The sequence below is a fragment of the Microbacterium sp. NPDC056234 genome, from assembly GCF_042267585.1.
Classification (GTDB): domain Bacteria; phylum Actinomycetota; class Actinomycetes; order Actinomycetales; family Microbacteriaceae; genus Microbacterium.
This window is the reverse complement of the sequence record NZ_JBHJTE010000003.1, coordinates 224,847-339,652: the sequence shown is the minus strand read 5'-3', so window position 1 is coordinate 339,652 and position 114,806 is coordinate 224,847. Positions and strand designations below refer to the sequence as shown.

General features: G+C 66.7%; 104 protein-coding genes and 2 tRNA genes (2 of these 106 cut by a window edge). 59 read left to right on the top strand and 47 right to left on the bottom strand.

Annotated features, from left to right (window positions below; genetic code table 11):
• The 3 genes in view from ACFCYE_RS11035 to ACFCYE_RS11025 are tightly spaced (each overlapping or abutting the next) and all read left to right on the top strand, a layout consistent with a single transcriptional unit that may run on beyond the window.
• On the top strand, positions 1-904 hold the 3' portion of the coding sequence (locus ACFCYE_RS11035) for a carbohydrate ABC transporter permease (RefSeq protein ID WP_376178678.1). Its footprint begins 83 nt before the window's first position; 904 of the gene's 987 nt are visible here — the last part of the coding sequence; its start codon lies off the left edge, out of view; it ends in the stop codon at positions 902-904.
• A complete protein-coding gene (locus ACFCYE_RS11030; protein WP_376178676.1) occupies positions 901-1,821 on the top strand; it encodes a carbohydrate ABC transporter permease in 921 nt (306 codons plus the stop codon). Before ACFCYE_RS11035 ends, ACFCYE_RS11030 begins: the two co-directional genes overlap by 4 nt.
• A complete protein-coding gene (locus ACFCYE_RS11025; RefSeq protein WP_376178674.1) occupies positions 1,818-2,585 on the top strand; it encodes a sugar phosphate isomerase/epimerase family protein in 768 nt (255 codons plus the stop codon). Before ACFCYE_RS11030 ends, ACFCYE_RS11025 begins: the two co-directional genes overlap by 4 nt.
• Before the next feature lie 123 nt (positions 2,586-2,708).
• Here the strand turns inward: ACFCYE_RS11025 and ACFCYE_RS11020 are convergent, their stop codons facing one another.
• The 6 genes from ACFCYE_RS11020 to ACFCYE_RS10995 form a co-directional block, all read right to left on the bottom strand.
• A complete protein-coding gene (locus ACFCYE_RS11020; protein WP_376178673.1) occupies positions 2,709-4,154 on the bottom strand; it encodes an aldehyde dehydrogenase (NADP(+)) in 1,446 nt (481 codons plus the stop codon).
• A 1-nt stretch (position 4,155) separates the two neighbouring features.
• Positions 4,156-5,247, bottom strand: a complete 1,092-nt coding sequence (locus ACFCYE_RS11015; protein ID WP_376178672.1) for a mandelate racemase/muconate lactonizing enzyme family protein — start codon at positions 5,245-5,247, stop codon at positions 4,156-4,158.
• Positions 5,244-6,143 (bottom strand): 5-dehydro-4-deoxyglucarate dehydratase, encoded by a 900-nt coding sequence (locus ACFCYE_RS11010; protein ID WP_376178671.1) that lies wholly within the window; start codon positions 6,141-6,143, stop codon positions 5,244-5,246. Before ACFCYE_RS11010 ends, ACFCYE_RS11015 begins: the two co-directional genes overlap by 4 nt.
• Entirely contained in the window at positions 6,143-7,066 is a 924-nt protein-coding gene (locus ACFCYE_RS11005; protein ID WP_376178669.1) for an NAD-dependent epimerase/dehydratase family protein, read from the bottom strand. Before ACFCYE_RS11005 ends, ACFCYE_RS11010 begins: the two co-directional genes overlap by 1 nt.
• Positions 7,063-8,400, bottom strand: coding sequence for a Gfo/Idh/MocA family protein (locus ACFCYE_RS11000; protein WP_376178667.1), 1,338 nt, complete (start codon positions 8,398-8,400; stop codon positions 7,063-7,065). The genes ACFCYE_RS11005 and ACFCYE_RS11000 overlap by 4 nt, the downstream gene beginning before the upstream one ends.
• Positions 8,401-8,532: 132 nt before the next feature.
• A complete protein-coding gene (locus ACFCYE_RS10995; protein WP_376178665.1) occupies positions 8,533-9,534 on the bottom strand; it encodes a LacI family DNA-binding transcriptional regulator in 1,002 nt (333 codons plus the stop codon).
• Between the two features lie 105 nt (positions 9,535-9,639).
• Between ACFCYE_RS10995 and ACFCYE_RS10990 the strand changes: the two genes are divergently transcribed.
• Positions 9,640-10,680: a M24 family metallopeptidase gene (locus ACFCYE_RS10990; protein WP_376178664.1), complete on the top strand. Its 1,041-nt coding sequence runs from the start codon at positions 9,640-9,642 to the stop codon at positions 10,678-10,680.
• Between the two features lie 9 nt (positions 10,681-10,689).
• Here ACFCYE_RS10990 and ACFCYE_RS10985 read toward each other — a convergent pair whose 3' ends face one another.
• Together ACFCYE_RS10985 and ACFCYE_RS10980 are read right to left on the bottom strand one after the other, a co-directional pair.
• Entirely contained in the window at positions 10,690-12,591 is a 1,902-nt protein-coding gene (locus ACFCYE_RS10985; RefSeq protein ID WP_376178662.1) for a DUF6807 family protein, read from the bottom strand.
• Positions 12,588-13,913 carry a BNR-4 repeat-containing protein gene (locus ACFCYE_RS10980; RefSeq protein ID WP_376178660.1) on the bottom strand — a complete coding sequence of 442 codons (1,326 nt, stop codon included), beginning with the start codon at positions 13,911-13,913 and terminating at the stop codon, positions 12,588-12,590. Before ACFCYE_RS10980 ends, ACFCYE_RS10985 begins: the two co-directional genes overlap by 4 nt.
• A 158-nt stretch (positions 13,914-14,071) precedes the next feature.
• On the opposite strand from ACFCYE_RS10980, the gene ACFCYE_RS10975 reads away from it, so the two are divergent.
• The 4 genes from ACFCYE_RS10975 to ACFCYE_RS10960 all read left to right on the top strand — a co-directional run bounded on the left by ACFCYE_RS10975 (position 14,072) and on the right by ACFCYE_RS10960 (position 17,760).
• Positions 14,072-14,163, top strand: a tRNA-Ser gene (locus ACFCYE_RS10975).
• A gap of 177 nt (positions 14,164-14,340) precedes the next feature.
• On the top strand, positions 14,341-15,435 hold the full coding sequence (locus ACFCYE_RS10970; RefSeq protein ID WP_376178658.1) for an ABC-three component system protein: 1,095 nt from the start codon (positions 14,341-14,343) through the stop codon (positions 15,433-15,435).
• A complete protein-coding gene (locus ACFCYE_RS10965) occupies positions 15,432-15,908 on the top strand; it encodes an ABC-three component system middle component 2 (RefSeq protein WP_376178657.1) in 477 nt (158 codons plus the stop codon). The genes ACFCYE_RS10970 and ACFCYE_RS10965 overlap by 4 nt, the downstream gene beginning before the upstream one ends.
• Positions 15,901-17,760 carry a hypothetical protein gene (locus ACFCYE_RS10960; protein WP_376178655.1) on the top strand — a complete coding sequence of 620 codons (1,860 nt, stop codon included), beginning with the start codon at positions 15,901-15,903 and terminating at the stop codon, positions 17,758-17,760. Before ACFCYE_RS10965 ends, ACFCYE_RS10960 begins: the two co-directional genes overlap by 8 nt.
• 28 nt (positions 17,761-17,788) lie before the next feature.
• Here ACFCYE_RS10960 and ACFCYE_RS10955 read toward each other — a convergent pair whose 3' ends face one another.
• From ACFCYE_RS10955 to ACFCYE_RS10865, 19 genes are all read right to left on the bottom strand, one after another.
• Entirely contained in the window at positions 17,789-18,946 is a 1,158-nt protein-coding gene (locus ACFCYE_RS10955) for a tyrosine-type recombinase/integrase (protein ID WP_376178654.1), read from the bottom strand.
• The gene (locus ACFCYE_RS10950; RefSeq protein ID WP_376178653.1) at positions 18,943-19,143 is read right to left on the bottom strand and encodes a MerR family transcriptional regulator; all 201 of its coding nucleotides are present in this window, start codon (positions 19,141-19,143) and stop codon (positions 18,943-18,945) included. The genes ACFCYE_RS10955 and ACFCYE_RS10950 overlap by 4 nt, the downstream gene beginning before the upstream one ends.
• Positions 19,140-20,183, bottom strand: a complete 1,044-nt coding sequence (locus ACFCYE_RS10945) for a hypothetical protein (RefSeq protein WP_376178652.1) — start codon at positions 20,181-20,183, stop codon at positions 19,140-19,142. Before ACFCYE_RS10945 ends, ACFCYE_RS10950 begins: the two co-directional genes overlap by 4 nt.
• 11 nt (positions 20,184-20,194) lie before the next feature.
• A complete protein-coding gene (locus ACFCYE_RS10940) occupies positions 20,195-20,797 on the bottom strand; it encodes a hypothetical protein (protein WP_376178651.1) in 603 nt (200 codons plus the stop codon).
• A gap of 79 nt (positions 20,798-20,876) precedes the next feature.
• Positions 20,877-21,479, bottom strand: coding sequence for a single-stranded DNA-binding protein (locus ACFCYE_RS10935; RefSeq protein WP_376178649.1), 603 nt, complete (start codon positions 21,477-21,479; stop codon positions 20,877-20,879).
• An 81-nt stretch (positions 21,480-21,560) separates the two neighbouring features.
• On the bottom strand, positions 21,561-23,324 hold the full coding sequence (locus ACFCYE_RS10930) for a type IV secretory system conjugative DNA transfer family protein (protein ID WP_376178647.1): 1,764 nt from the start codon (positions 23,322-23,324) through the stop codon (positions 21,561-21,563).
• A complete protein-coding gene (locus tag ACFCYE_RS10925) occupies positions 23,321-23,782 on the bottom strand; it encodes a hypothetical protein (protein ID WP_376178646.1) in 462 nt (153 codons plus the stop codon). Before ACFCYE_RS10925 ends, ACFCYE_RS10930 begins: the two co-directional genes overlap by 4 nt.
• Before the next feature lie 138 nt (positions 23,783-23,920).
• On the bottom strand, positions 23,921-25,408 hold the full coding sequence (locus tag ACFCYE_RS10920) for an ATP-binding protein (protein ID WP_376178644.1): 1,488 nt from the start codon (positions 25,406-25,408) through the stop codon (positions 23,921-23,923).
• Between the two features lie 39 nt (positions 25,409-25,447).
• Positions 25,448-26,902 (bottom strand): SCO6880 family protein, encoded by a 1,455-nt coding sequence (locus ACFCYE_RS10915; RefSeq protein WP_376178642.1) that lies wholly within the window; start codon positions 26,900-26,902, stop codon positions 25,448-25,450.
• Positions 26,903-26,905: 3 nt separating this feature from the next.
• The gene (locus ACFCYE_RS10910; RefSeq protein ID WP_376178640.1) at positions 26,906-28,297 is read right to left on the bottom strand and encodes a conjugal transfer protein TrbL; all 1,392 of its coding nucleotides are present in this window, start codon (positions 28,295-28,297) and stop codon (positions 26,906-26,908) included.
• Between the two features lie 12 nt (positions 28,298-28,309).
• On the bottom strand, positions 28,310-28,630 hold the full coding sequence (locus ACFCYE_RS10905; RefSeq protein WP_376178639.1) for a DUF6112 family protein: 321 nt from the start codon (positions 28,628-28,630) through the stop codon (positions 28,310-28,312).
• Between the two features lie 162 nt (positions 28,631-28,792).
• A complete protein-coding gene (locus ACFCYE_RS10900) occupies positions 28,793-29,068 on the bottom strand; it encodes a DUF6112 family protein (RefSeq protein WP_376178637.1) in 276 nt (91 codons plus the stop codon).
• Positions 29,065-30,213, bottom strand: a complete 1,149-nt coding sequence (locus tag ACFCYE_RS10895; RefSeq protein WP_376178636.1) for a M23 family metallopeptidase — start codon at positions 30,211-30,213, stop codon at positions 29,065-29,067. Before ACFCYE_RS10895 ends, ACFCYE_RS10900 begins: the two co-directional genes overlap by 4 nt.
• Positions 30,210-30,857 carry a hypothetical protein gene (locus ACFCYE_RS10890; RefSeq protein WP_376178634.1) on the bottom strand — a complete coding sequence of 216 codons (648 nt, stop codon included), beginning with the start codon at positions 30,855-30,857 and terminating at the stop codon, positions 30,210-30,212. Before ACFCYE_RS10890 ends, ACFCYE_RS10895 begins: the two co-directional genes overlap by 4 nt.
• Positions 30,858-30,890: 33 nt before the next feature.
• Complete coding sequence (locus ACFCYE_RS10885) at positions 30,891-31,922, bottom strand: ParB/RepB/Spo0J family partition protein (RefSeq protein ID WP_376178632.1); 1,032 nt, start codon at positions 31,920-31,922, stop codon at positions 30,891-30,893.
• The gene (locus ACFCYE_RS10880; protein ID WP_376178631.1) at positions 31,919-32,737 is read right to left on the bottom strand and encodes a hypothetical protein; all 819 of its coding nucleotides are present in this window, start codon (positions 32,735-32,737) and stop codon (positions 31,919-31,921) included. The genes ACFCYE_RS10885 and ACFCYE_RS10880 overlap by 4 nt, the downstream gene beginning before the upstream one ends.
• A 58-nt stretch (positions 32,738-32,795) precedes the next feature.
• On the bottom strand, positions 32,796-33,215 hold the full coding sequence (locus ACFCYE_RS10875; protein WP_376178630.1) for a hypothetical protein: 420 nt from the start codon (positions 33,213-33,215) through the stop codon (positions 32,796-32,798).
• On the bottom strand, positions 33,212-33,961 hold the full coding sequence (locus ACFCYE_RS10870; protein WP_376178628.1) for a DUF2637 domain-containing protein: 750 nt from the start codon (positions 33,959-33,961) through the stop codon (positions 33,212-33,214). Before ACFCYE_RS10870 ends, ACFCYE_RS10875 begins: the two co-directional genes overlap by 4 nt.
• Positions 33,958-35,010 (bottom strand): serine/arginine repetitive matrix protein 2, encoded by a 1,053-nt coding sequence (locus tag ACFCYE_RS10865; protein ID WP_376178627.1) that lies wholly within the window; start codon positions 35,008-35,010, stop codon positions 33,958-33,960. Before ACFCYE_RS10865 ends, ACFCYE_RS10870 begins: the two co-directional genes overlap by 4 nt.
• Before the next feature lie 350 nt (positions 35,011-35,360).
• Between ACFCYE_RS10865 and ACFCYE_RS10860 the strand changes: the two genes are divergently transcribed.
• The 3 genes from ACFCYE_RS10860 to ACFCYE_RS10850 all read left to right on the top strand — a co-directional run bounded on the left by ACFCYE_RS10860 (position 35,361) and on the right by ACFCYE_RS10850 (position 38,620).
• Positions 35,361-35,618 (top strand): helix-turn-helix domain-containing protein, encoded by a 258-nt coding sequence (locus tag ACFCYE_RS10860; protein ID WP_376178626.1) that lies wholly within the window; start codon positions 35,361-35,363, stop codon positions 35,616-35,618.
• Between the two features lie 318 nt (positions 35,619-35,936).
• A complete protein-coding gene (locus ACFCYE_RS10855) occupies positions 35,937-37,520 on the top strand; it encodes a ParB/RepB/Spo0J family partition protein (RefSeq protein ID WP_376178624.1) in 1,584 nt (527 codons plus the stop codon).
• 68 nt (positions 37,521-37,588) lie between these two features.
• Positions 37,589-38,620 carry a DNA-processing protein DprA gene (locus ACFCYE_RS10850; RefSeq protein WP_376178622.1) on the top strand — a complete coding sequence of 344 codons (1,032 nt, stop codon included), beginning with the start codon at positions 37,589-37,591 and terminating at the stop codon, positions 38,618-38,620.
• 1,100 nt (positions 38,621-39,720) lie between these two features.
• Here the strand turns inward: ACFCYE_RS10850 and ACFCYE_RS10845 are convergent.
• Positions 39,721-40,392, bottom strand: coding sequence for a hypothetical protein (locus ACFCYE_RS10845; RefSeq protein WP_376178620.1), 672 nt, complete (start codon positions 40,390-40,392; stop codon positions 39,721-39,723).
• A gap of 318 nt (positions 40,393-40,710) precedes the next feature.
• Between ACFCYE_RS10845 and ACFCYE_RS10840 the strand changes: the two genes are divergently transcribed.
• From ACFCYE_RS10840 to ACFCYE_RS10810, 7 genes are all read left to right on the top strand, one after another.
• Positions 40,711-41,628, top strand: a complete 918-nt coding sequence (locus tag ACFCYE_RS10840) for a carbohydrate ABC transporter permease (RefSeq protein ID WP_376178618.1) — start codon at positions 40,711-40,713, stop codon at positions 41,626-41,628.
• On the top strand, positions 41,628-42,473 hold the full coding sequence (locus tag ACFCYE_RS10835; RefSeq protein WP_376178616.1) for a carbohydrate ABC transporter permease: 846 nt from the start codon (positions 41,628-41,630) through the stop codon (positions 42,471-42,473). Before ACFCYE_RS10840 ends, ACFCYE_RS10835 begins: the two co-directional genes overlap by 1 nt.
• A 51-nt stretch (positions 42,474-42,524) precedes the next feature.
• Entirely contained in the window at positions 42,525-43,760 is a 1,236-nt protein-coding gene (locus ACFCYE_RS10830) for an extracellular solute-binding protein (protein ID WP_376178614.1), read from the top strand.
• Between the two features lie 66 nt (positions 43,761-43,826).
• A complete protein-coding gene (locus ACFCYE_RS10825) occupies positions 43,827-46,241 on the top strand; it encodes a glycoside hydrolase N-terminal domain-containing protein (protein WP_376178613.1) in 2,415 nt (804 codons plus the stop codon).
• A 67-nt stretch (positions 46,242-46,308) separates the two neighbouring features.
• Entirely contained in the window at positions 46,309-47,028 is a 720-nt protein-coding gene (locus tag ACFCYE_RS10820) for a FadR/GntR family transcriptional regulator (RefSeq protein WP_376178611.1), read from the top strand.
• A 97-nt stretch (positions 47,029-47,125) separates the two neighbouring features.
• Entirely contained in the window at positions 47,126-48,265 is a 1,140-nt protein-coding gene (locus tag ACFCYE_RS10815; RefSeq protein ID WP_376178610.1) for a mandelate racemase/muconate lactonizing enzyme family protein, read from the top strand.
• A gap of 10 nt (positions 48,266-48,275) precedes the next feature.
• Positions 48,276-49,454 carry an enolase C-terminal domain-like protein gene (locus ACFCYE_RS10810; protein WP_376178608.1) on the top strand — a complete coding sequence of 393 codons (1,179 nt, stop codon included), beginning with the start codon at positions 48,276-48,278 and terminating at the stop codon, positions 49,452-49,454.
• A gap of 16 nt (positions 49,455-49,470) precedes the next feature.
• On the opposite strand, the gene ACFCYE_RS10805 is transcribed toward ACFCYE_RS10810, so the two are convergent.
• From ACFCYE_RS10805 to ACFCYE_RS10790, 4 genes are read right to left on the bottom strand one after another with little or no spacing between them, the layout of a single operon-like run.
• Entirely contained in the window at positions 49,471-50,430 is a 960-nt protein-coding gene (locus ACFCYE_RS10805) for a sugar kinase (RefSeq protein WP_376178607.1), read from the bottom strand.
• Positions 50,427-51,071: a bifunctional 4-hydroxy-2-oxoglutarate aldolase/2-dehydro-3-deoxy-phosphogluconate aldolase gene (gene eda, locus ACFCYE_RS10800; RefSeq protein WP_376178605.1), complete on the bottom strand. Its 645-nt coding sequence runs from the start codon at positions 51,069-51,071 to the stop codon at positions 50,427-50,429. Before eda ends, ACFCYE_RS10805 begins: the two co-directional genes overlap by 4 nt.
• Positions 51,056-51,826: an SDR family oxidoreductase gene (locus ACFCYE_RS10795; RefSeq protein WP_376178604.1), complete on the bottom strand. Its 771-nt coding sequence runs from the start codon at positions 51,824-51,826 to the stop codon at positions 51,056-51,058. Before ACFCYE_RS10795 ends, eda begins: the two co-directional genes overlap by 16 nt.
• Positions 51,823-52,845 (bottom strand): zinc-binding dehydrogenase, encoded by a 1,023-nt coding sequence (locus ACFCYE_RS10790; RefSeq protein WP_376178602.1) that lies wholly within the window; start codon positions 52,843-52,845, stop codon positions 51,823-51,825. Before ACFCYE_RS10790 ends, ACFCYE_RS10795 begins: the two co-directional genes overlap by 4 nt.
• Positions 52,846-52,993: 148 nt before the next feature.
• On the opposite strand from ACFCYE_RS10790, the gene ACFCYE_RS10785 reads away from it, so the two are divergent.
• Positions 52,994-53,950 carry an aldo/keto reductase gene (locus ACFCYE_RS10785; protein WP_376178997.1) on the top strand — a complete coding sequence of 319 codons (957 nt, stop codon included), beginning with the start codon at positions 52,994-52,996 and terminating at the stop codon, positions 53,948-53,950.
• A 27-nt stretch (positions 53,951-53,977) separates the two neighbouring features.
• The gene (locus tag ACFCYE_RS10780) at positions 53,978-54,841 is read left to right on the top strand and encodes an amidohydrolase family protein (RefSeq protein WP_376178601.1); all 864 of its coding nucleotides are present in this window, start codon (positions 53,978-53,980) and stop codon (positions 54,839-54,841) included.
• Here ACFCYE_RS10780 and ACFCYE_RS10775 read toward each other — a convergent pair whose 3' ends face one another.
• Positions 54,842-55,528: a ThuA domain-containing protein gene (locus ACFCYE_RS10775; protein WP_376178600.1), complete on the bottom strand. Its 687-nt coding sequence runs from the start codon at positions 55,526-55,528 to the stop codon at positions 54,842-54,844.
• A gap of 90 nt (positions 55,529-55,618) precedes the next feature.
• On the opposite strand from ACFCYE_RS10775, the gene ACFCYE_RS10770 reads away from it, so the two are divergent.
• The 7 genes from ACFCYE_RS10770 to ACFCYE_RS10740 all read left to right on the top strand — a co-directional run bounded on the left by ACFCYE_RS10770 (position 55,619) and on the right by ACFCYE_RS10740 (position 64,204).
• Positions 55,619-56,680, top strand: coding sequence for a LacI family DNA-binding transcriptional regulator (locus ACFCYE_RS10770; protein ID WP_376178599.1), 1,062 nt, complete (start codon positions 55,619-55,621; stop codon positions 56,678-56,680).
• Between the two features lie 165 nt (positions 56,681-56,845).
• On the top strand, positions 56,846-58,948 hold the full coding sequence (locus ACFCYE_RS10765) for an alpha-galactosidase (RefSeq protein ID WP_376178597.1): 2,103 nt from the start codon (positions 56,846-56,848) through the stop codon (positions 58,946-58,948).
• 24 nt (positions 58,949-58,972) lie between these two features.
• Positions 58,973-60,292, top strand: a complete 1,320-nt coding sequence (locus ACFCYE_RS10760) for an ABC transporter substrate-binding protein (protein WP_376178595.1) — start codon at positions 58,973-58,975, stop codon at positions 60,290-60,292.
• Positions 60,293-60,329: 37 nt separating this feature from the next.
• Positions 60,330-61,307, top strand: a complete 978-nt coding sequence (locus ACFCYE_RS10755; RefSeq protein WP_376178594.1) for a carbohydrate ABC transporter permease — start codon at positions 60,330-60,332, stop codon at positions 61,305-61,307.
• Positions 61,304-62,272: a carbohydrate ABC transporter permease gene (locus tag ACFCYE_RS10750; RefSeq protein WP_376178592.1), complete on the top strand. Its 969-nt coding sequence runs from the start codon at positions 61,304-61,306 to the stop codon at positions 62,270-62,272. The genes ACFCYE_RS10755 and ACFCYE_RS10750 overlap by 4 nt, the downstream gene beginning before the upstream one ends.
• A complete protein-coding gene (locus ACFCYE_RS10745; protein WP_376178591.1) occupies positions 62,272-63,207 on the top strand; it encodes a family 43 glycosylhydrolase in 936 nt (311 codons plus the stop codon). Before ACFCYE_RS10750 ends, ACFCYE_RS10745 begins: the two co-directional genes overlap by 1 nt.
• A gap of 1 nt (position 63,208) precedes the next feature.
• On the top strand, positions 63,209-64,204 hold the full coding sequence (locus tag ACFCYE_RS10740; protein WP_376178589.1) for a hydroxyacid dehydrogenase: 996 nt from the start codon (positions 63,209-63,211) through the stop codon (positions 64,202-64,204).
• Between the two features lie 10 nt (positions 64,205-64,214).
• Here the strand turns inward: ACFCYE_RS10740 and ACFCYE_RS10735 are convergent, their stop codons facing one another.
• Positions 64,215-65,777, bottom strand: a complete 1,563-nt coding sequence (locus ACFCYE_RS10735; protein ID WP_376178588.1) for a family 43 glycosylhydrolase — start codon at positions 65,775-65,777, stop codon at positions 64,215-64,217.
• A gap of 166 nt (positions 65,778-65,943) precedes the next feature.
• On the opposite strand from ACFCYE_RS10735, the gene ACFCYE_RS10730 reads away from it, so the two are divergent.
• The 6 genes from ACFCYE_RS10730 (at position 65,944) to ACFCYE_RS10705 (ending at position 78,396) form a co-directional block, all read left to right on the top strand.
• A complete protein-coding gene (locus ACFCYE_RS10730) occupies positions 65,944-70,515 on the top strand; it encodes a discoidin domain-containing protein (protein ID WP_376178586.1) in 4,572 nt (1,523 codons plus the stop codon).
• A 207-nt stretch (positions 70,516-70,722) separates the two neighbouring features.
• Positions 70,723-70,926: a hypothetical protein gene (locus ACFCYE_RS10725; RefSeq protein WP_376178585.1), complete on the top strand. Its 204-nt coding sequence runs from the start codon at positions 70,723-70,725 to the stop codon at positions 70,924-70,926.
• 56 nt (positions 70,927-70,982) lie between these two features.
• The gene (locus tag ACFCYE_RS10720; RefSeq protein WP_376178583.1) at positions 70,983-72,854 is read left to right on the top strand and encodes a glycoside hydrolase family 127 protein; all 1,872 of its coding nucleotides are present in this window, start codon (positions 70,983-70,985) and stop codon (positions 72,852-72,854) included.
• Between the two features lie 446 nt (positions 72,855-73,300).
• Positions 73,301-74,239 carry a helix-turn-helix domain-containing protein gene (locus tag ACFCYE_RS10715; protein WP_376178582.1) on the top strand — a complete coding sequence of 313 codons (939 nt, stop codon included), beginning with the start codon at positions 73,301-73,303 and terminating at the stop codon, positions 74,237-74,239.
• Between the two features lie 39 nt (positions 74,240-74,278).
• Positions 74,279-77,812, top strand: a complete 3,534-nt coding sequence (gene mobF / locus ACFCYE_RS10710) for a MobF family relaxase (RefSeq protein WP_376178580.1) — start codon at positions 74,279-74,281, stop codon at positions 77,810-77,812.
• Between the two features lie 188 nt (positions 77,813-78,000).
• Entirely contained in the window at positions 78,001-78,396 is a 396-nt protein-coding gene (locus ACFCYE_RS10705; protein WP_376178578.1) for a sulfate permease, read from the top strand.
• Between the two features lie 132 nt (positions 78,397-78,528).
• On the opposite strand, the gene ACFCYE_RS10700 is transcribed toward ACFCYE_RS10705, so the two are convergent.
• A complete protein-coding gene (locus tag ACFCYE_RS10700) occupies positions 78,529-79,089 on the bottom strand; it encodes an iron chaperone (protein WP_376178576.1) in 561 nt (186 codons plus the stop codon).
• Positions 79,090-79,113: 24 nt separating this feature from the next.
• On the opposite strand from ACFCYE_RS10700, the gene ACFCYE_RS10695 reads away from it, so the two are divergent.
• On the top strand, positions 79,114-79,719 hold the full coding sequence (locus ACFCYE_RS10695) for a TetR/AcrR family transcriptional regulator (protein ID WP_376178574.1): 606 nt from the start codon (positions 79,114-79,116) through the stop codon (positions 79,717-79,719).
• Entirely contained in the window at positions 79,716-80,303 is a 588-nt protein-coding gene (locus ACFCYE_RS10690; RefSeq protein ID WP_376178573.1) for a GNAT family N-acetyltransferase, read from the top strand. The genes ACFCYE_RS10695 and ACFCYE_RS10690 overlap by 4 nt, the downstream gene beginning before the upstream one ends.
• A 128-nt stretch (positions 80,304-80,431) precedes the next feature.
• Here the strand turns inward: ACFCYE_RS10690 and ACFCYE_RS10685 are convergent, their stop codons facing one another.
• Positions 80,432-80,644: a hypothetical protein gene (locus tag ACFCYE_RS10685; protein ID WP_376178571.1), complete on the bottom strand. Its 213-nt coding sequence runs from the start codon at positions 80,642-80,644 to the stop codon at positions 80,432-80,434.
• A gap of 7 nt (positions 80,645-80,651) precedes the next feature.
• Between ACFCYE_RS10685 and ACFCYE_RS10680 the strand changes: the two genes are divergently transcribed.
• Positions 80,652-80,801 (top strand): hypothetical protein, encoded by a 150-nt coding sequence (locus ACFCYE_RS10680; RefSeq protein WP_376178570.1) that lies wholly within the window; start codon positions 80,652-80,654, stop codon positions 80,799-80,801.
• Positions 80,802-80,903: 102 nt separating this feature from the next.
• Positions 80,904-81,341 (top strand): hypothetical protein, encoded by a 438-nt coding sequence (locus ACFCYE_RS10675; protein ID WP_376178569.1) that lies wholly within the window; start codon positions 80,904-80,906, stop codon positions 81,339-81,341.
• Between the two features lie 91 nt (positions 81,342-81,432).
• On the opposite strand, the gene ACFCYE_RS10670 is transcribed toward ACFCYE_RS10675, so the two are convergent.
• Complete coding sequence (locus ACFCYE_RS10670) at positions 81,433-83,217, bottom strand: ABC transporter ATP-binding protein (RefSeq protein WP_376178567.1); 1,785 nt, start codon at positions 83,215-83,217, stop codon at positions 81,433-81,435.
• Positions 83,218-83,323: 106 nt separating this feature from the next.
• Here ACFCYE_RS10670 and ACFCYE_RS10665 point away from each other — a divergent pair, with 106 nt between their 5' ends.
• Both ACFCYE_RS10665 and ACFCYE_RS10660 read left to right on the top strand, forming a co-directional pair.
• Positions 83,324-84,148: a sugar phosphate isomerase/epimerase family protein gene (locus ACFCYE_RS10665; protein ID WP_376178566.1), complete on the top strand. Its 825-nt coding sequence runs from the start codon at positions 83,324-83,326 to the stop codon at positions 84,146-84,148.
• The gene (locus ACFCYE_RS10660) at positions 84,145-85,269 is read left to right on the top strand and encodes a Gfo/Idh/MocA family protein (RefSeq protein ID WP_376178565.1); all 1,125 of its coding nucleotides are present in this window, start codon (positions 84,145-84,147) and stop codon (positions 85,267-85,269) included. Before ACFCYE_RS10665 ends, ACFCYE_RS10660 begins: the two co-directional genes overlap by 4 nt.
• Positions 85,270-85,372: 103 nt before the next feature.
• Here the strand turns inward: ACFCYE_RS10660 and ACFCYE_RS10655 are convergent, their stop codons facing one another.
• On the bottom strand, positions 85,373-85,984 hold the full coding sequence (locus tag ACFCYE_RS10655; RefSeq protein WP_376178563.1) for a TetR/AcrR family transcriptional regulator: 612 nt from the start codon (positions 85,982-85,984) through the stop codon (positions 85,373-85,375).
• Between the two features lie 115 nt (positions 85,985-86,099).
• Between ACFCYE_RS10655 and ACFCYE_RS10650 the strand changes: the two genes are divergently transcribed.
• Positions 86,100-87,209 (top strand): AI-2E family transporter, encoded by a 1,110-nt coding sequence (locus tag ACFCYE_RS10650; RefSeq protein ID WP_376178561.1) that lies wholly within the window; start codon positions 86,100-86,102, stop codon positions 87,207-87,209.
• A 6-nt stretch (positions 87,210-87,215) separates the two neighbouring features.
• On the opposite strand, the gene ACFCYE_RS10645 is transcribed toward ACFCYE_RS10650, so the two are convergent.
• The gene (locus ACFCYE_RS10645; protein WP_376178560.1) at positions 87,216-88,649 is read right to left on the bottom strand and encodes an MFS transporter; all 1,434 of its coding nucleotides are present in this window, start codon (positions 88,647-88,649) and stop codon (positions 87,216-87,218) included.
• 96 nt (positions 88,650-88,745) lie between these two features.
• Between ACFCYE_RS10645 and ACFCYE_RS10640 the strand changes: the two genes are divergently transcribed.
• The 4 genes from ACFCYE_RS10640 (at position 88,746) to ACFCYE_RS10625 (ending at position 90,846) form a co-directional block, all read left to right on the top strand.
• On the top strand, positions 88,746-89,408 hold the full coding sequence (locus ACFCYE_RS10640; RefSeq protein WP_376178559.1) for a TetR/AcrR family transcriptional regulator: 663 nt from the start codon (positions 88,746-88,748) through the stop codon (positions 89,406-89,408).
• Between the two features lie 53 nt (positions 89,409-89,461).
• Positions 89,462-89,986, top strand: coding sequence for a PadR family transcriptional regulator (locus ACFCYE_RS10635; RefSeq protein WP_376178558.1), 525 nt, complete (start codon positions 89,462-89,464; stop codon positions 89,984-89,986).
• Positions 89,986-90,327, top strand: a complete 342-nt coding sequence (locus ACFCYE_RS10630) for an alpha/beta fold hydrolase (RefSeq protein ID WP_376178557.1) — start codon at positions 89,986-89,988, stop codon at positions 90,325-90,327. The genes ACFCYE_RS10635 and ACFCYE_RS10630 overlap by 1 nt, the downstream gene beginning before the upstream one ends.
• A 75-nt stretch (positions 90,328-90,402) precedes the next feature.
• On the top strand, positions 90,403-90,846 hold the full coding sequence (locus ACFCYE_RS10625) for a DUF6325 family protein (RefSeq protein ID WP_376178556.1): 444 nt from the start codon (positions 90,403-90,405) through the stop codon (positions 90,844-90,846).
• Positions 90,847-90,850: 4 nt separating this feature from the next.
• Here the strand turns inward: ACFCYE_RS10625 and ACFCYE_RS10620 are convergent, their stop codons facing one another.
• The 6 genes from ACFCYE_RS10620 to ACFCYE_RS10595 all read right to left on the bottom strand — a co-directional run bounded on the left by ACFCYE_RS10620 (position 90,851) and on the right by ACFCYE_RS10595 (position 100,930).
• Complete coding sequence (locus ACFCYE_RS10620; protein ID WP_376178555.1) at positions 90,851-93,415, bottom strand: LuxR C-terminal-related transcriptional regulator; 2,565 nt, start codon at positions 93,413-93,415, stop codon at positions 90,851-90,853.
• A 12-nt stretch (positions 93,416-93,427) separates the two neighbouring features.
• Entirely contained in the window at positions 93,428-94,510 is a 1,083-nt protein-coding gene (locus ACFCYE_RS10615; protein WP_376178553.1) for an ATP-binding protein, read from the bottom strand.
• Positions 94,500-96,197 carry a SulP family inorganic anion transporter gene (locus tag ACFCYE_RS10610; protein ID WP_376178551.1) on the bottom strand — a complete coding sequence of 566 codons (1,698 nt, stop codon included), beginning with the start codon at positions 96,195-96,197 and terminating at the stop codon, positions 94,500-94,502. Before ACFCYE_RS10610 ends, ACFCYE_RS10615 begins: the two co-directional genes overlap by 11 nt.
• Before the next feature lie 10 nt (positions 96,198-96,207).
• Positions 96,208-97,530 (bottom strand): hypothetical protein, encoded by a 1,323-nt coding sequence (locus ACFCYE_RS10605; protein ID WP_376178550.1) that lies wholly within the window; start codon positions 97,528-97,530, stop codon positions 96,208-96,210.
• Between the two features lie 84 nt (positions 97,531-97,614).
• Positions 97,615-99,771: an RNA polymerase recycling motor ATPase HelR gene (gene helR / locus ACFCYE_RS10600; protein WP_376178548.1), complete on the bottom strand. Its 2,157-nt coding sequence runs from the start codon at positions 99,769-99,771 to the stop codon at positions 97,615-97,617.
• A gap of 121 nt (positions 99,772-99,892) precedes the next feature.
• On the bottom strand, positions 99,893-100,930 hold the full coding sequence (locus tag ACFCYE_RS10595) for a LacI family DNA-binding transcriptional regulator (protein ID WP_376178546.1): 1,038 nt from the start codon (positions 100,928-100,930) through the stop codon (positions 99,893-99,895).
• 422 nt (positions 100,931-101,352) lie between these two features.
• On the opposite strand from ACFCYE_RS10595, the gene ACFCYE_RS10590 reads away from it, so the two are divergent.
• The 5 genes from ACFCYE_RS10590 (at position 101,353) to sufU (ending at position 104,816) form a co-directional block, all read left to right on the top strand.
• Positions 101,353-101,694 (top strand): DUF6804 family protein, encoded by a 342-nt coding sequence (locus tag ACFCYE_RS10590; RefSeq protein WP_376178545.1) that lies wholly within the window; start codon positions 101,353-101,355, stop codon positions 101,692-101,694.
• Between the two features lie 44 nt (positions 101,695-101,738).
• Entirely contained in the window at positions 101,739-102,632 is an 894-nt protein-coding gene (locus tag ACFCYE_RS10585; RefSeq protein WP_376178543.1) for an AraC family transcriptional regulator, read from the top strand.
• Between the two features lie 101 nt (positions 102,633-102,733).
• Entirely contained in the window at positions 102,734-103,045 is a 312-nt protein-coding gene (locus ACFCYE_RS10580; protein WP_376178542.1) for a hypothetical protein, read from the top strand.
• 29 nt (positions 103,046-103,074) lie between these two features.
• Positions 103,075-104,373, top strand: coding sequence for a SufS family cysteine desulfurase (locus ACFCYE_RS10575; protein WP_376178541.1), 1,299 nt, complete (start codon positions 103,075-103,077; stop codon positions 104,371-104,373).
• On the top strand, positions 104,370-104,816 hold the full coding sequence (gene sufU, locus ACFCYE_RS10570) for a Fe-S cluster assembly sulfur transfer protein SufU (RefSeq protein WP_376178539.1): 447 nt from the start codon (positions 104,370-104,372) through the stop codon (positions 104,814-104,816). Before ACFCYE_RS10575 ends, sufU begins: the two co-directional genes overlap by 4 nt.
• 6 nt (positions 104,817-104,822) lie before the next feature.
• Here the strand turns inward: sufU and ACFCYE_RS10565 are convergent, their stop codons facing one another.
• The gene (locus tag ACFCYE_RS10565; RefSeq protein ID WP_376178538.1) at positions 104,823-106,439 is read right to left on the bottom strand and encodes an MFS transporter; all 1,617 of its coding nucleotides are present in this window, start codon (positions 106,437-106,439) and stop codon (positions 104,823-104,825) included.
• Positions 106,436-107,191 (bottom strand): ion channel, encoded by a 756-nt coding sequence (locus ACFCYE_RS10560; RefSeq protein WP_376178536.1) that lies wholly within the window; start codon positions 107,189-107,191, stop codon positions 106,436-106,438. Before ACFCYE_RS10560 ends, ACFCYE_RS10565 begins: the two co-directional genes overlap by 4 nt.
• A 191-nt stretch (positions 107,192-107,382) precedes the next feature.
• Between ACFCYE_RS10560 and ACFCYE_RS10555 the strand changes: the two genes are divergently transcribed.
• From ACFCYE_RS10555 to ACFCYE_RS10510, 10 genes are all read left to right on the top strand, one after another.
• A complete protein-coding gene (locus ACFCYE_RS10555; protein WP_376178534.1) occupies positions 107,383-108,252 on the top strand; it encodes a sulfurtransferase in 870 nt (289 codons plus the stop codon).
• 91 nt (positions 108,253-108,343) lie between these two features.
• Positions 108,344-109,003: a GntR family transcriptional regulator gene (locus tag ACFCYE_RS10550; RefSeq protein WP_376178533.1), complete on the top strand. Its 660-nt coding sequence runs from the start codon at positions 108,344-108,346 to the stop codon at positions 109,001-109,003.
• A 3-nt stretch (positions 109,004-109,006) separates the two neighbouring features.
• Positions 109,007-109,660 carry a hypothetical protein gene (locus ACFCYE_RS10545; protein ID WP_376178531.1) on the top strand — a complete coding sequence of 218 codons (654 nt, stop codon included), beginning with the start codon at positions 109,007-109,009 and terminating at the stop codon, positions 109,658-109,660.
• Between the two features lie 35 nt (positions 109,661-109,695).
• Complete coding sequence (locus ACFCYE_RS10540) at positions 109,696-110,259, top strand: asparagine synthase (protein WP_376178530.1); 564 nt, start codon at positions 109,696-109,698, stop codon at positions 110,257-110,259.
• Between the two features lie 75 nt (positions 110,260-110,334).
• Positions 110,335-110,407, top strand: a tRNA-Arg gene (locus ACFCYE_RS10535).
• Positions 110,408-110,503: 96 nt separating this feature from the next.
• A complete protein-coding gene (locus tag ACFCYE_RS10530; protein ID WP_376178528.1) occupies positions 110,504-111,979 on the top strand; it encodes an L-serine ammonia-lyase, iron-sulfur-dependent, subunit alpha in 1,476 nt (491 codons plus the stop codon).
• Positions 111,979-112,737: an AAA family ATPase gene (locus ACFCYE_RS10525; protein ID WP_376178526.1), complete on the top strand. Its 759-nt coding sequence runs from the start codon at positions 111,979-111,981 to the stop codon at positions 112,735-112,737. The genes ACFCYE_RS10530 and ACFCYE_RS10525 overlap by 1 nt, the downstream gene beginning before the upstream one ends.
• 27 nt (positions 112,738-112,764) lie before the next feature.
• Positions 112,765-113,361: a TetR family transcriptional regulator gene (locus ACFCYE_RS10520; protein ID WP_376178524.1), complete on the top strand. Its 597-nt coding sequence runs from the start codon at positions 112,765-112,767 to the stop codon at positions 113,359-113,361.
• A 43-nt stretch (positions 113,362-113,404) separates the two neighbouring features.
• A complete protein-coding gene (locus ACFCYE_RS10515; RefSeq protein ID WP_376178522.1) occupies positions 113,405-114,166 on the top strand; it encodes an ABC transporter ATP-binding protein in 762 nt (253 codons plus the stop codon).
• Positions 114,163-114,806, top strand: the 5' portion of a protein-coding gene (locus ACFCYE_RS10510; protein ID WP_376178520.1) for an ABC transporter permease. The gene runs 91 nt beyond the window's last position; 644 of the gene's 735 nt are visible here — the first part of the coding sequence; it begins with the start codon at positions 114,163-114,165; its stop codon lies beyond the right edge, outside the window. Before ACFCYE_RS10515 ends, ACFCYE_RS10510 begins: the two co-directional genes overlap by 4 nt.

The following is a 114,806-nucleotide window of genomic DNA, read 5'->3' as shown; positions in this document are numbered from 1 at the left end:
ACCGCACCTGCAACGGCACACGGGTTTCGCCTACGCGCTGATGGCACCGGCGCTCGTGATGTTCGCCCTCGTGTTCATCATCCCGATCTTCTACTCCGGATGGCTGAGCGTCCGCGGCCGCGGCGCGTCCAGCGGCGGAGCCTTCGGGCCCCGTGAAGAGACGTTCGTCGGGCTCGGCAACTATGTCTCGGTGCTCGAGGACCCCACGTTCTGGACGAGCCTCGCCCACCTCGGCATCTACGCCGCGATCATGGTGCCCCTGCTCATGGGAACCTCGATCCTGCTCGCGCTGCTGCTGGATCTGCCGCGGGCGCGCGCGAAGTCCTTCAGTCGCACCTCGATCTTCCTTCCGTACGGTGTTCCCAGCGTCATCGCCGCCCTGATGTGGGGATTCCTCTACGTCCCCGACATCAGCCCGGTGTACCAGTTCGCGAGCGCCATCGGCGTGGAGCTGCCGAACCTGCTCAGCGGCGACTGGATCTACGTCGGCATCGTCAATGTCGTGCTGTGGGGCGGGATCGGCTTCAACACCGTGATCATCTACACCGCGCTGCAGTCGCTCGACCGCTCGCAGATCGACGCCGCACGCATCGACGGCTGCGGCGAGGGGCGCATCGCCTGGTACATCAAGCTGCCCCACGTCGTGCCGGCCACCGTGGTCACCGGGCTGTTCTCGGTGATCGGGGCGCTGCAGATCTACAGCGAGCCAGCCATGCTCGCGACCCTCACGAACGCGATCGATTCGACGTTCTTCCCGCTCATGCGCGTGTACCGCGACGCGTTCGCGCACGACGACCTCAACTCCGCAGCCGCGGCATCCATCCTCCTGGCACTGGGGACGGTTCTTCTGTCTCTGCTGGTGCTGGGCGGGCGCCGCCTGGCCACACGGAAGGCCGACCGATGATGACTCTGCTCTCCACGCGCGAGAAACGCGCCTCGTCCGGCTCCCGTCCGCCGGCTCACGACCGCCCGGCCGGTTCGCGGCGACGCGGCGTGCCGATCGCGGCGATCCTGCCGACGACGGTGCTGATCGTGTCCGCGGTGTACTTCCTGCTGCCGGTCGTGTGGGTGTTCTTCTCGGCGACCAAGTCGTCGGCGGAACTGTTCACGACACCCGCGTTCAGCTTCGGAACGGCGCTGTGGGACAACCTCGTCGCCCTGTTCGCCTACGAGAACGGCGGCTTCGCGAAGTGGCTGGGCAACAGCTTCTTCTACAGCATCGTCGGCGCCCTCGCATCGACCCTGTTCTCGGCCGGTGCCGGTTACGCGCTCGCGATGTACGACTTCCGCGGCAAGCACGCGATCATGGTCGGGCTGCTCGGCGGCGTCCTGCTTCCGACGATCACCCTCGCGATCCCGCAGTACCTGCTGTTCGCGCAGATCGGCCTGGCCAACACCTACTGGTCGGTGCTGATCCCGACCATGATCACGCCCTTCGGCATCTACCTGGCCTACGTGTTCGCCAGGGCGTCCATGCCGGTCGAGCTTCTCGAAGCCGCGCGGGTCGATGGATCGAGCGAGTGGCGCACGTTCCGCTCGATCGGTCTGCCGATGCTCCTGCCAGGGCTCGTGACGATCTTCCTGCTGCAGTTCATCGGAGCGTGGAACAACTTCCTGCTGCCGTACATCATGCTCACGGATCCGGACCTGTTCCCGATCACGGTCTCGATGTACATGATGCTCAACCGCGGCGGCAGCGAGCCCATCCTCTACACTCTCGCGATCGCCGGTGCGGCGGTCGCGATCATCCCGGTCGTCGCGTTCGTGCTGGTCCTCCAGCGCTACTGGCGCCTCGACCTCGTCTCAGGGAGTCTCAAGTGACAACTGTCGGTCTGATCGGCCCGCGGGCCAACGGCCTCATCGCCCAGCGCCTCGGCGCGGACTACGTCGAGCCCACCATCGTCGGCAACGTCATCCTCTTCGCGGAGGACGCGACGCCGTCTCTGAACCCGGAGTTCGCGGGCGAGCGCTATCCCTCGTTCGCGATCCTGCTGCCCGGCGACGTCCGCGTCGCCGACCCGTCGTTCGACCTCGAGCGCGTGCGGTCGTACTTCACCACGCTGTTCCCGGTACTCGCGCAGGTCGCCGAGCCCGGTGCGAAGATCGTCTTCGGCTCGGGTGCGGCACGGCGGATCCCCGAGGGGGTCGACCGGTCCGCCGCCGAGGCGCGCTTCGCAGAATCGCTCGTGATCGCGCGGGATGCCGCGAACGAACACGATCTCCGGGTGATGCTGGAGCCGCTGCACAAGGGCGAGACCAACCTCATCCACACGCTCGGCGAAGCCGTGGAGTTCCTCGACGCTCACGGCGTCGATGGCGTTCAGATCGTCGCTGACCTCTTCCACATCGAGCAGGAAGGCGAGCCCCTCTCGACGGTCAGCGACCACATCGAGCGGATCGGACACGCGCACATCGCCGACGCCGGGCGCTTCTGGCTGGGGGCGGGGGATGGGCAGTGGCGCGAGTTCGTGGCGACGCTGCGGGACGCTGGGTTCGACGGGCCGGTGTCGTTGGAGTGCAACTGGGGCGACGAACTCGAGACCGAGATCGCCGCCTCGATCGCGGCGCTGCGCGCGCTGCCCTGACAGCTACCAGGTCCGCCGGATAGCGGCGGACGATCAGCGGACGCAGTGACGTTTCACGGACCGATCGGTTGAGATCATCCGTGAAACGTCACCGCCTCCGTGAAACGTCCATCCGGATCGGTGTCAGACGGGCAGCACCAGCTGTCCGTTGCGGCGGTGCGGGAGCGTCGCGAGCGACGCGTCGCGCAGCTCAGGAGGCAGCAGGAGCTCCGGGGCGTCCTGGAACACGACAGGACGCAGGAACCGCCGGATCGCCGTCGCCCCGACCGAGGTGTGCAGCGATGTCGTCGCCGGCCATGGACCGCCGTGCTGCTGCGACCACGTCACGGCGACCCCGGTCGGCCAACCCGCGAACAGCACGCGACCGGCTCGCTGCTGCAGCAGCTCGACCGTATGGGCCACGTCGTCCGCCGGCTCGGAGTGCAGCGTCGCCGTCAGGCTTCCCGGCACGACACGCAGCGCGGCGTGCAACTCGGCTTCGTCCGTATAGCGGACCAGGAGTGTGAGCGGCCCGAACACCTCCTCGAGCAGAGCCTCCGGGCGTGCGGCCACGGCTGCGGCATCCGTCGTCACGACGACCGGGCGCGCACCGTCCGGCGTCTCGGCGCCGTTCGCGATGAGCTCGGTCGACTCGTCCGCGAGCAGGGACTGGATGCCGTCGGGGAACGCGGCCGTGATGCGATCCGTGAGCAGTGGCCCTCCGGCGACCGAGCCGACCGCAGTGGCCACTGCGTCCTCGAATCCTGACCCGGCCGGGATGAACACGACGCCCGGCTTGGTGCAGAACTGGCCGACGCCGAGCGTGAACGAACCGACGAGCCCGGTGGCCAGCTCGGCGCCTCTGGCCTGGAGCGCCGCGGGCGTGATGACGACCGGGTTGACGCTGCCCAGCTCGCCGTAGAACGGGATGGGGTCGGGGCGCCCGGAAGCGAGGTCGAACAGCGCGCGTCCGCCGGACACAGACCCGGTGAAGCCGGCCGCCTGGACGACCGGGTGCTGAACCAGGGCATTGCCCGCCTCACGGCCCTCGATGAGTGCGAACGATCCCTCCGGTGCGCCTGCCGCGTCGAGCGCCGCGATGACCACCTCGGCCGTGCGACGCGACAGCTCCAGGTGCCCGGAGTGCGCCTTCACGATCACCGGGTTGCCGGCGGCCAGCGCCGACGCCGTGTCGCCGCCGGCGACCGAGAACGCGAAGGGGAAGTTGGATGCCGAGAACACCGCGACCGGTCCGACTCCGATCAGGTGGCGGCGCAGTTCCGGACGAGGCGGGGTGGCCGCGGCATCCGCATCGTCGACGATGATCTCGCGGAACGAGCCCTCTTCGACGACCGCGGCGAACAGGCGGAGCTGACCGGTCGTGCGACCGACCTCGCCCGTGAGTCTGGTCGCGCCGAGACGGGTCTCTCGGTCGGCGATCTCCACGAGCTCAGTGACGTTCTTGTCGAGCGCATCCGCGATGGCGCGCAGCCACGCGGCGCGCTCCGGCGCAGACGACGCCCGCCACACCGGCGCCGCCGTTGCCGCGTGCTGCGCGATCGTCTCGAGCTGTTCGGCGGTCGTGGTCATGTCAGGCCTTTCCGGTCAGTGCGGGGGAGAAGCGGATGCCGAGGCCGGCGTGCGGCGTCTCGGTGAGGTATCCGTCGGCGATGGCGACGGGTGAGAGGTCTGCGAGCGCACCGAGGGCGCCGAATCCGGCATCCTCGACGTCCTCGGCCCAAGGTTCCGCGATGTCGCCGGGGAGCGTCAGCGCCAGCTGGCCGGAGAGTTCGGGCAGCAGATGCGGGTGCAGCGCGGCGCCGTGCTCCGAGGCCAGCGCGGAGATCCGCAGGAACGGCGTGATGCCGCCGACCCTGACGATGTTCGGCTGCACGATCTGCGCGGCGCCCGCGCGGAGGAAGTCGCCGAAGCGGTACGCGGTGTGCAGGTTCTCGCCGACCGCGATCGGCACGTCGATGCGCCGGGCGAGCTCGGTGTGACCGGCGAGATCGTCCGCGCGCAGCGGCTCCTCGATCCACGCGATGTCGAACCGTGCGAGCGCCTCGACGGACGTCGTCGCGCGGTCCAGATCCCAACGCTGGTTGGCGTCGATCATGAGCGCGCGGTCAGGGCCGAGCAGGTCTCGGACGGCGCCGACGCGGTCGACATCCTCGGCGATATCCGGCTTGCCGACCTTGATCTTCACGGCGGTGAATCCGGCGTCGATCCAGCGCTGCACCTGGGCGAGCAGCTCGTCCTGCGTGTAGTGCAGGTTCACCCCCGAACCGTAGGCGCGCACCCGTTCGCGTCGTCGACCGATGAGGGACGACACCGGCAGGTCGCGAGCGCGGGCCGCGGCATCCCACAGCGCGAGATCGAGTCCGGCCATGGCGATCGTCGTGATGCCCCCGCCACCGGCCTCGTGCAGATGCTCCCAGAGGCCCTGCCACGTTTCGCCCGGTTCGGCGGAGCGTCCGATCGCGGTGGCCGAGATGTCGTCGGAGAGCAGCGCATTCACGGCGGCGGCGCCGATCTGCGGAGTCCACGAGAATCCCCAGCCCTCGACGCCGTCCGATCGGACCACGTGGGTCGCGACGATGCCGATCGACGTGACATCGGCCGCCCATGGCCGGCTCAGCGCGACGCGCTGAAGCCTCGTGTCGAACCGGGTGATCGTCGTCACAGCAGCGCGCGTCCCGCTTCGAGGATCTTCGCGAGCCTGGCCTCCTGCGCCGCCGTCGGGTCGACCAGCGGTGCGCGCACGGATCCGACGGGGAGTCCGCCCAGACGCAGGCCGGTCTTGATCAGGGAGACGCCGAATCCGGGGGTCTCGTCTCGGAGGTTCACGAGCGGGCGGTAGAAGCCGTCGAGGATCTGCAGGCGACGCGCTTCATCACCGGACACGTACGCGCGGTAGAACGCGTTCGCGACCTCGGGGATCATCGCGAAGGCGGCCGACGAGTACAGCGGCACGCCGATGCCGCGGTACGCGCCCTGCGTCAGCTCGGCGGTCAGCAGACCGTTGAAGAACGCGAAGTCCTCGCGGCCGGACTCCGCCACCGCGCGGACGACGAGCTGCGTGGTGCCGATGTCTCCGGTGCCGTCCTTGAAGCCGACGACCTTCTCGTTCGCGGCGAGGGTGCGCATCGTGTCGACCGAGTACTGCGCACTGCCGCGGTGATAGACGATGACGGGCAGATCGGATGCCGCGGCGATCGCCTCGACGTACGCGACGAGTCCGGCCTGGGTTCCTCCGACGAGGTACGGCGGCAGCACGAGCAGGCCGTCGGCTCCGGCATCCGCTGCGGCGCGGGCGACCTCGACGGCGTGACCGAGCGGGCCGCCGGCGCCGGCGATCACGGGGACGCGGCCTGCCACGGTCGCGACCGCGGTGCGGGTGACGGCTGCGGCCTCGCTTGCCGACAGCGCGTGGAACTCGCCCGTGCCGCAGGCGGGGAAGACGCCGCCGGCACCGGCGGTGACCCCGCGGTCGATGTGCCGGGCGAGCAGCTCGTGCTCGATCGTGCCGTCCGGAGCGAACGGCGTGACGGGGAAGAAGAGGATGCCGTCGAAGTTCATCAGAGACCTTTCGTGAGGAGAGCGTCCGCGCTTGCGAGTTCGGTGCGCCAGTCGTGCTGCGGGCGCCAGCCCAGGAGCCGTTCGGCTTTGGCGGTCGAGAACGCCGGCAGCGTTCCGGTCAGCGCGGCGGCTGCTCCGGCGGTTCCGGGGTGGAACTGCGGCAGCAGGTCGGCGAGCGGTTCTCGGGCGAGCGCGTCAGAGGCGCCGACGAAGAACACCTCGCCGTTGGGGATGCCGGTCATGCCGGCCAGCAGCGTGTCGGCGAAGCCGGCGACATCGCGAGCATCGACGTAGTTGAACAGCGCCGGTGCCGACAGTGCAGGATCGTCCAGCCGCTCGCGAACCGTGTGGCCCTGCTGCGTCGGCGCACCCGCCCACTCCTCGGGGGCGATCACGTAGCACGGGCGGAACGCGGCGAAGCGGGTGGCGTCTCCGGTCTGGCGCTGCAGCATCCCGAGGGTGTCCTCGATGAGCAGCTTCGACAGCGCGTAGGCGTTCCAGGGCTTGGTCGGGGTGTCCTCGTCGAGCGGCAGCAGGTCGGGGCTCCAGCCGGTCGGGCAGCCGTAGCCGAGGACGGTCGGGCTGGACGCCGCGACGATCTTCGGGATGCCGGCGCGCACGGCGCCGTGCAGCACCGAGATCGCGAGCCCCGCGTTGGTGCGCATGATCACGTCTTCCGGAGCGCTGAAGGGCACGGCGATCGCGGCGAGGTGGATCAGGGCGTCGGCGTTCGCCTCCGCGAGGACGGATGCCGCGGCGTCCGCGTCGGAGAGGTCGAGGGCGACCTGCGTGATGCCGTCCTGTTCCAACTCGGGTGCGGTGACCCGGTCGAGCGAGACGATCTCGTGGCCGAACCCGGCGAGACCGGTGACGAGGCTGCGACCGAGCCGGCCGGCTCCTCCGGTCACGACGATGCGGCTCACGCGCGCACCGCGCCTTCGAGCAGGCGGATGCCGAGGTCGGCGACCTGGACGGGGAGCCCGGTCTCGAGCGACCGGTTTCCGGCGATGCCGACCGCGATCGAGCGGATGCCGTCGCTCCAGTCCGCCGGACGCGCCAGAGGGTCATCGGCCGGGCCGACGAACACGTCGGACAGCAGCAGGGCGTCGCCGCCGCCGTGTCCGCCTTCGCCGCGGACGATCGGCACTTCGCGAGCGGCCTCCCAGTGCTTCTGCACGATCAGACGCTCGCCTTCGGGGCGCAGCGTGGGCGCGGCATCCGATCCGGACAGGCTCGGGTCGAGCACCGGGTGCAGTCCCTCCTCGGCGAGGACGGCTCCGCGTTCCACGACCTCGAGCTCGGCGCGCCCCAGCGTGCCGTTGACGGCGACGCGGTAGCCCTCCCAGGGGGAGTGCGCGTTGAGCGAGTACGACAGCGTCGCACCGGAGGCGTAGTCGACGACGAGGGCGAGGTTGTCCTCGATCGTGATGCCCTCGCTGAAGACGTCCAGGTCCCGCACGTACCCGTCGTGCTGCTCGGCCTCGAGGTAGAGGGCCTTCAGACGCGGGTCGTCGCGAAGATCGAGTTCGAACGCGTCCGCGCCGTCGTGGGTGCCGCGCGCAGGGCGGTGGGTGATGCCGCGGGCCGCCGCGTTCTCGGCACCGTAGAACCGCAGGCCGCCGGAGGCGTACACGCGCCGCGGCTCGGAGCGCAGCCACCAGTTCACCAGGTCGAAGTGGTGGCTGGACTTGTGCACGAGCAGCCCGCCCGAGTTCGCCTTCTGGCGGTGCCAGCGGCGGAAGTAGTCGGCGCCGTGCTTGGTGTCGAGCATCCAGGAGAAGTCGATGGAGGTGATCTCGCCGATCTCGCCGTCCTGCAGCAGCCGACGCAGCGCGGTGTTGCGCGGGGAGTATCGGTAGTTGAACGTCAGAACGACCTGGCGCCCCGTGCGTTCGACGGCCTCTTCGATGCGAGCGGCGCTCGGGGCGTCGATGGTCAGCGGCTTCTCGACCACGACGTCGGCCCCCGCCTCGAGCGAGCGGACGATGAGCTCGGCGTGCAGATCGTCGCGCGAGCAGATGATGACGCGATCGACGCGCTCCTCGCGGATGATCTGCTCGAGGGCATCCGGTCCTGCGGTGCGCGGGGCAGCGGAGCCGGCGGCCGTGATGCGGTCGACGTGGTACTGCGCTCGCGTCGGGTTGGGTTCGACGATCGCGACCAGTTCGGCGCGGTCGCCGTGCTCGCCGAGGATGGCATCGACGTACATCTGGGCGCGGTGGCCGGCTCCGGCGATGGCATAGCGCGTCATTGTCATCCACTCATCTCAGGACTCGTCAGGAAACGTTTTCTCGAGCGTACCACAGGCCCTTCTCGCGGGACGTGCGCTGCGCGGTGAGACGTGGTCGGCCTGGGCGAGTCTCGCCCCGCGGGCAAGTCTCGCAAGGGATCAGTCGGACGGCGCCGCGGTGGTGTCGCGGACTACGAGCTCGGGTATGACCGTCGTGACAGCGACCGGGGTGCCGTCCCCGAGCAGCTCGTGCATCGCCTGCCAGGCATGCGCGCCGAGTTCGGCCGCGGGAACGGATGCGGTGGTCAGCGGTGGTGTCGCATTCGCCGCGAACGGGATGTCGTCGAACCCCGCGATCGAGATGCGGCCGGGGACGTCGACGCCGCGAGTGCGGAGGGCGGACAGCAGCCCCATCGCGACGAGGTCGTTGAAGGCGAGGACACCTGTCGCGCCGGAGGAGAGGACCCGATCGGCCACGCCGACGCCGCTGTCGAAATCGACGCCGGTCGGGATCTCGTCGACGCGCAGGTCGGCGTTCTCGTCGATGGCCCTGGCGATGGCCTCCTGGCGGGCGCGGTGCGACGCGCTGCGCTGCGACCCGGCGAGATACGCGAGATGGTGATGGCCGAGTCCCGTGAGATGGTCGATGATCTCGCGCAGACCGGCTCCGTAGTCCGCCGCGACGACCGGGGTGTCCGCCTGCGGTGCGCGGTTGATGACGACCGCCGGAGAGAGGTCCGGGAGCATCGCCTGCAGCTCGTCCTCCGGCATTCGCGGAGCGCACAGGATGATGCCATCGGTGCGCAACCTGGTCGTCTTGGCGAGCGCCCGCTCGTTCTCGAGATTCTCGATCGAGTCGGCGATGAGCACGTGATACCCATCGGTCGAAGCGGCTCTGCTGAGGCCGCGCAGGATCGCCTGATACGTCGGGTTCGCGAGATCCGGCACGACGACCGCGACGGTCTGCGTGCGCCCGAGCACGAGGCTGCGCGCCAGGGGGTTGGCGGTGTAGCCGAGCTCGGCGGCGGCGGCCTTCACGCGTTCGACGAGGGCTGGATCGACGGTCGGGTTGTCGTTCATCGCCCGCGACACGGTCGACAGCGAGACGCCGGCGAGTTTGGCGACATCCGTGATTCGCGTTCGTGGTGTCGAACGGCTCATCGGCCAGCCCCTCTGTTCGCGTCGTTCACGCGGTGGCGCGAACCAGGCCATATTAGCCACTATCGTGTGAGAAAACGTTTCCGGACGAAGGGGAGGCCGATCGCGATGATGGGATCGACAGGTGACCGCGAGGTCAAGCAGGACCGGTTGGCGCGTCTGCGCGCCGCGGTCGGAGGTCCGCTGGTGCTGACCTCTCACGAGGCGGTCTCGTGGTACCTCGACGGAGTGCGGACGCACATCTCGCTGGCAGGGCCGCCGGTGGTCGCCGTCCGCGTCGAGGATGCCGGAGACACCCTTTTCGTCGCGGCCAACGAGGCCGATCGGCTGATCGCCGAGGAACTGCTCCCTGCCGACGCGGACCGTGTCGTGCGCGTGGACTGGCAGACGCCGCCGGCCGAGGCGGCGCTGGCCGCGGGCTCGGGCGTCCAGGAGCCCGCCGTCGCCGCCGAGCTGCGGGCGGCGCGCGCGTCGCTGCTGCCGGGGGAGCGCGACCGCTACCGGGCTCTCGGGCGCGACTGCGCCGAGGTGCTCACCGACGTCCTGTCCACGGTCGCGCCCGGGCACACGGAGCAGTCGGTCGCGGCATCCGTTGCGGCCGGACTCGTCGCCCGCGGTATCGATCCACTGGTGATCCTCGTTGCAGGAGCCTCGCGGCTGGCGTTCCGGCACCCGCTGCCGACGGCGGCCGCGTTGGGCGAGCGGGCCATGGTCGTCGCGTGCGGCCGCCGGCACGGCCTGATCGCCAACATCACCCGCTGGGTCGGTGCGGATGCCGCGGATGAGCGGATCCTCGCCGTCGAACGCGCCTTCCTCGATGCGTCGGTTCCCGGTCGTCCGCTCGACGAGGTGTTCGCCGAGGGGAGCGCCGCGTACGCCGCGAACGGGTTCGCCGTGGACGAGTGGCAGCGGCACCACCAGGGCGGTCCGACGGGTTACGCGGGGCGCGACCCGCGGGCGACCACCGCCACGACGGATGCGCTCGCCGAGTGGCAGGCGTTCGCGTGGAACCCGACGGCGCCGGGAGTCAAGGTCGAGGACACGCTGCTGCGCGCGCCGGAGGGCTGGGAGGTGCTCACGATCGACGAACGATGGCCGACGATCGCGTTCGAGGGTCTGGAGCGGCCGGTCGCGCTGTCGTACTCCTGACCGGCAGGGTCAGCCCAGAAGCGCGGTGACCTCGGCATCCGTCAGCCGGCCGTCGGCGACGACCCCGCGGAAGGACAGCGTGACGGACTCACCGGCATCCAGGACGATCGGCTCCTCCCACGCGAGCGCGGAGCCGAGACCGGGGTAATCGGTCACGCGCACGAACCATGGGCGCTGATCATCCGAGGCCAGGGCGACGGTCGCTTCGCCGTCGGGGAAGCGCGCGCTGAAGGCGATCCAGTCCGACACGCTGCCGTGTACGGCGTCTTCGCCGGCGGCATCCGCGGTGCGCACATCGACGTCGGATGCCGCGGGGAAGCGCCAGGCGAACCCGCCGTATCCGCCGCCGGCGCGGCCGTGCGATCCGGGGCTGCCCAGTTCGATCGGGCCGGACGCGGCTTCCAGAACGGTCGTGGTCTGGAACGTCCACGCACGCGCCTCGGCGGATGTCCGGAACCGCCACGTCGTCGTCTCGCGCAGCAGCGCGGCACCGTCGGGGGCGTGCCAGTCCGCCGTCGAGGTGAACCCCGACCTGGTGCGGTCGAACGACGTCGTCGCGATGCGGCCGTGGTCGTCCAGCCAGCGGTATCCGGACTCGCGCGTGTAGGTCGGTCCGCCCCAGAAGTTCACTCCGCCCGCGTGCTGGATCGCGACGGAGACGCCGAGGTGCCAGTCGTGGTCGTCGGGGTGCGCATCCGTCACGACGACGCCGCCCGGTGTGCGCACCGGATGCAGGAACGGGCGGGGCCCGGACGTCGGGGTGACGGCCGATCCGTCGTCGCGGACGGCGACGACCTGGTCGCCGAGGGCGATGTCCTCCGTGGCGCCGTCCGGAATCTCCGGCGCGAACGGGGCACGAACCTCACTGAAGAGGGCGCCGGCGCGGGCGGTGCGCTGCACCCACTCCGCGATGTCGTCGACGACGATCATCGTGTCGAGGGTCGTGGTCGCGGCATCCGGGATCTGCACCGGTGCCGTGGCCGTGCGGACGGCCTCGAGCACCTCCATATAGGCACCGGAGTCCACGAGTGCCGACAGCTGCGCGGCGCCATGGTCGAGGTGATCGAGGAACTGCTCGAACAACTCGATGCGTCCGGGACGGGACACTCGGCCGTCCGGGTAGGTGATGACGTCATCCGTATAGGAGAACAGGACGTCGGTGGATGCCGTGCGCACCTCGATGAGCGGCTGGTCCTGCGCGGCGCCGGCGAGAGTGAGGGCAGCCGAGACGACGCGGCCGTCGGCCAGCGTGATCCGGACGCTCGACGTGTCGTCGGCCTCGATGTCGTTCGCACGGTAGAGCTCGAGCTCGATGCGCGCGACGTCATCGCGCCGGCGTGCGCCGGCGATGTGCAGTGCCGTCGCGACAGCGTGCGAGAGCGCGTTGGTGAGGACGCCGTCGACCACGGGCTGCCCATCGAGGGTGCGCTTTCCCGCCCACGCCGAGCGATTCCAGTAAGCGAACTCGCGGCTCCAGCTCGCCCAGGTGGCGACAGAGGTTGCGCCTCCGAGCGCGGCGATCTCGGTGAGGGCGTGCGAGCCGAAGCTCTGGAACCCGACCTGGATGCTGAGGCCGGTGCGCTCCTGCAGGGCGAGCAGGTCGGCGAACTGCTCCATGGTCGCCACCGGCGGCTTCTCGAGGTAGACGTGGCTGCCGTGCTCGAGCGCCTGCGCCGCGAGACCGTGGTGCGTATTGGTCGGGGTGGCGACGATGACGATGTCCGGTCGGATGCCGGTGGCCAGCGCGGCACCCAGCGTCGGCCAGGACGGAACGTCCGATCCGTAGCCCTCCTCGGGGCCGCCCTTCGGGTCGGCGAGGCCGATGAGGTCGACGCGGTCGCCGAGGCGCTCGAGGTTGCGGAGATGGACGTGGCCGTAGCCGTGGGCTCCGACGAGGAAGACGGTGGTCATGCGATGTCCTTCGCGGTGTGTGCGCCGGCGGTGCGCGGCAGATCGAGCAGCACGATCTCACAACGGTAGTGCTGGGACGCGGTCATCTCGCCGCGGAACCACAGCAGAGCGACGCGACCCTGGTCGCCCGGGGCGACGATCGGGCGCAGGTTGTCGTGCGGGGAGTCCTCGGTGATCGGTGTCCAGGACCAGGTGATTCCGGCATCCGATGTCGTGCCGTGGAAGATCTCGTAGTGAGCCAGGCGATCGCGGGTGCGCGGGTCGACCGGCGTCGAAATGTAGACGGAGTCTATGTCGTAGGGGTCGATGGCCGCGAGGCCGGTGTAGTCCTGCTCGTGGGGGAGGAGGCCGCCGCCGGCTTCGGCGAGTTCGACGAGCTGCCAGGTGTCGGCCCCGGGCGAGAGGCGCGCGGCGTAGAAGCGGATGTCGCGGACGGGGTGGTTGCGGTCGGGATCGGCTTCGAGGTCGTCGTCGACGCGGGCGGTGAGGACCGCGGCGATCGTGCCGTCCGGCGCGCGGCGGATGTCGGTCGTCCAGGCGTGCATCCGGACGCCCTCCGGGCCCTCCGAGCGCGCCGCCAGGACTGTCGTGAGCTCGACCTGGGACGGGGCGTCGTCGCTCGGCGCCGGGTTCGCGATGACGTTGCCGGCGCTGTCGTGCAGTCCGCCGGACGCGAGGTACCCGTGGTAGATCGAATTGTCGTAGTCGCGCGGGTGGTGGTCGGTCGTGACGAAGTCGATGCGATCGCCGGTGGAGACGTAGCGCGTGTAGCCGTTGACGTAGCCGAGTTTGGGGCGGGTGAAGAGCTTGCCGGCGTAGGTCCAGGTGTCGCCCTCGTCGTCGGAGACCAGCGCGCACGGGTCGTCGTTGATGGCGCGCGCGAAGCAGTACAGGCGTCCGTCGAGTTCATGAAGGTTCGAGTACGTGACGCCGCTGCCGCCGGTGAGGTCGGTCCAGTCGAACGTCTGCTCGGGGCCCCAGCGCGTCGGGTCGTCCGGCTCGCTGACGCGCCAGCGGGTCAAATTGTCGGTCTTGTGCTTGGCGTAGACGGCGAGCCAGCGGCCGTCGCGCCGGCGCCAGAGCGCCGGCACGTCGTGGTCATCGGTCTCGAGCCGCTCGTGCAGGACGACGACCTGTGCGGTGCCGTTCTCGAGATCGGCGACGGTGACTTCGATGTTCCCGGCGCGGGCGTCACCGCCGGGGCCCTCGGGAGCGGGGACCGAGCCGACGACGAGCAGCCGGCGATCAGGGTCGATGAGGGCTCGTTCGTCTTGGAACCAGCACCAGGCTCCGTTGTCGTTGATGACGCGGGGTTCGGGCATGTCCTCTTCCGTTCCGATGATGTGGCGGCTGTGGCACGATCGTGGTGCATCCGAGCATAGCGGAAAGCGCTTACCCTGCGTCGGTGCGGTCGCGGTTCGTCGCAGGCGTCGGGAGCGGTTATGATGGCATGACGCGTTCTCGCCACGGCGGAACGCATGGAGACGTCGCATAGTCAGGCCTAGTGCACCACCCTGCTAAGGTGGAGTCCCCTCACGGGGACCGAGGGTTCAAATCCCTCCGTCTCCGCCAAAAATGGCTGATCAGAAGCCGATTTACCCCGGGCGGGATCGCATCACATCTTAGCTTCGCGAAGATATTTCTCTAGAAGTTGCCGTGAAGTTGCCGGGCTCGCAAGATTCGTGACGCCAGGTCGCCTTCGGGGCCTCCCACTCAGGGATTGCGACGGTTCTCCACTAGCTTGAGCACATGGAGAGTTTTGTGATCGATGCGCGCGACCTGGACGTCGCCGAGCCCTCCTCAGTTCTCACCGCCGCGCGTGCTGAGTACGGTCCTCGCTTGGCGCCACGCAAGATCATCCAGACTTACGATCCCGACGAGTGGGAGATATTCATCGAGGAGTGGGCAACTGGACTCGTGCCCACGTATGCCCGTGTGCAACGATTCGGTGGCTCTGGTGATCGTGGCGTCGATGTCGCTGGCTTCAAGACAGACCGTGGGTTCGAAGGCGACTGGGATTGCTTCCAGGGGAAGCACTACGACAAGAGTCTGACTCCATCGGTCGCATGGCCAGAGATGCTCAAGGTCTTCCTTCTTCCCATCCGGAACGGACTTTACCGCCTGCCGGAAAGGTACTGTTTCATCGCTCCCCGGGGGCTCGGTACCGCTCTGGCGCATCTTGTATCGACTCCGACGGAACTGCGGACGAAGTTCCTCGAGCAGGTTGAGTCCAGTGAGACCAAGCCGTTCAAGGAGTTGGATCAAGCTACCCGCGACGCTGTGCACGCGCTCGCGAGCGTCACCGATTTCTCAATGTTTGGGTCGATTGAGGTCTTGGCACTCCTCGACCAGCATGCTTTGACCCCCTACTCTGCGGCGCGATTCGGGGGCGGGTTGCCGAACCGGCCAGTAGCAGAGGATCCACCATCCCAAGTCCTCATAAACGAACAGGTCTACGTGCGCAAGCTCGTCGACGCCTATCAGGAGCGTTACTCCGTCGTCGACAGCATCCCGACTGCCCAGGCTCATGAAAAGGCAGGCGCGCACTTCAAGCGGCAGCGGGAGAGCTTCTTCCGTGCTGAAGCGCTCCGAAACTTTGCGCGAGACAGCGTCCCACTGAACACCTTCGAAGGACTTCAGAACGAACTGTATGACGCGGTCGTCGAGACCGCCGAGGCGGAGCACTCAGATGGGCTTGAGCGACTCCGCCACACACTGGAGCAGGCCGTCAACGCGCAACTCAGTGCGAATGCGCTGATTCAGGTCACCGAGCCTGCAGATCGTCGTGGCATCTGTCATCAACTTGCCAACGACGACAGATTGACTTGGGTGTCCGACCAATGACGCAACTGCTGAACAGCCCGCTCGAAATCGGCATCCGCATTGTTGCGCTGTTGACCGCCCTGTACCCGGCGCGGGCTGATCTCACCCGTATCGTCCTGCTCGACCATGCTGTGCTCCACAGCGGGGACTTCTCTGGTGTTCGGAGTCTGCACCCGGAGATCCCGGGCCGCGTTGGAGAACTTGGAGTGAAGCGTGAACTCGTCCATCAGGCGATCCTTCTCATGGGAGCGCGCGGGTTGATCATTCGCGACCTCGACATTTCAGGCATCTCCTATGGGGCGAGTGATGACGCACGCCCGTTCCTCGACGCCATCGACGCTCCGTATCTGTCCCGCTTACGTGAGCGGTGCAACTGGGCTGCCACCGAGTTCGGGCCGCTCGATGACGAGTCCATCCGCGCTCGACTCGATGTCGTCTTCGGGCGATGGGCTGAGGAGTTCGAGCATCTGAATGAGGACGAGCACCGTGGCTGACCGACTTCACCTCATACATCTCACCGTTGTCGGCCAGAACGTGGCGCCGGCCACGATCGAGTTCGGGGACCGTCTTACTGTTATCCATGGAGCATCCGACACTGGCAAGTCACATGTGTTTGCGCTCATCGGCTATGCGTTCGGACTAGCGCAGAGCATCGAGATGCCGGACGAGGGAAAGGGCTACCAGTACGTCCACCTCGGCCTGCGAACCGAGACATTGGGAACCATCACGCTTGTCCGTGATCTCACGGGCGGCACCATCGGCCTACTAGAAGGGGACGTCCGCTTCCTGACCACTGAGCCAGCACCCGAGTACCTGGCCCCGAAGCACGTCTCGAAAGACCCACGGAGCGCCTCGCGGTTCCTGCTCTCACTCACGGAGCTAGATGAGAAGCTCGTTCGCACGAGCCAGTACAACGAGACGCGCCCCCTCCAATGGCGGGACGTGTTTCGACTTGTGGCCGTCGACGAGGAGAGCATCCTCGCCAAACGCTCGCCGATCGAGTTCGGTCAGTTCAGCGACCGTCCCGTCGAAGCTGCGATCTTCCGCTTGTTCATTGAAGGCCACGACGACTCCGGACTGATCCCCATACCGAAAGCCGCGGAGCTCAAGAAGATCTCCACGAACAAGCTTGAGATTCTCGAGCAGGTCATCACCGAGCTCGAACAGGAACTTGCCGAATCTCCGCCCGTTGATCAGCTTCGCGACCAGCTGGCGCGACTCAATGCCTCGTTGCACGCAACAAGCAAGGCGATCAATGACATCAGCTCCAGACGCGACAGCCTCGTGCTACAACGCTCGACGAACACCGACACTCTCGCCAGTCTTCGCGAGCGCCTCGATGAACTCGGGAGTCTGGAGTCCCGATTCGGCCTTCTCCACGACCAGTACGAGTCTGACTTCGCTCGACTGGAGATGCTTGTGCAGGCCACCGATGTCCTAGCCGTGGACGATCAGGGTCGTTGTCCGTTTTGTGGAGCGGGTGCCGAGCATCAGCACTGGCCCGACCCGGTTGCGGACCTCGCTGAAGCAACAACGTTCGCGGCTGCCATTGATACCGAGCAATCCAAGATCCGCGTCTTGCGGGCGGACCTTGAGCAGACGATCTCCGGCATTCAGAGCGAGCGGCAGGAAATCCGTGGGAAGGCCCGCTCCCTCAACGACCAAAATGAGCAACTCACAACCGAGATTCGGCGGCTCGACACCGAAATCAGGAGCCCGGGCGACGATTTCACGCCGCTCTTAGAAACACGCTCGCGCGTAGAACGAGAGATCGAAGCGCACAACCGGCTGTTGAAGCTGCTTGCACTGCGCGCAACGACGGCACAGATAGAGAAGCCCAAGACATCCACTGATGTCCCGATCGTCTCAGGCGACCTGCATCAGTTCGACACGGTCGCCCAGGAGATCCTGCGGGAATGGCGATTCTCGCCTGACAGTGTCGTTCACTATTCCACCAGCGAGCGAGACCTGGTCGTCGACCAACGCGTCCGTCGAACGCGTGGCAAAGGCGTCCGCTCAATACTCCATGCGCTGTTCAACGTGGCGCTTGCGGACTACTGCATTCGGCGCGACTACCGGCATCCCGGTTTCGTCATCCTCGATTCGCCGGTCGTCACTTATCGGCAACCGGGAGATCCGGAGCTCGCAGGCGAGGACGAGACCATCGCTACCAACGTGGTCGACGCGTTCTACGCCCATCTCCAGAATCAGTTCCGGGGACAGGCGTTGATCCTTGAGAACAAGTCACCGGTTTCGCCGTTGCCTGATGGCAGCCGGGAGTACTTCTTCGGAGGCCCAGCAGCGAACGCTGCGCGCAGCGGCTTCTACCCACCGACTTCCGACTAATCGTGCTGAGGTTCCATGACGAGCACATTCAGAGCGTGATACCCTCTCGCCTCTGACCGTCCCTGGGATGGCTCCGCAGCTCTCTGTCTTGTGTAGTCGCCTTCATGCTGGCGGGATTCTGAGGATCGCGTTCAGACGCTGCCAACCGCTTCGCGAAGTCGCGTCGCTGACCTTCTCCGAGGACGTGGGCGTAGACCGTCAGTACCGTCCGTGGGTCGTCGCCGAGGTACTCGGCTACCTCGTGCACGGGCGTGCCCAAGCGCAGCCAGGTCGACGCGGCGAAGTGCCGAAGCGCGTGCCGGCGGAACCCGAGCGGGAACTTGCGGACGACACCGACGGACAGTTGCCCTCCAAGCTGATTGGTGAAGAGGTAGTCGTCCGGTGACTTCCCGGCGGCGTGCGCGTCGAAGATCTCGACCCCACGAGGCGACAGCGGGATCGATCGAGTCCCGCGCCACGACTTCGGGTCCTTCTCCTTGTAGCGATCCGAGTGTGAGCGCTCTATATCCAGCTGAGGCAGCCCGCTGTCGCTCAGCCAGCGGACCCGGATCGCGCGCGCCTCACCCCAACGCACCCCGGTGAGTGACATGAACTCGAAGACGTCCGCGACGTCCGAACGTCTTTCGCGAAGGCCGTGCAACGTGGACGAGACCTTCTCCGGAGTCGGGATCTCACTCAGACTGATCGAGCGCTGCTTGACAGTGCCGAGTTCTGGGATCTTTCGCATCCCCCGAACCGGGTGCGGTTGCTGCAGCAGCCCTTGCTGCTCGGCGTGCGTGAACAGCGCACTCAATGTCGTCTTCGCGCGAGCCACCGTCGAGGGCGCCTTGCCTCTGCGGAGCTCGGCGAGCAGGTGCTCCCGAAGGTCGTCAGGCTGGATCGAGGCGAGGGGCCGCACGAGGAGCGATTTGGGCAGCGCCGCAAGATTGTTGTTGTCGGTGTCCACCGTGTGCGGATTGCCGTTCCTGCGAGCCTCTTGGAACATCGTGACGAACTGCTCGAGCGTGAAGCTCGACTTCGGCGCGAGAGGGCGGCCTGTCTCGAACAGGTGCCTCTGTTCTCGCTCCCATCTCTCTGCATCGCTCTTGCGCCCGAACGTCTTGGAGCCGACGTGGACCTCGCCGACCTTCACGCGCGCAAGGTAGCGAGTCTTCCCGGCCTTCGTCTTGCGGGGCTCGACGCTCATTTCGCTATCCCGGCCAGCCGCTCAACATCGATGCGACGGTAGATGCGCTTGTGCTCGCTGACATGGATCGCCTCTATGGGGGCGCGTCCTTTCAGAGCGAGCGCTCGAAGCGTGGTGCGATGGATGCCCAGGAGCGCGGCGGTCTCCTCTTCGGAGAAGAAGAGGCGTGCGTCGTCGGGCTTCTCGTCTTCGCTCATAGTTGCCTCACGGGTGCCGTTGGCGTTTGTCTCGTGGAAGCCCTGAATCTCGGGGCCTGAAGTGGAACGCGCATGGTGTGAGGTCGTTGGCCGCGGATGCTGTCGATGTCCTCGTGCCACCCGTTGGATCCGGATGCCAGTGCGAGTGATGCGCGACGTCGTGCCTCACCGGTGAGATCGGGGTAGGGAGCTAGTCCTCTCATCTGTCGTGCGACGGAGTCCATGCGCACTTCCTCTTGCAGACGTCTTCCCGAGCTGGAGCGCAAGAACACGTCGACGCGACGCCTGGCGTCGTCGTTCTCCCGCACCGTTGCGGCGATGTCGGCGTGGATCTGCTCGTCGGTGCGTTCGGCCTTGATCCGGCTCACGCGGATCGCGGCGCCCTCCTTCTCGAGCCGGATGAGTTCTTGCTGAGTGCGGGGTCGGGAGAAGAACTCTTCGGCCGCGGCCTCGTTGCGGGCACGCTCGTTGGCGGTCGAGCGATGGTGCGGACGTGGGGGCAGGCCGAGCTCGCGGCGGCGCTTCTCCCGTTGCCGGTACTCGCGTTGCTCACGCCGGTGCTTCTCGCGCCCTTCCGGCGTCGAGCGGCGTTCGCGTTGGCGGGCGTTGAGGCGCTCGCGGTTGTCCGCGACGTACTTCCGCTGCTTCTCTCGCTGAGCCGGGTCGGTGCGGCGGGCGGCATTGCGGTCTCGCATCGCCACCAGGCGCTCGTCGTGATGGCGATAGTAGTAGTCCAGCTGGTGAGCGCGGACCTTGTCGCGGTTCTCCTCCGTCCAGCGCCGCTGCCGTTCGGCCACCCGTTCCGGGTTCGCCTTCCGCCAGGCGTCCACACGCTCACGGTTACGGGCCTGACGCTCTTCCTTGGCCTTGCGTCGAGCCTGGTAGCGCTTCGCCTCCTCACGTTTGCGCTGCAGCCACTTCTCCCGCAGCTCCGGATCCGCATCGCGCTTTCGCTTCGCGGTCTCGCGATACTGAGCGGCCTTCGCGCGATCTGTCTTCCTCGGGTCACGCTCAGAGCCATCTCGCGGCTTGTCGGTCATCGCGGTACCGCCTACTCCGCTGACGAATCGCGGTCATCGCCTCGGCCAGCGGTCTCCCCGCGGAGGGCGCGCAGCTCTTCGCGCAGTTGACGGCGTCGGGCGATGTCCTCGGTGACGAACCGGTAGAAGTCCTCTTCGCGGTCCGTGATAGGGGTGTCTGTCATGTCGTCGGTGGCTTCCTCGCCGGGCCAGGTGGTCTGCCGGGTCGGGCGGTCGCGATCCAGGCGCGTGCCGGAGATGGTGACCCATTCGCGGAGGCGCTCTCGTGCGAGGGCGAAGTCGGCGTGCCATCCCAGGGGAGCGGAGCCGTCCTGTTCGGCGTCGTACGCGCCGAGCCAGTGCAGGTGGAGGGCGGAGAGCTCCCAGACGAGTTCGCGGTGCCGGTGCCAGAGTGGTGGGATGATCGCTGCGGGCAGCCCGTAGGTCTTGCGCAGCCAGTGCACCCACTCGTTGAGGGTGAGCCATTCGTGTTCGGCGTCCGAGGGGCTGAGCAGGTCCCAGTTGATCGGGTGCGGTGGCGCGGGAAGCTCATCGGCGTCGTCGTCGTCGTTGAACGCGGGGTCGATGTCCTCGAGATCGGGTTCGTCGTGCTCGGGCGTGAGGTCGTCGCTCATCGTGTTCTCCAGACAAGGGGTCGGATAACCGGTGGCAGCGGGCGAAGAGGAGACGTGCGCCGCCACCGGCGGTCAGTGATCAGCGGGACAGCTCGGCGCTCGCGCCGGCCATCTCGGGTCGGCTGCTGACCCCGTTCGAGGGGATGTAGGCGAGTCGCCGCTCCGGGCCGGGGTCGACTTCCGGGGGTGCACTCTCGACCGCGCCGGCGGTCTGCGCCCGCTGCGGGGGCGCGTCGTCGAGCTCCGGACCGTCGATGGTGGCCTCGCTCTGATCCGCGGTCTGCGTCGGCCCGTCCTGTCCTGCTTCGGGGCTGTTGCGGTGCGGGGTCCGCTGGACGTTGTAGTGGGTGCGGGCCGTGTCGTGGCCGATCTTTTTGACGACGAACTCTTCGCCGGGCACCGTCTCACCGGCACGGTTCTCGTACTCGTACTCGTGCACGTATCCTTCGGCGACGAATCGGTCTCCGGGCTTGAACGCCTGGAAGGTGCGCTCGGCGGCCTTGCGGAACTGCACGATGTCGAAGTACTCGGGGTCGAGCCGCTTGAAGTCTCCGTCGTCGAGGCGCTCGAATCGGTCCTGCCCGACGCGGGCCGTGAGCTTCGCGTCGCCGCTTCGGGTGTGCTCGAGCTTGAGGTTGCCGACGATGAATCCGGAGATGGATTGCTGGGTCTTGATGGTCATGGTCTTCTCGCTTTCCCTGTGTCGCACTGCGAACGGGACGTCCGCTCGCATCACAGGCGCCGCTGCGGTGTCACCGGAGCGCTACTGGGCTGTGCGGATCGTCTCCTCCACCGCGGAGCGCTCGGCCTTCAGCGCGTCGGCTTCGGGACGTCGGGTCCAGGGGTGCAGGTCGGCGACGATGGGGCGCGCGGAGCGAAGCACGATCACGCCGGTGCCGAACGGCAACGCGCGCAACAGATCCGGCGGGAGGATCGGCACCCGCCGAATGGAACGCTGCAGGGAGTGCCCGCCGTACTGGTCGGCAGAGACGGAGTCGGTGTCCTCGTCGCGTTCGCCAAACAGGGCTGCGAGGTCCTGGAGGTCTTTCGCGTTGGAGCCGCCGCCCAGAATGATCTTCACGATCGAGGCGTCCCAGATCGCTTGCGCGGCCTGCTCGCCCCACTTATCGCGTGCCTGGGCGAGGGATTGCAGCACGGGCATCGTCGTGATGCCGGTGCCGCCGCCTTCGGCCATAAGCAAGGGAAGTGAGGGCAGGGGCGCGAGGTTGCCGATCTCATCGAGCGGCATGAGCATGGGCGGGTCCAGACGTGCGCCAGGGGAGCGGGCGGCGATGCGGCGTGCGACCTCGACGAGGTCCTCGATGAAGGCCGCCACGAGCGCCGCCGACGAGGAGGCGCCGGAGCCGGTGGCGAGGAGGTAGAGGCTGCCGTGGTCGGTGATGAAGCTCTCCGGGTCGAACGCTTCCCCGTCCGCGGGCGTGACGGCATCCATCACGCGCGGGTCGGCGAGGGATTGGAACGCGAGCCCGACGCCCTGCCAGATCGAATCCCTCGTGCGCGGATCGGCGGACACCATCGACTCCAGGGAGTCCGCCCAGCCCTCGGCCGCATCGGTGGATCCTTGCAGGATGCGGACGGCGTCGCCGGCCGCGGTCGGAGACAGCGCCCACTGGTAGAGGGCGCGCGCGTCGCGGCCGTCGATCGCCGCGGCGTGCAGCAGCGCCTGAATCGCGGCGCGCGTCTTGCCTTCCCAGAATCCGCCGGCCTCGACATCTCCGAACCCGGTGCTGGCGGCGAACCCGGCGGCGCGGATCATGGCCGTGAGAGGATCCTCGCACCCGCGCACGGGCGACCACCGCAGCCCGGCCGGTACGCCGGGGGCGAGGTGCTGCGGGTCAAACACGGCAACGCGGCCCTTGCGGGCGCGGGCCCGCATGGTGACGGTGAGGTTGTCCGGTCGGGTGGAGGTGGTGATGACCGCGCCCGGTGCGTCGAGGATGCTGTTGATCACCACATGCAGGCCCTTGCCGGATCGGGGCGGGCCGATCAGCAGCAGGGAGTCTTCCACGGTCGCCCACACCTCCCGTCCGCGAGCGCTTCCCAACAAGTAGCCGACCTCGTTCGGAGACGTGTTCCGCGACGTCAGGGACGGCCGCAGCGTCTCAGTCTTCTTCAGGAGCTGTCGCCGCGACGCGGCGTCGGATATCTCCGCACCGGTCGCAAGCCCTTGCACATGGCGCACGTTGGGTTGACGCTTCCGTCCGCGCAACCACACGAGCCCGGCGACGATCGGGAGAATGATGGCCAGCAGCAGCACGATGGTGATCGCCCAGTACACGAAGGAGTTCAGCGTCGGCACGCCGAGCGCGTTGCCGGGGTCGAGCGGGTTGGCGAGGATCCTGAGCCCGTCGGCGAGGCCGCCGTCGGGGAGGGGCAGTCCGGTCAGCCAGGCGGCGAGGGATCCGGAGACGCGCAAGACGGCGAGAAAGATGACGCTGCCAGCGAGTGCGGCGAGCCCGAGGTTGAGGAGCTGGTCGTTGACCGGCTTAGGCGATGTTCCCGTCATGACCGGAGGTGATCGTGGCTGATCGTGCCAGAGACGAACCCGAACAGCAGGACGCCGAGGTGTCCGTCGGGGAGGTCGCGGGTGTCCACGATCGTTCGGGCGATGCCGTCGTGCCCAGCCGAGCCAGCACGCGTGATGATCGCGATCCCTACGTCTTCGCCGGGTACGAACCCGGCGGCCTCGATGCGTCGCAGCAGCGGAGCGAGCTTCGTGCGGTCCGCAGATTCGTTGTCGTCGGTTGGCGGGGCGAAGACGCTGCGTCTGGTGCGGGGTGTGAGGATGTCCGCGAACCGGCGGCCGTCGGCCTCGGTGAGCTCGACGCGCACGGGGACGTCCTTCTCGGAGACGATCGTGCCCAGAACGCGGCCGAGAGAGTCGCGGTCGATGGGCCCGGCGACCCACACGTCGCCGTCGACGGTGACCTCGACCTGGTCGTCGCTGCGGACGGTGATCTGCACCAGCGGCAGGATCGGTGGGATAGTCGCATCTGTACCGGGGCCGTCGGGCCAGGTCGAGCGGTGTCGGATCGTTGGGGTCTTGGGGAGGTGCTGTCTGCGTCGTTTCACATCGCACAGGCGCCGTCCCGCCGCCTCCGTTCAGTGCTCCCGGGTGCTGCCGGGGGCGAGAAGGCGCGTGTCTGTCTGGAAGGCCTGGAGTTCATCGGGATGAAGTTGCCCCTGCACGAGGAAGGATCTTTCCTTGATGCGCCAGAGCCCTTGTCCGGTGCCCAGCCCGGGAATGAGCTTGCGTTCGGTCCCGGACAGCCCGAGCATCGCTCCGGTCCCGGTGATCTGGTCGCTCTCCTGCCGATAGATCACGCGGGTCTCCGCGTTGGCGAGCAAGGAAGACGCGAGCGCGCGCATGGCGGAGCCGGAGTCGCCGACTGTGTCCAGGTCGCTGAGCTTGTGGAAGATCAACATGTTCGCAATGCCCAACGCCCTGGCGAGCCGCCAGTGCGCGTCCATGCGGCGCAGCAGGCTTGGGTAGGACATCAGCCGCCACGCCTCGTCATAGATCACCCATCTCTGCCCGCCTGCCGGGTCCAACAGCGCGGATTCCATCCATGCGCTTGCGCAGGTCATCAGCACGGAGATGAGTGCGGAGTTCTCCGTCACCCGGGACAGGTCCAGCGACAGCATCGGCAGAGTCGGGTCGAACTCCACGGTGCTCGGACCGTCGAACACGCCCGCGAGATCACCGTGCACTAGGCGGCGGAGGGCATGCCCAGCAAGACGCCCGTCCTCGGCGAGCCGGGTGTCTGAACTCTGGTCCGGTTCCAGGATGCGGTCGACGACCTGCGGCAGGATCGGCACCGAGGTCGTCGCGACGACCGAGCGCAGGGCGATGTCGATCGCCGTGTGCTCGACCGGTGTGAGGGGCCTGTTTAGCATCGTCTCGGTGAGCGCGCCGATCAGGTCACGCCGCCGAGTGGTGACTTGTGCTCCCCATTCGGCATCGGACAGCGCGGACGGCCGGTAGCCGGCGTCGAGCGGGTTCAGGCGAGCAGCTAAACCATGGCCCAGCATGATGGCCTTCCCGCCAACCAGCTCGGCGACGGCCGAGTGCTCTCCTTTAGTGTCTCCCACGACGTACACCCGCCTGCCGAAGGGGATCGACCGCGTGTAGAGGGACTTCGCGAGCGATGATTTACCGGAGCCGACGATCCCGGCGATGACCATGTTCGGGGCGGAGATGATTCCGCGCGCGTACAGGTCCCAAGGGTCGAAGGTGAACGAACTACCCGAGTAGAGGTCGGTGCCGACGAACACGCCCCGTGGCCCGAGTCCCGCTTCAGAGAGGAAGGGATACGCGCCGCCCAGAGTCGCGGACGTGTCCTGGTGTTGGGGGATCCGCAGCCGTCGCGGCTGCCGCAACGCCGCAGGTCCCGGCTCGCCCGCTCGCGGAAGGTACAGGCGCGCGCGTTCCTCGGCCCGTTGCGCGTCACGGACCCGACGCTGTTCGTCTCGGCGGGCCGTGTCGGCCTGCTCGCGTAGGCGTCGTGCCGCGGCTTCGCGTTCATGTCGGGCGCGGCGGCTTTCGCCGGCCGGAGAGATCAGCGTGGAGGTGTGCAGTCGGTCGCGCATGGAGTCTCCTGACGTTCCCGTGGGTGCGAGTGCGGTCGTTCAGACGTGCCGGGCGAGAGGGAGCGCGGCGACGGCGAAGGCGCTGGCCTGCTGGGCGACGAGCCGGCGGGTCTCCAGGGAGGACTGGATCGCGGCCTGCTCGATCTGCGCAACGGCAGCTTCCAGCTCGTCGGGTGTGCGGGCGCTGACGGAGACGAGACCGGTGTAGCGGAGGATGCCGTGCCCGGCGACGAGGTCGGACTCCTGCTGCAGCACGTCCTGGAGCTCCGCGGAATGCGACGCGTCATCGATCTGCCCCATCCGTGCCCTCTGGGTGGCGTCGGAGAGGTGCTCGACTTTGCGTTTGCGGATGTCGCGTGTGGCGACGTCGGCGCGGATCGGTTCATACAGGATCGTGAACGATCGGCGCACACCGCCGGCGAGTAAGAGTGGAGCGAGGAACCCGGGGTAGGTCTGCGCGCGAGGCCATTCGGACACCCAGAGCACAGCGTGGTGGGCGGAATCGGTGCGCAGGGCATCCCACGTCTCTTCGACGGCGATGGGGCCGGCGGTGGCGAGGTCACGCCCGACGGTGCCGGAGCGCTCCAGCGCGGAGGAGACGGCCGGGTCATACGCGGTGCGGAGCATGATCGCGACCTCCCCGGCGTCGCACCATGCGGACGGGCGCAGGTCTGCCGCGCGCAGGGCTGCCGCGAGGGTCGCCATCTCCTGGCGGAGCACGGCCGCGCTGCCCGTCATGCCGCCGCCGGCGGTGCGGATCGTGCGGGATGCGCGGCGCAGGTCCAGCGACAGGGAGACGGTCGTGACGTGTCGTTCGCCGGAGGGGCCAGCGCGGCTGATCAGGTCCTGGTAGGTGCGGGCGACCCAGGAGCCGTCGTCGTGTCCGTGCTGCTGCCACCATTCCGTCAGTCCGCTGCCGGAGTCCGGGAGGGTCCGCTCGAGAACCTGGAGGCGGCTGACCCGCCCCGAGCGGCAGACGGTCGCGAGCACGCGCCCCCAGCCGGACACGCGCCGTTCCTGTTCGGCGGGGTCGAGGAGGATGAACGCCGGATGCTCGATCCGGCACACCACGGTGAGCGTGGCCTGATGTGGATCGTGGATCATCACCGCGCCTGTTTCCGGGTCGGTGTACTGCCTCAGGCCGGAGGCGTCGCCGGGCAGCGCGAGCGTCCCCGCAGGGCGCGGCCGGCCGATCCGCTTACGGAAGATCGTCTGGCCGGCCAGCTTCCGCCGCCACCAGCCCGCCACCAGCGGCGCCCACTCGATGACGGGGCGGCCGGCGACGCGCAACCAGGTGATGGCGATGCCGCCGGCCCAGAGCGGGGACGTCCACACCAGGGCATCCGCGCCGGCGACGTAGAGAGTGATCACGAACGTGACCACCGCCATGCCCGCCGAGGCTAGCTGCGCACCGGAGAGGGAGAGCAAGATACCGCGGCGGGAGAGCCTGCTGAACTTGACCGGGCGCAGTTCCACCGTGTTCGAGTCGGGCATGGTCTACTCCTTCCGTGCCGGCAGGGTCGAATCGGCCACACCCGCCTGGCCGGCCCCCGATGGTGCAGGTGCACCCGCCGGGGCGGGTGATTCCGAGGCCGCCGCTTGAGACGAGTCCGCGTGCTGATCGGCCTGGGCGCCGACGAATGCGCCCGCCTTCGGCCCGGCCGTCACCACCTCCTTCGCGACCTGCGCGCCGACGATGCCGGCAGCGGCGGGGCCTGCGGCGGCCGCTCCGCCTCCGGTCGCTGCAGCAGCGCTTCCGCCGCCCGCCGCGGCGCCGCTTCCGGCCCCAGCCGTCCCGGCTCCACCACCAGCCGCACCCGCCTCGGCTCCTGCGCTCGCTCCGCCGGACGACTCGCCGACGGTCGGCGACGCCGTGCCGTGTGGGGCATCGCCGGGCGGGGGAGCGCCTTTCCCGCCCTCGTCCAGGACTTTCGGGGTGGAGTCGCCGCTTTTGGGCCAGGACGGAACTGGGAGGGGGCGGTTGGTCGCCTGCTTGGCCTCCTGCTCCACGCTCATCGCCTGGTACATGTCGAAGCCGATGAAGCTGACCAGCTTGTAACACATGTACGGCGCGAATCCCGCGACCAGGAGCAGGACGATGCCGGAGACCGGGTCGGCGATCGCGGCGATGTCGAGGTCGATCGGAGCGGCGAGCTGCGCGGTGGCGACGAGGAAGATCACCACCACGACCAGCTTGGAGATGACCAGGGCGACGACGAACGCGATCCACTTGCTCGCCCACCCCTTCGTGTGCTCCCACACGGTGCCCGAGAGGGCGAGCGGGGCGAGCACGATCGCGGCGAGCAGCAGCGCCTTGCGGATGAGGAGGCTGAACCAGAGGATCGCCGCGGCGGCGATGCCGATGAACCCGAGGAAGATCATCAGGATCGCCGAGACCCCGGGAGCGGTCACGTTCAGCGGCGTCATCCCGATCGAGAGCAGGGCGAGCTTGTCCCCGAGGGTGGCCATCGTGTTCCCGGAGGCGTGGACGATCCCGATGGTCAGCTGGTCGGTGATCTCGAGTAACGTCCCCACGAGTCCGATGACGAGGAAGCTGCCAAGGATCGCCCGGCCCAGTCCGATCAGTCCGTGTTTGAGCGCGCCAGGATCTCGGCGGAGCACCCCGGTGGACAGCTGCAGGAAGAAGAAGATCAGCATCACGAAGATCCCGATGCCGAACAGGATGTTGTAGACACGGACGTACTCGGGCGTGGTGACGTCGACGAGGGTGGTCGAGTCGATCAGCATCCAGACGGTCTCGAACATCCACTGCGCTGTGTTCGCTGCGGCCTGACCCATCCAGTCGAAGGGCAGGGTCAGCGCGGTGGCGAGCGTGTCGGGGAGGGTCTCGCAGACGGTGGAGATGACCGGGATGTCGCAGAGGCTCATGCCGTGCTCCCGCTACACCGTCTGGCCGACGTTCCAGAAGAAGTTGATGAGCGCCACGGCCGCGCCGCACAGGATCGCCGCCCCGCAGGAGACCAGCACGCCGACTTTGCCCCGGCTGGCCAGGTGAGGGTTTGAGGAGTTCGCCCCGAATCCCCACACCACGGCCGCGATGATGAGCGCGAGCACCGAGAGGATGAGGCCGACGGTCATCACGGCGCCGACGATGGTGCGCAGCGCCGGGATGCCCGGCAGGCCCGTGTCGTTCGGCGGGATGTCGACCTCAGCGGGCGCGACGGCGGTTGCGAGGGTGACGGCGAAGTCGATGACGGACAAGGGAAGCCTCCTGAGACGTGTTCTGCATCCGCCGTCGTGCGGACGCAGAACCCAGGCGCCGTGCCCTCGTCACCCGCGGACCGCTGTTCGCTCAGACCGCGCGGCTCGTCCCATCGCCGTCGACCGGACGACCGGCCGATACGGCGCGGAACGCCGCGCGGGTCAGAGGGTTTCGCCGGTGGCGATGAGGAAGTTCGCCCACGCGATCCCTGCCCCGCAGACGGCGGCGGTGAGCGCGGCGACGAGCACCCCGGTCCGCGCGCGGGCAACGCCGTGGTAGCTGCCGGTTGCGGAGGAGATGCCCCAGGCGATCGCGCAGATCACGAGCATGAGCACGGCCAGGACGAGGACGATCGTCATCAGCGCTCCGACGATCTGGCCCAGTTCCGCAGATGAGGCGACAGCGTCGAAGTCCGGGCTCACGCCGCCGCGCTTCATGCCGCGCACCCGAGGTTCTCGATATCGTCCGTACCGATGGGCGCTGCGCCGTGATCGGCCAGCCAAGCGGCCGGGTCGACGGTGTCTTTGCCCCAGCCTCCGGGGCGGACCTCGAGGTGCAGGTGCGGGCCGGTTGATTTCCCGGTCGAGCCGATGTCTCCGATGTGCTGCCCGGCGGTGACACGCTGTCCTTCGCTGACCCGGATGCCGTCGTCGAGCAGGTGTGCGTAGGCGGTCGCGACCCGTGCGCCGTCGATCGTGTGCTCCAGGACTATCAGGTTGCCCCAGCCGCCGACGTACCCGGTGAGGACGACGACGCCGTCCGCGACCGCCAGCGCCGGCGTGCCGGCCCCGGCGGCGAAGTCGAGTCCTCCGTGGAACGCTCGCTCACCGGTGACGGGATCGGTGCGCCACCCGTAGGGCGATGCGAGCGTGTAGCTGCCGTCTGGGACAGGCACGACGATCCGCGTCGTCTCCGGCACTGCGCCGGTGTCTCCCGTGCCGGAGGATTGCGTGAGGGTGCGCAGGATCGCCTCGGCGACCGGCTGATAGTTCTGGTATCTGGTCGGGAATGCGGATACCTCCACGGCCTGGGCCACCTCGCCAGGGTCCATGTTCTGCCAGCCGGGAATGTCGAGCAGCCCGCGGGGGCTCGGGAAGTTCGGCCCGTCCGGTCCGCCGTAGAAGGCACGCGCCTGGTAACTCGCGTCCATCAACTCGGCAACGGTTCCCCACCCGGTGGAGGGGCGCATCTGGAAGAGTCCGAGGCTGTCGTGGTCGGCCCCGGTGCCGTCGTTGGGGAGCGTGAGCGACTCGGGGTGGGCGGCGTTGGCGAGCATTCGCAGTCGGGACTCCGTCAGCGCCGCCATCAGCGCGATCAGCGCGCCGTCGCGGCCGACGCCGTCGGTCTGTCCGGCGGTCGTGATGATCGTCGCGGCGCGGGTGAGCTGGGTGCGGTCGAGAGTGATCTCGTCGCCGTCCTTCGTCGTCGCCGTGAGCGAGTCCGGGATGACGGTCACGGTGAGTGAGCCCGCCACGCAGGAGCTCGCGACGGCGGGGTTCATCATCAGCCCCACGGCGAGCATTGCCGCGGCGGGGGAGGTGAGCAGGGCGAGGACGGCGAGGATCGCCAGGAGCCGCTTCATCGCAGCGGGTTTCCGAGCATCGACAGGCGCAGCAGCGCGCACGATTCTGTCGCCGGCGGGCAGGCGAGGAACATGGTGAACGCGACCGTGGTGGTCTTCGTGCTGTCCTGGCCGTGCCAGCTTCCCTCGCGGACGCGGGTGCCGTCCACGGTGATCGCCATCGTCCCCTCCGCGAGCTCGTTCGCGGGGTCTGCGACGATGTCGTCCCACTCGTCCGGGACGGTGAGCGTGTTGATGTCCAGCCCCTGTCGGGTCTCGTACTCCCGTAACTGCTGCCATTGCTCGTTCGTGGGCAGATACCCCTGCAGGTCGCTGTACAGCCCGTTGGTCTCGTATCCGGACGGGTCGGCGACGGCTAGGAGCTGATCGATGATCTCGTCCCGGCCGGTGCGGCTCATCGTGTCCCAGTCGAACAGCGTTGCCGCAACCGCGCGGGCGAACTCGCGTGCGCTGCCGGTCTCCGGGATCGGGGCCGTCGTGGCGCTCGGCGTCACGGTCGCCGGCGCGGGAGACGCGTTGGCGGTGATGAGTGTGGTCGTGTCTGGCGGGCCGACGACGAGTCCGTAGACGCCGACGCCGACGAGCAGGAGCAGGGCGGTTCCGGCGATGCCGAGAGCGATGAGGACGCGGCGGGAGAGCTTCATGCGTCCCAGGCGCCGCGCGCCCGCCACTCGCGCTCAGGCGCGGTGTGCGGTCGCCGCGGTATGGAAGGCGACGGACTGTGCGATCCAATCGTCGAACTGCTCCCATTGCGGTTCCGTCAGTGCCGACCCGATCTGGCCGGGGTCGTAGTGGATCCACCAGTAGTCGGTCTCGGAGATCGTCATCAGGAACGCCCGGACGCTGTACTGGCGCGGGTTCTCCGGCGCCTCACGGACGGCGGGAGTCTTCGGCTTCGGTCGTGCGGGACGCACGCGGGCGGCGCGGGCCTGCTGCATCGCCTTGCGAGCGGCAATCATCATCTCCTCGCTCGACTCCGCCTCCTCCAGGCGGCGCAGCATCCTCGCGGTGTGCTCTCGCAGCGTGACCGGCAGCTCGTCGTCGGCGAGGACCTCCTCGAGCGCCATCCCCGCCTCGGCGGTCTTCACGCGCGCGAACGGCGCCGCGACGGTGCGGCGGTCGTTCATGACCGCCAGTTGCTGCTGTGCCACGTCGCGAAGCCCGGCGGGAGTGGCCGGGTCGTGGGCGATGCGTTCGACTTCGAGGACGCGTTCCAGGGTGAGGTCCGAGCGCTTCCCGGTGACGGCGAGGGCCGCCTTCTTGCTCGCGTCCCCGACCGGGCTCCCAACCGTTGGGAGCCCGTAGCCCGCCGCCGCCTCGGCGCCAAACTGAGTGGCCTGCATGTTCCGTTCGGCTTCCTCGTGCAGCAGCGCCTTGAGCTCCCGGTAGATGTGCGCGGCCTCGGTTGGGGTGTAGGGCTTGCGGATCGTGTTCTCGTGCTGCTCGGCGAGCATCTGCTGCAGCGGGGTGGACAGGCCCGAGCGCACCCAGACCTTGATCGTCTTCATGCCCAGCCGCCGGTAGGCTTCGACGCGGCGGGCTCCGCAGATGAGCGTGCCGTCCGGGGTGATGGTCACTGGCTGCAGCAGTCCGAGCTCTCGGATCGACGTGCACAGCTCGTCCAGGTCGCCGAGGTCGCGTCGCAGCCTCGCCCCGATCTTGATCGTGTCCAGGGCGCGTTCCAGCTCGACCAGCCCGTCGCCGTTCATGGGGATCCGGGGACGCTGTGGAAGACGGTCACGACGAGGTCGTCGTCTTCGAGGAGCACGGCGATCACCTCGGCGGGGGTGGCGTCGCGTTCTAGTTCGAGCACGATGCGGGCGATCAGGCCGCGCCGCGTCGGTGCTCCCTGACTTCCGCGGGTTCCCACCAGCACGCGCACGAGCTGTCGCCAGGTTGCTGCGGGGATGTCCAACGCTACGGGCATCGTGTAGTCGCGCCGCAGGTATCGGTAGGCGCGGTCAGTGTCCATCGCGACCATCAGCCGGGTCATCACGTACTCGATCGCCGTGGTCGCTGTCTGCTCGTCCCAGCCCAGGCCCGTGAACAGGGCGACGGCGATCCGCTCGACGGTCGCCAGCAGCGGGGATTCCTCGTGCTCGTCGACGGTGTCCGTGGCGACGATGTCGTACAGGTACTCTTCGTGATCGCCCGCGCGGACGGGCCGTTCGAACCCGGTGACGTCCTCCTGCCGTGCCCGGTCCGGGTCGATGAGCAGCCGCTCGGCCTGGTTCTCGGCGATCACCGCCGAGCGCACGGCCGTCGTCACGACGGCCCAGGGTTCATCGGCCTCAAGGATGTAGTCCTTCCGCATCACCAGGAACGCCGCCGTCGCGCCTTCGGCGGGATCCCGCTGCCACTTCCGGCAGAGGCGTTCGTACCGGATCATGGTGTATTCCGCGAGTGCGCGCGCCTCGGGGTCGACGGCCCATGCATCCGGGGTGCCCGCGCGCAGGCGGTGAAGCAGGGCGCGGAGCCCTTCCCCGGTGGCGAACTTGGGTCGCGGTGTGGTGTTGCTGCGCATCTGCATCTCCTCTCTGCGTACAGGCGCCGACCCGCCGTCACCGGCGGGTAGTCCGTCCTCACATCGCCGGTGTCCGCCGGTCCACGCTCTCCCGCGCAGGCGTCGTGCGTCCGAAGGAGTGCCGTGTGGCGAGCTTGCGCGTCTCCTGGCCGAGAGCTTTCGTGCCGCGGTGTGCCTGAGTGCGGAGCATCGTGTGGAAGGCCATGTTCATCTCGACGCTCTTGCACACCGACGCCGTGGCCGCGAGCGTCGCCAGATCCGGGAATCGTTCCCACCGGATCTTCAGCGTCCGCTCTCCGCCCCGATGTTCAGCGCTTTTGGCGGCGGTGCCGTCGTCTTTCATTGAGGGGTCGCCGTGTTGTGCGAGTTCGCGCATCGCCGCCTCCGATCGTTCTCCCGTCGCCGCCGACGACGGGAGAACGTAAGGGCGGCGGAAGGCTGCGCCGCGCGGTGTGAGATGCCGTTCGTTCTCGTTCATTCCTCAGACTCCGTCCTGTTCTCGTTTCCAGTCGTCTCCTCCGAAGCGCCACTCGGTGCCCGAATGAGCCACCGGTCCACGGTCGAGCGGTGTACGCCGAGCTGCTCGGCGATCTCACGTGAGGATCTCCCTTGTCCGTGTTGTACGATCGCCTCCCCGGCCAGCCGTCTCGTGGTCTCGGTGTCGTGCCGTCGGCCGCGCGTCGGCGTCCCTGCCTTTTTGTTCATCGCGCGTCGCGGTTCGACGGTCGTCTTGGGCCGTGAGGGTGTCGGCGCGGGCGCCGTCACGACCGGCACTGCGATCGGTGCGGCTGGCTCGTGGCGGGAGTGTCGCCCGACGACGACGGTTAGGTGCGTGCCTGCCAGGAGCACGAGCGGCGGGACGGCGGCGATCGCCCCGGCCAGTGGGCGCGGCATCGCAGCGGGGGCCTGCATGATGGCGTGCACGATGTTCGCCACCACGGACACCGCGGCCGCCGCCGCGAGCAGACTCCATGGGTAGGCGACCGCGCGCCATCCGGCATCGTCCAGCGCGGCGACCGAGACGGTGCAGACGACGATCACGCCGTCGATGATCAGCGCCCACACCCACGCCTGGTCGGCGGCGATGCCCGCGAGCCGGGCGAGGTCGGTCAGGGCTGTGAAGGAGAGCCAGAACGCCCCGATTCCGATCATCGTCGTCCCGCCCAGCGCGACGGCCGCCGCCCACCATGCCGCAGGCCGACTCCGGGCCGGTGTCGCATTCACAGGCCCACCGCCTCGTCTGGTCCCCTTCGGCCCGCCGAGGCGGTTCGCCCGCTCCGTGCCCGGGCCGGTGGGGGTGTGTAGGCGAGCTTCCCGTCGTCGATGAGCGGTTCGGGCAGATGCTCGAGCAGGGAGAGGACGCTCTTCACGGTCTGGTCTCCGGTCGCGACCATCACCTCGGCCGGCGTGGTGTCGGGGACACTGCTGGCCCATCCGGCGACGTAGGGAATCGAGTAGTCGCCGGTGTCCATGCCGTACATCGCGCACAGCATGGTCGCGAAGGATTCCGCCTTGACCTCCTCGATGCCGTAATGCCCGGGCGTGCCCACTGCCTCCGGATCATGCAGGCGGACATGACCGGTCTCGTGCGCGAGGGTCTTCACGCGGGCGGCGTCGTCCATGTCCGCTCGCACTCGGACCGTGCGGGCGGTGAAGTTTGTGACGCCGTTCGCGCCACCGATCGCGGCGGCATCAGGCGCCTCGGTGAGCGTGTAGCCGGCACTGGCGACCTCAGCGGCGAGCCCGTCCCAGAGGCCCGCCGGGGCGCGCCCCGTGAGCAGGACTGGCCGGGGACGCTGCGGGATTTCTTTGCCGTCGGTTTGCGAGATGTCCCAGACCTTCACGGGTTTCACGTTGACGAGCTCGCGGCACACGACCTCGCCCGTTCGGGGCTTCTCCCAGTAGCCCAGCCGCCGCCAGACTCCGGAGGCCGGGTTGGTCGACGCGAAGCGTGCGAACACGGGCTTGCGGATCACGTACCCCGGCTGGGTCGGCCAGCGCCCGTTCGCCTTCCAGCTCGTGCGGCCGGCTACGAGGGTGGGCATCGGTTCGCGGACGCGGCCCTCCTGGAACGCCTCCTGGTGCTGAACGTAGATCGCGAGGGTGTTCAGGAACGAGTAGCTGCGGAAACGGGCGGCGAACCGCATCGCGTCCAGCCAGTCGTCGCCGGTGACCAACTGCTCCACGCGCTGGCACACGTTCGCCTCGAACTCCTCGAGCTTCTCCTTCCGGGCAGCCTGAACCTCGGCTGCCGTCCACCTCGTTCTCGCCATCTCGCACCCCTCACAGTCAGACCCGGCGTACAGGTCGTGCCTACGAGGTACCGGCATCGCAACTCCCCGCGCGCAGTCGTCCTCCGGTCGTGCGCATGCAGGGGATCACTGGCCTACCCGAATCGAGGAGGTGTTGTCGAGCGGACAACGCGAAAGGGCCCGGTGAGAGGCGTTTTGCGCCCGATGAGAGGCGGTCGCCTATTCGACGTCCGATCCGGAGTCGGCATCGTTGACGCGATGGGAAGACTCGACAGGCTAGGCGGAACCGATCAGGGCCAGCGAGGGCCACTCTACCCTATGACCGGATGTATAGGGTGGGGTTTATCGGGCCTTGTTCACACGATTGATGAGTGCCCTGGGACGAGACTCGTGCGAAGCAGTTCGGCGCCACGCTGCGCCGACTGCGCGAAGAGCGCGGGCTCTCCCAAGAGTCCCTCGCCTTCCGGGCTGGCGTGACGAAAAACCAGCTGCAGCTCATCGAGTATGGCAAGTCCTCCGGGCGCCGCGACGCCGAGGGGCCGTCGAACCCCCAGCTGTCGACCCTGATCGGCTTCGCCGACATCCTCGAGTTGAGCGTCTCAGACTTGCTCGCCGAAGCGGAGCTCTAGCTGCCGGTATCAGTCCGGACGCGACGGTCGACGTGGCCCACGCGGGCAGCCGCGTACATCCGGTCCGTGGCGTGAAGGAGGCAATCCCTGCGGGATTGCCTTTCGGCTGTGAAATTGTACGGGCGCATTCCTCCTCGTCAAGGCACGCGAAAACTCCTCGCCCGCGCTCCGCTTATTTCGGCCGAGAACTTTTCGCTCTGCGGCCTTGACGATTCCTCCTGCCCCCGTGGTTCGGCCAGTGCCGAAAGGCAATCGAGCGAGGGGTGTGGGGGCTTCCCGGCTTCTCCGCTCGGCTCACGAATCAGAGGAGCAGGAATCATGTCGGATACCATCACCCCCCAGCCCGAGGCCAGTGCCGCCGGGGTCAGGTTGCAGTTCGTGGACGCCCGCGAGGTCATGATCGACCAGAACGTGCGCACGAACACGAAGATCACCAAGCCGTTCGTGAACTCGATCAAGCGGCACGGCGTCATCGTCCCCGTCCTCGCCCACCCTGCGGAGGACGGGCGCGTGTACGTCGAGGACGGCCAGCGCCGCATCCTCGCCGCCATCGATGCCGAACGATACGAGGTTCCCGCCTTCGTCATCCCCGAAGGGGACACCGAGACGGCCCGCATCGTCCGCCAGCTCATCGCGAACGAGCACCGCGCCGAACTCGATGAAGTCGAGCGCGTCGCCGCGTGGAAGCAACTCGAACTGGACGGCATGAACGTCGTTGCCATCGCCCGCTCCGTGGGCGAGACCCCCAAGCGGGTCAAAGCAGGCATCGCCGTCGCGGACAACAAGACCGCCGCGAAAGAGGTCGCGAAGTACGAGGTCACCTTCGACCAGGCCCTCGCCATCGCGGAGTTCGAGGACGATCCCAAGGCCGCAGAACGGCTCCGCCAGACCGCGCGGAGCAACCCGGCCCAGTTCGAGCACACCGCCCAGCGGCTCCGCGACCAGCGCACCGACCGGCAGGTGGTCGAGGAACTGATCGCCACTTACACCGAGCGCGGCTACCAGCGCATCGACTGGCCCCGCTACGACGACAAGGACACCCTCCCCTTCTCGGCGCTCACCCATGCGGACGGCACCGACCTGGGCGTGGGGTACGTCGGCGGCAACGGCTACCGGTACGCCGTCCGCGACGCCTGGAATGGCTTCGAGGTCGGCCACTTCGTCACGGAATGGAAGAAGTCGGGACTCAAGAAGCGCAAGGCCAACGGTACGCCCAACCTGCCGTGGACGGACGAGCAGAAGGCTGAGCGCCGTACGCTCATCGCCAACAACAAGGCGTGGGAGTCTGCGGAGAAGGTACGCCGCGAATGGCTGGTCACGTTCCTGTCCCGCAAGCGCGCCCCGAAGGACGCCCTGACGTTCATCGCCGATGCCGTGATCGAGAACCGCGGCTCCCTCAGCGGGGCGCTGTCCGAACGGCACCGCTTCGCGGCCGAACTGCTCGGCCTGTCCAAGCCGGAGTGGGGCGAGCAGAACCCGCTGGCCGCGCACATCGCATCCCACCCCGCCCGCACCGCCACCGTTCTGCTGGCGGTCGCCATCGCCGCGTGCGAGGCCGCGACTAGCAAGCAGACCTGGCGCTACCCGACCGGGGATGCCGTGGCCTACTTCACCGCTCTCCGCGAGTGGGGCTACGCGCTCTCCGACGTGGAGAACATCGTCCTCGGAATCGCCCCGGACGCCGACGAACAGGCCGAGCCGACTCCGCAGGACGACGCTGCCGACGACGCGGAATCTGCCGGGGAAGGCGGCGAGGGCGCGCCCGAACCCGCCGAGCCGGAGGACGCCAACACCGACGCCGAGGATGCGGGCGGCACCGAGGACGAGGACGAGGACGACGCAGAGTCGGGAATCGAGGCCAGCGCGCCCGACGCCGAGGAGTGCGAAGTGACCGTCGCCTGACCGCCTCTCGTGCGGGGTCGGGGTGGGGAACCCGGCCCCGCACCCCTGTGCCGTGAAGGAGCCCTACCGTGAGCATCGACATGTCAGAACCACGAACCGCCCTCATCGCACTCGCGGCCGCGAGCCCTCCCGCCGACCGCATGACCCGACGTCTCGTCGACGAGCACGGCCCGGTCCGCACCCTGCAATTCGCTACCAGCCCGATCCCGCCGCGCGGCATCACCCCGCTCGGTTTCGCCACCTGGCGCAGGATGATCGCGCCCGCGCTAGATGAGACCATTACCGAAGCGATCCTCGCTGACAGCCACCGCCTGGGCCTGACCATCCTCACGCCCGACGACGACCACTGGCCCACCGGGATGCGTGACCTCCGCGACCACGCCCCCCTCCTGCTGTGGGCGAAAGGAGACACCAGCCTCCTGCCCCGGCCCGTAGCATCCCCCGTCACGATCACCGGCGCACGCGCCTCCAGCTCATACGGCGAGCACATGACCACCGAGATCGTGCACGACCTCGGCCGTGACGGCGTGCAGATCGTCTCCGGCGGCGCGTACGGCATCGACCACGCCGCCCACCAAGCCGCCCTCACTACGGGCGGCAAGACCATCGCTGTCATGTCCAGCGGACTGGACCGCCACTACCCAATCGGCAACGCAGACCTCATCGAGCGCGTCGCGGAATCCGGAGTCCTTCTCAGCGAAGCCGCGCCCGGCGTCGCTCCCACGAAGCATCGATTCGAGGAGCGAGGCCGCATCCTCGCTGCCCTTAGTGCGGCCACCGTCGTGGTCGAAGCCGGCGCCCGCAGCGGCACGCGCCTCGTCGCCGAAGAAGCACACGTGATCCGCCGCTCCGTAGGCGCAATCCCCGGCCCCATCACCAGCGCGACGAGCACCGGCTGCCACCTCCTCATCCAGGAAGGAATCGCAACCCTGGTCACAGGAGCCCACGACATCCGACGCCTGATCGATCCGACCACGTTCGACACGTTGACCCCCGAGCGTTCCACAGCAGCCGCCCGCCTCAGCGCCCTTCCCGGCATGGAACGGTTCGGCCTCGCCCCGGGACCGATCCACGACGAGACACCGCCACTACAGCGATAGTCCTCCGCGGGAGTCTGCCGAACCGCGGTCATCCCAGGACGAGCGGCGCACGAAAGCGTCCGGATCACGCCATGCCGCGAATACCTTAGCGACCCTCTCCAGGAGATCGGTATTCGATTCAAGCGGGATCGGCTCACCCGTCTCGCGATGGAGCGCCGTCGCCTGATAGAAGACCGCCGACGAACTGGCGACTGACCACTGCTCAATCCGGCCGATGCGCAGCGAACCGAGCCACACATCCCATCTCGGCACCACATTGCGCTCGCGACGCGACCGCGGCGGCAGCAACTCCAACCTGACCCCCGGCGGCAAAGCCGACGACAGGTCACTCGTAGACATACAGCACCTCGCACCGCGTCGAGCTCACGACCTCCACGTCGAAGACGTACACCCCGTCACCATCGGAGCGAGCAGTGAAACGCCATCCACACCACACACGAGGCGGATGCGTGACCAGGGGCGAGTACACGTCGCCCCGGATACCTAGCCGAGTCGGTCGATCCAGCACTCGCCAACGGCGATCTTCCCATCGAAGCTCGACCGGAACGCCGTTCTCAAGCTCCAGACTCGCCTCTTTGTGTTCGATCCGCCGCAACATAATTCCCTCCTCCATTCGAATCTATATTCGATAGTACGCCGAGGGGATATTGACCGCCACGTCGGCGTGATGTCGCGCAAATGTGGGCTGGTGCTTGGTGGCCGAGGGGGCGCGCTGCAGGGTAGGCCGTCGTGAGCGGGAGCCTGTGCGCCGATGCTCGCTCACGCTGGACAGGAGCCTATGGAGTCGTGCGCGGCGCATTCTCCGGCGCAATGCGCGATGCGCGTCCTGAGAATGCGCAGTTCCTGTCGCGCCGAACGGAGTCACGGCAACGAATACCTACTTGCGGCCGACTCCCGAGCAAGTCCAGCCGTCGACGATCCTGCAGTGCCGCTGGTCATCCAGGCGGCTCCTCCGTCTCTATGTCTCGTCCGCCTGAAGGCTTGCCTGACTGCCTCCGCGAACTCAAGAAGGCAGACTCCACCTCCATGCACGGAACTCGTCTCCACACCTCTTGCAGTTGAGGCGTAAAGGTCCCAACGGACGAACGCGATCGGGCCAGCTACTCGGTGTTCCAAGCGGTCGACATGATCGGCCAGGCTGCGTCTTTTTCGACTCCAACGTCCTGGAGCAGCTCGGTCGCCAGGGTGGCGATGAGTAGACAGACCATGTGGTGGCGGTCGAGATCACCGTGCTGTGATGGCGGCCGAGAGCAGCCGAGACGATCTGCTGGCTCCTCGGGTGCATATGCCACCGCGAGGTGCGCGGTGGCATGCGTGTACTGTGTCTCCTCGCGCCAGGCTGCATACAGGCCGATAGTGATCGGCGCCGCTTTTGCTGCGTCTGCGACCGCCTTGACCTGCTGGCGCAACCCCTTGTCGTCGATCGCCTCCACAAGAATGCGCTCCATCTCGCTCAGGTCTACATCATGGTCGTAGCCCATGTCCTTGAGCGTTTCATAGAACCCTGTGGTCAATCGCTTCTCGTTTGCGATCATCGTGTCCAGCGCCGCGGCGCGCTTCGATCTGTCGACGCTCCGTAACCAGAGCAGGCGGAACGCGATCTCGGTGAAGGCGCGACGGTTGGGGGCTATGGCATGCCGAAGTCCTTCGGCTGTGAGCTTCGCGATCACCCGGGACTGGTCGAATGCTGCCCGCATCCAACCCACGATGAACTGACTTTCGCGAGTGAGCGGAACGTCTGGGAGCTCAAGGTTGAGCATCCGCTCCGCCATCGTGATGATGCGTGTGGCGTGCTCCTGTTCGGGACCGAGACGTGCAGCGCGCCTTGCTGCCTTCGCCCGTCGTGCGCTCGCTGCATCAGGTTACCTACCAGCCTTTACGGTCGGTCGCAGCGCGTTGGGCATGGCGGTTATGCTCCGGCATGAATTCGCGACCGCGCGGGCAGAAGGGTGGTGCACGGACACAGATCGCAGGCGCTGCTACCGCACCCGGAGCGGCGAATGAGCTTGGCATCACTACCGCCAGGACGGCGCCCGCTTGACTTCCCAGTTGTGATATATATTATGAATCTGCACGCAAGGAGGCGAAGATTGAAGACGCAACGACGCGGCATCAGGCCGTGGCGAGAGTACCTGTCCATCGCTCCGTTCTTTGTTCTGTTCGCGGCGTTCTCGGTGATCCCACTGATATACGCCCTGTACCTGAGCACACAGCAGTGGGACGGGCTCGGAGCATCAGAGTTCGTGGGCCTCCTCCAGTGGCAGCGGCTCTTCGAACGAGGCGACTTTTTCTACGCTGCTGGTAATACAGCGCTCATCTTCTTGATGGGTCAAGTCCCCGCTGTTCTTGGCGCTCTCGTGGCGGCGGCGGTGCTCGCCCAGCCCAAGCTTCGCGGTCGAGGTTTCTATCAAGCCGCGTTCTTTCTTCCGCAGGTCACTTCGCTCGTCGTCGTCGCCGTCGTGTTCCAGGCGGTATTCAGCGGCAACTTCGGAATCGTTAACAGCGCACTGAAGAGCATCGGCCTTGAGCCGGTGATGTGGCTGACGGATGAGTGGGGTATCCGAATCGTTATCGCGCTCATGATCATCTGGCGCGGATTCGGCTACTTCCTCGTCATCTTCATGGCGGGTCTCGCTTCGATCGACTCCAGCTTGTACGAGGCGGCGAAGATCGACGGCGCAGGGGCTGTGCGCACATTCTGGTCGATCACGATCCCCATGTTGCGTCCGACGCTCGTTTTCGTCATCCTCACCGGAACTATTTCGGGTCTGCAGATCTTCACCGAGCCACAGGTGCTGTTCAACGGTCAAGGTGGTCCTCACAACGCCGGGATGACGATGATGCTCCTCCAATACCAGTACTTGGGCGGACCTGGGCTGACCGCGGCAACATCGCCGGTCCGAGTGGATCTCGGTTACGGCACCGTAATCGGCTGGGCCGTCTTCATCCTCTTGCTCGCGCTGGCAGCGATCAATTACCGAGTGCTGAGAAGGAACACGGAGGACTGATGAACCGACGACTTCCGGCAAAGGCCGTTCTGCCCCGCGCCGCCACACACCTCACGCTGGTGCTCGGCGTCCTGGTGTTCGCCTTCCCGTTCTACTGGCTCGTGGTCATGGCGACCAGTTCGACATCCGACATCTACACGTCGCCGCCTCGGCTCATACCAGGCGATCAGTTCTTCACGAACTTCCTGCAGGTGATCGAGGGAACGCAGTTCGGCACGGCGTTCATCAACTCGCTCTGGCTCACCGCGCTCACCACGGTTTTGCAACTGTTTCTCGCGGCGCTCGCCGGCTACGTCTTCGCAAAGCGCCAGTTCCCTGGGCGAGACAAGCTGTTCGCGCTGCTGTTGGTGACGCTCGTGCTTCCGACTGGGGTCTCCTTGATCCCGAGCTACCAGATCTACTCCACCCTCGGCTGGCTCAACACGTTCCTGCCACTGATCATCCCCAACGCAGTCACAGCATTCTGCGTGTTCTGGATGCGGCAGGCCGCCATCAATGCAGTACCGGACGAGGTCATCGATGCAGCTGCGCTGGATGGAGCCGGCTTCTTCCGGACCTTCTGGTCAGTTGTCCTGCCCACTCTTCGTCCCTCCCTAGTGGCGCTTGGCATCTTCCAGGCGATGTGGACCTGGAACGACTACCTCTGGCCGCTCCTCGTCCTCGGAACCCCCGAGACCTACACCCTCCCGATCGCCATCCAACAGTTGAAGGGAAACTACGGGCTGCTCGACTACTCGGTCGTCATGGCGGGGACCCTCGTCGCGACCATTCCGCTCATCATCCTCTTCCTCTTCCTCCGCCGCACGATCCTCGCGAACGTCAGCGGTGGCGCCGTGAAGGGCTAGGGGCATCGATCGTCGACACGGTGGTGTGTCGCGAACTGAAAGGAACACAGCATGAACAAGAAGCACTTGAGGCTTGCGGCGACAGTCGCCGCCATCGCGCTCGGCGCGTCCCTCGCTGGGTGTTCGTCCGGAGGGAGCAGTGAAGACTCGATCATCATTTGGTACCGTCCTGGATCTCTGCCCGACGCCTCGGTGGAAGGGGTCAAGGCGCAGTTCCCGGACGCTGACATCACGCTCATTCAGACGCCTGATGTCGATACGAAGCTGCAGGCGGCGCTGCGTTCGAACTCGGGCATCCCAGACATGGCCGTCGCCACTCTGCCGCTATACGCTTCCGTGTTCGACAAGTTCCTCGACGTCAACGAGTACGGCTTCGAGGACGTCGCCGATGAGTACGTCGAGTGGAAGGTCCAGGGGCAGCAGTCCGACGGCCGTCAGGTCGGTATCCCCATCGACATCGGTCCGAACGGGTTCGTCTATCGGGCGGACATTTTCGAGTCCCTCGGGCTGCCCAGCGAGCCGGACGATGTCACGGCGGCGCTCAGCACGTGGGAGGGCTACGAAGAGATCGCCAAAACCGTCCGTGAGGAGCAGGGAGGATACGTCTGCGATGTCGCGACATCCATCTATCTTCATTCGATGCTGAGCGAGGGTTACGCGCTGAGCACTGACGACGTCCAGAACCCGGAGCCCGATCTCGAGAACCCCATCAACCAGGAATCCTTCGAACGTGCCCTGACGATCGGGCAGGAAGATCTGTGCCTCGGCTTCGGTGCCTATACCCAGGAGTGGGCGGCAGCGGTCGCCCAGGATACGCTCGTCGGCTACATCGGGCCGGCCTACGTGAACGCGCAGCTCATCGCGGCGGGCGAGCCAAGTGCGGGCAACTGGCGTGTGGCCCAGGCGCCTGCCGGGTTCTCCTCAAACTTCGGATCCAATCTGTCCGTGTTCAAAGCGACGAAGAACCCCGAGTTGGCGACCGAGATTGCGATCTGGCTGACGAACGCTGAGAACCAGGCAGCCGGCTACGAGACGAACGGGCTGTTCCCTTCTACCATCGCCTCGTACTCGATGTCCGAGCTCACTCAGCCAGAGGACTTCTTCGGCGGCCAGGTCACCGCTGAAATCTTCGGGCAGATCGCGGAGCAGTCGCCGGTCGCACCCCGCAGCCCGTTGTCGGAGACGCAGTCGGCCGTGTTCCAGGAGGCGATCAACGACGCGATCCTGTCCGGCACGGATCCGACCGAAGCCTTCGAGGCCGCCCTCAAGGCTGCTCAGGATCTCTGATGCACGCCGGGCCGGAGTCGTGCGGTGCGGCTCCGGTCCGGACCACCTTCTTGCGAAAGTAGCTTCATGAACGACACGATGGTCGGCATTGACCCCCAACACGCATTTCGGTTCGCCGGGCCCGCTCCCCGATGGATCGACGGACTCCCGCTCGGCAACGGACGCATCGGGATGATGTGTATCGGCGACTCAGCGAGCGACCGATTCATCCTCAACCATGACACTGCGTGGTCGGGTAGTCCGGCGAGCGAATTCGCGCAGGGTCGAGTCTCTCGCGAGCAGGCAGCTGCGGCGATTGCCGATGCGCGGGGCGCCGTCGTCAGTGATCCAGTAGGCGCAGACGACGCTGTTCGCCGACTTCAGGAGCGCTACACCCAGTCCTTCATGCCTTTCGCCACTCTCACTATCGAGACGATTTCCCGCAGTGAATCACATCTGGCTACTCGCACGCTCGATCTTCGTACCGCGGAGCACACGCTCGTCGCGCAGATTGATGGTGGAGAGCTCCGACGTTCCGCGTTCGTCAGCCACCCCGACGAAGTTGCCGTCGTCGAGACCCGAACCAGTAGTCCGCAAAGCTTCCGGATCTCACTTGACTCCCGGATGCGGGTCGACTCGATTGACGTGGATGCGACCGGGATCCGCCTTGCGGTCACGATGCCAGTCGACTCCGTCCCGAAGCACGACCCCATCGATCCGCCGCAGCGTTGGGACGACTCCCCGGAGGCATCCGTAAGGGGAATCGTCGTGCTGGCCATCCGTCACGATGGGGTCGCGAGTGCGGATGCGGACTCATTGCTGGTCGTCGACGCGACCGAGCTCGACGTCATCCTTGGCGAGGGCACAACCTTCACAAGCATGGGATTGGAGCCGGACGCGCCGTTCGCGGAGGTCATCGCGACCACGGTCGCCACCGTCGCCACCGCCAAAGCGAAGGGCGTCGAACGATTGCGGGCGGATCACCGTATCGACCACGCAGGGCTCTACGAGCGCGCCACGATGAGCTTTACCCACGACGCCGAGCTCGCCGTAGGAGATACACAGCGGCGAGTCGAGGCAGCCTTCCGGGAAGGCGAGGGGGACGCGGTTCGTGCGGACCCAGCGCTTGCAGCTCTCCTCTGGCACTATGGCCGCTATCTCCTCATCGCATCTTCGCGACCGGGGACGCTTCCATCGAATCTGCAAGGTCTTTGGAGCGACGAGGCGCAACCGTGGTGGAGCAGCAACTTCACGACCAACATCAATGTCCAGATGAACTATTGGGGAGCCGAGGTCGCTGACCTCCCCGAACTCCATGAACCTCTTTTCGATCTCATCACCGCGCTCTCCATCAATGGAGCGGAAGTTGCGGAACGGCTGTACGGCGCGGGGGGATGGACGGCACATCACAACACAGATCCGTGGGCGTTCGCTTCTCCGGTCGGAATGGGAACGCACAGCCCGAAGTGGGCCTTCTGGCCGATGGCCGGACTGTGGCTCATTCGTCATCTGATGGAGCACGTCAGACACGGGGCTGGCGAGGAGGCTGCGCGGCGAGCCTGGCCACTCGTGCACGGCGCCGTGACGTTTGCGTTGGATTGGTCGGAGGAGATCGAGCCGGGTGAACATGGGACGATGCTGTCGACTTCCCCAGAGGTCAACTATGTCGTCAAGGGTGCTGATGGAGCCGAAGCAGCGGTCGCTCGCTCGGCCACGATGGACCTCGAGCTTCTGCTCGAGTCGCTGACAAGTCTCGTGGAACTCGCCGAGCAAACAGGCAACGAGGATGACCCTCTCGTCATCGAAGCGCTCCGTGTGCTGCCATTGATTCCGAAGCCCGGAGTCAGGGCAGACGGAGCGACCCTTGAGTGGCGCGACGGTATGGCAGAGCCGGATCCGTGGCAGCCGCACGTCTCCCTTCACTACGGCCTTTTCCCTGGCGCGCGGCGTCTGTCGGAGGAGGAGCTGGCCGCTGCCTCGCGATCTCTCGATCTTCGTGGCGGAGATGAATTCGCGGGCTGGCCGCTCGTCTGGCGAATTGCGCTAAGGGCGCGGCTCAAGGAAGCGGAGCGCGTACGTGCGCTTCTCGCGCGGGCCTTCCCCGACCCCGACCGGATGAATGAGCCGCAGGGCTTCTCGACGAGTCCGTTCAGTGCGTATCCCTGGTTCCAGATGGATGCGAGCCTCGGTTTCGTCGGCGCGTTCGCGGAAGCCCTCCTGCAGAGCCACAGCGATCGCATTGAACTGCTGCCGGCGCTTCCGAGCAGCCTCCCGGACGGAGAGGCAATTGGCCTCGTTGTCAGACCAGGGGTCAAGGTCGATCTCACATGGGTCGCGGGACGACTGGAGCGTGCCGTTCTCCAGACGCGGCACACCGATGCACACGACGTCCTCGTCGAGTACGACGCCAAGACGCGCCTTATCACCCTTGAACCCGGCGCCGCCAGTGTGCTCGGCGTCGAAGACTTCCGGTACGACGACGAACGAGGGGACACGCTGTGACAGATGTGCTGCGTGATAACTTGAGGGCCATGCGCGATGTTCTCTCGGAGGCGAGTCAGAGTTGGTGATGGTACGTCAGCCGCGCCGCGTAGCGGGAAAGCTGAGCGAGCCGGTCATTCGGGACATCGCGGACTCCATCGTGACAGGAGAGATCGAGCCGGGACAGGCCCTCCCGCCTGAGAGCGTCATATGCGAGGAATTCGGCGTCAGTAGGACCGTTGTGCGGGAGTCACTTCAGCGCCTCGCTGAGAAGGGGCTGCTGTCAGCTCAGCAAGGTCGCGGCACGATCGTCACCGAACGCTCCCAGTGGAATCTGCTGGATCCTGTTGTGCTCGCTGCGATGGTTGCACACGATGACTCGCTCGGCATCCTCGACGAGGTGGCGCTGATTCGCGCTTCGCTGGAGAGCGAGATGGCTGCCGCGGTGGCAGCTTCTGCATCGACGGTCGTCGTTGAGGAATTGCGAGCGCGACTTGACGCCCAGCACGCTGCGGTCAAGAAGCGACAGAAGTTCCGTGACGCCGACCTCGCCTTTCACCAAGCGATCATCGACGCGTCCGGAAATCGGCTCGGGCGAGCAATCGCCCGGCGGCTTGTCGGGGAAGCGCTTACAAGTGACCGGTTCCACGGCGATGTCGATGACACAGTGGTGGTCGCGACGCTGGATGAGCACGAAGCGATCCTCGAGGCCATCGCTGCTAGAGATCCGGAGCGGGCGCGAGAGCTGATGAAGTCGCACGTCGACATTGCCTGGCAGCGCCGTCGCCGTCCTCGCGCATCAGCCTGAGCATGCAGCTGGCTTGAGCTCATCGATTCGCGACCTTCGCAAGATATAACATGTATTATGAATTTGTGTATCATCCAACGATGACGATCGGAATGCAATGAAGGTCACGGGCTTCACGACTCTGTCGACCGAGCACGATTGGGGTAGGCCGATCGGTGATGCAAACGGCGTCGTCGCAAGCGGGAGAACCCGTGTCCCGATCCTGGTGATCCACACGGACGTCGGCATCGACGGGATCGGGTTGGGGCCGCACGACGAGATCGACCGCGTGTTCCCTGGCGTCGAAGGGCACGACCCGTTCGCTACGAACGCAAACTACGACCGGATGCTTGCCCGCGTATTCAAGGACGGCCATGCTGCTGCATTCGGAACCATCGGCGTCATCGACACTGCGCTCTGGGATATCAAAGCGAAGGCGCTCGATCTGCCGCTTTGGCGATTGCTTGGCGCCGAAGACCGATTCGTACCAGGCTATGCATCAGGTCTCGACATCGGGCTCGACGACGAGAAGCTCATCGCACACTACGAGAAGTTCTCACAGCGCGGGTTTACTGCCGGAAAGCTCAAGGGCGGCCTCAGCGTCACTCGAGATATCGAACGGCTGGTAGCTGTTCGAGATGTTCTTGGCGCGGGCGGCGAGCGAGTTTCGATGATGCTCGACGCGAACGAGATATGGCAGCGAAAGCAGGCGGTCCAGTATGTTCGACGTGTCGAGGCAGCTGTGCCGTTGGCATGGATTGAAGAGCCGGTAAGGCGTTGGGACGCGGACGGACTCGCGACGGTCTCGGGAGCTGTGAATGCTGCGGTCGCCACTGGTGAGAACCTCGTCGGTCTCGAACAGTACACATCGTTGATCCGTGCGAGGGCCGTGGACGTTGTCCAAGCAGGATCCGTCTTCGGCATCACGCACTTTCTCCGCGTCGCCAATCTCGCATATGCGCACGATCTCCCGATCAGCCCGGTCGGCTACTACGCCAACCCTGCCGCGCACGCGGCCGCAGCCATGCCCAATCATCTTGCTTGCGAGGTGCAGGACCTCGGCGTGCCGGCTGGTATTGCCGTCGACCACGTGATCACCGACGGCGGTATCGTGCTCGGAGATGCGCCGGGGCTTGGAATCAGCGTGGATGAATCCTCGCTCGCGCATGGAGCGCCTGAGGGCTCCCCGATGGGTTTCGCGCTGGAGGCCGGCCCGCACATTCGTCCTGCGCGCGCCGGCCTCTACCTCACTCTTTGAGAGCCGCACTGTGAAGGTCACAGGCTTCGAAATCCTTCGAGTCCCACCCAGTTGGGTATGGCTGCGAATCCTCACCGATACCGAGTTGGTGGGGCTTGGCGAGCCTTACCTCGAAGGACAGCCAGAGGCCGTCATCTCAGAAGTGCGTCGCCTCGAGTCCATAGTCGTCGGACAAGACCCGTTGGATCGGGCGCGCCTGTGGCAACGGATGTACGACAGTGGGATGGGCTACCGCGGCGGACCTGTCACGATGTCGGCAATCAGCGGGATCGACATGGGCCTCTGGGACCTGGCGGGCAAAGCTCACGGCATGTCTATCGCCAGTCTTCTCGGAGGGCACATGCGCAAGAGCGTGAGAATGTACCGCGCCGCCGGGCCATGGCTACCCGCGTTCCCGACTCCGGGCCAAGCGTACGGCGAGGTGTCAACTGCCGCACGAGACGATCGAGACGGGTGGTCGAGGGGGATAGAGGCGAGCGCGGAGCTCGGGTTCACGGCACTCAAAGTTCACGTCAAGCCGCCTCACAGCGTGACATCAACCACTCGGGAGGTCGACAGGATCATCGAGCGATTCGCCTGGGCTCGCGAGACCGTCGGGAGCGACGTCGATCTCGCCTTGGACGTCCATGATCCGCCCGCCGTCATCTCCGCGCAGATCGCCGCTGGAGTCGCCGCCTATCGTCCTCTGTTCGTTGAGGAGCCGGTAGCCCAGGAGAATGTTTCCTCGCTCAACCGCATCACGAACGCGTCAACCGTGCCGATAGCCGCCGGCGAGCGTTGGGTCGGGCGGTGGGCATTCCTGGCAGCACTGACCGCTGCACATCTCGATGTAATTCAGCCCGATCTGGCGCATGCCGGCGGGCTCACCGAGCTGCAACGCATCGAAGCGATTTCATCCACGTTCGGCGCGTCGATCGCTCCGCATTGTCCGCTGAGTCCGATCGCGCTTACGGCGACGCTGCAGTTCGACGCCTATGCGCCGTCGTTCCTTGTGCAGGAGCACAACGAAGTCAATGGGACTCTGGACCGTGCTGGGCGGTACCGCGTCGGCGCCGGATATCTGGCAGAGCCGTTCACCTTGTCCGATGGTGCCTTCGATGTTCCGGAGTCAGCCGGGCTCGGCGTAGCTCTGGATGAGAGAGGACTCGACGACATTCTGCGTCGATCTTGGAGTGTCGAGCGCGGTTGAGGCCGCTGTCTCCCGGCTAACGATCGACAGGATCGTTAGCGTGCCGGTCAGCGAGCCACGTGGCGAGCTCGTCGAGACGAGCCGCACCCTCCCAATCTCCGGGGTGTAGGCACGCCATCGCACCGCAGGCATTCGCGCGGGCCACGCACTCCTGGGGTCCCAGCGAGTCGATCCAGCCGCTCAGATAACCGGCCACAAAGGCGTCGCCCGCACCCACGGTGTCGACCACGTCTACCAGGTGCGCATCGCCGCGCCAGAACTGCCCGCCGTCAAGGACGAGTGCACCGCGGTCGCCGTGCTTGATGACGACCGTCTCGGCTCCGATCGCGTGGACCGCGCTGGCGGCGTGCTCGAGCGAGTCAGTCGTTCCGATGAGGAGTGCTGCTTCATCAGCTCCCGCGAACACCACACGGGCGCGAGAGGCGATGTCGCGGTAGATCGGTGCGGCGTCACTTGCCGGCCAGAGCTTCGATCGATGATTCACATCGAATGTAATCGGGATGCCTCGTTCATAAGCGAGGTCCATAGCCCGTTCGAGTGAGGCGAGGGAGGAGGACGAGAGCGCTGCAGTGATCCCCGTCAGATGTAGGAGGCCGATTTCGTCGAAGAGCGCGGGAAAGATGTCGGATGGTGAGAGTCGACTGCCTGCGCTGTCCGTGCGCAGGTAGCTCACGCGAGTTCGCCCGGCACGGGGTGTCTCCTTGATGATGGCGCCGGTGGACGCTGACATGTCTTGAATAGCGTGCACAGTCACACCCTCAGCGCGAAGCTCGCGACTCACCTTGCGCCCGAGTGCATCGCAGCCGACGCGGCCCAGCCAGGTCACGGGCACCCCCAGGCGGCTGAGCCCGATCGCGACATTGGCTTCGGCACCGCCGGTGCTTATCAGAAGTTGGTGCTCGTGCTCGAGGCTCCCTGTGCCCGCTGTGCGCAGTACGCCCAGGCCCTCCCCAATGGTGAGAACTCGTCTGGTCATCGTAGTAGCGCCTGAGTCGTTGCCGCGCTGAGTCGCTCGATCGCGGTGAAGTCGCGTTCGCGCAGCAGTTCGCGAGGGACCATCCAACTCCCGCTCACCGCGAAGACATTGGACAGCTGGAGGTACTCGTTAGCGTTCGATGCCGTAACTCCTCCGCTCGGCAGAAAGCTCACTTCGGGGAACGGGCCGCCGAGGGCATTAACGAGATCGGCGCCGCCAACGTTCTCCGCTGGAAAGAGCTTGAGCTGTCGTAGCCCCAGCGCGACGGCGTGCTGGACCTCCGTAGCAGTAGCAACGCCGGGGATGACGGGTATCCTCCGTTCCAGCGCTCTCGTGACGACGTCGCCCGCCAGCCCTGGACTCACAACGTACGCAGCTCCGGCGTCAACCGCGCGGTCGACGTCGAGCGCGGTCAAGACTGTGCCGGCGCCGACGAGGAAGCCGCCGACGTTGGCCACCGCGGTTATGGCATCCAACGCATGAGGAGTGCGGAGCGTGATCTCGGCTGTTGCAATACCACCCGAAGATAACGCGCGGGCTAGGGGCGCTGCGGCCCGGTGATCGTCGATGACGACGACGGGAACGACCCTCGACTCCGCGGGGAACGGGAGCACACGAGCGGTGCTCATCGTCCCAGCCATCCACCATCGACGGGCAGCACTACGCCGGACACGTAGTCGCTCGCACGGGACGCGAGAAAGACGGTTGCTCCTGCGATGTCACTTGGTCGCCCCCACCTGCCGGCAGGGATGCGGTCGAGGATAGCCTGCGAGCGGTCTTCGTCTGCCCGCAGTGCCTGCGTGTTGTCGGTCGCGATGTACCCGGGTGCGATCGCGTTCACGTTGATCCCTCGCCCCGCCCACTCGTTGGCGAGCGCCTTTGTCAATCCCGCAATGCCGGACTTGGCCGCCGTGTAGCCCGGAACATTGATGCCGCCTTGGAAGCTCAGCAGACTCGCGGTGAAGATGATCTTGCCGGCTCCGCGCTCCAACATCGATTTCCCGACGTGCTGCGTGAGCTGGAACTGGCTGGAAAGGTTGACCTTGACAACACGGTCCCACAGCGCCATCGAATGCTCCGCCGCTGGCTCCCGCTCGATTGTCCCGGCGTTGTTGACCAGAATGTCGACCCGCGCCTCCGCCAGGGTCTCACCAAGCTCGGCCACCTCGAGCGTGCTCGCGAAATCGGTGCGGAGACCGGTGAACACACGGCCGTGAGAGGTCACGAGTTCCTCAACCTCGCTGCCTTCCGGTTCAAGTTGAGCGCTCACGCCGATGATGTCGGCACCGGCGCGGGCTAGCGCCTCTGCCATCGCGAGCCCGATGCCGCGACGCGCTCCGGTGACGACCGCCGTCTGTCCGGTGAGATCGAACTCGGACGAGAAGCTTGCGTTCATGCCTGCCCCGCCACGTCCACGAGGATCTTCATGGCACGTCCGCCCTCAAGGGCATCGAAGGCCTCCCGCGTTTCCGACAGCGGGACGATCTGGGTGATCAGAGTCTCGGCAGGGATCGCCCCGTCAGTCAATAGCTCGACCGCCTTCTCAAAGTCGGCCCGCTGATAGACCCTCGCTCCCAGCAGTCGAAGCTCCCGCCAGAAGACCCTCTGCAGGTTCACCTCCCGAGGCTCGGGGTGGATGGCGACGATGACGACCGTACCGCGCACTTTCGCCAGGTCTGTAGCACCGAGGACCGCAGCTGCAGCGCCCGATACCTCGAAAACGACATCCGCGCCCGCGCCACCGGTCCAGTTGTCCACCCACGTGACCTGATCCTGCTCGCGTGGGTCTATCGTCGTGAACCCGAGGGACTCGATCTGCTGGCGGCGGCGGGCGTCCAGCTCGATGACGATGACGTCAGCTCCGAACTCGCGCGCCACCGTGGCGATCAGAACGCCGATCGGCCCGCCACCAATCACGACGGCCTTCTGGCCGGCTTGCAGTTCAGAACGCCGAACATCATGAACCGCGACCGCGACCGGCTCGACAAGCGCAGCGTGATCCAGGCGCAACGAAGCAGGAAGTCGGACCAAGGCGCGCGCGGGAACGTTCCACGCTCCCTGCAACGCGCCAGGAGAGTCGATGCCGATGAAGTTCAGGTTCTGGCAGATGTGTTCGTTGCCCGCGCGGCATGCGGGACACGTTCCGTCCCAGTCCAGCGGCATGACAGTGATGTGATCCCCGATGGCCCAACCATCGACTCCGGATCCGATTGCCTCGATGGTTCCGCTCATCTCGTGACCGAAGACAAGCGGTAGCTTGACCCGACTATCCATGTTGCCGTGCAAGATGTGCAGGTCCGTGCCACAAAGGCCGGTGTAGGCGACGCGCACCGTGACCTCGCCGGGCGCGGGTGGCTCGGCATTCCTCGTGATGATGTCAATCGTCGATGAACCGGCGTATACCGCAGCAAGCATGTGTGCTCCCAAGTTCTCAGGCCTAACGCGCTCATCCCCGCATCGACGCGATGACTGCGCACGGTTGGAGAGTCTAGGTGAGGCCCCCCAAAATTCATAATATGAGTTACGATTCTGCCATGGACCGAACGAAGGAGTTGATGTGTCGTTGAGCACCGCGAGGAACCCGCTTCCCCGACTCGGCCTCGGCACGGCGCAACTGGGAAACCTATACCGGGCCACCACCGATGATGAAGCTGCAGGCGCGATCGCGGAGGCATGGAACGGAGGGATCCGATACTTCGACACAGCGCCGCACTACGGCTTGGGGCTGTCGGAGAGACGTCTCGGGACGCTCCTTCGCGCGTTCCCGCGTGATCAGTATGTTGTGTCCACCAAAGTTGGACGCTTGCTGGTTCCGAGCCCAGAAACAGCGACGGAACGCGACCGGGACTTCGACGTCCCCGCGGACGTCAAACGCGTATGGGACTTCTCGCGCGACGGCATCCGTCGCTCAGTCGATGCGAGCCTTGCGCGGCTCAATCTCGACTACCTCGACATCGTCTACCTGCACGATCCCGATGACCATTGGCACGCAGCATCCACTACCGGGATCGACGCACTCGTCGAGCTTCGCGACCAAGGTATCGTGCGACGCATCGGCGCCGGGATGAATCAGTCAGAAATGCTTGCCGAGTTTGTCCGCAGATGCGACGTGGATGTGGTCATGGTCGCCGGTCGCTACACGCTCTTGGATGATTCTGCCGCAGACAAACTGCTACCCCTCGCCCAGGAGCGGGACATTGCGGTTGTTGCGGCGGCGGTGTACAACTCGGGACTCTTGAGTCGCGCAAGGCCGGCACCCAACGCGCACTACGACTACGGGCCGGTGCCAAAGGACATCCTCGTCAGGGCTAATGACATCGCTGATCTGGCTGAGCTGTTCGGAGCCCATTTGCCTGATCTCGCTCTGCAGTTCGCGCTACGAAGCCCGGCGATCCATTCGGTCGTGGTGGGAGCTCGCACTGCTGAGCAAGTAAGAACCACCATCGAGAGATTCAACCGAGACATCCCCGGAGCTCTGTGGGAGCACCTCGAGCACAGCGGCCTGATCTCTGCTTCCTAGTCATTCAGATCCGTTTTGAGGAGATCCATGACGGTCATTGATTCGCACGTCCATGTATGGGACCTCGACCGTGCAACATACGACTGGCTTGACGAAGCCACGCCGCTGCTGAATCGCAGCATCGACCTCGTTGAGGCGGAGTGGGAACTGGCAGCTGCGCACGTTGACGGGGTCGTTCTCGTGCAGTCGGCTGACAACCCGGAAGACACTGCAAACATGTTCCGTGTTGCCGATGCCCACCGCCAGGTTGTCGGTGTCGTCGGCTGGGTCCCGCTTGATGATGCACGGCGCACGGCAGATCTCCTCGATCAATACCAGGTCGACGAACGTTTCGTCGGCGTCCGTTCGCTCATCCACAACCGCCTAGACCCGGACTGGATTGTCGGTGTTGAAGCGGACACGGGACTCTCGATTCTGGAGGCTCGCGGAATACCCTTCGATTTCGTCACCTCGTCACCGGCGACGCTCAGACACGTTCCGGTGATCGCCGATCGCCATCCCGATCTGCGCATCGTGCTGGATCATCTCGGCAAACCGCCTATCGGCGGATCGACTGCCGACATCGCGCGGTGGCGAGGAGCGCTACTTGAGATAGGTGCGATCGAACAGGTGTTCGCGAAGGTGTCCGGCCTCTATCCACCGGTTGGTTCGGAGAAGCAACTCGTGGAGGTCGTGAAGACAGCGGTCGAGGCATTCGGGGCATCTCGGATGATGTTCGGAGGAGACTGGCCGATCTCTCTGCTGTTCGGAGGGTATGAGTCGACGTGGGGGAACTTGTCCATGGCGCTTGACCCGCTGACAGTTGCTGAACGCCGCCAAATTCTGGGTGAGACCGCGGTCCGCTGCTACGGCCTTCGCGTGGAACGGCTCGATGCAGCGCCGCCTCGATAGTCACAAGGGTCGGGCGAGTGCCGTCCCGCTGGGGTCGACGCCCAGCAGGAATGAGGCGCATCCGTGCAGGAACGCACGCGGACCGGGGAGTCGATACGCCTCAGCATCGTGGCCGAGCCCATCGTAAACGGCTCGGATGGAGCCGACCTCGTATAACCATGCGAGTGGGTGTAATTGACCGTCGTGTGAGTGGAACGCGAGCGGCGTTGACTCTGGTCTCAGCGACAGTGCCGTATAGCGTTCGTCGAATGTGTCGAAATCAGAAGCCGTTTGCATCAGGTTGCGGCCCTCCTCTGTCAGGTGGATCTTGCACTCGGAGGCTTCCGGATGAAATGTCTTGCCGCGCACCCACAACCCGCCGAGTAGCCCAGACCATCCTTCCCACGCTGAGAACGTCGTAGCGGACGAGTGCACGCCCAGGAGGGGCATCCCATCCCGGACTGCACGATCCAACGCACGCCGCGCCCTCAGTGGGGGTGAGTCGGTGCGTGGGTTGCCGATGTTGACGACGAGCAGATCTGGTCGACGTGGCGCCTCGAGTTCCAGCAACGCGTGGTCGACGTCACGGCGGATCAACACTTGACCAAGCGGGGCGAGGACATCGGCGATCTCAGCGCTCGTCTCATCGAAGGGATGCCACGGATCGCCGTAGGGGCCCGCCCCTGAAAGGACGGTGATGATCGTCATTCCTGTACTGTAGCCGGACGCGCGATACGCTGGACAACGGTATCCAGGTGGTGCGCGGCAACGACGGGAGCGTTCGATGGGGACATTCGCATGAGCAAGCGCGGTCAGGCTAAGCCGGCGACGCTGACTGACGTCGCTCGACTGGCGGGCGTGTCGATCCCCACCGCTTCGCGAGCGCTCAACGGAGGCGTGCGAGGGGATTCGAGCGGAAACCAGGAGCTACGAGAGCGTGTGCGAGTCGCGGCACGCGAGCTGGGCTACTCGGTCAATCCCGCCGCGCAAGCGGTTAAGGGGGGACGAGCGCGAACCATCGCGCTCGTCGTCAGCGACATGGACGACTTTGGCAGCGCGACCATGATCGCAGGAGTGATGCACGCTGCCGAAACTCGCGGCGTATCAGTGGCCGTGCGCACGACGCATGACGACGCGCGGCGGGAGGACGAACTCCTGAAGGAACTTCGGGGTGAACGTCACCGCGGGATCGTCTTTGCAACTAGTCGCACCGTCGATGCGGTCCGTGAGCGCGACATGGATGAGAACCTCCGCGTGCTACAGGATCAGGGGGCGCAAATCGTGATCATCGGCGACAGCGTCCTCCCTTACCCGAGTGTGGTCATCAACAATCAACAAGCGGCTGAGCAGCTTGCCACCGGCCTGTTCGACGCTGGCCATCGACGTTTCGCCATCGTCGCGGGGCCGGCGGAACAAGTGACGTCTGAGGATCGCGTACGCGGATTCCTGGACGGACTCGAGAAGCGAGGCCTCGATACGTCGGATGTCCAAGTCGTACACGTTGAATTCTCGAGGAACGGCGGCTACGCGGCCCTTGAAGAGCTCGCGACTGATCCTGGCTCGATCGATGTCATCGCCGCGATGAGTGATGCCATGGCTGTCGGCGTCATAGCTGCATTGCGAGACGACGGCGTCGATCCGGCTATAGCACCAGAGGTGAGCGGATTCGACCACGTTCCCATGCTCGGTGACGTCCTGCCTGACTTCAGCACGGTCGAGGTGCCGCTCGAGGAGTTCGGCGAGGCGGCGCTGTCGCTCGTCTTCGAATCTGAGCCGGTGCGCGAGGTTGATCCGCGGACGATCCAGCTCGAGGCGCGGCCCGTCGTCCATGGTCGTTCGCTCGTCGTGAAAGACAGCTGAAACTCCAGCCCGTCGGATTCCTGGGACGTAGTGAACGCGACGGGTTGACGAAAGCTCTGAAGCGTGATTGGATAACGCTATCCACTCCGAGTTTCGGAGCAGCATTGTCGACAAAGGGGTCCCAGCATTTCTGACATCGCCGTTCTCACAGGCACCGACACCATCGTGGAGCTGGGGCTGACTGTGCGTGTCGCGCACGATCGCCCGGTAGCGATACTGGGTGCTGACGATGTCAGCTTCGTCGGCGCCGGCGGGGCGCCCCTCATTGAAGTCTTCTCCGCGACGGAACAGCGTGCCCGCACGAGCCAGGGCTACTATCGATCTGCGGTGGGCGAGCGTCTCCGATACGTCTCGCATGAGGTCCGCTCCAACGCGGATTGTTCGACGTTGCTCATCGTCCAGCGGGACGAGGTGTCGGGTCTCGAGACATCGACCGGGATTTCTCGACGCCATGACTCCCGTGCATGGCGGTTGACCTCAACCGTCACCAACACTGGACGCTCCGCCGCGGTGCTCACGGCGGTCGTCTCTCTCGGGCTCGCCTTCGGAGAGTCCGAGAGAGACCTCGACAACGTCACACTGCTGTCCGGCCGGGGTGAGTGGCTCGGTGAGGGTCGCTGGGATGAGTCCCCGCTTCGCCACGAACTTCCTTACCTTGACCTCTCCTTCCATGGCCAGGACGGTCGCGGACGCCTTACCCGGACGAGTCATGGTGCCTGGTCCACCGGCGAGGTTCTGCCGACCGGTGTCCTCACCCGTACCGATGGACACGCGATCGGCTGGCAGATCGAGACGAGCGCGGGCTGGCATTGGGAGATCACTCAGTCGCTCTCCGGCGGTGTCCTGAGTCTTCTGGGTCCCACCGACCTGGAACACCAGTTCGCGCATCGCCTCGCCGCCGGAGAGAGCTTCGTGTGCGTCCCGGTGGCCTTCGCGGTTTCGGACGCCGGCCGCGATGGCGTGGTCGCCGAGCTCACCCGGTACCGTCGCGCGCACTGGGAGACCACACCTGCGGATCGAGCACTCCCTGTTGTCTATAACGACTTCATGAACACCCTGATGGGACAGCCCACCACGGAGAAGCTCCTTCCGCTCATTGATGCAGCTGCTGCTGCGGGGGTCGAGTACTTCTGCATCGACGCGGGCTGGTTCGCCGATCCAGCGATCGGCGATTGGTGGCACACCGTGGGGGAGTGGCGAGAAGCGCCGAGCCGTTTCACCAACGGCCTTCGTGCGGTTATCGACCACATCCATGCGCGTGGCATGCGCAGTGGCATCTGGGTCGAGCCGGAGGTGATCGGGGTCGCCAGTTCGGCGGCGCGCACTCTGCCCGAAGACGCGTTCTTTCAGCGGTTCGGTGCCCGCGTCCGCGAGCACGAACGGTTTCATCTTGATTTCCGCAGCCCCGCAGCGCTGGATCATGTCAACGATACGATCGATCACCTCATCGCCGAGTACGGGGTCAGCTACTTCAAGTTTGACTACAACATCAATCCTGGACCTGGTACGGAGAAGGATGCAGAAACGGCCGGCGACGGATTATTGGGCCACACGCGCGCGTTCCGCGCGTGGCTCCAGGACGTGAAGCGCCGCTACCCGAGTATCCTCATCGAGAACTGCAGCTCGGGTGCGATGCGGATGGATGCTTCATTGCTGTCCGTGACACACATCCAGTCGACCAGCGATCAGCAGGACTTCGCTCTTTATCCGCCGATTGCGGCCTCTGCGCCCGCATCCATCATTCCAGAACAGTGCGGCAATTGGGCCTATCCCTCGGCGGACATGGATGAGGAAGAGACTGCGTTCTCTCTTGCCGCCGGAGTGGTGGGGCGCCTGTACCTCTCGGGATTCCTGCACGCGCTGCGCACATCCCAACGCCTCCTGGTCGACGAGGCCGTTCGTGTCCACAAGACATGGCGTCATCGGATCGCGACGGCTGTTCCATTCTGGCCGCTCGGCTTGCCGGCATGGACCGCCGATGCGATCGTCCTGGGACTGGACACCGGCGACGAGTCGCTCATCGCTGTGTGGTCTCGACGAGCCGACACCATCGCGCTTCCAGCGGGGATCGGTGAGTTGGAACAGGTGTTCCCGCTCACCGCTACCGCGGTCGCGTGGGGTCAAGAGCGAGTCGGAGACAAGGTGATTCTCACTCCGCCGCGCGGACTGAGTGCGCGCGTGTACCGCACGGCCAGTTGGGCGCAAACTTTCCATGTCGACGTGGATATCGATGTCCAGGCTGGGTCGAGGCCCGGCATGGCACCCTGAAAAACACCAAGAAGGAGCAAGAAGATGAGTGCAAAGAAGCGCTGGATGGCGGGAGGCGTCGCCGTTATGGCCGTCGCTGGCCTGGCCGCCTGCTCTGCAGGAGGCGACAACACAGACAGTGGCGGAACCGCGGACGACCCGACCGTCATCGAGTTCTGGGGCTGGAACCAGGGGCAGGACCTGATGGTCGACGCGTTCAATGACGCGAACGACACGATCCAGCTTAAGTACACGCAGTATCCCAGCAACGCCGATCTTGCGACGGCGCTTTCCAACGCCGTTACCGCCGGCACTGACGTCCCCTGTTTGGTTCAGGCACCTGGCAGTCCCGTGAGTCTGCTGTCGAAGGGCCTCATTCAGCCGATCACCGAGCAGTTCAAGGGGAACGAGGATCTTTTCCTGGACTCGGCGGTCGTCAGTCAGTCTGCGAACGGCGAGGTGTTGGGCGTCCCGTTCACCGGCGGACCTGCGTTCGCGATGATCAACCGCGCGGTCTTCGACGCGAACGGGGTCGAAGCGCCGAAGACGTGGGAAGACCTCATCGAGGCAGGCAAGGTACTCAAGGACAAGGGCATCGCCGTCCTCAACTTTGCAGGCGAAGACCCGAGCACGCTCATCAACTTCAGCAACCAGGCTGGCGCGACGTGGTTCGCCATCGACGGGGATGAGTGGGTAGTCGACGTCGACAGTCCTGAGACTCAGGCTGCTGCCGACATCCTCCAGCAGTTCATCGACAACGATCTGGTCACCCACGAAACCTTCGCCGACATTCCTGCGATGTCGCAGACGTTCGACGCGGGAAAGATGGTCACCATCCCGCTGACCACGTGGAACCTCGCTGCCTGGCAGGACCGCCTGAGTACTTCTCTGGGCTCATGGGAGACGATCGATCTTCCGCAGTTTGCGGACGCCGATGAGTTCGTGACTACCGGTGGCTTCTCTGGATACAGCGTTCCTGAGGGCTGCGAGGACGTTGACGCGGCTGTCGATGCAGGGGTGTTTCTCGCCAGTGACCCCAGCACCGTCGCGATCGCTGCAAGCCCGACCGAGGGTGCCGGAAACTATCCGGTGATCCTCGACGCCAGCGATTACGTGGAGGGCATCCTTCCCCCGACGCTGCTGGGCGACACCGTGAATGAGACACCCGCGGTCATCGAGCGCGCGGCTGAAGCAGCACGAGTTCAGTGGATCGACAGCCCCTCGGCGACATACTTCGACGAATTGGTCTCCCAGTGGGCGAAGGCGATCAACAAGGAGATCACGCTGCGGGAGCTCGTCACCCACATGCAGGCCTACGTGGTCGACGATCTGAAGGCACAGGGGATCGCCGTAAAGGAAGGCTGAGCCTTCCAGGCCGTTCGTTCAACGACAGGATTTCACCATGTCCAGCGAGACACTCACGGCCCCCAACGCAGGGCGGGTGGCGGAAGCCACCCGCCCTCAGCGGGGCCCCTTGCGTCGCCAGCCCAACTGGCGACGCCGCCAGGCGCTCAAAGGAGCTGCCTTCACGCTTCCATTCTTCGCAGGTTTCGCGTTGGTGACGATCATCCCGATTGTGATCGCGCTGGGCCAGAGCGTCTTCCAGGAGAAGCAATCAGGGCTCGGCCTCGGAAAGGGTGAGCTCGTCTTCGCGGGGTTCGATAACTACCTGCGCGGCCTCACATCCGAGGTGTTCTGGGTGGGGATGCTCCGCGTCGCTTTGTTCGGCGCGGTCATCATCCCACTCAGCCTGGTCATTTCGCTGTCGATGGCGTTGCTTCTCGACGCTGTCACGGGACGTACGGCCAAGTTCTTCCGCACGGGGTTTCTGATCCCCTATATGGTTCCAGGCATCGTTGCCACCCTCATCTGGATCTATCTCTACAGTCCGAAGGTCGGGCCGTTGACGCCCTTTTTCGAGCAGTTTGGCCTGAACATCAACTTCTTTGCGCCCGGGTCAGTGTGGCCGTCGATGGGGAACATCATCGTATGGGGTGGTATCGGATTCAACATGCTCTTGATGTACGGATCGCTCCGCGCCATCCCGCGAGACATTTTCGACGCGGCTCGGGTTGATGGAGCATCGGAGTTTCGTATCGCGTGGTCAATCAAGGTCCCGCATCTTCGCGGCATCATCGTGCTGACCACGATGCTGTCGATCATCGGCTCGCTTCAGATGTTCAACGAGCCGCAGCTGTTCCGCACGGTCTCGCCGCAAACGGTCTCTGCTGATTGGGTGCCGGTCCAGATGATCTACAACCAGGCCTTCGTCGCCAACGACCCGTTCTACGCGGCCGCACTCTCGGTCATCCTGGCAGTCGTCGTCGGAATCGCTTCCTTCATCTTCTACAAATTCACGAACAGGCCGGTGGAGTCATGACCGTCATGGGAACTCCCACGAGCGAGGCAATCCCCGCCCGGGTGGTGCAGGAAGTCGTCCAGGAGTCACGACGTGACCTCCGCCGGCGTCAGCGGCTACAGGACGAAGACGCCCCCGTCGGATTCAAGCGGTCGCGCTGGTCACAGCTGCTTGTGCTCATCGCCCTGGCAGCGATCGCGTTCTACTCGATCGCGCCGGTTTGGTGGCTCATCGTGTCATCGACGAAGAGCGGTGCCGACCTCTACAACTCCAACGGCCTGTGGTTCTCGGAGTTCACGCTCTGGGAGAACCTGGAACAGATAGCCAGTTACAAGGGCGGCATCTTCCTTCGGTGGATGTGGAATTCCATCTTCTACGCGACGGTGACGGCCGCGGTTACCACAGTGATCTCCATCGCTGCCGGTTACGGTCTGTCGCGATTCGTGTTCCGCGGGCAGAAGCTCGGCATGGCTATCGTCATCGGCTCTTTCCTGATCCCGGGAGCCCTGTTGACCGTCCCGCTGTACGTTCTCTTCGCCAATCTCGGCCTGCTGAACACGCCATGGGCGGTACTACTGCCTGGTTTCATCAGTGCTTTCAACGTCTACCTCGCCAAGGTCTACGTCGATGGCGCTGTTCCAGAAGAGCTCCTCGAGGCCGCCCGACTGGACGGCGCCGGCGAGTTCCGCATCTTCGTGTCAATCGTGATGCGACTGATGCTCACGGGCGGAGCCACGATCTTCCTCCTTTCGTTCGTAGGCAGTTGGAACGGCTTCTTCCTCCCGCTGACGATGCTGCGCGGTCAAGAGCAATGGACGCTGAGCCTCGGCCTGTACTCATGGCTCCAGACCCGCGCCGACCAGACGGTGGATCTCACGTCACTCACCATCACCGGAGCCCTTCTTTCCACCATCCCGCTCGTCATCTTCATGGTCGCCATGTCTCGATACTGGCGAACGGGCGTCACCCTCGGAGCAGTCAAGTAATGGCAGATATCATCAAACCCGGCGCTACTTTCGTCGACACCGACGGCAACGTCGCCCAGCTTCACGGGGTGGGTATTCAACGCCTCGGCGATCGCTTCTATGCATGGGGCGAGAACAAGGCTGCGGGCTCGACATTCACTGCGGTGAGCTGTTACTCGTCGGGCGACCTTGCCACCTGGCGGCACGAGGGGGAAGCTCTGACCGCTGCTCACGAAGGCGACATCGGGCCCGATCGCATCGTCGAACGGCCGAAGGTCCTGCAGCACCCGGACGGTCATTTCGTCATGATCCTCCATGTCGACAGTGACGACTATTCGTTCGCCCGAGTCGGCTACGCAACGGCTGACGCGCCCGAAGGACCGTTTCGCTATGTTGGCAGTGAGCGTCCGCTCGGAAATCTCAGTCGCGACATCGGCGTGTTCCAAGAGGATGGCGTCGGATATCTCCTGTCGGAGGACCGAGACAATGGGTTGCACATCTACCGTCTTGCCGCCGACTATCTGTCGGTCGAGTCGGTGGTGGCGACCACGCTGAAGGACGACCGCTCGCACGGCTACGAATCGCCGACGGTGATCAAGTACGACGGTCTGTACTACCTCTTCGGGTCCGATCTCACAGGCTGGGCCATGAACGACAACAAAGTGTCGACGTCCCCATCGCTCGCGGGTCCGTGGTCCGCCTGGTCGGATATCGCCCCTCCTGGTTCGGCCACTTTCCAATCACAGGTAAGCGTCGTGGTGCCCGTCGAGATCGGTGACGACACCCGGTTCGTCTATGTTGGCGATCGATGGATCAAGGACGACTTGAAGTCGTCGCCGGCAGTCGTCCTGCCGATCGAACTAGGGGAAGGCGAAGCGCGCCTCCTCTGGCGTGACGAGTGGGCACTTAGCGAGCTCGCCGATTTGACGGCGCAGTCATCGCGTGAGCGGACCTAACATGCTTGGTGTCGCTGCAATGGACGGCCATCTGCCGCCGTTGCTCTTCGACGACGAGGCAGCGGCTTCCATTCGTCGCAACCTGGACATCGAATTCACGGACGTGCAGGGTTCCATCGCGCATTGCTCGCCTGCCCTGCTCGCTGAGGTCGAAGTTCTCATCACCGGATGGGGCGTAGCACCAGTCGGGGACCCTGAACTGGACAGGATGCCCAACCTGCGGGCCATCGTGCATGCCGGCGGTGGTGTGGGATGGATCTCGTCGAATGCCTGGCGGCGCGGCCTCCGCATCGCATCGGCCGCGGCGGCGAACGCGACTCCGGTCGCTGAGTACACCTTCGGCATGATCCTCCTCGCAGCGAAGGAGGTCTTGTGGGTGTCGCGTCGCTATGCGCGGGAACAGCGCCATATCGATCGCGAGGTCGAGTATGCCGATATCGGTGGCTACGGTGCGCGGGTCGGGGTGGTCGGAGCGTCGCGCGTCGGCACGAAGGTACTGGATTTCCTGAAGGGCACCGACCTCCAGCCCAGCCTGTATGACCCCTTCTGCTCAGCCGAGCGGGCGGAAGATCTCGGCGCAGCGCTGGTGGACGACATTCATGAACTCGCGGCCTCGAGCAGGATTCTGACTCTCCACGCTCCTGTGACCGCCGCGACTCAAGGGATGATCGGGCGCAGCGTGCTGGCAGCGATGCCTGATGGTGCCACTCTCATCAACACAGCTCGTGGCGATCTCGTTGACCAGGAGGCGCTCCTCGAACAGATCCAGTCGGGCCGGATCAACGCCATCCTGGACGTCACCACGCCGGAGGTGCTCGATATCGGTCATCCGTTCTACGAGCGTTCGAATGTGTTTCTGACGCCGCATCTGTCCGGATCCGCCGGCAATGAGCTTCGGCGTCTGGGCGCTGCTGTCGCAGAGAATGTTGAACGCCTCGCTGCTGGGAATCCCCTCGTGGGCGAGGTGCGAGCAGAAGACCTCGGCCGTCTCCTCTGATCCGCCACTGTCAGTCGATAAATTCGATCTCACCGAAATCGGCCGTCCACGACGCTGCGACGGTGTCGACCGCGGTCATGCCGACCATCGGTCCGGTGAACCGCAGACGCCCTCGGTAATCATCGGAGAATCGGGTCACATCGACTGGCGTGCCGATCTGTCGCCACGGGTCGTTGTCGCTGCGCCAATCGAAGCGCACTGCGACCTCATCGATGCGAGCGCGCAGTTGAAGCCGCGGCGCGTCCATAAGGGCTATGAGATCGAGATCGGCGGGCATGCCACCGTCGTCTCGCGAGCGCACGACCAGGCGGGGAGAGCCAGAGTCATCCGCCGTCAACAGCAGGGCCACATAGGTCGTGGTGTCGTACCAGACCACCAGGCCACCGTACTGGGTGGCGGCCGACGGCGCCGCGTCGAGCCGCACGGTCAGGGTCGTTGGGAATTCTCGGATGCGTCGTGCGACCATGCTCTGCGTGTAATGGGAATGCAGGGAGTCGCGTCCGCGTAGACGCAGCCACCCTGGGCGTACCAAAAGATCCGCCCACTTACGATCTGCCGGCTGCCGAAGCGTGCTCCACGGCCATCCAGGGGTTTCTCCGCGGAGCCCATCGTCTTCGGCGATCGGAACGCTGGCCGGCAACGCCTTCGGAAGGTTGAAATCGCGGGCCGGCAGGGTGGTGCCGGAAAGGAGCCGCGGCCACCCCTCTTCATCCAGAACGATGTTCTCCAAGAACATTTCGCGTCCCGGAATCCCGTAACGTTCATATCCTCTCCGTAGCACACGGCTGCCGAGGTGATGCAGCACGAACTCGCCGTCGGGCAGGGTAAGTATCTCGCCGTGTCCTGCCTTCTGGGCCCAGTGCTCCGGCGCTGTGCGCGTGGTGAGGAAGCTGCCGCGAGGATCCTGTTCGTAAGGACCGAGGATGTCTTTTGACCTGAACGTCGTGATGCCGTGCTCCCAACCCGTTCCGCCTTCCGCGACTGACAACCACAGCCACCCGTCACGTCGCTGAAGTCCCGGCCCCTCGATCAACTTTCCGGTGTCGAGCACAGTTGTTGGCTCGCTCAGCGGAAGGAGTGACGAGCGATCCAGCTCTTGAACGGTGATCCCTCCGAATGACGGCTTCTGCGGTCGACTATCCCAGCGCATGTTTAGCAACCAAGTTCGGCCGTCTTCGTGAAACAGTGCCGGATCGAATCCCGTCGAAGGTACGCGAGTGGGGAGATCCCACGTCCTGCCTTCATCAGCTGAGCGTGAAACCCACGTTCGGATGTCCTTCTCACCACCGTCATTCGTGAGTAGAACGCTGAAGACGATCCAGACCGAATCGCCGTCATAGCTCAGTGACGGCGCCCAGACCCCGCACGAGTTCGGCACTCCGAGGAGGTCGACGAACGCGGTGGGGATGGACCCCGCATACTCCCAATCTACGAGATTGGTCGATCTGTGGAGCGGGATCATTGGGACCCACTCGAACGAGCTGTGCGCGACGAGGAAGGAGCCGTTGACCAACGCGATCGATGCATCGGGCATGAAGCCGCGCAGTACAGGGTTCTGGACGATGGTACTCATATGAGTCTCTCTCGACGGGGATCGCAACCGCGCAAGTACGCGTCGCCGCTTCGGCTCTCTCAAGAACTCGCTGATTGCTCTTGACGTTTGAGCTGCCAGCGTCAATGATGGATAACGCTATCCTAGTGGATAACGCTATCCGACCTTCAACGAAGTAGGTAAAATCGTGCGTACACCGCTGTCTCGCTCGTGGAATCTGATCACCGCCTCGGTGGCGGCTACTGCCATGCTGCTCGGCGGACTAGTGCCGTCGCCCGCTTCGGCCGCATCCGAAGAGCAGTTCGTATGCGAGGTGACCTTCACAGAGTCAACGAGTGACGCTGGCTTCTCGCACCCGGGGATAGGCGTCACACCCGATCAACTCCGCACCGTGCAGGAGCAAGTAGCCGGCGGAACCGAGCCCTGGGCGTCGTACTTCGCCGACATGGCCGCGACACCATCGGCGTCGCTTGACGTGGTGTCGTCGAACCGCAGCAGCGCCGATCCCACCAAACCTGATTCCACGGCGTTCAGCAGTCAAGGGTTCAACTCCCGCTTTATCGCCGATGGGCTCAAGAGTTACACGCAGTCACTCATGTGGGTGATCACAGGCGACACGCGCTACCGCGACAACGCTCTCGCGATCCTACGGATCTGGGAACAGATGAACCCTGCCGAATACCAGTACTTCACCGACTCGCACATCCATACCGGCGTGCCGATGTACCGCATGACCTTTGCCGCTGAGCTGCTGCGCTACACGTCCTGCGACGGCGCCGAGAGCGTGTGGACCGATGCGGACACCGACGCCTACTCCGCCAACCTCGCCCGCCCCGTGATCGAGACATTCCAGAACGGGAACGGGCACTTCATGAACCAACACACCTATCCGCTTCAGGGCGCGATGGCTGGGGCGATCTTCCTCGACGACGAAGCACTGTACGACCGCAGCGTCGAATGGTTCACCGTCAACTCCTCGGCTCCCGATCGGGGCTTCAACGGGTCGATCGAGCGGCTGTTCCGTCTCGTCGACCGCGATGACCGGACCGGCGAGCCGATCGACGAGCCGCGCGTGCAGCACGTCGAGATGGGACGCGATCAGGCTCACGGTGGTGGTGACCTGATTAATGCCACCATGCTGTCGCGGATGATGATGACGCAAGGTACGAAGGTCGATCCGGTCGACGGCACGGTGTCCGACGCCGCGGATGCCGTCGGACCGTACGAGTTCCTCGACGACCGGATCCTCGCGGCCGCCGACTACTTCTGGAAGTACATGCTCGGCTACACGGTCGACTGGACGCCCGTGGGATATGCGATCTCCCTTGACGGAACCGTTCGGGACACGTACAACTTCGTGTCCAGCGCCTACCGTGGCCGTTACAACACGGCAGGAGTTTGGGATCTCTACTACTACTACAAGTACGTGCGGGGGGAGAACGTTGAAGAGATCGCGCCCTACCTCGCTGAGGGGTTCTCTAAGCGGCTTCCGCTCACGTTCTATTACGGCGGCAACGTGAACCGGAGCTGGGAGAGTCCGGACGGTGGGGGCGACTTCTGGCTAACGATTCCCGAGGAAGCGGCAGGCTCGAGCATCCCGCATCGCCAAGCTGATGCGACTCGGCTCGAATTCGAAGATCGCTACACGCAACTCACCGCTGGATCGAACACGATCGTCGAAGGCGACACCGGGTTCGTTCGTTTGCTTGCCAGCGAGGAAGGCACACGAGTGGCGTACCTCACGTCCACGACGACCAACAAGCTGGTGTCGTTGCGTGTGCGCACCGACGGAGTTGCAAATCTGCGCTTGGAAGGAGGCGGGCTCGACAAGACCATGGTTGTGCCCGACACCGATGGCCAATGGCGTTCCTTGCCCATCGCTCTCTCATCGGCGGAGTCTTGGCCCGATCTCGTGACGTTCACGGCGAAGGGCGACGACACGGCCGTGGACATCGATCAGCTCGACATCGCAGCCGCCTCCCACTCAGATGCGTTGTCGATCTCCTCGGTGCCGGCAACGGTCATCGGAGTGGTCGGCGCAACCACGACGATCGAACCTGAGGCGGAGGCCGCCTCGGACTCGCTTGAGTGGTCGGGTCAAGGCGACACTGCGGGTGTGCAGGTTGATAGTGATACTGGAACGATCTCTTGGACGCCTTCGACGTCCGGCGAACAGGAACTGACCGTCGTAGTCGACGATGGTGAGAGCATCGTCGCCCGCAATGTCAAGCTCGTTTCTGCAGATACCCGTGACGGTGCGCTGTCCGTTGTCGATGCGGCGGTGCTGGAAGAGGCTGCGTATGAGACCGCATCGTGGTCGACGTTCACTCCTATCCGAGACGAGGCCCATGCGAGCGCGGATGGGGACACCGATGAAGAGTTCGCAACCGTTCTGTCGGGGTATGTGGATGCCGCCGCGGCTCTGAAGCTTCTGTCGCCCCGCACACCGAACGGAAGTCTCGAGTATGCGTCGGTCGTAGCCTCGTCGACTGTCGGCGCCGACATCGGCCTGCTTGTCGACGAAAGCAATCTGACCGGCATCAGCTATCGGTTGGCGCCGGATCTGCAGCACACATTCGATTTCGGTCCCGACTTCAGAGTCTCGGCGTCGGAGTTCGGATTCTCTTCGAACATTTTCCCTGACCGCACCGCGAACGCCGCAGTCTTTGGCTCCGACGATGGCGTCGAGTGGACGCGCCTGACGCCGGGAGCAACACGGATGACACAGGATTATCAGACGCTCGAAGTATCCGAGGAGCTTCGCACACGTGAGTTCCGTTACATCCGAGCGCAGATCCTCGAATCCCAGCCTGACGTGCTGTACGGCATTGTGCGCAACTTCTTCGAGATGACTGAATTCCACATCTATGGCGATCGGCATGAGTCAGGCAACGGTCTCGAGAGCGTCTCGGTTTCGTCCGAGTCAGCAACTGCGGGCAAGATCGCCCTAGGCGACACGGTGGATGTCGCAATCACGAGCCGCGACGCGCTCACCGATGTCACGGTCTCCGTGCAAGGGGTCTCCGCAGAGGCAACGAGTGAAGATGGCTTGTCCTGGCACGCATCGGTAGCGCTCGACGACGTTGAAGCCGGCGATGTCCGTGTGCGAGTTGAATACACCGATGCCTCGGGTCAACCCGGCCCTGTGTACTACGGAACGAGCGATGGCTCCGCCTTGTTCATCGCCGGTGACCGGCAGCGGCAGATTGATGTGTCGGCACTTGCTACCGTGACAGCTTCTGCCGTGCAATGGCCAGGCAACGGTCTCGGCGCCGACGAAGTTGGAGCACTGCTGTTCGACGGTGACCCTGCTACGGCTGGCGATCTGAACACGGCCAGCGGCAGTTACTACGTTCTCGACTTCGGCGACAACGCCCTTGTCGCGCCTGAGCAGATTCTGTTCCTGCCACGCGCTGGCGCCTCATACACGCGAGCGAACGGGACTGTCGTCCAGGTATCGTCGGATGGCACCGAGTGGACTGACCTCACGGATCCGGTGACTGGTGCCGCCGACGGTCGTTGGATTGTCCGCGAACCTCGCGAGGGCGGACCGACGGGCGCGTTCCGCTACGTTCGCATCATCAACGAATCGGCTTGGAGCGGCAACCTCGCGGAGGTAGAGATCTACGGAGCGCTGGCGTTCGACGATGCCTTCATCGACGAACGTGTGCGCGACACATCGGCAATGACAAGGGCCAGCGCGTTCCTGTACGCCGAGGAGATCGCGAGCATCCGGGCGGATCTCGCCTCGCCTGATGCAGACCGCGCCGAGCTTCTTCAGCGACTCATCGCGGCGGATGGCATCCTCGTGCCGGCTACAGAACTGCTGCCCAAGATCGAAGTGCAGCAGAGTGGCGTGACGTCGTCGTCCGCGTCGTGGGACGGCACACGGGATGCGGCGGCGAACGGCTGGGCGGCATTCGACGGCGACCCTGCCACTTCCCCGGACACCAAAGCCAAGAGCGGATGGGTATCTGCCGACCTCGGGGAAGGAGCCGAGGCCGTCGTCGGTCTGATCAAATACCTCCCGCGAGCAGGCGGGGCGAACCCCTCCCGAATGAACGGCGCGTACATTGAGGCTTCTTCCGACGGCGAGTCATGGACCCGTCTGTGGACGTTTGAGGGCGTAACCACTGCGGTGTGGGGAGAGGCCGCGATCAATGACCCAACTCCCTACCGTTACATTCGCTACGTGAGTCCCACAGGATTCGCCAACGTCGCGGAGATCGAACTGCTCGGCAAAGCAACCGACATCACGCTCGTGCAACTCCTCATCGAGCGCGCAGAGGACGTGGACGTCGAAGTATGGACCGAGGAATCGATTGCCTGGTTGCGGGATGCACAGGATGATGCGGAGAGCCTGATCGCCGCGACCGTTTCACAGGTTGACGTGGATGCCGCAGCTGAGCGCCTTCGAGCTGCGCTCGATGCGCTGGAACCGGCGTCGTCGCCGGCGGCCTGGAAGGCGGGCGTTGTATATGACAACGGGGACGTAGTGCGGGACGCCGGCGTGACATACGTCGCGCAGTGGTGGACGCAGGATGAGCCGGGTGGCTCGGCATGGGGTTCGTGGATGGAGCGAGGTGTTGTGCAAGTATGCGGGGCCGAAATGGTGCGCTCCTGGACGCCTTCCTGGGTGTACAACGGCGGCGAGAAGGTCGTGAGAGACGGCCGCATCTGGGAAGCGGCGTGGTGGACCCGGAACCAGGTTCCGGTGGATCAGGAATGGGGTCCGTGGAAGCCGCTCCAGGAATGTTGAGGACTAATTGGCGGAGTGACACCGCGCGGCTGGAATCCATCGGAAGGTAGCGACGTTGATCGCAGCTGAGGCTGTACGCGGATCTCGGCGCTCAAGGCGACCTCGGCATGGAACCCAGGTACTCGGCTCGGTGTCCTGACGTTGCTCGCGATTGGACCGTTCTTGATCGGCCTGCATGCCGATACTCACAGCACCGGGGCACAACTGTTGCGGACCGCCGCAGCCCTCGCTGGGGCGCGGCCCGCGCTCACGCTCTCGGTCGTCTTGCTGGGCGCTGTCGCGGCGATCGCATCTCTCGCCTTCCTTCCGCTCACGGCGGTCTTCCTCGCTGTGCCTCTCGCCGCAGGCAACCGCGCATACCTCTCGGTGTCCGCCAGCTGCCTCGGCCCCAAATCCATCACCACTGCCTGAAAGGACCCATCTTGACTTCCACCGCGACCCGTCCGCATCCGCTGACCATCTCCGACGTGAGCATCACCGACGGCTTCTGGGCGCCCCGCCGCGAGATCGTCCGGACACGTTCTATTCCGCAGCAGGAGCGTCAATTGCGGGCGAAGGGTCAACAGTTCGACGCACTCCGACTGCAATGGCAACCTGGGGACGAACACGAACCGCACATCTTCTGGGAGTCGGATGTCGCCAAGTGGATCGAGGCCGCGAGCTATGTCCTAGCCCGCGAATACGACACCGAACTGGACGCATCCGTCGATGAAGCGATCGAGCTCCTGGCCGGCGCGCAGCAGGAGGATGGGTACCTCAACGTCTACTTCACGGTTGTGCGTCCCGGGCAGCGGTTCACTGACCTCCAGGACGCGCATGAACTCTACTGCGCAGGACACCTGATCGAGGCGGGAGTCGCCCACTACGACGCCACCGGAAAGACCGACCTGTTGGATATAGTCCGCAAGTATGCCGACCTCATTGACAGGGAATTCGGCCCCGGCGGCGTGGCCGAGGGGGGCTACGACGGTCACCAGGAGATCGAACTCGCACTCGTCAAGCTCGCGAAGGCGACTGGAGATGAGAAGTACTTGCGACTCGCTGAGCGACTTATCGATAACCGCGGTGCAGTGCCGCACTACTTCGACCTGGAGCGGGACCGCCGCGGAGGCGTCGAAGGCTATTGGGATCATGTGTTCCCAGACCGACCGTCAAAAGAACGCTGGTACAAGGAGTACAACCAGTCGCACCTGCCGGTTCGAGAACAGACTGAGGTCGTGGGGCACGCGGTCCGTGCCATGTACATGTACACCGCGATGGCGGATCTCGCCTTGCACAATGGCGACGCAAGCCTCCGTGCGGCGTGCGAGCGCCTATGGGACGACCTGGTTAGCACCAAGCTCTACGTAACGGGTGGAATCGGTGCACTCCACTCCAATGAGGGTTTCGGGCCCGCCTACTTCCTGCCGGACGCCGACGGATATGCCGAGACTTGCGCCGCGATCGGGCTGGTCTTCTGGGCGCAAAGAATGGCGCTGCTGACCGGCGATGCGAAGTACGTGGACGTGCTCGAACGCGCGCTTTACAACGGAGCGCTATCCGGTGCGTCTGAAGATGGTACGTGCTACTTCTATGGAAACCCGCTAGCGAGCGAGGGAGACGTAACGCGCTCCGAGTGGTTTGGCGTCGCGTGCTGCCCGCCGAACTTCGCTCGACTGGTGTCATCACTGGAGCACTACATCTACGCAGTCGATGATCTCGGCCTCACTGTGAACCTGTATGTTGCGGGTCAGGCACGCTTCAAGCATGCCGGATCGACCGTCACGCTCACGCAGTCGACCGACTATCCCCGAGGCGGTGACATCGACTTCACAGTCAACGTTGCCGAGACCACGCGGTTCGAACTCCGCCTACGAGTCCCAGAATGGGCATCCAACGTCGACCTGCGGGTCAACGGGGACGTCGTATCTGCGGCGAGTGAGAATGGCTATCTGTTGCTCGACCGCGCCTGGAGTATGGGCGATCAGATCTCACTTGCGCTGCAAATGCGCCCAGTTCGGCTGTGGGCAGACCAGCGCGTGGCCGCGGCTCGCGGAAGGGTCGCGCTTCAGCGGGGGCCTATTGTGCACTGTGCCGAGGAGGTCGACAACTCGGCACCGGTCAGGTCGCTTGCAATCACCCGCGAGGCAGAGATTCGCGTCGAGTACGACAACGCGACCGGCCTGGATCAACTTGTCGTTCCCGGCGTAGTAGAGACTTTCGCCGGCGCGCACCTCTACTCCTCCATCCCTCCCCGCGTGCGGCCCGCAGAGGTCCGCACGGTCCCCTACTTCAGTTGGGCGAACCGAGGACGCGGGACAATGGCGGTTTGGCTTCGCGAGTCGCTCGCGGGCGACTAGGGGACCACGGCCGATCCAGATGTGCTCAGCCTGCGCGAGAACACGGACGGCGCGGCGATTCCTGCGAAGGCTGAGTACCTTCAGCGACGCCCAATGTTGCCAAAGAAAACCGTCGCGCTTGCGCGACGGATGCCGCCGTGCCAGCATGCTGGATAACGTTTGCCAAAGTCGGGTTAGACGGCTTCTCGCCAGACCTGACCCCGGCTGTTGCCGACCGATCAGGACTGGACATCGATGCGAGGGGAGTCTCTCGCATCGATGTCGCCGATCACCTCTCCGCATGGCGCCTTCGGCATCATGCAGCCATACCAACGAGGAGACCATTATGACCAACTTCCTTCGGTCGCGTTCACGTAGTCGGGAGGCAGCAACGCAACGCGGCGCGTCCGAAATGTTGAGCTAGACGGCACTACTTTGCGTGCTCCCCGCCCGCTCCGGGTGGTTGAATGATGCGCGCATTCACTCTTCGTCCCGCGACGGGACCCGCACAGCCTATTGAATGCCTTTCAGCGCGAATCTCCGCCGGTGTCGCGCCAGAGGCTTCACTTAATCTCAAGGCGATCTTGATCTACGCCGGGGAATGCGTTCTCTTTGGTGACTTCGAACCGATCACCGCGCAGAGCGGCGATGTTGTCTTGGTCGCGCCGCAGACCGTCTGCGGGTGCGTGTCGGTCTCTCCGGTGGACGTCGCGATTGCATTCTTCAACCCGGTGTTCATCGAGGAACAACTGCGATGGATGCGCCCCACGTATGAACTGTCGGGTGCGGATGCGCGAGCAGGGCTGATGTTCGAGCGCGGACAGACGCTCGCATTGCATCCCGACCGGACTACCTTCGGTGCACTCCGGTCCACTTTGACCGATCTGATGCGCGAGCATGAACAGAAAGAACGTCAACCAGAACGCGTTGTTCGAGCAGCCGAACTTGTCCGGGTCATTGCTTCACTCGTCCTCGATGGCCACGTGCGTGACTCGGAGGACCAGAATCCATGCACGGACACCGTGGCGATGCGCGAGGAGATTAGACAAGTCCTCTCAGTGATGCATGAAAACTACACGACTAGTTTGCGGATCGAAGACCTGGCCGCCTCGGTCTGGATGTCTGAGTCCGCATTGCGCCGGGCCTTCCGCGCCGCGACCGGACTCTCGCCTCGGACATATCTGCATCGGCTTCGTCTGGCTCGCTATTGCGGACTGGTCGTGAAAACTTCCATGCCACTTGCTGAAGCGGCAACCACCGTTGGGTGGGCGTCTACGGCACATGCGCGTGCAGAATTCGCGAAGGCGTTCGGGCTGTCCCCTCGCGCGTATCGAAAACTGGCGCAGAGTCGCTTCAGTCGTCCTGGCGCTGCCCCTGTTGCGCCTGACTCGTCTTCGGGTGGATAGATCGTAGTGTCGTCTGCGGCGAGCTTGTTAAGAGTGGTGATGTCGATGAGAGTGATGAGCGCAGGGGCCGGATACAAGTACCTTCTACGGACAACCGTTGCGGTAGACGCGCAACGATCCTTGCTGGATTCTCTGACGCGCTACTACGCAGGGAAGGGAACACCTCCTGGCTTCTGGCTCGGCTCAGCAGTCTCAGGTCTCGCCGATGGAGAGCTCGCCGTTGGCTCACCGGTCAGTGAGGCGCAGCTAGAGCTCCTTCTCGGTTCGGGCTGCAATCCCGTCACCGGGGCGCCCCTCGGCAGGGCCTGGGCGGACTTCGCCTCCGTCGACGAGCGCGTGGCCAGACGGATGGACAAGATGCCGCTCGCTATCACCCTGGCGGAACGCGCCGAGATGATTGGTCAGATTGAAGCGGAGGAACGCACCAAGCCCGTCCGGACACCTGTAGCCGGCTTCGACCACACGTTCTCTGTCCCGAAATCCGTCTCCGCACTCTGGGCCGTGGCAGATGGAGGAACCCAGGCACTGATCGCCCAGGCGCACCACGCAGCGATCGAAGAAGTGCTGGATCTGTTCGAACGCGATGTGGCGATGACCCGCGTGGGTGCCGATGCCGGTGACGGTTCGGTCGGGCAGGTCGAGGTGCGTGGCGTTGTCGCGACGGCCTACGATCACTACGACTCGCGTAGCCATGATCCGCAGCTGCACACGCACGTCGTGATCACGAACAAGGTGCAGGGCGCCCATGATGGCAAGTGGCGGACGCTCGACGGACGGCCGATCCACCGGGCGGTGGTCGCTCTGAGCGAGCACTACAACGCTGTTCTTGCCGACCATCTGGCGCGGGACCTGGGGCTTGGGTGGGAGTGGCGCGATCGGGGTGAGCGACGCAATCCCGCGTTCGAGCTGACGGGCGTGCCGCAGCGTCTGGTCGAGGCGTTCTCGACCCGTTCGCGAGACATCGAGGAGGAGACCGATCGGCTGGTCGAGGCGTACGGGGCGAAGCACGGGCGGGCGCCGGGCAAGCGTGCGATCCTGCGGTTGCGGGCGGAGGCGACCCTGCGCACACGGCCGGAGAAGAGCGTCCTCTCGCTCGCCGAGCTCACCGCGAGTTGGCGAGAGCAGGCGACTGCGGTCCTCGGACGCGATGCGACAGCGTGGGCATCTGATGCCCTTGACGGCGGCGAGCGGATCCCGCTCGTGCGCGCCGACGATCTGCGGCTGGATGCCATTGCCGACCTCGGCCGTGCCGTCGTCCAGATCGTGGGGGAGAAGCGGTCGACCTGGCAGCGGTGGAACCTCTATGCGGAGGCAGCCCGCCAGCTGATGGACGTCCGTTTCGCCTCGACCGCTGATCGCGAGGCGGCCATGGGACTTCTCGTGGACGCCGCCGAGCAGGCGTCCGTCCGTCTCACGCCGCCCGAGATCGCCTATACGCCGGTCTTTTTCCAGCGCGAGGACGGGAGCTCGGTGTTCCGTCCCAAGCACGGGGCGGTGTTCTCCTCCGCCGAGTTGCTGGAGGCCGAGACCAGGCTGCTCGTTCTTGCCGACACGCAGGATGCGTCGACACTCGACCTCGCTCGTGTCGACCGCGGCGTGCGGCGACGCACCTCCTCCGGGCACCGGCTCACCCCTGACCAGGCCGCCGCGATCACGCGCGTGTCGGTGTCCGGACGCGCCGTGGATGTTCTCGTCGGGCCGGCCGGCACGGGAAAGACCACGACCTTGTCGGTGCTCCGCCGGATCTGGGAGGCCCAGCACGGCAAGGGGGCCGTGGTCGGGCTGGCGCCGTCGGATGCCGCGGCGGCTGTGCTCGCCCAGGATCTGCGGATCACCACGGACAACACCGCCAAATGGCTTTACGAGCACGACCAGGGCCGGTGGACGTTCGAGGCCGGCCAGCTCATCATCGTCGACGAGGCATCCTTGGCTGGCACGTTTACGCTCGACAGGATCACCGGTCACGCCCGCGACGTCGGCGCGAAGGTGCTCCTGGTCGGCGACTATGCGCAACTGGACGCCGTCGACTCCGGGGGCGCGTTCGCGCTGATCGCGCGAACGCTCGGCGCGGACGCGGCCGAGCTGTCAGACGTCCGGCGCTTCAACCACGACTGGGAACGCCGCGCGAGCCTGCGGCTCCGCCTCGGGATGCCAGACGCCGTGCAGGAATATCAGAAGCACGACCGGGTCACCGCCGGCGACTACGAGGACATGCTCGACGCCGCTTACCAGGCCTGGCTCGCCGACACGAAGACGAAGAAGACATCCCTGATGATCGCCGAGACCGTGGAGGCTGTCACAGAGCTGAACCTCCGCGCCCGGCTCGACCGGATCACGGCAGGCACCATCGACCCTGCGCACGCCGTCCGCCTTCACGACGGCACCGAGGCAGCGGCCGGCGACGTGGTCGCCACCCGCCACAACGACAGGCGCCTCCGCGTCGGGAAGACCTGGGTCAAGAACGGCGACCTTTGGGACGTCCTCACCGCCCATGACGACGGCTCGCTCACCGTCACCCGCAAAGGACACTGGGGCGGTGCGATCCGCCTCCCCGCCAAGTATGTGAAGGAGAACGTCGAGCTCGGCTACGCGGTCACCAGCCACCGCGCGCAGGGCTCGACCGTGGACACCGGGCACGTCGTCGTCCCGTCATCTCAGATGACGCGCGAAGCGTTCTACGTCGCGATGACCCGGGGTCGCCAAGCGAACCGCGCATACGTCGCTACCGATCAGCCGGGTCTGGAAGAGCACCAGCTGCGACCCGACGAGGGCGTCACCGCACAGACGGTTCTCGAGGGCGTCCTGCACCACGTCGGTGCCGAGCCGTCTGCGCACGAGAGCATCCGCACTGAGCAGGAAGCCGTAGGCAGCATCGCCCAGCTCGCCGCCGAGTACGACACCATTGCCCAGACAGCCCAGGCCGATCGATGGGTCCGCCTTCTCGAGACCTCCGGCCTCACCGGCGACCAGGTCGACGCCATCGTCGACTCGGACTCCTTCGGCCCCCTCGCCGCCGAGCTCCGCCGCGCGGACGCCAACCGCCACCGCCCTGAGACCTTCGTCCCCACCCTCATCGCCGAACGGCCGATCCAGGACGCCGACGACATCGGCGCCATCCTCCGCGCCCGCATCCAGAAGGCCACCACAGCCGCCACCGGCAGCACCCGCCAGAAAGCGCCCCGCCTCGTGGTCGGCCTCATCCCGCGTGCACTCGGCGTCGCCGACTCCGACCTACAACGCGGCCTCGACGAGCGGGCGCAGCTCATCGAGAACCGCGCATTCGCCCTCGCCGAGGCCGCGGTCACCGCAAAGGAACCCTGGACAAAGCAAGCAGGGGTGCCACCGGCCGGTCGCGCGCGGCGAGCCTGGATCGGCTGCCTGGCCACCGTCGCCGCCTACCGGGACCGATACGGAATCACCGATCCCGAGGTCTCTGTGGGCGCGCCATCCCAGAGCTCGCTCCAGCGCATCGATGCCGCGCGTGCGCGCGCCGCGCTGGAACGCGCCCGTGCCCTCGCCGCCCCGACGAAGGCAACGAGCCCCGCGCCACGCCGACCAGCTCGCACACTCTGAACCACCCTTTCGCCGGTCAGCTAGTCGGCGTAACTTGACTACAAGTAGGCGGACCTCCATGTGGTGCGGGTGTCGCACGGCACGCTGCACCGGCCCGTACCACCCGTGAGGGTGGCTCCTGAGAAGACCGACCCGCCGAACCCGAGTGGTCACCGGAACAACCTCATCCGTGTTCTCAGGAGGCCCCGATGCTCACATTCGCGATGCGCCTGTCGATCTTCATCGTCGGACTGCGCCGATTCCTGCCGGTCAACATCCTGCTCGCCTGGCTTCACACCCGGCGAGGTCTCAAGTACGGCGTCCCCGCGATGCTGCTCTGCATCCCCTACTGGCTCCTGGCGCGGTGGCTCCTCGACCAGGTGCAAACGGGCGTCTTTATCGAAGGCTTCTACGTGGTCGCCCTTGCCAGCGGCTGGAGCGCCCTCAAGCTCGGCTTCCACGGACCCTGGAGTCTTATTCTCCTCACCAAGGTTCGGGCTTCCGAGGCGGTCGCACGTCGGCATCGGCGACGCGCGCAACCGCCAACCATTCCGCCCCGGCCAACGGCTTCCATGCAGGTCGCATCGCTTTCGGTTCCGGAGTGATTCCATGTGTGCGAAAAGTTGCCGGAGCGCCCCGAGAACGGAGTGCGCTGCGTGCATCGCGTGCGGCGCGAGGACGACGAGCGGTGCCGAGCGGGTGGCCGGGATCCGCGGAATTCCGCGGATCGCGCTGTCCTACTGGGCTGGAGCGCCAGGCAGTCGCCACACGGCCAGGTCTTGGTACACGACCCTGCTAAGGTGGAGTCCTCGCAAGGGGACCAGGGGTTCAAATCCCCTCGTCTCCGCCACTTTTCTCCCGTTGAAGCCCGCGATCCCGGTCGCGGGATCGATCCGTGAACCGCTCGGTTGCAGCCCGGGATCGTTCATAGAAGTGCGCGCGAGCCGTTCGACGAGGTCGTCGGGAATGGGCTCGCCGGCGGATAATGTGATGCCGGTCTCGGTGGCTTTCAGTCCGACTGCTTCGATGTCTTCGGCGTGAGCGGTGATTGCGACGGGCGAGACATACAGGCCGCACTGCTTGCTGAAGGCGGCGCAGCTGGCGACGATCGATCGTCCGATGCGGAACCCCGGCATGTCGTACTTGACCTCCTCCGCCTCTGGCAGGGTGCGCGCCAGTTGCGCGCGCAACGCCGCCAGTACGGGACGGAACTGCCGGACGCAGGCGCTACTGCGCTCGGCGTCCGCTGCAAAGATCCGTGGTCCTCGGCAGATGCGTTCTTCCGATAGAATGAACACAAGTTCATTTGAAAGGAGCGCCGAATGCCGCGGACGGCTGAGCAGAACGAGGCGGCGAGGACTGCCACGCGCGCGTCGATCGAGACCGCGGCGGTTCGCGTCTTCGCCCGGCATGGTTTCGCGGACTCGAACATGCGCCAGATCGCCACAGAGGCCGGACTCAGCGCCGGATCGATATACCGGCATTTCGCGAGCAAGGAGGACTTGTTCGAGTCGCTCCTCGGTCAGGCGGTCGAAGGGCTCCGCATGACAGCGGCCCAGCTCTCCGTCGATTCCGACCCGCTCACGCTGATCCGTGGGTTCACGGAGGTGTACCTGGCTGATCTGGCGAGCGGCGACGGGGCGGCCGAGTTCTTCATGGTCGTGAATCGTGGCTACACGACTGATACGCCGCCGGGGACCGCGTCGAGGCTCGCGGGGGAGCAACGTCTGCTTTGGGAAGCGGTCGCGAAGCTCGTGCGTCGCGGGCAGCGCGCCGGTGCGTTCGCTGCGGGCGACCCGGTCGGCATCGCTGCCAACTACTTCGCCCTGCTCAGTGGGCTCACCAGCATGCGCCTCGCGATGGGCGACACGATGCCCGCGCCCGACGTCGACCTGGTGCTACGAACAATCGGAGGAAAAGAACAATGATCGAGATCAAACGCGGCGACGAACTCGGCGAAGGGTATCGACGAAGCATCACCGAGGTCCTCGTCAACGGTTTCGCCGAGGACTTCGTCTTCTTCTCCAAGGACCCGCGCGTACTCGCCGATGCTTTTGCGCACATGGTCATGCTGGATCGGTTCTACGTCGCGCTCGTCGACGATGAGCCGGCCGCGATCGCGTCGGTCACGGTGGGGGCGCAGGAGTGCTTCGCGCCGGAGAAGCAGTCGATGCAGGACGCCCTGGGTCGGTTGCGTGGTGCGATCAGCTATCGGATCGTCCGCAGCCAGTTCCTCGGAGCCTATGAAGGCGCGCGGGAGGGGCTCGTGGAGGTCGGGTTCGTCACGACCGCGCCTGAGCATCAGGGCAAGGGGGTGGGCACTGCGTTGATGCGCGCAGTGCTGGCGCTGCCGTACGACGAATTCGTCCTGCGGGACATCAAAGACACGAACGCTCCGGCGCTCGGGCTGTATCGAAAGCTGGGTTTCACCGAGACCGTCCGCCGCCCCGTGAAGTTCGCCAAGCGCGCGGGCTTCTCGGATTACATCTCGATGGGGCTCCGCAAGGGCTGACGAGTTGAGAACAGATCGGAGCTGACAGAGCGCAAGCTCGGGCTGCCCACCCAAGGATGTCGTGGATCACCATCAGAACGGTGACTGACGCAAGCCGCTATAGCGGCTTGCGGCGCGTTATCGTGATCCTATTGGCTTTCCGAGGGGAACAGGATCGGGCTCAGCAGGTAACGAGAGCGCTCAGGCGTCGCCTCGTTCGAGAGCACGGGAAGTATGGCGTTGCGAAGCCCCGTCATCAGTTCCTGCAGTTCATCGGGGCTCACCCAGATTCCGTGCTGGCGGTAACCCACCGCATCGGCGATCGGCTCGGCGCTATCACGGCGGGTGTAGCCGAACGCCACGATCGTCGTGCTGGAGCAGGACAATCACATGTTCTTCCCCGGCAAAGGCCGATCCACGATGGCCGAGTATCTCGATCCCGGCCATCTCGACGGAGCTGTCGTCGACACCATCATCGACTGGTTGGGACAGCGATCGGCTGATCGACCATCGATCTGACCCAGAGGGCGACCGCAGTCCGGCATCTCCGCTCTCATCGCCCATGCGGAGCGCGGTGCATTCCCAGAATCGATTCAGTGGCTCAGCCAATAGGCTCGCAGCATGGAATCGGCTCAGCCCTTCGACCATGCCGCGTGGGTGGTGAACGAGCGAGCGACCAGACGACGACGCGTGACGTGGACCACGCTCATCATCGCGGCGGCGTTGCTGGCGTTTTTCTACGGTGGACGCGTCGCCTGGCTGTCCATGATGGCCACTGAGGGTGATGTCCCGCCGGCGTCCTCGGTTCCGCTCCCGGAGGGTGCGGAGATTCTGGGCGATAGCGTCGGCTGCGGAAGCGGAGGATGCTCGGTGACCTTTACTGTGCGACCTCCCGCGGGGCAGCAACCGGAAGAGCTTGCGGAGGAGATGGGCGCGACCCCGCAGCTGTCGGTACCGGGTACGTGGTGGGATCCGCGCACTGTTTGGGTGTCGGCGCGGCCAGCGGGCAGCGTCCTGAACCTCGTCGTCGACTATTGGTCCACCGAGTGGGTTCCGTAAAAGCTCGAGCCATGATCGATCGCCTAGGTCGTGACCGCGTCGCAAGGGCGCCGGGGGCCCAAATCCCCTCGTCTCCGCCGCCTTCGCTTGATCAGAAGCCATTCTGCGTCGCATGCAGTTGCGCGTACCGCCCCTGAGCGGCGAGCAGCGTCGCGTGGTCGCCCTGCTCGACGATCCGGCCGTGCTCGAGCACCACGATCCGATCCGCCTCTCGGATCGTCGACAGCCGGTGCGCGACGACGAGGGTCGTGCGCCCCTTCATGAGCCGACTCAGCGCCTCCTTCACGAGTCCTTCCGATTCGGGATCGAGCGCGGACGTCGCCTCGTCGAGCAGCAGGATGCGCGGGTCGCGCACGAGAGCCCTGGCGATCGCCAAGCGCTGCCGCTGCCCGCCGGACAGCCGTGATCCTCGTTCGCCGACGACGGTCTCCCAACCATCGGGCAGCCGGTCGACGAATTCGGCGGCGTTCGAGTCGATCAGCGCACGCCGCAATCGGTCTTCCGGCGGATTCTCCAGGCCATAGGCGATGTTCTCGCGGATGCTGCCTTCGAACAGCACCGACTCCTGCGGCACGACCGACATCGACCGGCGGACGGTGCGCATGTCGACATCCTGCATGTCGAGGCCGTCCAGGAGGATGTGGCCGTTCGTGGGGCGCACGAAGCCGAGGACGAGATTGAGCATGGTCGACTTCCCGGAGCCGGATGAGCCGACGAACGCCACGGTCTGTCCGGGCGGGATGTCCAGGCTGACATCGTGCACGGCATCCTCGTCCGCACCGCTGTAGCGATGCGAGACATTCTCGAGCTGCACGTGGCCGGTGACGGAGTCGACAGGTCGCTTGCCCTCGTTCTGCTCCAGATCGGGCTCCTGCAGCACCTCCGAGATCGACCTCATCGACTCGAGTCCGCGGGCTCCGACCGGGATCAGCATGAGCAGCGATGTCAGTCCCTGAGTGAGCAGCGCGAAGTAGGACGACAGCAGCACGACCTCGCCGGGAGTGATCGGCAGGATGCCGGTCAGGGCGAAGACTCCGGCGAGGGCGAGGCATCCGAGTCCCAGCAGCTGCATCGCGACCCACGAGATCGACGCGACATGGCCGTTCAGCATGTCCAGCCGCAGGCCGGCGCTGCGTACGCCATCTGCGCTCGCCGAGACGCGGGAGACGGCCGTCTGCTCGAGCCCGTGCGCACGCGTCACCGGAATCAGCGACGCCATCTCGCCCACCCGCGCGGCGAAACCCTCGACTTCTCGTCGGAACACCTCGTTGCGCACCCGTGATCGCCGGCTCAGTGCCCAGCGCAGCAGGAGCGCGATCGGCACGGCGAGCGCGTACACGGGCAGGAACTCGGGCACGGCGATCGCCGTCATGGTGATCGCCCCGATGAGCACCATCGTCGATGACAGCAGGGGGTGCGTCAGCTGCTGCAGCATGAGTTCGACGTTCTCGACGTCGCGCACCACCTTCGTCTGCACGATCGACGAGCTGATCCGCGTGTGATAGCCGATCGACAGGCTCTGCAGACGTGCGGCCAGGGCGTTTCGCAGGTCGGCGCCGGTGTCGCGCACCACGGTCATGAAGTTGCGGGTGTAGACGATGTGGTTCGGGTAGTTCTGCACCAGCAGGACGGCGGCGATCCCGAACCACACGAGCAGCGTCGACACGTCGCCGCCGGTGGCGACGAGATCGATGATCCTGGCGGTGACGACCGGAAGGAACCACAGCGGGATCTCCTTCAGCGCGAAGGCGATCAGGGCGACGGTGATCCGCCCGGGGCGACGGGCGAGCAGGCGCAGCACCGAGCGTGCGGGGCGCGGCCCCTGAACGATGCGGATGGTTCCGGTCGACGTGCTGGAAAACGCTTTCGCGGGCATGCTCGATGCTACCGCGGTATTCGAATAACTTCCACCTGGAGGTTTCTGCTATTCTGACCGCTGGGCCGTCGGAGGCCCTCACTCACGTCAAAGAAGGAAGGTCACCGTGGCCCTGCCAGAAGCCTCGATCCAGCTGTACACACTCGCGGAGGAGTTCTCCGCCGACATGGAGGGCTCGCTCGACAAGCTCGCCGCGCTCGGGCTGCGCAACGTGGAGGCGTTCGACTTCGTGCGCCGCCCGGACGAGATCCGCGCGGCCCTGGATGCCTCGGGCCTCGCCTCGCCCACCGGGCACGCCCCGCTGCTGTCGGATGAGCTCTGGACGCCGGACGGATCCATCCCGACCCCGGCCCCGGAGGTCGTCTTCGAGGCGGCCGCGAAGGTCGGCCTCAAGACCGTGATCGACCCGTTCGTCGCGCCGGAGCGCTGGCTGACGCTCGAGGGCGTCACGGACATCGCCGACCGCCTCAACGTACTCGTCGGAAAGGCCGCCGAATTCGGCCTCGAGGTCGGGTACCACAACCACGCACAGGAGTTCATCGCGGACTTCGACGGCGAGACCGCCTACGAGCGCTTCGTGGCGCTCACGGACGAGCGCGTCGTCATCGAACTCGACCTGTACTGGGCGCTCGTCGGCGGCCAGGACGTCGTGAGCCTCACCTCGCGTCTCGGTGACCGCCTCGTCGCGGTGCACGTCAAGGACGGCATCGCTCCGGCGAGCAACCCGTTCGCCCCCGGCGCCGAGAAGTTCGGCTCCGACTCGCTCGACCAGCGTCACGCGGGCCTCGGCGAGGTGCCCCTCGCCGACGCGCTGCGCGCGGCATCCGGCCTCAAGTACGCCGTCATCGAGTACGACAACGCGCCGGGCGACGTCTTCGCCGACATCGCGGCCAGCTACGCGTTCCTCATCGAAGGCGGGTTCGCCCGATGAGCGTCGTCGGTATCGGAATCATCGGGGTCGGCGTCATCAGTGACACCTACCTCACCAACCTGTCGTCATTCCCCGATGTCGAGGTGCGCATCGTCGGCGACCTGCTTCTGGACCGTGCTCAGGCGCAGGCCGAGAAGTACGGCGTCCCGGCGTTCGGCTCGGCCGAGGATGTCCTCGCCCACCCCGGCGTCGACCTCGTCGTCAACCTCACCATCCCCGCCGTGCACATCGAGGTGTCGCGTGCCGCGATCGCCGCGGGCAAGCACGTCTGGACCGAGAAGCCGCTGGGACTGGACCGCGACGGCGCAGCCGAGCTGCTGCGCGAGGCGGAGGCGGCCGGCCTGCGGATCGGCTCTGCGCCCGACACCCTGCTCGGCCCGGCCTTCCAGGCCGCACGGCGCGCGATCGACGACGGCATCATCGGTCGTCCGCTGTTCGCCCAGACGGCGTTCCAGACGCAGGGGCCCGACCTGTGGCACCCGAGCCCCGCGTTCCTGTTCGCCCAGGGCGCAGGTCCGCTCCTCGACATGGGGCCGTACTACTTCTCGGCGCTCGTGAGCCTGCTCGGCCCGGTCGACCGCGTCGCGGCCGTCGGCTCGAAGGCGCGCGAGGAGCGCGAGATCCACACCGGCCCTGCCGCAGGAACCACGTTCCCGGTCGAGGTGCCGTCGACGATCCAGATCGTCACGACATTCGAGCAGGGCACGCAGGCGCAGAGCCTGTTGAGCTTCGACTCGGCGCTCGAGCGGCACGGCATCGTGGAGATCCACGGCACCGAGGGCACCATCGTGATCGCCGACCCGAACCAGTTCGCCGGTCGGATCGCGTACGTCAAGCCGCTCGGCGTGATCCGTGACGGCATGTCGTTCGAGCAGGAGTGGATCGAGATCGAGCACGACGACGTCGAGGTGGGCCGCGGTATCGGTGCACTCGACATGGTCCGCGCGATCGCCGAGAACCGTCCGCACGTCGCCTCCGGGGAGCTCGGATTCCACGTGCTCGACATCCTGCTGTCGGCCGAGGAATCGGCCGCCACCGGACAGACCGTGGTCGTCGAGAGCACGGTCGCACCCGTGCCGCTGCTGCCGGAGGGCTTCGACCCCTTCGCGTCGACGCTCTGATCGCAGGCCTCACCGAACCGCGGGTCCGGCAGTCATCCGGCTGCCGGGCCCGCGGTTTCGTCATCCCCGCGGACTCGGATCCCGCCCATCCGGACGCGTCGTCTCAGGCCTGCTCGCCGGTCAGCAGCCGGTCGAGCATCTCCAGTGCGGCCTCGTGGTCCACTGCATCATCGAGCAGCCACTGCGTCTGAAGGCCGTCGGAGGCGGCGATCACGAGAGCGGCGACGTGGACGGGGTCGAGATCCGCGCGCAGATGCCCGGAGGCCTGCAGGTCGATCACCTGTCGCGAGATCTCCTCGCGAAGGCGGGCGAAGCGGTCCGTGATGTACTCCTGTGCCGCCGGGTGGTTCTCCTCGAGGGCCATGGCGGTCAGGGTCGAGTACAGCTGCACCAGGCCGGGGATGCTGCGGTTCCTCTCGGCCGACACGCGCATCGCCATCGCCGGGCTCGACGCTGCAGGGGGCTGCTTGCCGTTACCCGGGCGGCGCTGCGACTCGCGGTACACCTCCACCAGCAGCTCCTCGAGCGAGCCGAAGTAGTGCGTGAGGGCGGCGTGCGTCACGCCGACCTCCTGCGCGATCGCGCGCAGGCTCGTCTTCTGCGAGCCGCGCTTGGCGAAGACGTCGATCGCCTTGTCCAGGATCTCCTGCCGCCGGGCGATCCCCTTGGGGTATCGGCCTCGGGGGCGGGGAGCATCGGCCGCGGCGTCGGTCATACCCCGATGATACCGATCCGAGGCCGAAAACCTCCGATCGGAAGTTCTTGGGTGGTCGCCCGTTTCGCACACTTCGCATGATGCTCGCGGCACGCGACCGACCGTACGGTCAAGCATGGACATCGATGCGACCTCCGAAACTGTCGGCTCTCCGGCGAAGCCCTCGCGCACGACCCGTCTGCTGACGGCCATCGATCACCCGCTCGCCGTCGGATTCATCGGTGCGCTCGGCGTGATCGGCGCCGTCGTCTTCGGCACCGCGGTCGGCTCGATCTCGACGATCCTCGTCTACATCGTGCTGGCGATGTTCGTGGCTGTCGCACTCGACCCGCTGGTGGCGCGGCTCGAGAAGCGCATGAAGCGCGGGGGTGCCGTGGGCATCGTGTTCGGCGGATTCGCGCTCGCGGTCGCGGTGTTCGCCGTCTTCGTCGTTCCGCCGGTGATCGGGCAGGTCATCGAGCTCGTCAAGGCCATTCCCGAGGAACTCGCCGGGATTCAGCAGTCCGACTGGTATCTGGGCCTCGACGACCATGCCAGGGCGGGCGTCGATTCCGGGCTGCTCGAGATCGGTGCCTTCTTCGGCGACCCGGACACGCTCGTCGCGATCGGCGGTGGTGTGCTCGCGGCGGGGGTCGGGCTGGTCAGCTTCGCGTCCGCGGCGCTCGTGGTCGTCGCATTGACCCTGTACTTCCTGGCCTCCCTGCCGGCCATCAAGAACGCGTTCTACTCCCTCGTCCCCGCGCACAGTCGCGCACGCGTGGCCGGTTTCACCGAGCGCATCACGGGTTCTGTCGGCGCCTCGCTCATGGGCTCGTTCACCCTCTCGGCCATGAACGCCGCGTTCGTGTTCGTCGCGCATCTGGTCATCGGCCTGCCCTTCCCGGCGCTGATGGCGGTGATCGCCTTCGTGATCACGCTCATCCCGCTGTTCGGATCCGTGATCTTCCTTGTTCTCGGCACGTGCGTCGCGCTCTTCGCGGGTCCGACCCAGGCACTGATCTTCGCGATCGTCTACCTGATCTACATCCAGGTGGAGTCGTACGTGCTGAGCCCTCGCATCATGAACCGGGCCATCTCGATCCCGGCGGCGCTCGTCCTGATCGGTGCGATGGTCGGCGGTGCGCTGATGGGTGTTCTCGGCGTACTCGTCGCGCTGCCGGTCACGGCATCCGTCCTGCTCATCATCCGCGAGGTGGTGGTCCCGAAGCAGGACCGCAAGGTGTGAGGGCTGTCAGCGCCGCCGCGCCCCCGCCATCAGGGCGACGGATGCCGCGGCGCCGACGACGCTCGCACCGACCGCCACCCAGAACACGATCGCGTAGCCGGTGGCTGCGTCCGCGGCGGAGGCCGCCAGCAACGCGGCGACCACCGGTGCGGCCGCGGCCGATCCGATCGTGCGGACGACGCTGTTCAGCCCCGTGGCGGCGCCGGTCTCCTCGGCGGGGGAGTGCCGCATCACGAGCTGCGCGCAGATCGCGTACCCGATGCCGTTGCCCAGACCCAGGATCGAGAAGCTCACGATCACAGCCCACGGCATCGTCGGCCACAACGCGAGTCCGGCCCCGCCGATGCCCATCACGACAGCCGAGATCAGACCGGTGCTTCCGGCGCCCCAGCGGGCGACCAGCGCCGGAGTCACGCGGCCGCCGAAGAAGACGAAGACGGCGCTGGGGAGCATGGCCAACGCCGAGGCGGTCACGGTCATGCCGTGGCCGTAGCCCGTGGCGGCCGAGGCCTGCATGAGCGGGGGCAGCGCGATGTAGCAGACGTACGGCACGAATCCGACGGCGACAGTCAGCACGCTGATCAGCACGAGGGGGGCGTGGCGGAAGGTGCGCACATCGACGACGGGGGCCGCGGTGCGCATCTCGACCAGCACGAGAGCCACCAGCAGGACGATGCCTGCCGCGCCGATCGTGATCGTGAGCGGCGAGGCCCATCCCCACGTCGATCCCTGAGAGACCGCGAGAAGCACTCCGACGAGCCCGCCGGCGAGCAGGGCGATGCCCGGCCAGTCCGTGCGCCGATTCACGGTCGGGGCGCTCGCGCGCGGAACCCAGACGATCGCCATCACGGCCGAGACCACGATGAGCGCGGAGCCGATGACGAACAGCCACCGCCACGAGAGCGCGTCGACGATCACGCCGCCGATCACCAGGGCGATACCGGCACCGAGGCCGATCATCCCCGGGATCCAGCCGAACGCGGCGGCGAGCTTCGGGCCGGTGAGCAGCGTGCGCGCCAGAGCGAGCGCGAGCGGGAACGTCGCCGTGCTGATGCCCTGCAGCACCCGTGCGGCCAGCAGCACGCCGAGGTTCGGCGCGGCCGCGGCCGCCAGCGTGGCGATCGTGAAGACCGCCAGCACGATCAGCAGGACGCGGCGGTGGCCGAAGCGGTCGCCGAAATTGCCGACGACCGGTGCCAGCACGGCGCCGGAGAGCAGGAAGGCGGTGAGGATCCAGCCGGTGCCCTGGGCATTCGCGCCCAGGTCCGCGCCGACCGTCGGCAGTGCGGGGACGACGAGGGTCTGCATGAGCGAGAACGCGAAGACGACGGCGCTGAGGGCGAAGAGCACGAGCCCCGCACTGCGTGGGCGGCGTGCCGCCCGTCGCGGAAGGGGTGTGCTGTCGGTCGGAAGATCCTCGTCGAGGATGCTGGAGGTCACGGGGCCTGCTCGCTGTCGTGTCGGAGTTCGCAAATCAATCGGAACGGAATGTTCGTTCCGATTAGAATAACACGCGTGCCGGGTTACAGTGGGGCCATGCCGGAACCCGCAACCAGTGATCGACCATTGCCAGGGCGGCAGCGGGAGGCGCGCTCCAACGATGTCGCGGTGCTCGCCGCCGCGCGCGAGGTCCTATCGACGAAGGGTCACGACGCCTCGATCGCCGACATCGCTCGCCACGCGGGCGTCGGCGTCGGGTCGATCTATCGGCGCTACGCGACCAAGGAGGCGCTGGTCGAGGCGCTGCACCTGCACGCCGTGAAGGAGGCGGCATCCCGAACGACCGAACTGGCTCGTGAACTCGAGAAGGGTGCCGAGGTGGACGACGGCGCTGTCGTCGCCTTCCTCGCGCGCCAGATCACGGGCGCGGGTGGTCCGATCCTCCGCCCTCCGCGGATGGCGGGTCCGATCCCGACGGAGTTGGCGGCGGCATCCGACGAGCTCGGGGCCGGCCTCGAGGCGCTGATCGCGCACGATCGCGCGGCAGGGCTGGTGCCCGCCGGGCTCACGGCGGCGGACGTCATGCAGCTGCTCCAGCACCTGCGCCCCGCCCTGCCGCTGCCCCGTGCGGACGCGGATGCCCTCCATCTGCGCTACCTCGACCTCATCGCCCAGGGGTTGCGTGCGCAGGCCGATGCGGGCGTCGTCCTGGATGCCGGTCCCGGTTGGGATGAGTGGGTCGGCGCCTGGCATGGATAAGGTGCCGACGCATCCATAGTTGCAGTCCTATATATGCATGATCTGCTATCGTCATGCAGCTCAAGCACGCCATCCTCGGTCTCCTCGACGTCGCGCCGCAGAGCGGATACGACCTCGGTCGCGCCTTCGCGCGATCGGTCGCCCATTTCTGGCATGCCGACCAGTCGCAGATCTATCGCACGCTCGATCGGCTCGAGATGGACGGCGCGATCAGCACCGAGCACATTCCGCAGCAGGGCAAGCCCGATCGTCGAGTGCACTCCCTGACCCCGGCGGGGCGGGCGGAGCTGCATGAATGGCTCCGCGGACCGTTGGACGCCGAACAGCCGAAGGAGCCGTTCCTCGCACGCGTCTTCTTCGCCGCCTCCGTGGGGGCGGACACGGCACTCGAACTGCTCGATCGACGCGAGGCGGCGACACGGGCGGAACTGGACGAGCTGCGCGCGTTCCCTCGACGAGCCGGTGATCTCGCCGAGGTGCTGCGCACCGCGACGCTGGACGCCGGTCTGCGTGCGGGCGAAGCCGAGCTCGACTGGATCGACGCGACCCGTCGGGCCATCGCCGGAACGGAGCGATGATGGCGAGCGGATTCGCGACCGAACACGGTGACCGCACCGGCGAGACGATCATCCTGCTGCACGGCGGCAACATCGCGAACTGGATGTGGGCGCCCCAGGTCGAGCGTCTCGCCGGACGACACCTCCTGACCCCGGATGTGGTCGGCTTCGGCGCGCGCAGTGCGGAGCACTGGCCCGGCGTGGATGGCGCCGCCGCGTTCCCGGCGCTCACCGCAGCGATGCCGCAGACGCGCACGCGGATCGCCCCGAAGATGCGGCACGTGTGGAGCATCCAGGATGCTGATCTCTTCACGCGCGCGATCGTCGACTTCGTGGACAGAGGAGTCACCCCTGCGGGATGACTGGTCGCGCCCTTCGGCATCCTGCGGTGCCAGCATCCTCGCAGACGCATCCTGTCGAGGGGAGGGAGTCCGTTCATGACCGGCAGCAGCGCCTCGCTCGCGCCCGTGCAGTACGGGCCCGTGGAGCTCACCGTGATCTCGCTGCGGGACACCGTGCCGTCCGCCGGCGTGCTGCACGCGCTCGCCGCCCAGGTCTCGGAGGGCGTCGTGCGAGTGCTCGACTTCGTCGTGCTGTCTCGGAGCGCGACGGGGGCGGTATCGATCGAGGAGATCGACCGCGACGGCTTCGCGCTCGACGGACTCGAACTGCACGCGCCGGGGCTCGCCGGGGACGAGGATCTCACCGCGATCGCCGAACGGCTTCCGCTCGGCGGTGCCGCCGCCGTCGTGGTCCTCGAACTGCTGTGGGCGCGGGACCTCGCCGAGCAGCTCGAGCACGACGGCAGCGTGGTGCTCGCGGCAGAACGGATCCCGGCGTCCGTCGTGAACACCGTCGTCGGCATGGCCGCGGACGACTGACGGCTCAGGCGTACAGGCGCACGGCCTCGCGACGCGATGCGACGCCGAGCTTGCGGTAGATCGCGCGCTGGTGCGTCTTGATCGTGTTGATCGAAACGCCGAGGCCCGCGGCGATCTCCTGCATCGTGCGCGTGGTGCGCAGCTGCGCGAACACCTCGCGCTCGCGCTCGGACAGCACCTGCAGCGACCCTCCGACGGTCTTCGGCGCCAGGCACGAGGTGATGAAATCCTCGTGCCTGGTGCCCCAGGCGAGCTGCTCGGTGAGCACCTGCCGGATGTCGAGACCTCCGCCGGCGAACGGCCGGCGGAGGTTCTCGGCGACAGCCAGCTCCAGCGCCTGCTCGATGACATCGTGCGCCTGCGACAGGCGATCGGCGCGCCAGTGCAGGACGCCCTCCACCAGCATCCGGGTCACGCGGATATAGGAGATCGCGTCGTAGCGTTCGACCCGGCGCAGCATGTGCAGCGCGAGCTGAGGGCGCCCCATCCGCTCGGCGATACCGGCGAGGATGACGGTGACTAGCGGCAGGTCATCGGCGTCCTCGTACTGCGCCACGATCTTCAGGGCCTGCTCGCGCCGCCCGCTCGCCTCGAACAGGGTCGCGAGCGCCGCGTGGCGGAACGCCGGCCAGGAGACGCCCTGCTGCATCGTCTGCGGCAGGGCCTGCAGCTCCCGCGCCGCGTGCTGGCAGGCATACGGGTCGCGGGTCGCGGCGGCCGTGAACGCCAGCATCATCCGGGCGATCCCGGCGAACGAGCGGTTCGACCCGCCGCCGCGCGTCGCCCTGGTCAGGTCCGCGTGGGCGCGATCCAGATCATCGCGCCAGTAGGCCACGAAGCCGGATGCCGTGGCCGCACTGCCGCCCGCGTACGCCGACCACCCCGGTTCGTCGCGGTGCTCGACGCCATCGGCGAGCACGTCGTCCGTGCGCACGAATTGACCGGCCCACGCCAGCGCGAAGGCGAGATGCCCCAGGGACCGATGCTCCAGGGCCTCCTGGCCCGACGCCCTGGCCTCGGTGGCGGCCGAGGAGAAGAGCTGAAGGATCAGATCCGGTGCGGTGCGGTGACGCAGCTCCGACCAGCCCAGCAGATACAGCAGCGCGGCGCGGTCGCGAGGACTCAGCGCCTCCGCCTGCGCCAGCTGTGTGCGCACGACCTCGGCCGAGTGCACCAGCTCGGCACGATCGTCGATGAGGAAGAGGTCCGCGCGCGAACGGATCGCGGCGTACTCCTCGACGTCGACCGAATCGGCGCGTGCGGCCGCTCGCGCCGCGAACATCTCGGCGACATCCCTGTTGCCGACGACATCCTGAGCACACGCGCGCATGAGCAGGACGCGAGGGTCGTCGGCGTACTCCCGGGGGAGGGTCGCGCACCAGCTGTCGAGCGCATGTGCGCGCGAGCCCACGGCCAGAGCGACCCAGTGCTCGCTCACCAGCCGGACAGCGGCCTCGGTGTCTCCCGCATCGGAGAGGTATTGCGCGGCCGCGAGAGGATCCTCGTCACGCAGGTGCGCCGCCGCGAGGCGCAGCACCTCACCGCGTCGCGTCGGTCTGGTCTGGTCGAGAAGGCTGCGGAACTGCCTGGCGGCGATCCCGTGCCATCGGTACGCCGGGCCGGAGCCCGTCTCGAACCGGTCCAGGAACAACCCCATCTCGGCGCAGCGCTCCAGCAGCGCCGCGCCGTCTGCGACACCGGAGATCGCGGCGGCGAGCTCAGGCGTGAGCACGCGGCACACCGAGGAATCCAGCACGAAGGCGGCCAGATCATCGGGCAACGAGGACACGACGTGGTCGCGGACGTACCGCCGCAGCACCGGCTCGTCCGTGCCGTCGACCGAATCCGGCCGCACCCCGCTCAACTGCACGAAGCGCAGGGCGATCGGCCAGCCGCTCGTCTCCGCGAGGATGGCGTCCGCGTCCACCACGGCCGCTGCGCCCTCATACAGGGAGCTGATCTCCTCGCGTGAGAACGCCAGGTCCCTGGGGCGGAGGACACAGCCGGCGCGCGTCAGGGCGATGCGGCTCAGCGCGATCTCGACGTACCCGGTGCCGACGACGATCACCTGCAACTGTTCGCACTCGCCGCGGATGAAGGCGCCGAGCAGGCCTTCCGCGATCTCGTCCTGGGCGCGGTGCGCGTCGTCGACGACGAGCACGATCGATTCGTCCAGCTGCATCAGCGCCTCCGACACGATGTCGAAGGCGAGCGCCGGCTCGACCTCGTCCGACTGGATGTCGAGCAGATCGGCGAGATCCGCGCGGCATGTCTCTCGAGCGAGTCCCTGCAGGGCACGCAGCACGCTGAGATCCAGGTGCGTGCGATCGGTGTCCCATGCGCCGAGAGTGAGCCATGCCACGCGGTGCTGATGAGGCGCGGCCCATTCGGCGACGGCCGAGGTCTTTCCGTATCCGCTGGGGGCGACGACCAGGAGCGTCGGATGCTCGGCGAGTCGCGTATCCATCTGCGCGGTGAGTCGAGGCCGCCGCAGATGGCCGCGCTGCTCGGCGGGCGGCCGGAATCGGACACCGCGGGTGCGGGCCGATACGGACGGCAGGGTGACCATGCCCCCAGTATCTCAGCGGATGCCGATGGGGACGTCCGACCCGCCCTCGCGCGTCAGGCGTGCACCCATCTGCACCAGCTGCGGCTCCGGCGCGAAACCGCCGGCGAACAGCGCCTGGCCCTGCTGGAACTGCGGTGCCCGCTCCAGCAGCTCGGACGGAGTGAAGCCGAAGATCTGGCCGAGTTCGTCGAGGTCTCGCGTGGAGCTCATCTTCATCAGGGCGAGGTTGTCGCACTGCGAGATGACGTTCGGGTGCAGCTTCGATGGGCGCTGCGTCGACAACAGGAGCCAGATCCCGTACTTGCGTCCCTCGGCGGCGATCTGCACGATGCGTTCGGTCAGCGCTCTGGCCAGCGGCGTCTCGGCGTCGGGGGAGGCGAGGTTGTGCGCTTCGTCGATCACGATGAGGCGGCCGGTGCGCTCGTGGCGCTGCGCCCACAGCCGGTCGAGCACGGCCAGCGCCGTGGTCTGCAGCTGAGCGGCCGAGTCGAAACCGCCGAGGTCGACGACCGTCGCATCCGGCAGCTCGTTGACGACGTCGGCGACATCGCGACCACCCCATGCCCACATGTCCCAGTCGAGGACGCCGAGATTGCGCAGGCGCAGCGCGAGCCGGTGCATCACCGGATCGGTGTGCTCCTCGAGCCACTCGGCCAAGCGCCGGTCGTCGATGAATGCGGATTCGGTCCCGACGCGCAGCATCGCGTTGTACTCCTCGGCATCCAGCACGGGATCCAGCTGCAGGACGGCCGCGCGCGAGCGGATGTCCATGTCGACGAAGCGCACCTGCAGGCGCTTCTCGTCGGCCGCGCCTGGGCGGAGGATGCGCACGTCACGCGATGCCAGCTGGGCCGCGGCATCCTCGGGGGCGCTGTCCTGCGGGGTGTCCAGATGCACGAAGTCGGAATTCGGGTCCAGCACAACCAGAGGGAGCCGCGTGTGCAGCAGAACCTGTTCGAGCACGACGCCCAGCGCGTACGTCTTGCCGGAGCCGCTCTGACCGCACCAGAACGTGTGGCGATTGAACTTCGGGGCGCGCAGATACGCGACGTCGGACGAATCGAGGCGGGTGCCGATCGGCATCTCAGCGGTCATGCTCGCCATCGTATTGCGTGCCCCGGTGCTTGATCGCATTCAGTGCATCGTCCAGCGAATCGCCCAGTCTTCGCCGCAACGGGAAGATGTTGCCGTCGCCGACGATCGCGCCCACGCCTGTGGCGTCGAGCTGATGCGCCAGGCGCGGCTCGACGCCGGTGATCATCAGAGTGGCGCCGTTGTTTCTCAGGTCGGCGGCGTAGTCCCGGATCATGGTGAGGAACGTGACGCCGAGCTCCTCGGTGCCGCGCAGGCGCATCACGACGGTCGCGCCGACGGAGGCCGCAGTCGGTTGGGGAAGCTGAGCGCGGAAGGACTGCGCGGATGCGAAGAACAGACTGCCGTACGCGGTCAGGATGACGGTCTCTCCCTGCGGCAGCTCCGAGGGCGGAGCGACCTCCCTGGGGTGGAATCCGTCGTCGTCGAACACCCAGCGCAGCACGCGGATCCGATTGGACTGGCGCGCGATGTGCATCACGATCGACAGGCCGACACCCACCAGCACGGCGTACTGCAACGGGATGAGGATCGTCAGCACGAACGTCACGAGGAACACCGCGATCTGCATCGTGCCGGTGCGCCACACCATCACGATCTGATGGACCTTGAACGTCCGGATGCCGATGAGGATCAGCAGCGCCGCGAGAGCGGGCATGGCGACGTATTCGATCAGCGGACCGCAGATGAGCAGCGTGGCGAGCATCACGACACCGGCCGTCAGATTCGCGAGCGCGGTCTTCGCGCCGGCTGCGCGGACGAGTGATGTGGCGGACATCGACCCGCCCACCGGCATGCCCTGCAGCATGCCCGTCGCGATGTTGGCGATGCCCTGCCCGCGGAAATCCGCCGAAGCATCCGGGTACCTGCCGTCCGGGTTCGGGACCGAGCCCGAGATCGCCGCGCCCTGCACGAGCCCGACCAGCGCCAGGGAAAGCGCGGGGACGATCAACGACACCACGAGCATCGGATCCGGAAGCGAGATGCCGGGCAGCGACCGGGTGACCTCGGCGAGATCGCCGACCGTCGCGACGGACTGATTGGGCATCAGCAATGCCGCGGCCGAGCCGACCACGACCGCCACGACCATCGCGAGAGCGCCGATCCTGGATCGCTCGAGCAGCAGGATGATCGCGGCCGTGACCGCGCCAACGATGAGCGACGGCCAACTGAAGTGGGCCATCCCGAGCGCACTGTCCAGTGCCCGCAGGAGGCGGTTCGCGCCCGTGCTGGTGAATCCGGTGAGGTTGTCGAGCTGACCGAGGATGATGTTGATCGCGACGGCGTTGACGAAGCCGATCAGCACAGCGGTCGGGATGAAGCGCACCAGGCTGCCCAGCCGCGCGAGCCCGAGGCCGAGCATGATCAGCCCGGCCATCACGGTGAGCGTCGCGATCGCGGTGGCGGCGAGCGGACCCTGGATCTCGGGCACGTCGGCGAGGATCACCGACATCGCTCCGGTGGCCTGCACGCTCATGAACACCGAGCCTGTGGTGAGGGCACCGGCGAACGTGCCGATCATGTAGGCGTTCAGCCCGAACAGCGGGTTGACGCCGGCGAGGACCCCGGCCGCCAGGCCGTCCGGCACGCTCTCGACGCCCAGCGCCACGCCGGCGACGATGTCCTTGCGCAGCGTCTTGCGTCCGCCGAAACGGCGCAGGTACGAGTGCAGGGGCGCGGGGATCCTCATGAGACGGTGCTCACACTGGGGCCCGCTCCGCGTGCTCGGTCGTCGTCGCCGGACGACGCAGTATCTCGACGAGCAGGAGCAGGACGATCACGCCGACCAGGGTCCACAGCACGCCGCCGATGGTGACGGGCCTGGTGAGGAAGAGGATCGCGACGGCACCGAGCACGATGATCACGCGCAGCGCGGACGCCGCACGATCGAGGAAGGCTCCGAAGGCGCCGGTGCTCAGCCCATATCGCTCGGCGGTCCTGCGCAGGGTGTCCTCGGTGTCCTGGCCGAGCCGTCGGAGCCTGCGCGCCGGACGCCATGGGCCGCTGAACCAGGCGCCGAGAGTGATGATCAGTGCCAGGACGGTGAGGGCCACGAGTGTCGAGTTCATCAGCTCGGTCACCTGGTCGAACACGACCGTTGCGGTCCCCGCCGGCATCACCGACGGGCTGACGGCTCCGATGAAGAACTGCTTGCCGATGCCGAAGCCGGCGAGCAGCGCGAGGAAGGCGATCGCGAGCCCGGCTCCGGTGGCGACCACGGCCCGCGGCCGACGGATCGAGAGCGCGATGCCGATCACGAGCACGCCGAGCACGACCCACGGCAGCCAGTATCCGGCGGCCGTGGCCACTTGATAGAGCGTGCGGATGAGCACGAACGAATCGGCCGTGGCCAGCGGGATGCTCTTCTCGATGTCCGGGATGGCATCGGCGAACCCGAAGCCGTTCTCGACCATGTAGTCCTTGACCTTGCTGACGACCACGCCGAGGTCGATGGCGATCGTGCCGTCGTCTCCGAGCGTGATCGCGGTGCCCTCCTGCCCCTGGATGATGGCGATGGCCCGTGAGTGCGTCTCACGCAGAGTCGTCTCCCACACATCGGCGAACACCTCGGAGGTCACGACCCTGTCGACCGCGTCGTTGATCACCCCGCGGATGCCCTGCGCAGCGGGAACCGTGAGCAGCTGGATCGCGCTCTCTGCGCGCGGCGGGAGGTCGAGCTGGGTCAGACCGTCGGCGAGGTCGTCGACGATGCCCTGGATGTCGAGGTTCTCGTCGATCGCGACCATCGCCTGATCGGAGATGTACGACTGCACCTGCGGGTTCTCGGCGAGCGGCGCGAACGTCGCGACGAATCGGTCGGTGTCGACGAGCTGGACGCGCGCCCACGTGCCGAGCACGGCGATGGGGGCGATGAGCACGGCGATGACGAGCAGGACACCGGCGACGATGCTGCGACCGTGCACGCGTCGCCGACGCGGCTTGGCCGCGCGCAGCGAGTCGTTCTCGGCCTCGAGCGCGGCGATCTTCGCGCGCAGTTCCGCGGTGTCCGTCTCGGCGGCCATGCTTCCCCCATCGATGTCTCTGCGGATCGCGCTGGCGGTCCGTGCTCCACTGTGCCGGGGTGCGTTCTGCACGGAGCGGTGCGCTCATCCCTCACGGGTGAGCGTAGCGCTCCCGAGAACCACGAGCTCGCGGGTCGAGCGCGTCATGGCGACGTAGCGGTCGACCGCGCCTTCGACGCCGCCGCCCCACTTCTCGGGGGCGATCAGCACGACGAGATCGAACTCCAGGCCCTTCGCGGTCTCCGGCGTGAGCGAGAGCACTCGGGGCGGTGCGGCCAGCGGTGCGCTGCCGATCACCGCAGCCGTGCCGTCCTCGTTCGCATCCAGCCAGGCTGCGAGGACCTCGTCCAGGTCGCTCAGCTCGCCGTGCCGTACGGGCACCCCGCTGTCGCGGATCGACGTGGGGACGTTCGCGTCGGGGATCGCCGCGCGGATCACGGATTCGGCCGCGGCCATGATCTCGGACGGCGTGCGGTAGTTCACCGTCAGAGACGAGACCCGGACGTCGCGCAGTCCGGCACGGGCGAGACGCGCCTGCCAGGTGTCGGTGAATCCGTGCCTGGCTTGGGCGCGGTCGCCGACGATCGTGAAGCTGCGCGAGGGGCAGCGGGCCAGGAGCATCTGCCATTCGGCGTCTGTGAGCTCCTGGGCCTCGTCGACGATGATGTGCGCGAAGGGCCCGGTCAGAGGATCCGACGCGACCGAAGGCAGCGTGTCGAGATCGTCCAGCGAGTTGCGCAGATCGTCGCCGCGGAGCATCGACATCAGGCCGAGATCGTTGTCGGAGCTCGCGATGAGATAGTCCGTGACGTCCTCCCGGTAGGCGCGTTCGGCCGCCAGCTGGGCGGTTCGCTTGCGCCGGATCCCCTCGGCGGCTGGGTCACCGACCAGGCGGTGGGCTGCGTCGAGGAACGGGAGATCGGATGCCGTCCACGCCGCGCCGCGGTCACGGAGGAGCGCGTCGATATCGGCATCCGCGAGCCACGGAGCGCAGCGACGCAGGAACGACGGGTCCGCCCACAGTGCGGCCACGAGCGCGGAGGGGTCGAGCAACGGCCAGGCGCGATCGAACGCCGCGGCCAGGGCGGTGTTCTGCGCGAGCACGGGGGCGAGCACGCGCTGCGGCGCCCGCACGCGTCGTGCCAGGATCTCGACGAGCGCGTTCCAGATATCCGGACGAGCGTCGTCGTGCGCGGTGCCGGGCTCCACCGCATCGAAGGCATCGGCCCAGTCGTCCGCACTGAGCGGGATGTCCGCCCACTCTGTCTCGACGATCATCCTCTGCTGCGGGGGGTGCTGATACGCGCGCACGGCGTTGCGCACGGCATCCAGCAGGCGCGCGTCGGCCTTGAGCGCGGCGACGCGGCTGTCGGCCTCGGCAGGCGCTGCGGCGCCTTCCGGTACCAGATCGCGCAGCGTGCACGTCTGCACGCCGTCCTCGCCGAGGCTCGGCAGCACGTCGTCCACGTAGGCGAGGTACGGCTCGTGAGGGCCGACGACGAGCACTCCGCCGCTGCCCTTCGCGATGCGCGGCTCCGCATAGAGCAGGTAGGCCGCGCGGTGCAGGGCGACCACCGTCTTGCCTGTGCCCGGGCCGCCATCGACGACGAGTGCCCCGTCCGATCCGGCGCGGATGATCGCATCCTGGTCGGACTGGATCGTGGCGAGCACGTCCCGCATGCGAGGGGAGCGGCTGGCGCCGAGGCTCGCGATGAAGGCGGATTGGTCATCCAGCGCCGCACGGTTCTCGAGTCCGTCTGCGGAGAAGACCTCGTCCCAGTAGTCGCTGATGCGCCGGCCGGTCCAGCGGTAGCGGCGGCGGCTGGCGAGTCCCATGGGGTCGCCATGGCTCGCGGCGAAGAACGGCTCGGACGCCGGGGCGCGCCAGTCGACCAGGAGCGGCTCGCCGTCGGCGTCCGACAGTCCGACGCGTCCGATGTAGACGGGTCGGCCGTGCTCGGGGACCATGCGTCCGAGGCACAGATCGATGCCGTAGCGCCGCAGGACGCTGAGGCGCGCGTTGAGCCGGTGGATCTCGAGGTCGCGCTCGACGGCGGCGCCGCCGACGCCGGCCGGAGCGTGCAGGACGGCATCCAAGCGGGCGGATGCCGAGGTGATCGCGTCCTCGAGCGTGGCGGCGATCCGGCCGAAGTGGTCGATGTCGTCGGCGATGAGCGTCGGCTCGGCCTTGGCGACGAGGCGTTCAGGGAGGTCGAAAACAGTGGGGGACAGGTGGTTCACGCGGGCTCCGATCGCACGCGCCGACCGGGTTTCGGCGGGCGCGACGGACCAGTATGCGCCCTGTGGGGGCCCTTGCCGCAAGCCCCCACCCCTCCGGTATCCTGGAAGTGCGGGCGGGGTGCTACCGGCGATCCTCAGGGGGAGCCGTCGAAGCGCGGACGACCAGTTCGGTGGGGAGCCGCGGCGGAGAGTCGGTCTCCTCTTCGCGAAGCAGGCTGAGCAGGGTGCGCGCCGCCGCTTCCCCCTTCGCGTCGACGTCCTGGCGCACCGTGGTCAGGGCGGGTGAGACGCGTGACGCTATCGGGTTGTCGTCGAAGCCGATGACGGACAACTGCTCCGGAACGAGGAGGCCACGAGCCTTCGCGCGCTCCATGACCTCGAGGGCTGCGAGGTCGGAGAAGGCCAGGACAGCGGTCGGTGGGGCATCGAGCATCCGCTCGATCCGCTCGCGCAGCAGGTCGTCGATCGCGAGGCCCGGGGTTCCGACGAGCATCGGATCGATTCCGGCCTGTGCGAGCGGGCGCATCCATCCGTCCATCCGCCCGGCGATCGTGGTCGATTCCGTGGCGAGCGAGATCGACGAGGCGGCGGCGCCGTCCGCGTCCAGCGCGGCCAGGATGATCGCGACGCGGGTGTGCCCCAGATCCACCAGGTGCTGGGCTGCCTGCCCGGCGCCTGTGGCGTTGTCGATGCCGATGTCTGGCACCCCTGGATGCGGCGAGCCCTCGACGTTCACGATCGGCAACCGCCGTTCCCGCAGTGCGGTGAATGCGGAGGTCGCTGGGTCGCACGAATACACGATGGCGCCGTCCATCGCGATGTCGCGGGCCGGCACCACGTCGTCGTCCTCGGAGGAGTGCAGCAGGACGAGGGAGTATCCGGCGTCGGCCAGTGAGCCGGCGACCGCGCGGACGAAGCCCACGGCGACATCGTCGGTGAACGCATCACGGGGGGAGTTCGTCAGCACCATGCCGATGACGCCGGTGCGTCCTCGAGCGAGCGCGCGGGCGGCGGGGTCGGGGCCCGCGTACCCCAGCTCGTCCGCGGCGCTGAGGATGCGCACGCGGAGGTCCTCGGACAGCTGGTCGGGACGGGAGAAGGCGTTGGAGACCGTCATGCGGCTCACTCCGACGTGCTCGGCGATCGTCTTGAGCGTCACTCGCGCCACCTCGACCACCTCCGTGCCCATTCTGCCCGACGGGAGGGGCGGCCCGGCCGAGATCAACACGGATCGGGCACACCGGCGGCGCGCTGGGGGTGTCGTGGCTCGATCGCCTCCGCCACACGATGGATGCCGCGTGCCAGCCGCGCTCGCACGCGCCTGAGCAGATCCGCTCTGGCCCGGGCGGCCATGGCGCGGTCCCGTGCGCGGAGCGCGTCGAGTCGTCGCTGGCGGTGAGCGTCGCGCGCAACGCCGTCTCGGGCGGCCCGGTGCTCGGCGAGAACAAGGGTCGTGATCGCCTGATGCTCCATCGGATTCCCTTTCTGTAGCGGTACAGAAGCGAGGGTACTGTACCGGTATAGAAAACGCCAGTGCCTGTGTGACGGGCATGATCGGCCTTCACCTGGGAAAATGGAGGCATGCACGCCTCCCGTCCATCGGAACCGCCTCTTCAGCGCAACGCGCTCGCGCCGGGCATCCTCGCCGCGATCGCCCTGTTCCTCTCTCCGCTCGTGCCCGACGGCCTCGGTGCGACGATCGTCCGATTCGTCGTGGCCATCCTGGCGCTCATCGTCGCGTGGTTCGCCATCCAGGCGGGGCAGTGGTGGTGGACGATCGTCTTCGTGGTCGTGGCCGTCTTCTGGAACCCGATCTTCCCGGTCGACGTGGAGTATGGAATCTGGGCCGCTGCGGCCGTCATCGGCGCGCTGCTCTTCCTCGCTGCGGGCGCCACGATCAAGTCTGCGCGGATCGAGTCGTAGCAGTGGAGTCTGTTCTCAGATTCCGGACCAGGGATGTGGGACGGGTGGAGGAGACCTGGCAGCAGTTCGTCCCCTCAGCGCAGCTGCAGCGCGCCGAACAGCGCGACTTCCGGTTCGACTGGGCATCGGCGTCTCTCCCCGGGGTGTCCGTGGTGCGCTACGAACTCGCCGCCGGGGTCGCCTCCGTCGTCGAGCCGCAGGACCAGATCCTCGCCTGTCGCGTGACAGGGGGCGGCGCGCAGGTGCACACGTCGAAAGGACCGCTGCCGCAGGACGCGGCATGGATCACCGACGGCCGACCGGTGAGCGCGCAGTGGGACGGTGCGGCGACCGTGCAGGCCCTCATCTTCGACCGGGAGGCGGCGCAGCTCGCGGCGCGCCAGATCTCGGGTGACGATCGGCTGGTTCTGACGGTTCGCGATGCGACGGTGCGGGATGCCGGCGCCGGGGACCTGTGGAATCGGACGTTCGAATACCTGCTGGGATCCCTCGGCTCGACCGCGACGTCGGACGAGCTGCTCAGGGCGTCCCTGGAGCGTCACGCCCTGAGCATGACCCTGACGGCCTTCCGGACGTCCTTTCGCGACACGATGGAGCATTCGCCGCAGACCAGGGCCGCCCCGGTCGCGGTGCGCCGCGCGCTGGCGTTCATCGACGCCAACGCGCACCTGCCCGTGACGGTCGACGACATCGCCCGGGCGGCGCACATGTCGACGCGTGGACTGCAGCGCGCGTTCCAGCGGGCGCTGGACATGTCGCCGGGGGAGGTGCTTCGGCGTGCGCGGCTCGCCGGTGCGCGTCGCGACCTGGAGCAGACGGATGAACCGGTGGCGGCGATCGCTCGCCGCTGGGGCTTCTCGCATCCGTCCCGATTCGCGGCGTATTACCGCGCCGAGTTCGGGGTGCTGCCCGGGGGTGCGGCCCGCCGCGGCCGCTGAGAGCCGTTCCTCATGACATTCTGCGCACCATATGCGTCGGCAGATGGATGCTGCGCCCTGCGGTGGCGCTGGTGCGCGTGATCCGGCCATAGCCTGGCGCGATGGGACAACTGCACTACGGTGACGAGGCGAAGCCGATCTTCATCGAAGACCGTGCGCTCGCGCATCTGAAGGTCGTCATCGCGACGAAGCTGCGCCGCAATGAGAGCTTCACGCTGTCGTGGCGCCACCCGGAGGGGGAGCCTGCGGGGCGATCGACGCTCTGGCTGCACCCGTCGATTCCCCTGCGTTTCGTGTTCGAGGACCCGGAGCCGCCGGAACTCAGCCCAGCGTGGGTCGCCGACCTCGCGAACTCCGCGAACTCGACCGGAGGGATCATGCTCGTCGAAGAGCATCTCGAAACCGTCGGCTGAGTGCCCTCGGCGGGTGAGAAGCTATAAGGATGAGCTCCACCACTGATGCGGACGCGCTGACCGACGCCGAAGTGCGACGGATCGCGGCCGATTTCCCGATCCTGGAGACCTCGGTGAACGGGCATCCGCTCGTCTATCTCGACTCCGGGGCCACCTCGCAGCGCCCGCTGGCCGTGCTGGACGCGGAGCGCGAATATCTGCTGAGCATGAACGCCGCGGTGCACCGCGGCGCGCACACGCTCGCCGCGGAGGCCACGGAGGTCTTCGAGGACGCCAGGGCGACCGTCGCAGGGTTCGTCGGCGCGGACGAGGGCGAGCTGGTGTGGACCTCGAACGCGACCGAAGCCGTCAACCTCGTCGCATACGCCATCTCGAACGCCTCGATCGGACGCGGCGGGGCGGCCGCCGAATCGCTGCGGATCGGTCGAGGCGACGAGATCGTCACGACCGAGATGGAGCATCACGCGAATCTCATCCCCTGGCAGGAGCTCGCCGCGCGCACGGGTGCGAACCTGCGGGTGATCCCTGTCGATGACGACGGGGCGCTGCGGCTCGACGAGCTCTCCTCGTACATCACCGAGCGCACGCGCCTCGTCGCCGCGACGCACGTCTCGAACGTGCTGGGCGTCGTGAACCCGATCGGACGTCTGGTCGCGGCCGCGCGCGAGGTCGGAGCTCTCTTCCTGCTCGACGCCTGCCAGTCGGTGCCGCATCTGCCGGTCGACGTGCGGGCGCTGGACGTGGACTTCGCGGTGTTCTCGGGGCACAAGATGCTGGGGCCGACCGGCATCGGTGCCCTGTACGGACGCCGATCGCTGCTCGAGGCGATGCCGCCGTTCCTGACCGGCGGGTCGATGATCACGACGGTGTCGCCGTTCGAGGCCGAGTACCTCCCGCCGCCGCAGCGCTTCGAGGCCGGCACGCAGCGCGTGTCGCAGGCGATCGCGCTCGCCGCGGCCGTGCGCTACCTGGACGGGATCGGGATGCCGCGGGTCGCCGCCCACGAGACCGAACTGGGGCACCGCCTGGTGGACGGACTCGCCGCCATCGACGGTGTTCGAGTGCTCGGCGCCGGCATCGACCTGCCGCGGGTCGGACTGGCGAGCATCGATGTGGCCGGCATCCATTCGCACGATCTCGGCCAGTTCCTCGACGACCGCGGCATCGCTGTGCGTGTCGGGCATCACTGCGCTCAGCCGCTGCACCGCCGCCTCGGGGTCACCTCCTCGACGCGGGCCAGCACCTACCTCTACAACACGGCCGACGATGTGGATGCCGCGATCGACGGCGTCAGCGCGGCCATCGATTTCTTCGGGAGGATCCGATGAGTTCGTCCGATCTGCAGAACCTGTACCAGGAGCTCATCCTGGACCACTCCCGCACGCCGCACGGGTACGGGCTGCGCGGCGAGGTGCCGTCCCAGTCGCACCAGGTGAACCCGACCTGCGGCGACGAGATCACCCTGCAGGTGCATCGCGCCCACGACGGCACGATCGAGGCGATCGCGTGGGAGGGACACGGCTGCGCGATCTCGCAGGCATCCGCCTCCCTGTTCGCAGAGCTCGTCGAGGGGATGCCGCAGGTCGACGTCGAGCGCCGCATCGATGCGTTCCGCGAGGCCATGCGCTCGCGCGGCAAGATCGAGCCGGACCCCGAGCTGCTCGGAGACGCGGCCGCACTGGGTGGCGTCTCCCGCTACGTCGCCAGGGTGAAGTGCGCGATGCTCGCGTGGGTCGCCGCCGAGGACGCGCTGCGCAAGCTCGAGGCCTGAGGGCGTCTACGCGACCGTTTTCTCGTCGCGGTGCCGTCGCACCGGGCGTTCGGCGGGGATGCCACCGGAGAACAGCAGCGACAGCAGGCTGATGCCGATCAGCCCGACGAACGCCACACGCAGCGAGACCAGTTGCGATTCGCGGTAGATCTCTGCGAGTGCGGCGGCGTCGCCTTCGTCCAGGCCCGCTTCCGCTGCCAGATCGTCGACGTCGGCGGCCGGCACGATGGTGACCCCGGACTCCGTCGCGGCGACGACGACCGCCCTGGTCTCTTCGGGAAGGCTGCTTTCCGCCACGCCGGAGGTGAACGACGTCGACAGCGCGCCGATCAGCACCGAGCCGATCAGCGCGGTTCCCAGCGACGAGCCGAGGTTCTGGAAGACACCCTGCAGCCCGCCGACTTCGCTGGTCTCCTTCTCGGTGACGCTCGACATGTTGACGTTGCCCAGCTGGGAGGCGAGCAGACCCAGCGCGCCGCCGGCCAGGAACATCCCGAGGGCGAAAAGACCGCTGCGCAGATCCTCGGTGGCGGCGCCGAGCAGCAGCAGGGCGCTGCCGACGAGTACGAGCTGACCGATCCGTACGATGCGTCGGGGCGACCACAGCGCGGACAATCGGGTCCCGATGATGGAGAACAGGATCAGCGAGATCGACAGCGGGAAGATCTTGATCCCGGTCTCCAGAGCGTCCAGGCCGAGGGTCATCTGCAGATACACCGGCACCATGAAGAACAGCCCCGCGGTGACGGCGTACTGCGCACCGAGCACCGAGAGTCCGCTGCGCAGCGGCGTGATCGAGAACAGCTCGACGTGCAGGAGCGGCGAGCGGCCGCGCACGACCAGCCGTCGTTGACGCCCGACGAACAGTGCGATGAGCGCTCCGCCCGCTCCGATGCACCAAGTGGTCAGGGAGACGCCCAGCGGAGCGATCGGGGTACCAGCGATCACGGGCACGTGCAGCGGGATGATCCAGCCCCAGGTCTTGCTCTGCAGCATCCCGAACACGACGAGCACCAGTCCGGCGGAGGACAACAGGATGCTGAGGGCGTCGATCCGCACTCTCTGACGTTCGGTCCGATCGGTGATGATGCGTGCGAAGAGGACGACACCGAGCATGATCACGACTTCGGCGACGAAGACGTAGCGCCAGTCGAAGTAGGTCGTCACGAACCCGCCGATGAGTGGGCCGGCTGCGACGGCGGCCCCTGAAACCGCCCCGATCACGGCGAACGCGGTGACCCGTTCACGTCCGCGGTAGTTGTCCGCCACGAGGGCTGCGATCGCAGGGATCACCAGCACGGCGCCGAGCCCCTCGACGACCGACCAGCCGAGGAAGAGCATCTGCACGTTCGGACTCAGCGCCGTGATGAGAGAACCGATCGCATACACGCAGGATCCGATCACGAAGGCCCGGCGTCTGCCCCAGACATCGCCCAGCTTCGCTCCGAGCAGCATGAATGCGGCCATCGTCAGGGTGTAGAAGGTGATCGCCGCCTGCATCGCCGCCACGCTCGTGTCGAGGTCGTCGACGACGGTGGAGATCGAGACGTTCATCACCGTCCCGTCCAGCACCATGACGAACTGTGCAAGGCCGAGCACGATGACGACGTTCCATTTCTTCACGATGCATCCTTCTCGGGTTGGGAGGGGCCGGGCTCGGGTGACGCATCGTCGACGTCCGTCGACCTGCGCGCACCGCGCATGATCCGCGCGACCGCGGTGATGAGGAAGAGCTGGCCGGTGATCGCTTCGGCGACGGCGACGCTCTGCACACCGGGCCCGACCGGCACGATGTTGCCGAAACCGGTGGTCGTGAGGGTGGTGAACGAGAAGAACAGCTGTGCCGACAGCGAATCGGGACTCGCGTCGCCGAAGATCGGGCTGTCGCCGACCAGGCCGATCAGGTTGTAGACGAAGGTGAAGAACATCCCCACCAGGGCATATGCCGTCAGAGCGGCCAGGAGGGCCTCGAGATCGAGTCCGCGTCGGTGCACCTGGTGCGCGATGATCGCCGCCGGTGCGATGAGGAATGCGATCGCGGATGCCGCGGAGAGCGCGATGTCGAGCGCATGTCCACGCGTGCCGAGGATCTGGACGACGAGCGCGCCTGCTCCGGCTGCGCCGAGGACGAACCAGGCGGACCGTTGCACGATGTGCGCGGCATCCGTGACACGAAGTGTCACCGCGACCGTGATGAGTTGGACGAGAAAGGCGATCGGGCTCGGGTCGGTCGTGGACTGCGCCGCGCACAGGCCGTAGGAGATGACGAGCAGAACGAGCACCGGCCAGTAGCCCGTGCGCCACCCCGACCCTGGACCGGCGACGGTGTCGATCCATCTGCCCATCGCTCCACGGCCCGCCGTGCTCCGCCGCATGCCCGCTCCTCGCTGCCGGTGAATGTCGCGAGGCTGTCATCGGCGATCTGAGGTGAGTATCGCAGTCCGGGGGCCGATGTTCCAGATGCTTCAGGAAGTTTCTCGCGTCGCATATGACGTCGTGTTTCGTCGCGTGAAGCGACGTGTCGTCGGCTGGTGACGGCGCACGGTGACGCGCGGATGCTGGTGCCATGACCAATCTCGTCAGCCCGGCGCAGCTGATCCATCTTCAGCGACGCGCCGAACACGGTGAGGGTCCGCCGGTGCGGGTGCTCGATGTGCGCTGGCGCCTGGACCGGCCGGAGGGAAGACCGGAGTACGTCCGCGCGCATCTGCCTGACGCCGTGTACGTCGACCTCGAGCACGAGCTCGCCGATCGCGGGCAGCCGGAGCGCGGGCGACACCCGCTCCCCTCCCTGGAGAGGCTGCAGAGCGCCGCTCGCGGCTGGGGGCTGAACGCCGATCACATCGCGGTCGCGTACGACGACAACCGCGGCGTCGCCGCGGCGCGACTGTGGTGGCTGCTGCGCCGCGCTGGGGTCGATGTGCGTCTGCTCGACGGCGGCATCCGCGGGTGGATTGCGGAAGGGCTGCCGTTGGACGCAGGCGATGTGCTGCCGGAACCCGGCGATGTGGTGCTCTTCGGCTCCGACGACGGGCGCCTCGAACTCGGCGAGGTCGAGGCGTTCACGCGCTCGGGCGTGCTGCTCGACGTCCGAACCCCTGAGCAGTACAGCGGAACGCAGACCTCGCTGGATCCGGTCGGCGGCCACATCCCCGGTGCGGTCAATCTGCCGGCGATGGCGGTCGTCGACGGGGACGGTCGGCTGCGGCATCCTGACGCCCTGCGTCGCATCTTCGGCAGCGTGGGCATCCGACCGGACACACAGGTGGCGGTGTACTGCGGCTCCGGCGTCGCGGCGATGCACACGGCGCTCGCGCTCGACCAGGCCGGGATACGCGCGGCAGTGTATCCAGGATCGTGGAGCGAATGGTCGAACCACCGCGGACTGCCGGTCGCGATCGGCATCCTCCCGAACGGGCGAGTCACCGCGGTCTGACGCGGAGGTGTACCGAGCGAGGTGCGCGCGGCGCTGCCGAATGGGATACCAAAAGGTGGTGCAATCCCCGGTCAGGTGGGAGAATCCATCCATGACGGGGGCTGTGAGCGCGGAGTTGGAGTCGGTGCGGGTGACGCGCCTGCTTCGCGAGGACATCGTGCTCGGGCGACGAGCGCCCGGCTCCCGCCTGGTCGAGCGCGACATCGCGGCCGAACTGAACGTCTCCCGGCTGCCGGTGCGAGAGGCGATCCGCAGCCTGGTCGTGGAGGGGATCGTCACCACTCGTCCGCGGACGTGGGCCGTCGTGAAGGAGTTCACGGCGCAGGACGTGCAGGACGTCGCGGAAGTGCGCGAAGCTTTCGAGACTCTGACCTTCCAGTTGGCCGCGCAGCGGCACGACGCGGCGGGACTGGCGCGGCTGCGCGAAGCACTCGATCGGGAGGCGGCGAGCGCCCGTCGCGGAGACTTCGATGCCGGGCGACTGGCCGCCGGCGATTTCCACACCTGCGCGGCGGATCTCACCGGGAACGAGATGCTCCGCGAGATGCTTCAGGTGTTCTCGACCCGGTTGCGTTGGCTCTTCGGGCAGCATGAGGACCTCGACGAGATGGTGATCGAACATGAGGTGCTCTTCGACGCGGTGGCGGCGCGCGACGTCGAACTGCTGGGCGTTCTCGTTCCGCGGCATCTCGCGCGCGGCAGGGCGCTCGCCGAACGACGGCTGCGCGAACGCACCGAATCCGCGGTCTGAGCAGTGCGCGCGTCACGAGTGCTGCCGTTCGCCATCGGCGGGCTCCTGCTCGTCGCCGGCGCCGGCATGGTCGTCCTGGTGGATCAGCAGCGGCAGGATGCCGAGCCGCACGGGTACTCGGTCCGCGCGGCCGAGTCGGAGATGGTCGAGACTCTCGCGGGGATGCGCGTCGCTGTCACCGAGCTGAAGACGACGATCGTCGCGGTCATCCAGGCCCGTCCGCCCGAGGCTCCGAAGGGGCGGTGGGTGCGGGTCGCCTCGCTGCAGGGGGCTGAGCCGGACGGTCATTCCCGCGTGCGGGCGGCGCTGGATCTGGTCGGCGGCGAGGACGTCGGCCTGGAGGCGTCCTCGTCGTGCGCAGGTGGCACGGCAGCGGCCTGCGCCAACAGCGACGGCTACATCAAATACAGCGCTGAGGTCGCGACCTGGAGCGACAGCCGTCTGCAGTGGGCCATGGCGCACGAGCTCGCGCACATCCATCAGTTCCGCGTGTGGGGAGCGCTGAACGATTCCGGTGCGTACCAGGAGCTGTTCGGCGGTGACCCGGAGCTGCTGGCGAACTGCATGGCGCTGGTGCGCGGGTATGCGGGGGCGGTCGGATGCGACTCGGATCAGCAGGCCTGGGCGTCCGGAGTCTGGGTCGGCGTCGTGCGGTGACCTCGTGCCGGTACGATTTCAGGAAGGAGGTCGACGTGGGTCGCACAGCGGATGCCATCGCGGAAGGCGTGGCGATCGCCACCGCCGCGACCCGGCTGGCTGTGAAGAACCACATCCTCGTCGGGACCATCGCACAGGGTGGTGTCTTCGACACGGATCGTTACCTCCAGGACGCCCGTGAGGCTCTGCTCGCGATGGCGAAGGAGTCGGAGGACGCGGCCGAGCTCGTGACCCAGTGGCGCAAGCGCGCCAGGGGTCGGCATTCGGATCCCTCCGGCACGCACGACTACCGTGATCGCGACGTGCGCAACCTGCGTCGACGTGCGCGACAGTCCACCGGCGTGGCCACCCGGCTGCGCGCGATGGCCGAGGACGACGCGAAGATGCGGGCACTGGTCGAGGAGGCCAGGGCGGCCGCGTGGGCCGACGTGCGGCACAATCTCGACCGCCGGCTGCGCGTCGAGGGCATGCGCCCGGACCAGGACCCGGAGTACGAGACGATGCGCGAAGCGCGCATGCAGGCGCTGCGTCTCGTCGATCTGCAGGCGCTCTCCTCGGAGCAGCGAGCGCGCCGGAAGCGCGAGTCCGAATCGGCCTGACGCTCGATTCGCCCCGGCGCTGATCCTCATGTATTCTTGACGACGGCCCGGAAAGCGTTCTGCGGAACAGGCCATGCGCCCGTAGCTCAATGGATAGAGCATCTGACTACGGATCAGAAGGTTAGGGGTTCGAGTCCCTTCGGGCGCACACTGTGTTGAGACAGTACGGAAACCCTCGTCGTGCAAGCGGCGGGGGTTTTCGCTTTGGTGCTGCGGGTCACGATCGTGAGCGTAGCCTGGACAGGTGACAGCGTACGTCTCGGCCTTCGATCTCTTCTCCATCGGCGTGGGGCCGTCCAGCTCTCACACCGTCGGTCCGATGCGAGCGGCGCTCGACTTCGTCCGTCGCACTCCACTGGATGCTGTGGCGCGCGTCACGTGCACGCTGTACGGCTCTCTCGGCGCGACGGGCATCGGTCACGGCACACCGGATGCCGTCGTCGCCGGGCTCCGCGGGCTGAGCCCGGACACGTGCGATCCGGCGCAGGTGCGGCGGGCGTGGGCGTCGTATCCCGAGGGGGCGCCGCTGCTGCTCGGCGGCACGACACTGGTCGCCTTCCATAAGGAGGACATCGCCTTCGCTCCGCGGACCCGGCTGCCTGGGCATCCGAACGCCATGACCATCGTCGCGCACGACGCGGATGCGGCAGTCATCGCCGAGGAGACGTACTACTCCGTGGGCGGCGGATTCATCCGCCGCGACGGAGAGGACGCGCCCATCGCCCGGAGCGACCTGCCGTTCGCGTATCGCGATGCCGCCGGCCTGCTCGAGCTGTGCGACGAGCACGGACTGACCATCGCCGAGCTCGCGCGACGCAACGAGACCGCTCTGCGGCCCGAGGAGGAGGTCGCCGCCGGGCTCGACGCCATCTGGGATGCGATGGCCGGATGCGTGGATGCCGGTCTGCATGCGGACGGCGTGCTCCCCGGCATCCTGAAGGTGAAGCGCAGGGCCGCGGCGATCCGCGCACAGCTGGAGGCGGCCGAGGCCGACAGCGGGCGCGAGATCCCCGGCGAGTGGCTCGGAGCCTTCGCGCTCGCAGTGAACGAGGAGAACGCGGCAGGTGGACGGGTCGTGACCGCGCCCACGAATGGCGCGGCGGGCATCCTCCCCGCCGTCGCGATGTACTGGTGGCGCTTCCTCGCCGACTCCGGCCTCGGCTCCGGGAATGCGGTGACGCCGCACGGCGAACTGGTCGGCAGTGCGCTGCTGCAGTCGCCGACCGAGCCCGCCGACACCCACGTGCTCGATGAAAAGTCGATCGCGGATGCGAACCGACGCCGGGGCATCCGGCGGTTCCTGCTGACGGCGACCGCGCTCGGCTCCCTGTTCAAGGCGAACGCGTCGATCTCCGGTGCGGAGGGCGGGTGCCAGGCCGAGGTCGGATCGGCGTGCGCCATGGCAGCCGGCGGCCTCACCGCAGTGATGGGCGGTACGAACCGGCAGATCGAGAACGCCGCCGAGATCGCGATGGAGCATCATCTGGGTCTGACATGCGATCCGATCGGAGGGCTGGTGCAGATCCCGTGCATCGAGCGGAACGCGATCGCGGCATCCACTGCGGTGACAGCCGCACGGCTCGCGCTGCGGGGCGACGGGCAGCACTACGTCTCGCTGGATGCCGTGGTGGAGACCATGCGGCAGACAGGGCTGGACATGTCGACGAAGTACAAGGAGACCAGCGAGGGCGGGCTCGCGGTCAATGTGATCGAGTGCTGATGGACTCGATCTGGGAGCCGGGGAGCCGGCGCCGACGAGAGCAGCCGGTGGTGTCGGTGCAGCCTGCCGACGACGCGCCGGCCACCGGCGGCCGGTGGCCGGCGAGCATCCCGGCGGTCGCGCAGGTGCTGCGGGACGGAATCGACCTCGCGCCGGGGGTCACGTTCCTCGTCGGCGAAAACGGCAGCGGCAAGTCCACCATCGTCGAGGGAGTGGCGATCGCGTACGGGCTGTCGCCGGAGGGCGGGTCCAGGAACGCGATGCACAGCACGCGACCGACTGAGTCGCCGCTGTCCGACTGGCTGCGGCTGCAGCGCGGCGTCGGCGCGAGCCGCTGGGGCTTCTTCCTCCGGGCCGAGACGATGCACTCGTTCTACACCTACCTCGAGGCGAACCCGTCCACGAGCGGGCCGGACGTGCCGTTCCACGAGATGAGTCACGGCGAGTCGTTCCTCGCGATTCTGGAGAGCCGATTCGACGAGCCGGGCTTCTACTGCCTCGACGAGCCGGAAGCGGCGCTGTCGTTCCAATCCACCCTGGCGCTGATAGCGGTGCTGCAGCGGATCGTCGACGAAGGCGGTCAGGTGCTGTGCGCGACGCATTCGCCGGTGCTGGCCTCGCTGCCGGGCGCGCGCATCCTCGAGGTCGGCGAGTGGGGCATCCGGCCGGCGGAATGGGAGGATCTCGAGCTCGTGACGCACTGGCGATCGTTCCTCGACGCACCGACGCGCTACCTGCGTCATCTGCTCGACGGGTGACGCGGTCGAACCCGTAGTGTGGCCGATATGACCGAGCAGTCCGCACCCAGGCGTCGCGGCAGGCCGCGGGGGAGATCGGATTCGCGGGCGCGCATCATCGCGGCCGCGGTCGACGAGTTCGGCGAGCGGGGATACGACGGCTCGACGATCAGGTCGATCGCGGCAGGGGCGGGCGTCGACGCGGCGCTCGTGCATCACTACTTCGGTACGAAGGCCGACCTGTTCGCGGAGGCGGTCGGGATTCCGCTGCGTCCGGACGTGGATGTTCCGGCCATCGTCGCCGGACCGCGCGACGAGGTCGGAGAGCGTCTCGTGCGCTACGTTCTCGAGGCGTTCGAGGACCCCGACGTCCAGCGCCGCGGGGTGATGCTGATGCGCACCGCCATCGGCAGCCGCCTGACCACACCATTGCTGGCAGGATTTCTCTCCCGAGAACTGATCGGACGCATCGCACGGGCGCTGGACGTGCCGGATGCCGAGTTGCGGGCGAGCCTGGTCGCCTCGCAGATCGCCGGCCTGCTGCTGACCAGGTACGTGCTGAAGCTCTCGGCGCTGTCCGCGGCGTCCGTCGATGATCTGGTCGAGCGGATCGGCCCGACCGTGCAGCGTTACCTCTTCGACTGACGGGGGCTTGACGAGCGCGGCGCCGGGGACCACAATTCATCGCATGATGAATAATGCGGTCGAGATCGTCGACCTCCGCGTGCGACGGGGGAAGGCGCAGGTCTTCGACGGGGTAGACCTGAGCATCCCGCGCGGGGAGATCACGGGACTTCTCGGACCGTCCGGATGCGGGAAGACGACGCTCATGCGAGCGATCGTCGGCGTGCAGCGGATCGCGGCGGGTGCTGTCACCGTGCTGGGGGAGCCGGGCGGGTCGCGGACGCTCCGGGATCGCGTCGCCTACGGCACGCAGGGTGCGGCCGTGTACGGGGATCTCAGCGTGCGGCAGAATCTGAGCTACATCGCCGGACTGCTCGATGCGCCGCGCGGCGATGTCGATCGGGTCATCGATGAGGTGGGACTGCGCGCGCAGGCGGGGCAGATCGTCGACTCTCTGAGCGGCGGACAGGAGACGCGGGTGTCTCTCGCGATGGCACTTCTGGGCGCTCCCGAGCTGATCGTGCTGGACGAGCCGACGGTGGGGCTCGATCCCGTGCTGCGGGCCGAGCTGTGGGGCCTGTTCCGCGGGCTCGCCGACCGCGGCGTCACGATGATCGTGTCCAGTCACGTGATGGATGAGGCGCTGCGCTGCGACCGGCTGCTGCTCATGCGCGCCGGGAGGATCATCGCGGACACGACGCCATCCGCGCTGCTGGAGGACACCGGCGCGGAGGATCCGGAAGCCGCGTTCCTCGCGCTGATCGAACGGGATCAGCGCGAGCATCCGATCTCGCGCAGGTCGATGCGTGGGGAGGCGGGAGAGTGAACGGTCGGCGACTGTTCGTCACGGCCGGCCGGGTGCTGACGCAACTGCGGCACGATCCGCGCTCGATCGCGCTGATGCTCATCGCGCCGAGCCTGCTGGTCGGCCTGTTCGCGTGGCTGTTCAGCGACCAGGAAGGCGTGTTCGATCAGTTCGGCGGTGCGATCCTCGCGTTGTTCCCCTTCATCGTGATGTTCCTGATCACCTCGATCACGACGCTGCGCGAGCGTCGCTCCGGGACGCTGGAGCGACTGATGACGACGCCGCTCGGCAAGGCGGATTTCATCCTCGGATACGCTCTGGCTTTCGGCACGATGGCGCTGCTGCAGGCCGGGATCACCGTGTCGTTCGCGGTGTGGATCTGCGGTCTGGACGTGGACGGTCCGCTCTGGCAGCTCGGACTGGTGGCGATCGTGGATGCCCTGCTCGGCACGGCACTCGGGTTGCTGGCCAGCGCGTTCGCGCAGACCGAGTTCCAGGCGGTGCAGTTCATGCCGCTGCTGGTCTTCCCGCAGATCATCCTCGGCGGCCTGTTCATGCCGCGCGACGAGATGCCGGATGTCCTGTACGCGATCTCGGACTGGCTGCCGCTGAGCTACGCGATCGACACGATCAATGCCGTCGCCGCGGGCGACGAGGGCTG

Coding starts and splice junctions, on each gene's coding strand:
- ACFCYE_RS11000 (WP_376178667.1), bottom strand. CDS start 8,400: ATGACAATGACGCGCTATGCCATCGCCGGAGCCGGCCACCGCGCCCAG.
- ACFCYE_RS10820 (WP_376178611.1), top strand. CDS start 46,309: ATGGTACGTCAGCCGCGCCGCGTAGCGGGAAAGCTGAGCGAGCCGGTC.
- ACFCYE_RS10560 (WP_376178536.1), bottom strand. CDS start 107,191: ATGCGGCGGAGCACGGCGGGCCGTGGAGCGATGGGCAGATGGATCGAC.
- ACFCYE_RS10995 (WP_376178665.1), bottom strand. CDS start 9,534: ATGAGCCGTTCGACACCACGAACGCGAATCACGGATGTCGCCAAACTC.
- ACFCYE_RS10670 (WP_376178567.1), bottom strand. CDS start 83,217: ATGCCCGCGAAAGCGTTTTCCAGCACGTCGACCGGAACCATCCGCATC.
- ACFCYE_RS11030 (WP_376178676.1), top strand. CDS start 901: ATGATGACTCTGCTCTCCACGCGCGAGAAACGCGCCTCGTCCGGCTCC.
- ACFCYE_RS10690 (WP_376178573.1), top strand. CDS start 79,716: ATGATCGAGATCAAACGCGGCGACGAACTCGGCGAAGGGTATCGACGA.
- eda (WP_376178605.1), bottom strand. CDS start 51,071: ATGGCTGGGACGATGAGCACCGCTCGTGTGCTCCCGTTCCCCGCGGAG.
- ACFCYE_RS11020 (WP_376178673.1), bottom strand. CDS start 4,154: ATGACCACGACCGCCGAACAGCTCGAGACGATCGCGCAGCACGCGGCA.
- ACFCYE_RS10590 (WP_376178545.1), top strand. CDS start 101,353: ATGCACGCCTCCCGTCCATCGGAACCGCCTCTTCAGCGCAACGCGCTC.
- ACFCYE_RS10990 (WP_376178664.1), top strand. CDS start 9,640: ATGATGGGATCGACAGGTGACCGCGAGGTCAAGCAGGACCGGTTGGCG.
- ACFCYE_RS10875 (WP_376178630.1), bottom strand. CDS start 33,215: ATGAACGAGAACGAACGGCATCTCACACCGCGCGGCGCAGCCTTCCGC.
- ACFCYE_RS10790 (WP_376178602.1), bottom strand. CDS start 52,845: ATGCTTGCTGCGGTATACGCCGGTTCATCGACGATTGACATCATCACG.
- ACFCYE_RS10795 (WP_376178604.1), bottom strand. CDS start 51,826: ATGAACGCAAGCTTCTCGTCCGAGTTCGATCTCACCGGACAGACGGCG.
- ACFCYE_RS10935 (WP_376178649.1), bottom strand. CDS start 21,479: ATGACCATCAAGACCCAGCAATCCATCTCCGGATTCATCGTCGGCAAC.
- ACFCYE_RS10855 (WP_376178624.1), top strand. CDS start 35,937: ATGTCGGATACCATCACCCCCCAGCCCGAGGCCAGTGCCGCCGGGGTC.
- ACFCYE_RS10520 (WP_376178524.1), top strand. CDS start 112,765: ATGACCGAGCAGTCCGCACCCAGGCGTCGCGGCAGGCCGCGGGGGAGA.
- ACFCYE_RS10910 (WP_376178640.1), bottom strand. CDS start 28,297: ATGAGCCTCTGCGACATCCCGGTCATCTCCACCGTCTGCGAGACCCTC.
- ACFCYE_RS10885 (WP_376178632.1), bottom strand. CDS start 31,922: ATGAACGGCGACGGGCTGGTCGAGCTGGAACGCGCCCTGGACACGATC.
- ACFCYE_RS10845 (WP_376178620.1), bottom strand. CDS start 40,392: ATGGCGGAGCGGATGCTCAACCTTGAGCTCCCAGACGTTCCGCTCACT.
- ACFCYE_RS10735 (WP_376178588.1), bottom strand. CDS start 65,777: ATGAGTACCATCGTCCAGAACCCTGTACTGCGCGGCTTCATGCCCGAT.
- ACFCYE_RS10980 (WP_376178660.1), bottom strand. CDS start 13,913: ATGCCCGAACCCCGCGTCATCAACGACAACGGAGCCTGGTGCTGGTTC.
- sufU (WP_376178539.1), top strand. CDS start 104,370: ATGAGTTCGTCCGATCTGCAGAACCTGTACCAGGAGCTCATCCTGGAC.
- ACFCYE_RS10695 (WP_376178574.1), top strand. CDS start 79,114: ATGCCGCGGACGGCTGAGCAGAACGAGGCGGCGAGGACTGCCACGCGC.
- ACFCYE_RS10745 (WP_376178591.1), top strand. CDS start 62,272: ATGGCAGATATCATCAAACCCGGCGCTACTTTCGTCGACACCGACGGC.
- ACFCYE_RS10550 (WP_376178533.1), top strand. CDS start 108,344: ATGACGGGGGCTGTGAGCGCGGAGTTGGAGTCGGTGCGGGTGACGCGC.
- ACFCYE_RS10740 (WP_376178589.1), top strand. CDS start 63,209: ATGCTTGGTGTCGCTGCAATGGACGGCCATCTGCCGCCGTTGCTCTTC.
- ACFCYE_RS10955 (WP_376178654.1), bottom strand. CDS start 18,946: ATGAGCGTCGAGCCCCGCAAGACGAAGGCCGGGAAGACTCGCTACCTT.
- mobF (WP_376178580.1), top strand. CDS start 74,279: ATGTCGATGAGAGTGATGAGCGCAGGGGCCGGATACAAGTACCTTCTA.
- ACFCYE_RS10890 (WP_376178634.1), bottom strand. CDS start 30,857: ATGAAGCTCTCCCGCCGCGTCCTCATCGCTCTCGGCATCGCCGGAACC.
- ACFCYE_RS10575 (WP_376178541.1), top strand. CDS start 103,075: ATGAGCTCCACCACTGATGCGGACGCGCTGACCGACGCCGAAGTGCGA.
- ACFCYE_RS10900 (WP_376178637.1), bottom strand. CDS start 29,068: ATGAAGCGCGGCGGCGTGAGCCCGGACTTCGACGCTGTCGCCTCATCT.
- ACFCYE_RS10780 (WP_376178601.1), top strand. CDS start 53,978: ATGACGGTCATTGATTCGCACGTCCATGTATGGGACCTCGACCGTGCA.
- ACFCYE_RS10715 (WP_376178582.1), top strand. CDS start 73,301: ATGATGCGCGCATTCACTCTTCGTCCCGCGACGGGACCCGCACAGCCT.
- ACFCYE_RS10615 (WP_376178553.1), bottom strand. CDS start 94,510: ATGACCGCTGAGATGCCGATCGGCACCCGCCTCGATTCGTCCGACGTC.
- ACFCYE_RS10915 (WP_376178642.1), bottom strand. CDS start 26,902: ATGCCCGACTCGAACACGGTGGAACTGCGCCCGGTCAAGTTCAGCAGG.
- ACFCYE_RS10640 (WP_376178559.1), top strand. CDS start 88,746: ATGCCGGAACCCGCAACCAGTGATCGACCATTGCCAGGGCGGCAGCGG.
- ACFCYE_RS10920 (WP_376178644.1), bottom strand. CDS start 25,408: ATGCGCGACCGACTGCACACCTCCACGCTGATCTCTCCGGCCGGCGAA.
- ACFCYE_RS10660 (WP_376178565.1), top strand. CDS start 84,145: ATGAGCGTCGTCGGTATCGGAATCATCGGGGTCGGCGTCATCAGTGAC.
- ACFCYE_RS10985 (WP_376178662.1), bottom strand. CDS start 12,591: ATGACCACCGTCTTCCTCGTCGGAGCCCACGGCTACGGCCACGTCCAT.
- ACFCYE_RS10555 (WP_376178534.1), top strand. CDS start 107,383: ATGACCAATCTCGTCAGCCCGGCGCAGCTGATCCATCTTCAGCGACGC.
- ACFCYE_RS10945 (WP_376178652.1), bottom strand. CDS start 20,183: ATGACCGACAAGCCGCGAGATGGCTCTGAGCGTGACCCGAGGAAGACA.
- ACFCYE_RS10965 (WP_376178657.1), top strand. CDS start 15,432: ATGACGCAACTGCTGAACAGCCCGCTCGAAATCGGCATCCGCATTGTT.
- ACFCYE_RS10775 (WP_376178600.1), bottom strand. CDS start 55,528: ATGACGATCATCACCGTCCTTTCAGGGGCGGGCCCCTACGGCGATCCG.
- ACFCYE_RS10805 (WP_376178607.1), bottom strand. CDS start 50,430: ATGACCAGACGAGTTCTCACCATTGGGGAGGGCCTGGGCGTACTGCGC.
- ACFCYE_RS10625 (WP_376178556.1), top strand. CDS start 90,403: ATGACCGGCAGCAGCGCCTCGCTCGCGCCCGTGCAGTACGGGCCCGTG.
- ACFCYE_RS10970 (WP_376178658.1), top strand. CDS start 14,341: ATGGAGAGTTTTGTGATCGATGCGCGCGACCTGGACGTCGCCGAGCCC.
- ACFCYE_RS10610 (WP_376178551.1), bottom strand. CDS start 96,197: ATGAGGATCCCCGCGCCCCTGCACTCGTACCTGCGCCGTTTCGGCGGA.
- ACFCYE_RS10760 (WP_376178595.1), top strand. CDS start 58,973: ATGAGTGCAAAGAAGCGCTGGATGGCGGGAGGCGTCGCCGTTATGGCC.
- ACFCYE_RS10755 (WP_376178594.1), top strand. CDS start 60,330: ATGTCCAGCGAGACACTCACGGCCCCCAACGCAGGGCGGGTGGCGGAA.
- ACFCYE_RS10835 (WP_376178616.1), top strand. CDS start 41,628: ATGAACCGACGACTTCCGGCAAAGGCCGTTCTGCCCCGCGCCGCCACA.
- ACFCYE_RS10950 (WP_376178653.1), bottom strand. CDS start 19,143: ATGAGCGAAGACGAGAAGCCCGACGACGCACGCCTCTTCTTCTCCGAA.
- ACFCYE_RS10770 (WP_376178599.1), top strand. CDS start 55,619: ATGAGCAAGCGCGGTCAGGCTAAGCCGGCGACGCTGACTGACGTCGCT.
- ACFCYE_RS10630 (WP_376178557.1), top strand. CDS start 89,986: ATGGCGAGCGGATTCGCGACCGAACACGGTGACCGCACCGGCGAGACG.
- ACFCYE_RS10815 (WP_376178610.1), top strand. CDS start 47,126: ATGAAGGTCACGGGCTTCACGACTCTGTCGACCGAGCACGATTGGGGT.
- ACFCYE_RS10635 (WP_376178558.1), top strand. CDS start 89,462: ATGCAGCTCAAGCACGCCATCCTCGGTCTCCTCGACGTCGCGCCGCAG.
- ACFCYE_RS10675 (WP_376178569.1), top strand. CDS start 80,904: ATGGAATCGGCTCAGCCCTTCGACCATGCCGCGTGGGTGGTGAACGAG.
- ACFCYE_RS10620 (WP_376178555.1), bottom strand. CDS start 93,415: ATGGTCACCCTGCCGTCCGTATCGGCCCGCACCCGCGGTGTCCGATTC.
- ACFCYE_RS10830 (WP_376178614.1), top strand. CDS start 42,525: ATGAACAAGAAGCACTTGAGGCTTGCGGCGACAGTCGCCGCCATCGCG.
- ACFCYE_RS10750 (WP_376178592.1), top strand. CDS start 61,304: ATGACCGTCATGGGAACTCCCACGAGCGAGGCAATCCCCGCCCGGGTG.
- ACFCYE_RS10525 (WP_376178526.1), top strand. CDS start 111,979: ATGGACTCGATCTGGGAGCCGGGGAGCCGGCGCCGACGAGAGCAGCCG.
- ACFCYE_RS10930 (WP_376178647.1), bottom strand. CDS start 23,324: ATGACGGGAACATCGCCTAAGCCGGTCAACGACCAGCTCCTCAACCTC.
- ACFCYE_RS10655 (WP_376178563.1), bottom strand. CDS start 85,984: ATGACCGACGCCGCGGCCGATGCTCCCCGCCCCCGAGGCCGATACCCC.
- ACFCYE_RS10865 (WP_376178627.1), bottom strand. CDS start 35,010: ATGGCGAGAACGAGGTGGACGGCAGCCGAGGTTCAGGCTGCCCGGAAG.
- ACFCYE_RS10940 (WP_376178651.1), bottom strand. CDS start 20,797: ATGAGCGACGACCTCACGCCCGAGCACGACGAACCCGATCTCGAGGAC.
- ACFCYE_RS10880 (WP_376178631.1), bottom strand. CDS start 32,737: ATGCGCAGCAACACCACACCGCGACCCAAGTTCGCCACCGGGGAAGGG.
- ACFCYE_RS10650 (WP_376178561.1), top strand. CDS start 86,100: ATGGACATCGATGCGACCTCCGAAACTGTCGGCTCTCCGGCGAAGCCC.
- ACFCYE_RS10605 (WP_376178550.1), bottom strand. CDS start 97,530: ATGGCCGCCGAGACGGACACCGCGGAACTGCGCGCGAAGATCGCCGCG.
- ACFCYE_RS10705 (WP_376178578.1), top strand. CDS start 78,001: ATGCTCACATTCGCGATGCGCCTGTCGATCTTCATCGTCGGACTGCGC.
- ACFCYE_RS10895 (WP_376178636.1), bottom strand. CDS start 30,213: ATGAAGCGGCTCCTGGCGATCCTCGCCGTCCTCGCCCTGCTCACCTCC.
- ACFCYE_RS10825 (WP_376178613.1), top strand. CDS start 43,827: ATGAACGACACGATGGTCGGCATTGACCCCCAACACGCATTTCGGTTC.
- ACFCYE_RS11010 (WP_376178671.1), bottom strand. CDS start 6,143: ATGAACTTCGACGGCATCCTCTTCTTCCCCGTCACGCCGTTCGCTCCG.
- ACFCYE_RS10515 (WP_376178522.1), top strand. CDS start 113,405: ATGATGAATAATGCGGTCGAGATCGTCGACCTCCGCGTGCGACGGGGG.
- ACFCYE_RS10580 (WP_376178542.1), top strand. CDS start 102,734: ATGGGACAACTGCACTACGGTGACGAGGCGAAGCCGATCTTCATCGAA.